The sequence below is a fragment of the Bradyrhizobium ferriligni genome (assembly GCF_056837965.1).
The window spans coordinates 1-115343 of record NZ_JBXEJO010000001.1 but is presented as its reverse complement, the minus strand read 5'-3'; the positions used below and the strand labels follow the sequence as shown (position 1 = coordinate 115343).

Annotated in this window: 109 protein-coding genes, 1 tRNA gene and 1 pseudogene (1 of these 111 running past the window's edge); 43 read left to right on the top strand and 68 right to left on the bottom strand. The window is 62.6% G+C overall.

All coding sequences use genetic code 11. From position 1 onward, the window contains the following. The 3 genes from AC1VNY_RS00555 to AC1VNY_RS00545 form a co-directional block, all read left to right on the top strand. Positions 1-732, top strand: the 3' portion of a protein-coding gene (locus tag AC1VNY_RS00555; RefSeq protein WP_482403693.1) for a class I SAM-dependent methyltransferase. It extends 93 nt beyond the left edge of the window; only the last 732 of its 825 coding nucleotides appear in the window; the start codon falls outside the window, past its left edge; it ends in the stop codon at positions 730-732. Positions 733-759: 27 nt separating this feature from the next. After that, entirely contained in the window at positions 760-2100 is a 1341-nt protein-coding gene (locus tag AC1VNY_RS00550) for an LLM class flavin-dependent oxidoreductase (protein ID WP_482403692.1), read from the top strand. Between the two features lie 71 nt (positions 2101-2171). Further along, positions 2172-2993, top strand: coding sequence for a MetQ/NlpA family ABC transporter substrate-binding protein (locus tag AC1VNY_RS00545; protein WP_482403691.1), 822 nt, complete (start codon positions 2172-2174; stop codon positions 2991-2993). On the opposite strand, the gene AC1VNY_RS00540 is transcribed toward AC1VNY_RS00545, so the two are convergent. Both AC1VNY_RS00540 and AC1VNY_RS00535 read right to left on the bottom strand, forming a co-directional pair. Next, positions 2990-3748, bottom strand: a complete 759-nt coding sequence (locus tag AC1VNY_RS00540) for an SDR family NAD(P)-dependent oxidoreductase (RefSeq protein WP_304497050.1) — start codon at positions 3746-3748, stop codon at positions 2990-2992. The genes AC1VNY_RS00545 and AC1VNY_RS00540 overlap by 4 nt on opposite strands. A gap of 81 nt (positions 3749-3829) precedes the next feature. After that, positions 3830-5095, bottom strand: a complete 1266-nt coding sequence (locus AC1VNY_RS00535) for an ROK family protein (RefSeq protein WP_482403690.1) — start codon at positions 5093-5095, stop codon at positions 3830-3832. 243 nt (positions 5096-5338) lie between these two features. On the opposite strand from AC1VNY_RS00535, the gene AC1VNY_RS00530 reads away from it, so the two are divergent. The 5 genes and pseudogenes from AC1VNY_RS00530 to AC1VNY_RS00510 form a co-directional block, all read left to right on the top strand. After that, on the top strand, positions 5339-6304 hold the full coding sequence (locus tag AC1VNY_RS00530) for a sugar-binding protein (protein ID WP_212055523.1): 966 nt from the start codon (positions 5339-5341) through the stop codon (positions 6302-6304). Positions 6305-6368: 64 nt separating this feature from the next. Continuing rightward, on the top strand, positions 6369-7895 hold the full coding sequence (locus tag AC1VNY_RS00525) for a sugar ABC transporter ATP-binding protein (RefSeq protein WP_482403689.1): 1527 nt from the start codon (positions 6369-6371) through the stop codon (positions 7893-7895). Further along, positions 7892-8953 (top strand): ABC transporter permease, encoded by a 1062-nt coding sequence (locus AC1VNY_RS00520; RefSeq protein WP_482403688.1) that lies wholly within the window; start codon positions 7892-7894, stop codon positions 8951-8953. The genes AC1VNY_RS00525 and AC1VNY_RS00520 overlap by 4 nt, the downstream gene beginning before the upstream one ends. Positions 8954-9260: 307 nt before the next feature. Next, positions 9261-10613, top strand: a complete 1353-nt coding sequence (locus tag AC1VNY_RS00515; protein ID WP_482403766.1) for a carbohydrate porin — start codon at positions 9261-9263, stop codon at positions 10611-10613. A 35-nt stretch (positions 10614-10648) separates the two neighbouring features. Continuing rightward, positions 10649-10902 (top strand): annotated as a pseudogene (locus AC1VNY_RS00510) (ATP-binding cassette domain-containing protein); the annotation flags it as partial. A 171-nt stretch (positions 10903-11073) separates the two neighbouring features. On the opposite strand, the gene arcC reads toward AC1VNY_RS00510, so the two are convergent. From arcC to AC1VNY_RS00470, 8 genes are all read right to left on the bottom strand, one after another. Further along, positions 11074-12033: a carbamate kinase gene (gene arcC / locus AC1VNY_RS00505; protein WP_016840183.1), complete on the bottom strand. Its 960-nt coding sequence runs from the start codon at positions 12031-12033 to the stop codon at positions 11074-11076. After that, positions 12017-13558 (bottom strand): acyl-CoA synthetase FdrA, encoded by a 1542-nt coding sequence (gene fdrA / locus AC1VNY_RS00500; protein WP_482403687.1) that lies wholly within the window; start codon positions 13556-13558, stop codon positions 12017-12019. The genes arcC and fdrA overlap by 17 nt, the downstream gene beginning before the upstream one ends. Then, positions 13555-14805 (bottom strand): YlbE family protein, encoded by a 1251-nt coding sequence (locus tag AC1VNY_RS00495; protein ID WP_482403686.1) that lies wholly within the window; start codon positions 14803-14805, stop codon positions 13555-13557. Before AC1VNY_RS00495 ends, fdrA begins: the two co-directional genes overlap by 4 nt. Before the next feature lie 10 nt (positions 14806-14815). Next, positions 14816-15004, bottom strand: coding sequence for a hypothetical protein (locus AC1VNY_RS00490; RefSeq protein WP_125459098.1), 189 nt, complete (start codon positions 15002-15004; stop codon positions 14816-14818). Between the two features lie 107 nt (positions 15005-15111). Next, positions 15112-16113, bottom strand: coding sequence for an oxamate carbamoyltransferase subunit AllH family protein (locus tag AC1VNY_RS00485; protein WP_482403685.1), 1002 nt, complete (start codon positions 16111-16113; stop codon positions 15112-15114). A gap of 31 nt (positions 16114-16144) precedes the next feature. Beyond that, complete coding sequence (locus AC1VNY_RS00480; RefSeq protein WP_482403684.1) at positions 16145-18679, bottom strand: branched-chain amino acid ABC transporter ATP-binding protein/permease; 2535 nt, start codon at positions 18677-18679, stop codon at positions 16145-16147. After that, complete coding sequence (locus AC1VNY_RS00475; protein ID WP_076826929.1) at positions 18676-19551, bottom strand: branched-chain amino acid ABC transporter permease; 876 nt, start codon at positions 19549-19551, stop codon at positions 18676-18678. Before AC1VNY_RS00475 ends, AC1VNY_RS00480 begins: the two co-directional genes overlap by 4 nt. A gap of 40 nt (positions 19552-19591) precedes the next feature. Continuing rightward, entirely contained in the window at positions 19592-20716 is a 1125-nt protein-coding gene (locus AC1VNY_RS00470) for an ABC transporter substrate-binding protein (protein WP_212055535.1), read from the bottom strand. A gap of 232 nt (positions 20717-20948) precedes the next feature. On the opposite strand from AC1VNY_RS00470, the gene AC1VNY_RS00465 reads away from it, so the two are divergent. The 3 genes from AC1VNY_RS00465 (at position 20949) to AC1VNY_RS00455 (ending at position 24111) form a co-directional block, all read left to right on the top strand. Further along, positions 20949-21947 (top strand): polysaccharide deacetylase family protein, encoded by a 999-nt coding sequence (locus AC1VNY_RS00465; RefSeq protein WP_482403683.1) that lies wholly within the window; start codon positions 20949-20951, stop codon positions 21945-21947. Positions 21948-21996: 49 nt separating this feature from the next. After that, entirely contained in the window at positions 21997-23208 is a 1212-nt protein-coding gene (locus AC1VNY_RS00460; protein ID WP_482403682.1) for an amidohydrolase family protein, read from the top strand. A 168-nt stretch (positions 23209-23376) separates the two neighbouring features. Further along, complete coding sequence (locus AC1VNY_RS00455; RefSeq protein ID WP_482403681.1) at positions 23377-24111, top strand: TetR/AcrR family transcriptional regulator; 735 nt, start codon at positions 23377-23379, stop codon at positions 24109-24111. Positions 24112-24166: 55 nt separating this feature from the next. Here AC1VNY_RS00455 and AC1VNY_RS00450 read toward each other — a convergent pair whose 3' ends face one another. Next, positions 24167-25759, bottom strand: coding sequence for a gamma-glutamyltransferase family protein (locus AC1VNY_RS00450; RefSeq protein WP_482403680.1), 1593 nt, complete (start codon positions 25757-25759; stop codon positions 24167-24169). A 241-nt stretch (positions 25760-26000) separates the two neighbouring features. On the opposite strand from AC1VNY_RS00450, the gene AC1VNY_RS00445 reads away from it, so the two are divergent. Then, positions 26001-27566: a winged helix-turn-helix domain-containing tetratricopeptide repeat protein gene (locus AC1VNY_RS00445; protein ID WP_482403679.1), complete on the top strand. Its 1566-nt coding sequence runs from the start codon at positions 26001-26003 to the stop codon at positions 27564-27566. 685 nt (positions 27567-28251) lie between these two features. Here the strand turns inward: AC1VNY_RS00445 and AC1VNY_RS00440 are convergent. Genes AC1VNY_RS00440 through wecB form a run of 4 tightly spaced genes read right to left on the bottom strand, consistent with a single transcriptional unit; the run spans position 28252 to position 33665 of the window. Beyond that, positions 28252-29232, bottom strand: coding sequence for a WecB/TagA/CpsF family glycosyltransferase (locus AC1VNY_RS00440; RefSeq protein WP_482403678.1), 981 nt, complete (start codon positions 29230-29232; stop codon positions 28252-28254). Positions 29233-29236: 4 nt separating this feature from the next. Next, the gene (locus tag AC1VNY_RS00435) at positions 29237-30223 is read right to left on the bottom strand and encodes a glycosyltransferase (RefSeq protein WP_482403677.1); all 987 of its coding nucleotides are present in this window, start codon (positions 30221-30223) and stop codon (positions 29237-29239) included. Positions 30224-30227: 4 nt separating this feature from the next. After that, entirely contained in the window at positions 30228-32435 is a 2208-nt protein-coding gene (locus tag AC1VNY_RS00430; protein ID WP_482403676.1) for a GumC family protein, read from the bottom strand. 12 nt (positions 32436-32447) lie between these two features. Beyond that, a complete protein-coding gene (wecB, locus tag AC1VNY_RS00425; protein ID WP_482403675.1) occupies positions 32448-33665 on the bottom strand; it encodes a non-hydrolyzing UDP-N-acetylglucosamine 2-epimerase in 1218 nt (405 codons plus the stop codon). Positions 33666-34228: 563 nt separating this feature from the next. Here wecB and AC1VNY_RS00420 point away from each other — a divergent pair. Then, on the top strand, positions 34229-35362 hold the full coding sequence (locus tag AC1VNY_RS00420) for a glycosyltransferase family protein (RefSeq protein ID WP_482403674.1): 1134 nt from the start codon (positions 34229-34231) through the stop codon (positions 35360-35362). A gap of 172 nt (positions 35363-35534) precedes the next feature. Next, entirely contained in the window at positions 35535-37016 is a 1482-nt protein-coding gene (locus AC1VNY_RS00415; protein WP_482403673.1) for a hypothetical protein, read from the top strand. A gap of 17 nt (positions 37017-37033) precedes the next feature. On the opposite strand, the gene AC1VNY_RS00410 is transcribed toward AC1VNY_RS00415, so the two are convergent. The 6 genes from AC1VNY_RS00410 to AC1VNY_RS00385 form a co-directional block, all read right to left on the bottom strand. Next, the gene (locus AC1VNY_RS00410; protein ID WP_482403672.1) at positions 37034-37522 is read right to left on the bottom strand and encodes a hypothetical protein; all 489 of its coding nucleotides are present in this window, start codon (positions 37520-37522) and stop codon (positions 37034-37036) included. 15 nt (positions 37523-37537) lie between these two features. Then, positions 37538-39109 carry a lipopolysaccharide biosynthesis protein gene (locus AC1VNY_RS00405; protein WP_482403671.1) on the bottom strand — a complete coding sequence of 524 codons (1572 nt, stop codon included), beginning with the start codon at positions 39107-39109 and terminating at the stop codon, positions 37538-37540. After that, complete coding sequence (locus tag AC1VNY_RS00400) at positions 39072-40124, bottom strand: hypothetical protein (RefSeq protein ID WP_482403670.1); 1053 nt, start codon at positions 40122-40124, stop codon at positions 39072-39074. The genes AC1VNY_RS00405 and AC1VNY_RS00400 overlap by 38 nt, the downstream gene beginning before the upstream one ends. Positions 40125-40192: 68 nt before the next feature. Further along, entirely contained in the window at positions 40193-40846 is a 654-nt protein-coding gene (locus AC1VNY_RS00395; protein WP_482403669.1) for a PIG-L deacetylase family protein, read from the bottom strand. Positions 40847-40851: 5 nt separating this feature from the next. Then, positions 40852-41646, bottom strand: coding sequence for a glucose-1-phosphate cytidylyltransferase (locus AC1VNY_RS00390; protein ID WP_411783830.1), 795 nt, complete (start codon positions 41644-41646; stop codon positions 40852-40854). Then, positions 41643-42932, bottom strand: coding sequence for a methyltransferase domain-containing protein (locus AC1VNY_RS00385; RefSeq protein ID WP_482403668.1), 1290 nt, complete (start codon positions 42930-42932; stop codon positions 41643-41645). The genes AC1VNY_RS00390 and AC1VNY_RS00385 overlap by 4 nt, the downstream gene beginning before the upstream one ends. Before the next feature lie 207 nt (positions 42933-43139). On the opposite strand from AC1VNY_RS00385, the gene rfbC reads away from it, so the two are divergent. After that, on the top strand, positions 43140-43670 hold the full coding sequence (gene rfbC, locus AC1VNY_RS00380) for a dTDP-4-dehydrorhamnose 3,5-epimerase (protein WP_482403667.1): 531 nt from the start codon (positions 43140-43142) through the stop codon (positions 43668-43670). Positions 43671-43674: 4 nt separating this feature from the next. Here rfbC and AC1VNY_RS00375 read toward each other — a convergent pair whose 3' ends face one another. The 5 genes from AC1VNY_RS00375 to AC1VNY_RS00355 form a co-directional block, all read right to left on the bottom strand. After that, positions 43675-44994, bottom strand: a complete 1320-nt coding sequence (locus AC1VNY_RS00375; RefSeq protein WP_482403666.1) for a DUF4910 domain-containing protein — start codon at positions 44992-44994, stop codon at positions 43675-43677. Positions 44995-45011: 17 nt separating this feature from the next. After that, a complete protein-coding gene (locus AC1VNY_RS00370; RefSeq protein WP_482403665.1) occupies positions 45012-46082 on the bottom strand; it encodes an NAD-dependent epimerase/dehydratase family protein in 1071 nt (356 codons plus the stop codon). Between the two features lie 121 nt (positions 46083-46203). Further along, on the bottom strand, positions 46204-47187 hold the full coding sequence (locus AC1VNY_RS00365; RefSeq protein WP_482403664.1) for a GNAT family N-acetyltransferase: 984 nt from the start codon (positions 47185-47187) through the stop codon (positions 46204-46206). A 246-nt stretch (positions 47188-47433) separates the two neighbouring features. Next, entirely contained in the window at positions 47434-49395 is a 1962-nt protein-coding gene (locus AC1VNY_RS00360) for a hypothetical protein (RefSeq protein ID WP_482403663.1), read from the bottom strand. A 44-nt stretch (positions 49396-49439) separates the two neighbouring features. Next, on the bottom strand, positions 49440-50816 hold the full coding sequence (locus tag AC1VNY_RS00355) for an O-antigen ligase family protein (protein ID WP_482403662.1): 1377 nt from the start codon (positions 50814-50816) through the stop codon (positions 49440-49442). 438 nt (positions 50817-51254) lie between these two features. Here AC1VNY_RS00355 and AC1VNY_RS00350 point away from each other — a divergent pair, with 438 nt between their 5' ends. Further along, positions 51255-52562 (top strand): polysaccharide biosynthesis/export family protein, encoded by a 1308-nt coding sequence (locus AC1VNY_RS00350; RefSeq protein WP_482403661.1) that lies wholly within the window; start codon positions 51255-51257, stop codon positions 52560-52562. Beyond that, entirely contained in the window at positions 52559-53836 is a 1278-nt protein-coding gene (locus AC1VNY_RS00345) for an acyltransferase family protein (RefSeq protein WP_482403660.1), read from the top strand. The genes AC1VNY_RS00350 and AC1VNY_RS00345 overlap by 4 nt, the downstream gene beginning before the upstream one ends. Here AC1VNY_RS00345 and AC1VNY_RS00340 read toward each other — a convergent pair. After that, positions 53772-55028: a glycosyltransferase family 4 protein gene (locus AC1VNY_RS00340; RefSeq protein WP_482403659.1), complete on the bottom strand. Its 1257-nt coding sequence runs from the start codon at positions 55026-55028 to the stop codon at positions 53772-53774. The genes AC1VNY_RS00345 and AC1VNY_RS00340 overlap by 65 nt on opposite strands. Positions 55029-55337: 309 nt before the next feature. Here AC1VNY_RS00340 and asnB point away from each other — a divergent pair, with 309 nt between their 5' ends. Then, positions 55338-57278, top strand: coding sequence for an asparagine synthase (glutamine-hydrolyzing) (gene asnB, locus AC1VNY_RS00335; protein ID WP_482403658.1), 1941 nt, complete (start codon positions 55338-55340; stop codon positions 57276-57278). Positions 57279-57291: 13 nt separating this feature from the next. On the opposite strand, the gene AC1VNY_RS00330 is transcribed toward asnB, so the two are convergent. Beyond that, positions 57292-57570 (bottom strand): hypothetical protein, encoded by a 279-nt coding sequence (locus AC1VNY_RS00330; protein ID WP_035630805.1) that lies wholly within the window; start codon positions 57568-57570, stop codon positions 57292-57294. Beyond that, entirely contained in the window at positions 57567-57785 is a 219-nt protein-coding gene (locus tag AC1VNY_RS00325) for a hypothetical protein (protein ID WP_482403657.1), read from the bottom strand. The genes AC1VNY_RS00330 and AC1VNY_RS00325 overlap by 4 nt, the downstream gene beginning before the upstream one ends. A 286-nt stretch (positions 57786-58071) precedes the next feature. Between AC1VNY_RS00325 and AC1VNY_RS00320 the strand changes: the two genes are divergently transcribed. Together AC1VNY_RS00320 and AC1VNY_RS00315 are read left to right on the top strand one after the other, a co-directional pair. After that, positions 58072-58326, top strand: a complete 255-nt coding sequence (locus AC1VNY_RS00320) for a hypothetical protein (protein ID WP_482403656.1) — start codon at positions 58072-58074, stop codon at positions 58324-58326. Between the two features lie 420 nt (positions 58327-58746). After that, entirely contained in the window at positions 58747-59415 is a 669-nt protein-coding gene (locus AC1VNY_RS00315) for an outer membrane protein (protein WP_482403655.1), read from the top strand. A 279-nt stretch (positions 59416-59694) separates the two neighbouring features. Here the strand turns inward: AC1VNY_RS00315 and AC1VNY_RS00310 are convergent, their stop codons facing one another. Then, complete coding sequence (locus tag AC1VNY_RS00310; protein ID WP_482403654.1) at positions 59695-59910, bottom strand: hypothetical protein; 216 nt, start codon at positions 59908-59910, stop codon at positions 59695-59697. Positions 59911-60367: 457 nt separating this feature from the next. On the opposite strand from AC1VNY_RS00310, the gene AC1VNY_RS00305 reads away from it, so the two are divergent. Then, positions 60368-60625: a hypothetical protein gene (locus AC1VNY_RS00305; RefSeq protein WP_482403653.1), complete on the top strand. Its 258-nt coding sequence runs from the start codon at positions 60368-60370 to the stop codon at positions 60623-60625. 405 nt (positions 60626-61030) lie between these two features. Here AC1VNY_RS00305 and AC1VNY_RS00300 read toward each other — a convergent pair whose 3' ends face one another. From AC1VNY_RS00300 to AC1VNY_RS00245, 12 genes are all read right to left on the bottom strand, one after another. Beyond that, positions 61031-61345, bottom strand: a complete 315-nt coding sequence (locus AC1VNY_RS00300; RefSeq protein WP_482403652.1) for a hypothetical protein — start codon at positions 61343-61345, stop codon at positions 61031-61033. A gap of 189 nt (positions 61346-61534) precedes the next feature. Then, a complete protein-coding gene (locus tag AC1VNY_RS00295; RefSeq protein ID WP_482403765.1) occupies positions 61535-63079 on the bottom strand; it encodes an ABC transporter permease/substrate-binding protein in 1545 nt (514 codons plus the stop codon). 40 nt (positions 63080-63119) lie between these two features. After that, positions 63120-63947: an ATP-binding cassette domain-containing protein gene (locus AC1VNY_RS00290; protein ID WP_482403651.1), complete on the bottom strand. Its 828-nt coding sequence runs from the start codon at positions 63945-63947 to the stop codon at positions 63120-63122. A 124-nt stretch (positions 63948-64071) separates the two neighbouring features. Next, the gene (locus tag AC1VNY_RS00285) at positions 64072-65010 is read right to left on the bottom strand and encodes a class I SAM-dependent methyltransferase (RefSeq protein ID WP_482403650.1); all 939 of its coding nucleotides are present in this window, start codon (positions 65008-65010) and stop codon (positions 64072-64074) included. 772 nt (positions 65011-65782) lie between these two features. Continuing rightward, positions 65783-66847, bottom strand: coding sequence for a transporter substrate-binding domain-containing protein (locus AC1VNY_RS00280; RefSeq protein ID WP_482403649.1), 1065 nt, complete (start codon positions 66845-66847; stop codon positions 65783-65785). Between the two features lie 524 nt (positions 66848-67371). Then, entirely contained in the window at positions 67372-68514 is a 1143-nt protein-coding gene (locus tag AC1VNY_RS00275) for an acyl-CoA dehydrogenase family protein (RefSeq protein ID WP_482403648.1), read from the bottom strand. A gap of 35 nt (positions 68515-68549) precedes the next feature. Further along, positions 68550-69308, bottom strand: coding sequence for an enoyl-CoA hydratase/isomerase family protein (locus AC1VNY_RS00270; RefSeq protein WP_482403647.1), 759 nt, complete (start codon positions 69306-69308; stop codon positions 68550-68552). 26 nt (positions 69309-69334) lie between these two features. Continuing rightward, the gene (locus AC1VNY_RS00265; RefSeq protein ID WP_482403646.1) at positions 69335-70039 is read right to left on the bottom strand and encodes an ABC transporter ATP-binding protein; all 705 of its coding nucleotides are present in this window, start codon (positions 70037-70039) and stop codon (positions 69335-69337) included. Continuing rightward, positions 70032-70802: an ABC transporter ATP-binding protein gene (locus tag AC1VNY_RS00260; protein ID WP_482403645.1), complete on the bottom strand. Its 771-nt coding sequence runs from the start codon at positions 70800-70802 to the stop codon at positions 70032-70034. The genes AC1VNY_RS00265 and AC1VNY_RS00260 overlap by 8 nt, the downstream gene beginning before the upstream one ends. Then, positions 70792-71730, bottom strand: a complete 939-nt coding sequence (locus AC1VNY_RS00255; RefSeq protein ID WP_482403644.1) for a branched-chain amino acid ABC transporter permease — start codon at positions 71728-71730, stop codon at positions 70792-70794. Before AC1VNY_RS00255 ends, AC1VNY_RS00260 begins: the two co-directional genes overlap by 11 nt. Then, positions 71727-72587 carry a branched-chain amino acid ABC transporter permease gene (locus AC1VNY_RS00250; RefSeq protein ID WP_016844215.1) on the bottom strand — a complete coding sequence of 287 codons (861 nt, stop codon included), beginning with the start codon at positions 72585-72587 and terminating at the stop codon, positions 71727-71729. The genes AC1VNY_RS00255 and AC1VNY_RS00250 overlap by 4 nt, the downstream gene beginning before the upstream one ends. Positions 72588-72677: 90 nt before the next feature. Beyond that, entirely contained in the window at positions 72678-73856 is a 1179-nt protein-coding gene (locus tag AC1VNY_RS00245; protein ID WP_304497095.1) for an ABC transporter substrate-binding protein, read from the bottom strand. 237 nt (positions 73857-74093) lie between these two features. Between AC1VNY_RS00245 and AC1VNY_RS00240 the strand changes: the two genes are divergently transcribed. Continuing rightward, positions 74094-74777, top strand: coding sequence for a GntR family transcriptional regulator (locus AC1VNY_RS00240; protein ID WP_038382300.1), 684 nt, complete (start codon positions 74094-74096; stop codon positions 74775-74777). 37 nt (positions 74778-74814) lie between these two features. Here the strand turns inward: AC1VNY_RS00240 and AC1VNY_RS00235 are convergent, their stop codons facing one another. The 7 genes from AC1VNY_RS00235 to mnmA all read right to left on the bottom strand — a co-directional run bounded on the left by AC1VNY_RS00235 (position 74815) and on the right by mnmA (position 81475). Further along, positions 74815-76416, bottom strand: a complete 1602-nt coding sequence (locus AC1VNY_RS00235; protein ID WP_482403643.1) for an acyl CoA:acetate/3-ketoacid CoA transferase — start codon at positions 76414-76416, stop codon at positions 74815-74817. Then, positions 76413-77156, bottom strand: coding sequence for an enoyl-CoA hydratase/isomerase family protein (locus AC1VNY_RS00230; protein ID WP_482403642.1), 744 nt, complete (start codon positions 77154-77156; stop codon positions 76413-76415). Before AC1VNY_RS00230 ends, AC1VNY_RS00235 begins: the two co-directional genes overlap by 4 nt. Positions 77157-77171: 15 nt before the next feature. Continuing rightward, a complete protein-coding gene (locus tag AC1VNY_RS00225; RefSeq protein ID WP_482403641.1) occupies positions 77172-78461 on the bottom strand; it encodes an FAD-dependent oxidoreductase in 1290 nt (429 codons plus the stop codon). Between the two features lie 541 nt (positions 78462-79002). Then, positions 79003-79079: transfer RNA gene (locus AC1VNY_RS00220), tRNA-Met, on the bottom strand. Between the two features lie 116 nt (positions 79080-79195). Further along, positions 79196-79561, bottom strand: coding sequence for a hypothetical protein (locus AC1VNY_RS00215; protein WP_482403640.1), 366 nt, complete (start codon positions 79559-79561; stop codon positions 79196-79198). Between the two features lie 53 nt (positions 79562-79614). Beyond that, a complete protein-coding gene (locus tag AC1VNY_RS00210) occupies positions 79615-80253 on the bottom strand; it encodes a class I SAM-dependent methyltransferase (RefSeq protein WP_028333443.1) in 639 nt (212 codons plus the stop codon). Positions 80254-80278: 25 nt separating this feature from the next. Further along, positions 80279-81475: a tRNA 2-thiouridine(34) synthase MnmA gene (mnmA, locus tag AC1VNY_RS00205; protein ID WP_482403639.1), complete on the bottom strand. Its 1197-nt coding sequence runs from the start codon at positions 81473-81475 to the stop codon at positions 80279-80281. 358 nt (positions 81476-81833) lie between these two features. Here mnmA and AC1VNY_RS00200 point away from each other — a divergent pair, with 358 nt between their 5' ends. From AC1VNY_RS00200 to AC1VNY_RS00190, 3 genes are all read left to right on the top strand, one after another. After that, positions 81834-83429 (top strand): flagellar hook-length control protein FliK, encoded by a 1596-nt coding sequence (locus AC1VNY_RS00200; protein WP_482403638.1) that lies wholly within the window; start codon positions 81834-81836, stop codon positions 83427-83429. Between the two features lie 10 nt (positions 83430-83439). Then, complete coding sequence (locus AC1VNY_RS00195) at positions 83440-84153, top strand: flagellar hook assembly protein FlgD (protein ID WP_069276532.1); 714 nt, start codon at positions 83440-83442, stop codon at positions 84151-84153. A 414-nt stretch (positions 84154-84567) separates the two neighbouring features. Continuing rightward, positions 84568-84786: a hypothetical protein gene (locus AC1VNY_RS00190; protein ID WP_137483592.1), complete on the top strand. Its 219-nt coding sequence runs from the start codon at positions 84568-84570 to the stop codon at positions 84784-84786. A gap of 113 nt (positions 84787-84899) precedes the next feature. Here the strand turns inward: AC1VNY_RS00190 and AC1VNY_RS00185 are convergent, their stop codons facing one another. The 3 genes from AC1VNY_RS00185 to AC1VNY_RS00175 form a co-directional block, all read right to left on the bottom strand. After that, positions 84900-85244 (bottom strand): DUF1236 domain-containing protein, encoded by a 345-nt coding sequence (locus AC1VNY_RS00185; RefSeq protein ID WP_482403637.1) that lies wholly within the window; start codon positions 85242-85244, stop codon positions 84900-84902. Between the two features lie 117 nt (positions 85245-85361). Beyond that, positions 85362-85538 (bottom strand): DUF2934 domain-containing protein, encoded by a 177-nt coding sequence (locus AC1VNY_RS00180; protein ID WP_482403636.1) that lies wholly within the window; start codon positions 85536-85538, stop codon positions 85362-85364. 1 nt (position 85539) lies between these two features. Then, on the bottom strand, positions 85540-85725 hold the full coding sequence (locus AC1VNY_RS00175; RefSeq protein ID WP_028343468.1) for a DUF3606 domain-containing protein: 186 nt from the start codon (positions 85723-85725) through the stop codon (positions 85540-85542). Positions 85726-85889: 164 nt separating this feature from the next. Between AC1VNY_RS00175 and AC1VNY_RS00170 the strand changes: the two genes are divergently transcribed. The 3 genes from AC1VNY_RS00170 (at position 85890) to AC1VNY_RS00160 (ending at position 86617) form a co-directional block, all read left to right on the top strand. Further along, positions 85890-86048, top strand: a complete 159-nt coding sequence (locus AC1VNY_RS00170) for a hypothetical protein (RefSeq protein WP_196238219.1) — start codon at positions 85890-85892, stop codon at positions 86046-86048. Beyond that, positions 86049-86270: a DUF6894 family protein gene (locus tag AC1VNY_RS00165; RefSeq protein WP_028343469.1), complete on the top strand. Its 222-nt coding sequence runs from the start codon at positions 86049-86051 to the stop codon at positions 86268-86270. Positions 86271-86416: 146 nt separating this feature from the next. After that, a complete protein-coding gene (locus AC1VNY_RS00160; RefSeq protein WP_028343470.1) occupies positions 86417-86617 on the top strand; it encodes a hypothetical protein in 201 nt (66 codons plus the stop codon). A gap of 203 nt (positions 86618-86820) precedes the next feature. Here AC1VNY_RS00160 and AC1VNY_RS00155 read toward each other — a convergent pair whose 3' ends face one another. Next, entirely contained in the window at positions 86821-87798 is a 978-nt protein-coding gene (locus AC1VNY_RS00155; RefSeq protein ID WP_482403635.1) for a helix-turn-helix domain-containing protein, read from the bottom strand. A 515-nt stretch (positions 87799-88313) separates the two neighbouring features. Here AC1VNY_RS00155 and AC1VNY_RS00150 point away from each other — a divergent pair. Both AC1VNY_RS00150 and AC1VNY_RS00145 read left to right on the top strand, forming a co-directional pair. Beyond that, positions 88314-88493: a hypothetical protein gene (locus AC1VNY_RS00150; RefSeq protein WP_100213586.1), complete on the top strand. Its 180-nt coding sequence runs from the start codon at positions 88314-88316 to the stop codon at positions 88491-88493. 124 nt (positions 88494-88617) lie between these two features. After that, positions 88618-89838, top strand: a complete 1221-nt coding sequence (locus AC1VNY_RS00145; protein WP_482403634.1) for an OpgC domain-containing protein — start codon at positions 88618-88620, stop codon at positions 89836-89838. A 119-nt stretch (positions 89839-89957) separates the two neighbouring features. Here AC1VNY_RS00145 and AC1VNY_RS00140 read toward each other — a convergent pair whose 3' ends face one another. From AC1VNY_RS00140 to mdcA, 3 genes are read right to left on the bottom strand one after another with little or no spacing between them, the layout of a single operon-like run. Beyond that, positions 89958-90737, bottom strand: coding sequence for an alpha/beta fold hydrolase (locus AC1VNY_RS00140; RefSeq protein WP_482403633.1), 780 nt, complete (start codon positions 90735-90737; stop codon positions 89958-89960). A gap of 35 nt (positions 90738-90772) precedes the next feature. Then, positions 90773-92032 (bottom strand): malonyl-CoA decarboxylase, encoded by a 1260-nt coding sequence (locus tag AC1VNY_RS00135; RefSeq protein ID WP_482403632.1) that lies wholly within the window; start codon positions 92030-92032, stop codon positions 90773-90775. 12 nt (positions 92033-92044) lie between these two features. Continuing rightward, positions 92045-93700, bottom strand: coding sequence for a malonate decarboxylase subunit alpha (gene mdcA / locus AC1VNY_RS00130; RefSeq protein WP_482403631.1), 1656 nt, complete (start codon positions 93698-93700; stop codon positions 92045-92047). A 78-nt stretch (positions 93701-93778) separates the two neighbouring features. On the opposite strand from mdcA, the gene AC1VNY_RS00125 reads away from it, so the two are divergent. The 7 genes from AC1VNY_RS00125 (at position 93779) to flbD (ending at position 100411) form a co-directional block, all read left to right on the top strand. Next, entirely contained in the window at positions 93779-94639 is an 861-nt protein-coding gene (locus tag AC1VNY_RS00125) for a LysR substrate-binding domain-containing protein (RefSeq protein WP_482403630.1), read from the top strand. A gap of 175 nt (positions 94640-94814) precedes the next feature. After that, the gene (gene sciP / locus AC1VNY_RS00120) at positions 94815-95090 is read left to right on the top strand and encodes a CtrA inhibitor SciP (protein ID WP_002714638.1); all 276 of its coding nucleotides are present in this window, start codon (positions 94815-94817) and stop codon (positions 95088-95090) included. A 174-nt stretch (positions 95091-95264) separates the two neighbouring features. Continuing rightward, a complete protein-coding gene (fliF, locus tag AC1VNY_RS00115; RefSeq protein WP_482403629.1) occupies positions 95265-96890 on the top strand; it encodes a flagellar basal-body MS-ring/collar protein FliF in 1626 nt (541 codons plus the stop codon). Between the two features lies 1 nt (position 96891). Beyond that, positions 96892-97977 carry a flagellar motor switch protein FliG gene (gene fliG, locus AC1VNY_RS00110; RefSeq protein ID WP_018273552.1) on the top strand — a complete coding sequence of 362 codons (1086 nt, stop codon included), beginning with the start codon at positions 96892-96894 and terminating at the stop codon, positions 97975-97977. After that, positions 97977-98600 carry a FliH/SctL family protein gene (locus AC1VNY_RS00105; RefSeq protein WP_482403628.1) on the top strand — a complete coding sequence of 208 codons (624 nt, stop codon included), beginning with the start codon at positions 97977-97979 and terminating at the stop codon, positions 98598-98600. The genes fliG and AC1VNY_RS00105 overlap by 1 nt, the downstream gene beginning before the upstream one ends. 20 nt (positions 98601-98620) lie before the next feature. Next, positions 98621-98971 carry a flagellar motor switch protein FliN gene (fliN, locus tag AC1VNY_RS00100; protein WP_016844340.1) on the top strand — a complete coding sequence of 117 codons (351 nt, stop codon included), beginning with the start codon at positions 98621-98623 and terminating at the stop codon, positions 98969-98971. A gap of 54 nt (positions 98972-99025) precedes the next feature. Further along, positions 99026-100411 carry a sigma-54-dependent transcriptional regulator FlbD gene (gene flbD / locus AC1VNY_RS00095; protein ID WP_304497118.1) on the top strand — a complete coding sequence of 462 codons (1386 nt, stop codon included), beginning with the start codon at positions 99026-99028 and terminating at the stop codon, positions 100409-100411. 41 nt (positions 100412-100452) lie between these two features. Here flbD and AC1VNY_RS00090 read toward each other — a convergent pair whose 3' ends face one another. Next, positions 100453-100608: a hypothetical protein gene (locus AC1VNY_RS00090; RefSeq protein WP_016844338.1), complete on the bottom strand. Its 156-nt coding sequence runs from the start codon at positions 100606-100608 to the stop codon at positions 100453-100455. A 169-nt stretch (positions 100609-100777) separates the two neighbouring features. Between AC1VNY_RS00090 and AC1VNY_RS00085 the strand changes: the two genes are divergently transcribed. Continuing rightward, positions 100778-101155 carry a hypothetical protein gene (locus tag AC1VNY_RS00085; protein ID WP_016844337.1) on the top strand — a complete coding sequence of 126 codons (378 nt, stop codon included), beginning with the start codon at positions 100778-100780 and terminating at the stop codon, positions 101153-101155. Between the two features lie 26 nt (positions 101156-101181). Here AC1VNY_RS00085 and AC1VNY_RS00080 read toward each other — a convergent pair whose 3' ends face one another. The 7 genes from AC1VNY_RS00080 to AC1VNY_RS00050 all read right to left on the bottom strand — a co-directional run bounded on the left by AC1VNY_RS00080 (position 101182) and on the right by AC1VNY_RS00050 (position 108161). Continuing rightward, complete coding sequence (locus AC1VNY_RS00080; RefSeq protein WP_016844336.1) at positions 101182-101772, bottom strand: flavin reductase family protein; 591 nt, start codon at positions 101770-101772, stop codon at positions 101182-101184. A 7-nt stretch (positions 101773-101779) separates the two neighbouring features. Further along, positions 101780-102619 (bottom strand): ATP-binding cassette domain-containing protein, encoded by an 840-nt coding sequence (locus AC1VNY_RS00075; RefSeq protein ID WP_482403764.1) that lies wholly within the window; start codon positions 102617-102619, stop codon positions 101780-101782. Positions 102620-102627: 8 nt separating this feature from the next. Next, on the bottom strand, positions 102628-103398 hold the full coding sequence (locus tag AC1VNY_RS00070) for an ABC transporter permease subunit (RefSeq protein WP_482403763.1): 771 nt from the start codon (positions 103396-103398) through the stop codon (positions 102628-102630). Between the two features lie 134 nt (positions 103399-103532). Beyond that, positions 103533-104714 (bottom strand): FMNH2-dependent alkanesulfonate monooxygenase, encoded by a 1182-nt coding sequence (gene ssuD / locus AC1VNY_RS00065; protein ID WP_482403627.1) that lies wholly within the window; start codon positions 104712-104714, stop codon positions 103533-103535. Beyond that, complete coding sequence (locus tag AC1VNY_RS00060; RefSeq protein ID WP_482403626.1) at positions 104696-105649, bottom strand: sulfonate ABC transporter substrate-binding protein; 954 nt, start codon at positions 105647-105649, stop codon at positions 104696-104698. Before AC1VNY_RS00060 ends, ssuD begins: the two co-directional genes overlap by 19 nt. A 40-nt stretch (positions 105650-105689) precedes the next feature. Further along, positions 105690-106640 carry a sulfonate ABC transporter substrate-binding protein gene (locus AC1VNY_RS00055; RefSeq protein WP_482403625.1) on the bottom strand — a complete coding sequence of 317 codons (951 nt, stop codon included), beginning with the start codon at positions 106638-106640 and terminating at the stop codon, positions 105690-105692. Between the two features lie 315 nt (positions 106641-106955). Further along, the gene (locus AC1VNY_RS00050; RefSeq protein WP_482403624.1) at positions 106956-108161 is read right to left on the bottom strand and encodes an LLM class flavin-dependent oxidoreductase; all 1206 of its coding nucleotides are present in this window, start codon (positions 108159-108161) and stop codon (positions 106956-106958) included. Between the two features lie 218 nt (positions 108162-108379). Here AC1VNY_RS00050 and AC1VNY_RS00045 point away from each other — a divergent pair, with 218 nt between their 5' ends. The 5 genes from AC1VNY_RS00045 to AC1VNY_RS00025 all read left to right on the top strand — a co-directional run bounded on the left by AC1VNY_RS00045 (position 108380) and on the right by AC1VNY_RS00025 (position 111863). Then, complete coding sequence (locus AC1VNY_RS00045; protein ID WP_482403623.1) at positions 108380-109489, top strand: ATP-dependent DNA helicase; 1110 nt, start codon at positions 108380-108382, stop codon at positions 109487-109489. A 346-nt stretch (positions 109490-109835) separates the two neighbouring features. Continuing rightward, entirely contained in the window at positions 109836-110552 is a 717-nt protein-coding gene (msrA, locus tag AC1VNY_RS00040) for a peptide-methionine (S)-S-oxide reductase MsrA (protein ID WP_482403622.1), read from the top strand. Between the two features lie 21 nt (positions 110553-110573). Beyond that, positions 110574-110987: a peptide-methionine (R)-S-oxide reductase MsrB gene (gene msrB / locus AC1VNY_RS00035; RefSeq protein WP_028343489.1), complete on the top strand. Its 414-nt coding sequence runs from the start codon at positions 110574-110576 to the stop codon at positions 110985-110987. A 196-nt stretch (positions 110988-111183) separates the two neighbouring features. Further along, on the top strand, positions 111184-111348 hold the full coding sequence (locus AC1VNY_RS00030; protein ID WP_016844323.1) for a DUF3309 family protein: 165 nt from the start codon (positions 111184-111186) through the stop codon (positions 111346-111348). 224 nt (positions 111349-111572) lie between these two features. Further along, entirely contained in the window at positions 111573-111863 is a 291-nt protein-coding gene (locus tag AC1VNY_RS00025; RefSeq protein ID WP_016844322.1) for a hypothetical protein, read from the top strand. Between the two features lie 303 nt (positions 111864-112166). Here the strand turns inward: AC1VNY_RS00025 and AC1VNY_RS00020 are convergent, their stop codons facing one another. The 4 genes from AC1VNY_RS00020 to AC1VNY_RS00005 form a co-directional block, all read right to left on the bottom strand. Then, positions 112167-112727 carry a DUF4112 domain-containing protein gene (locus AC1VNY_RS00020; protein WP_482403621.1) on the bottom strand — a complete coding sequence of 187 codons (561 nt, stop codon included), beginning with the start codon at positions 112725-112727 and terminating at the stop codon, positions 112167-112169. A gap of 94 nt (positions 112728-112821) precedes the next feature. Further along, positions 112822-113301, bottom strand: a complete 480-nt coding sequence (locus tag AC1VNY_RS00015; RefSeq protein WP_482403620.1) for a Crp/Fnr family transcriptional regulator — start codon at positions 113299-113301, stop codon at positions 112822-112824. 263 nt (positions 113302-113564) lie between these two features. Then, complete coding sequence (locus AC1VNY_RS00010; RefSeq protein WP_038382276.1) at positions 113565-113999, bottom strand: DUF5413 family protein; 435 nt, start codon at positions 113997-113999, stop codon at positions 113565-113567. 197 nt (positions 114000-114196) lie between these two features. Then, on the bottom strand, positions 114197-115343 hold a 1147-nt coding region (locus AC1VNY_RS00005), incomplete at its 5' end, for a hypothetical protein (RefSeq protein WP_482403619.1).

Below are 115343 nucleotides of genomic sequence, written 5' to 3'. Positions count from 1 at the left end.
GGCAAGTTCCTGATCGGGCCGCTCGCCATCAAGTCCGGCGAGCACGTGCTCGACATCGGGACGGGAACCGGCCGGCTTGCGGAATTCGTGGCCGGTCTGGTCGGCCCGGCCGGCCGCGTGATCGGTATCGACCCACTTGCCGGCCGCATCGAAATTGCGCGCCTTCGGCAGGGGGATAACCTCCAGTTCGCCACCGGGCGAGCCGAAGATCTGTCGCGCTTCGACGACGCGCAGTTCGACGCGGTCTATCTCAACAGCGTCTTCCATTGGATCTCCGACAAGGATCGCGCGCTGCGGGAGATCCGGCGCGTGCTCAAGCCCGGCGGCCGCCTCGGATTGAATGTGCAGGATCCGTCCAGGCCGCACCAGTCGCGCCTGCTGCTTCGTCGCGCCATCGTCGAGGCGGGTCTTGCCGGCGATCGCCAGGACTCCAACCCGGTGCTCGGATCGACCGACGAGGAGCTCAAATCGCTGTTCGCGGCACACGGCTTCGCCGGCTACCGCAGCGAGTTGCGCGCGCTGCTCGATATCCACGACGATGCGGCATCGCTGCTGCAGTGGTCGGAAGCGAGCGCATTCGGCAATTTCCTCGAAGCGTTCACCGCTCACGAGCGCGAGCTGGTGCGACGCACCTTCGCGCGCCTTGTCGAAGAAAAACGCACGCCCGAAGGTTTGAAGCTGGAGCGGTACCTGCGTTTCGCGTTTGCGCACAAGGCGCCGTCCCACCAATAACGATCAGCAGGACTCACGAGATCCGAGATGAGCAAACGACAGCTTTCCCTCAACCTCTTTATCTATCCCGGCGGCCATCACGAGGCGGCATGGCGCTACAAGGGCTCTGCGGCAGATCGCATCCTTGACGTTACCTACTATCAGGAGCTGGCGCAGCGCGCCGAGGCCCAGAAATTCGACGCGATCTTCTTCGCCGACGGCCCCGCGCTCGCCGACAATGTTCGCTACGCACAACGCTTCCGGTTCGAGCCGATCACCTGGCTGGCGGCGATCGCCGTTGCCACAAAGCGGATCGGCCTGATCGCGACCGCGTCGACGACCTACACCGAGCCCTACAACCTGGCCCGCCTGTTCGCGTCGCTCGATCACCTCAGCGGCGGCCGGGCCGGTTGGAACATCGTCACGACCAGCACGGCGCAGGCGGCGCAGAACTTTGGCTTGCCCGAGCATCCGCCTCACCACGAACGCTACGAGCGGGCGCGGGAATATCTTGATGTCATCACGCGGCTGTGGGACAGTTGGGAAGACGACGCGGTGGTGAACGATCCCGCATCCGGCATTTTCGCCGATACGGGAAAGATCCATCCGATCGATCACGTCGGAAAGCATTTCCGGGTGCGCGGCCCGCTCAACATCTCGCGGACGCCGCAGGGACGGCCGGTCTATGTCCAGGCCGGCTCGTCCGATGACGGACGCGCCTTTGCCGCGCGCTTTGCCGAAGCGATCTTCACCGCGCATCAGACGCTGGCGAGCGCCCAGGAGTTTTATGCGGACATCAAGCGGCAGGCACGTGCCTTCGACCGCAGCCCCGATCAGGTCAAGATCCTGCCGGGCATCAGCCCGTTCATTGCCAGCACGCAGGCCGAAGCCGACCGGCTGCAAGACGAGTTCAACGAGCTGATCCAACCGGAATACTCGTTGACCCAGCTTCGCCAGATGATCGGGCTCGACCTCTCCGGCTTCGACCTCGACGGTCCCTTCCCCCGCGACCTGATCGACACCGGCAGCGCCCGCGGGCTCGCCAGCCGTTTCAAGCTCGTGGTCGACATCGTCGATCGCGAGCAGCCGACCATCCGCCAGCTCGTGCAGCGTCTCGCCGGAGCGCGCGGCCACTGGGTGATCGCGGGCCCGCCGGAGAAAATCGCCGACAACATCCAGACCTGGTTCGAGAATGGCGCGGCCGACGGCTTCAACGTGATGCCGCCCTGGCTACCCGGCGGGTTTGATATCTTCGCCGAGCAGGTCGTGCCGATCCTGCGCAAGCGCGGTCTGTTCCGCGACGAGTACAGCGGCACGACGCTGCGCGACCATTACGGACTGAGCCGGCCGCAAAGCCTGTTTTCCGGATCGATCAAGGCGATCGCCTGACGTGCTCGAAACCGCCGACCTCGCGTCGGCCGAATCGCTGTTTGCCCACTGCCCAAGGATTTGAGAATTCAATGACCACTGCGCGTGTCCTGTTGCTTTCGACCCTGCTCATTCTCGGTGCTCTTGCCGGCGCCGCCCTGCACGCGGAGACATCAGCAAAATCCGATCTGAAAGTCGGCTTCGTGCCGGGCCCCTATATCGACGAATTCAAGGTTGGCGTCGCGCCCGAACTCGAGAAGAAGGGTTACCGTATCCGCTATGTCGAGTTCTCGACCGGGCTGGAAGCCAACAACGCGGTGTTCAAGGGCGAGATTGACGCCAACGTCATGCAGCACACGATCTTCCTGAACTCGTACAACGAGCGGCAGCAGACCGACCTCGTCGGCATCGTCCACGTCCCGACGCCCCCGATGGGGCTTTACTCGAAGAAGCACCCGGTCGGCTCCCCCATCAAGCCCGGCTCGACCGTGGCCGTGCCCAACGATCCCGTCAATCTGCAGCGCGCGCTCTGGATCCTGCGCGATCTCGGCCTCGTCGAGATTCGCGACTCCAAGCCGGTCGATGTCAGCGAACTCGACGTGATCAAGAACCCCGGCGGCATCAAGATCGTGCCGCTGGAAGCAGCACAGGCGCCGCGCGCGCTCGACGACGTTGATTTCGCCGCCATCCAGGGCAACTTCGCGATCTACAGCGGTCTGAAGCTGACCAACGCATTCGCCCTGGAGAAGATGACGACGCCTTATATCAATGTGGTCGCGGTGAAGCAGGCCAATGCGGGCTCACCGTGGGCGCAGGACATCGTCGCCGGCTACAAATCACAGACGTTCAAGACCGCGATCCTGTCTGACCGGTTCTATGACGGGTTTACCCTGCCGGATTACCTGAAGCGCTAGACCCAGCCACCATCGACGATATGGCTCTGGTTGGTGCAGGCACCGCTGTCATCGGCGGCGAAGAACAGCACGACGCGGGCGATGTCATCAGGCACGAGTTTGCGCTTGAGGCATTGGCGCTGCATCAGCTCGGCCACGCCTTCAGGCGTCAACCACAGATCCTGCTGCCGCTGGGTCATGATCCATCCGGGCAGGATGGAATTGACCCGTATGTTGTGCGGCCCGAGATCGCGGGCCAGCGCCCGGGTGAGGCCCTGAACAGCCGATTTGGCCGTTGTGTAGCAGGGCATGTTGCCCTGGCCGATCACCCAGCTCACCGAGCCAATGTTGACGATCGAACCGCCGCCTGCCTGCTTCATGTCCGGCGCGACCGCCTGGGCACTGAAGAACTGGTGCTTCAGGTTGACGGCGATCCGCTCGTCCCAAAATTCCGGTGTGACGTCCTCGATCGCGTGACGGTCGTCGCGGGCCGCATTGTTGACCAGGATGGTGACCGGCCCGAGCGCCTCGCGGATGCCGGCGACTGCGCGCCGCAGCGCGCCGATGTCGCGCAGGTCGGCGTGTTCGAAGTGCACGCGGGCTTGTGCCCCGAGATCGGACAGCAGCTGCTCCGAGGCCGTCAGGTTGATGTCAATGAAGCCGACCCGCGCGCCCTGGCCGATGAACTGGCGGACGATCGCCTCGCCAATGCCGGAACCGCCGCCAGTGACCAACACGGTCCGGTCCTTGAGACTTGGATAGATGGCGCCCTGCATTGGCATCCTCTCGATTTTGGCGCCTGAAGGGCGTCGGTTGCGTTGCTGCGGCTCAAGCAAAACGGCCACAAATCCCGAGGTTCACTCTGTTGTCTCCATGAGGCAGCGATCCACGACCCGCAGCGTCCGCCGCACCATGCCGTCGACGATGGTCGCCGACTCGCTTGGACGCACATATATCGCCGTGGACTTGAGCAGCCACGGCAGCACCGCCTGGTCGAGCCGTTCTTCATAGGCACTGTGCATCATGTCGAATGCCTGCAGGCCGGGACCTGCGAGGATGACATGATGCGGGCGCAGCACCGATATCGTCGTGGCGACCGCCTCGGCAAGCGCGTGGCCCGCCTGCTGGAACAAGTGCTCGAGGCGGGAATCGCCGCTCCGTGCCCGATCGTGCAGCAGAGCCATCTGCGCCTCGGACGGTTGCTGCGACGCCGCCGGCGGCAGGTCGAGAAAGGTACGGGCATCGCGGTAAAGCGCGTAGTCGGCAAGATGGGCCTCGATGCAGCCGCGCTGACCGCAGCGGCATTGCGGGCCGTTCAGCGCCAACTTGACATGACCGATCTCACTGCCCGCGCCGGCACCCCAGCGCGCTTCACCGTCGACAATAATGCCCATGCCGACGCCGTGGCCCACCATGATCGTGGCCGTGAGGCCCTGCGCCAGTGCCGGTTCGGCGGCTGCGAGGGACAGCGCGACCGCGACTGCGTCGTTCGCCATCACGACCTCGACACCGAACGCCTGGCGGATCGGCTTGGCGAGATCGACGTCGGTGATCGACAGCGCCGGGCTCCACAGATGCCGGCCAGTGTCGCCGTCGACGATGCCCTGCAGCGCTATTCCGATTCCGAGCAACCGATGTCGCGGCGTGGCGGTCGCCTCAAGCATGGCGTCGATCTGTGCGATCACGAGCTCGCATAATGCGCCTGCATCGAGCGCGCGCGTCGCGAGTTCAAGTCGCGATTGCGCCAGGGCAGAGCCGCTGAAATCGGCGATCAATGTCTCGACCAGATTCATGCGCAGCGAGACTGCGATGATGCGGCCAAACTCAGGATTCAGGGTCAGCAGGACGGCCGGCCGGCCGCGGCGACGGCCGCCATCCGCATCCTCTTCGTCGGCATCGTCGGGCCACAGCGTCGCCGCATCTGTCTCGGCTTCGCACAGCAGGTCTTCCGCCATCAGCTTCGACGTGATGGCCGAAATGGCCGGGAAGCTCAGGCCCGTGCTGCGCGCGAGCTCGACCCGCGGCAACGGCCCCTGGCGTCGCAAGACCTCGACGAGACGGCCGGGGTTCGATCCGCGGGCCAGGCTCGAAGCGCGTCTCAACGGCTCGGACTGTTCGGTCATATTGGCTTTTTTAATTCTCTTTATGAAATTATTCAACGCGGGCTACTCAGATATGGGCCGAAAAGCGCGGACAGAAGCTGAAATACATCACCATCTTACTATTATAATGCTTGAAGACGCGGGCATAAACATCCTTGACTGGACATTTTGTCGCGCTATTTTATTAGTTGCGTGAATAAAATAAGGCATGAAAAGCGCCGGGCGTGAAATCCCCTCACCGGGGGTGTCGACAGGGAGGTGCATATGAAGGTCTCAACGAGAGAATTGATCGTGCCGCTCTTGGCGGGCGCTGCCGCGCTCGCGATGGCTACGGGGGTAGCACAGGCACAGCAGAAAAAGACCATCGCGCTGGTGACCAATGTCGCGGCCGACTTCTGGACCATCGCGGGTCGTGGGCTTGAGAAGGCGCAGAAGGAGCACCCGGACTACAATATCGAATTGATCGTCACCAATGAAGGGACGGCGGCCGGCCAGCGGCGCGAACTGGACGATCTGCTGGTGCGCGGCGTCGCTGGTATCTCGATCTCGGTCGACGATGCACCGCATGCAACCGAAGAACTCAACAAGGTTGCGGCCAAGACCGTGCTGATCACCACGGACAGCGACGCGCCGCAGAGCAATCGCCTCGCCTATATCGGCACCGACAACGTCGCGGCAGGGCGGCAGGCCGGCGAGGAGATCAAGAAGGCGCTGCCGAACGGCGGCAAGATCGCGCTGTTCGTCGGAACGATGGACGCCGACAACGCCCGCGAGCGGGTGCAGGGCATCAAGGAAGCGATCGCCGGCACCAAGGTCGAGCTGGTCGATGTGTTCACCGACCAGGTGGACTTCGCCAAGGCCAAGGCGAACATGGAGAACGTGCTCGTCAAATATCCCGACATCGCGCTGCTGTCCGGCCTGTGGAGCTACGAGACGCCGCTGATCTATGACGCGGTGAAGGCCGCGGGCAAGGCCGGTAAGGTGAAGATCGTCGGCTTCGACGAGGATCAGCGGACGCTACGCGGCATTTCCGACGGCACGATCGAATCCACGGTCGTGCAGCAGCCCTACGAGTTCGGCTATCTCTCCGCCACCAACATCATCAAGACGCTGAACGGCGACAAGTCCTGGATTCCGAAGGACAGCAAGCTGATCGTGCCGACCAAGGTGATCAGCAAAACCAACGTCGCGGAGTTCGCCGCACATCTGAAGGAACTGCTCAAGAAGTAACTTCAGTCGGCTTCAACGCCCGGCCGCCACAGGCCGCCGGGCGTTGCGCAGGAGGACATGCCGAATGGCGGAAACGCTGCTGGAGCTCAGCGGAATCAGCAAGACCTATCCCGGCGTCAGGGCGCTCGACGACGTCAATTTGCGCGTCAATCGCGGCGAGGTGCTGGGCCTGATCGGCGAGAACGGCGCCGGCAAATCGACGCTGATGCGCGTGCTCGCCGGCGTGATCGCCCCGAGCGCCGGCGTGATCCGCATCGGCAGCACCGAGCATCCCCGGATGACCGTGACTGAGGCGACGCGATGCGGCATCGCCTTCGTGCACCAGGAGCTGAACCTGTTCGAGAATCTCGATGTCGCCGCCAACGTCTTCATCGGGCGCGAGAAACTTGCCGGCGGCCCGCTGAAGCTGGTGGACAATGCGCAGATGCATGCCCGCGTGATGCCGCTGCTGCAACGGCTGGGCGCCGATTTCACGCCGGGCACGCTGGTCGAGAATTTGTCGATCGCGGAGCGCCAGATGGTGGAGATCGCCAAGGCGCTCTCGATCGACGCCCGCGTGATCATCATGGACGAGCCGACCTCCAGCCTGACGATTTCGGAGACAGAGCGGCTGCTCGAGGTGATCGCCGACCTGAAGGCCCACGGCATCTCGGTGATCTACATCTCTCATCGGCTGGGCGAGATCATGAGCTGCGCCGATCGCGTCGTGGTCTTGCGCGACGGACGCACCGTGGGGGAGCTGGCGCGCGACGAGCTCAGCCACGCCGCCATGATCCGGCTGATGATCGGCCGCGACCTGAAGGCGCTGTATACGCCGCCGGCATGCGCGCCGCAGCCCGGCGGCTGCGATATCGCCGGCGTCGTGACCACCGCCTTTCCCGACCGGCAGATCGATCTGTCGGTGCGGCGCGGCGAGATCCTCGGCCTCGCCGGGCTCGTCGGCGCCGGCCGCACCTCGCTTGCCCGCGCGGTGTTCGGCGTTGATCCGCTGCTGGGTGGCGAGATCAGGATCGACAACGCCCCGGTCGGCGTCGCCTCGCCGCGTGACGCGATCAGGCAAGGAATCTACCTGGTGCCGGAGGATCGCAAGAAATCCGGCCTGGTGCTGGAACTGCCGATCAGGGAGAACGTGACGCTCGCGAGCCTGCTGGATCATGCGCGGATGTGGCTGGTCAACGGCGCGGCCGAGCGCAGAATCGCCAAAGACCAGGCCAGGCGGCTGTCCATCAAGGCGCCGAGCATCGACATCGAGGCCGTGACGCTGTCCGGCGGCAACCAGCAAAAGGTGGTGCTGGGCAAATGGCTCTCCATGCAGCCGCGCGTGATGTTCTTCGACGAGCCGACCCGCGGCATCGATGTCGGCGCCAAGAGCGAGATCTACGCGCTGATGCGCAGCCTCGCCGACCAGGGCGTCGCGATCGTGATGATCTCCTCGGACATGGAGGAAGTGATCGGCGTCTCCGACCGGGTGGCGGTGATGCATGAAGGCAGTGTCAGCGGCGTGCTCGAGCGCGACCAGTTCAGCGAATACAACGTGTTGAGGCTGGCGGTCGGCCAAGCGCTTGAAACCATGGAGGCCGCTGCGTCATGATGAAGAAGGAACTCGGCCTGTTCTTGCTGCTGGCAGTGATCTCCGCCATCACAGGCGCGATCAATCCGGCCTTCCTGTCGTTCGTGAATCTGCTGAACATGGCCAATCTGATCGGACTGTTCGGTGTGTTCGCGCTGGGTGAAGGCCTCGTCATCATCACCGGAGGAATCGATCTTTCGCTCGGCTCGATGTTCGCGCTGCTCGGCGTCATCTTCATCGACCTGCTGACGACGTATCAGGTGCCCTGGCCTTTGGCGCTGTTACTGGTCCTGATGGGCGGGCTTGCGCTGGGCGGCATCCAGGGCTTCCTGATCACGCGGCTGAAAATGCAGCCCTTCATCGTGACGCTGTGCGGGTTGCTGATCTATCGCGGCGCCGCGCGCTACTACACCAGCGATTCGACGCGCGGCTTCGGCTACGGTGACGAGGCGAGCGCGCTGAGCGGCATCGCCTCCGGTAATATTGCGGGCATCCCGAACACCTTCATCTTCCTGATCATCCTTGCGCTGATCCTCGGCGTGCTGCTGCACCGCTCGGTCTACGGGCGCTGGCTTTATGCCGTGGGCAAGAACGAGGAAGCGGCACGCTTCTCCGGCATCAACACCAACCTCGTGATCGCCACCGCCTATGTCATCAGCGGCGGGCTCGCCGGCGTCTCGACCGTGATGTTCGTGTTCTATACCAACTCGGTCTCTCCGAGTTCGTTCGGCAACTTCTACGAACTCTATGCGATTGCGGCGGCCGTCCTCGGTGGCTGCAGCCTGCGCGGCGGCGAGGGCTCCATTCTCGGAATCGTGCTGGGGACCGCGTTGCTGCAGGTGCTGCAGAACCTCGTGAACATCCTGGGCATTCCCAATTCGCTGAACTTCGCGGTGATGGGAACCGTGATCCTGATCGGCGTGCTGGCGGATCAGCAATTGCAGGCCCGTCGACGGCGCAAGGCCGCGCTGGCTGGCCTCGCCCGCACGGCGCCAAGATCGAAGGAAGGCACAATTCTGCAAGGCGCAGCTCCGCATGGCGCGGCTGCGTTGCCGACGACGACGTGCGATCAGGCATGACAACTCGAAAAGGAAGAATCCGGACCGGGAATATGGTCGCGGCGACTTGAGTAGAGGAACGAGGGGGGGGAGTTCGATGCGCAAGACCGATCAAGCTCACGGTGCTCGTATCCAAATTGGCGTGGGCTGGCCCAGCTGAGCCGCAGGCAGACCCTCGCCGCCGTCTTGAAGAGCTTTGGCGTGCGCGCAGATTCTATCTCTGGTTGATCGATAGATATTTTGAAACTACCGCGTTCCACGCTGAAGGGCTTTGGGCGGGAACGTGACACAAAAATGGACAAAGCCGGGGACGCTGGGAGTGCAGAAAATGTCACTTTGGTCTGTAAACACCGCGCGGGCGTGCGGCGTGGGGATCGCGTTGTTATCTCTGTTCAGCGGCGGCGGCACGCATGCGGCCGACCTCATGACGAAGGCTCCGCCGGTGCCTTACACGGAGACCGATGATTTCTGGACAAGGCCATATCTGTTCGGCGATCTCGGCAGGACGCAGCTAAAGGAGCGAGGGATCTCGCTGGCCCTGACGCTGGGCGACGAAGCCGTCGGCAACTTGTCGGGCGGCAACAGGAACACCGCGACCCAAGCCGGACAGCTGTTCTTTCAAGCCAAGTTCGACATGGCGAAGCTTGCCGGCATCCAGGGCGGCACGGTCGGCCTCACGCTGGTCGACCGTTTCGGCCGCAACCTGAATGACGAGGCGGGAATTCCGGCCCTGCAACTGACCAACGAAGTGTTCGGCCGCGGCAGTATTCTCCGCCTGACAGAACTCTATTATTCGCAGAAGCTGTTCGATGACCGCCTTGAACTCAAGGGCGGCCGTCTTCCGGTCGGCTCCGACTTCTTTTTTGGTCTCTGCGAGTTCATCAACCTGACCTTCTGCGGCGGCCAGCCCGGCAACATCCAGGGCGGCTACATCTACAACTGGCCGGTGAGCCAATGGGCCGGTGTGGTGCACTACAACTTCGCCAAGGAATGGCAGCTCTCGGTCGGCGTCTACGACGCCAACCCGAACTACCTGACAACGTCGGACTCCGCGACTTACTTCTTGCCCGGTGTCCCCGGCTCGAGCCCCGCCTCGGGCGTGCTGGTGCCGGTCGAGGTCGTCTGGGCGCCGAGCGGTCCGTTGAACGGAACCTGGAGGTTTGGCGGCTGGTATGACAGCGCATCGACAATTGATGGAGGCCTGCCGGGGATCATTGCGATCTCGCCGGGCACCGGCGGTGTCTCGGACCAGAATCTCGGAGATTCGCGCGGCCGTTATGGCGTCTATGAATCGATCCTGCAGCGGCTGACGGTTGAAGGTCCCAAGGCGCAGGGCTGGTACACCTTCCTCAATACGACCGTCGCCGACCACCGCACGTCGTACCAGGATTATCAGATCGCCTTCGGCTTCAGACACACCGGAACGTTCGCCTCGCGCCCCGAGGACGAAGTCGGCTTTGCGGTCGGCACGACCCATGTCAATGCGGTTGCGCTCACGCCCAACGCCGGAGGAAACGAAGTTCCGATCGAAGCCTGGTACGGGTGGCAGGCGACGGGCTGGATGAACCTGAAGTTCGACGCCCAGTACGTGATGCATCCTGGCGGGCGCGGGTACAATGCCGCCGGCGTGAAGACCGACAACGCCTGGATTCTCGGTCTGCGCACGCTAGTGCACTTCTGACCGGAGGTGGCCAGCATGCCTGAGCGAAGCCAGCCATGGTAGCCCCTCAAGACGCCGGGCTAGCAGTCCTGGAGTTGAAGGGCATCGGCAAGGAGTTCGGCGCCATTCGCGCGTTGCATGGCGTCGACCTCCGCGTGTCGTCCGGCGAGTGGTCGGCCTGATGGGCGACAACGGCGCCGGCAAGTCGACGCTCGTCAAGATCATTGCCGGCAACTTCCCACCAAGTCACGGCGAGATCCGCCTTGACGGCAAGGCGGTTCAATTGGCCCGTCCGATCGATGCCCGGTCTCGACGTTGTGACGAAGGACAACGTCGCGGCGATGCTGAAATAGACGCGCAGGCAGCCCGAGCGGAACGGCATGGATCCGGACCTGTGCTCGCGGCCGACCGACATCGATTATCCCGCCGAGCGGATCTCGGCGGCCATCTTCAATGGCGCCGCCATCGCATTTGACGAGCGCTAGGGAACAATGTGCGTCCCGGTCTCGCCGGTCAGCGCGGCCATGGCGCAATTGAGATGGCTGATGATCGCGCGCTTTCCACCACCCTCGAGAAAGCGGATGGCGGCATCGACCTTGGGCCCCATGCTTCCCGGCGGAAAATGGCCCTCGCGATGATAGGCCTTGATCTGCGCCAGGCTGACCTGATCCAGCTCCCTCTTGTCGGGCTTGCCGAAATTGATCGCGACGCGGGGCACCGCGGTCAGGATCAGCAGTTCCTCGATGCCAAGCACGTTGGCGATATGGGCCGAGGTCAGGTCCTTGTCGATCACTGCCGGCACGCCGGTGCGCACACCCCGTTCGTCGCGGATCACGGGCATACCGCCGCCGCCGCCTGCGATGACAATGGTGCCGCGTTTGACCAACGCGTCGACCAGAGAAATGTCGCAGACATGTTTCGGTTTCGGAGACGGCACGACATGGCGCCAGCCACGTCCGGAGTCCTCGCGCATTTTCCAGTTCAACTCGGCGCTGATGCGCTGGGCTTCCTGCTCGGTGAAAAACGGTCCGACGAACTTGGTCGGATTGGCGAAGGCGGGATCGTTGGCGTCGACCTCGACCTGGGTCAGCAGGCTGGCGACGTGCCGGCCGTTGCCGTGCGCGCGCAAAACGTTCTCGATTGCCTGCATCAGAAGGTAGCCGATGCCGCCCTGGCTGTGCGCGACGCAGATGTCCATCGACATCGGGGGAATCCGGCTCATCGTCAGCATCTGGCGCATCATGATCTTGCCCACCACCGGTCCGTTGCCGTGGGTGATCACCAGCTCGTTGTCGAGCTCGGCCAGCGGCAGCAGCGCCTCGGCCGTTTGCTGGGCGACGGCCTTCTGCTCGTCCGAGGTGCCGCTGATGTCTTCGGGGTGGACGGCATTGCCGCCGATCGCGATCACGAGACGGCGCGGGACCTCATTGAGTGTTCGCATAGCGCGGCATCCTGACGTCGTTGACGGAAAGAGCGAGAGCGAGATCACAGGCCTGGGCATTCGACGGCGCCACCACGATGCCGGCGTCTTCGAGCAGCCTGATCTGCGCCGAACGTACCTGGCGATCGAGTTCGGTCCCCGTCACCGACGCAACCAGGACCGGCGCGTCATCCGCGCGGCCCGCCACGACAGCCGCAAGATGCGCTGCCGGATTGTCATGTGCGCCGTATCCGATCACGAGATCGAGCAAGATGACGGCGACCGCGGGATCGACCAGCGCCGCCCGCAAGGCATCGTCGCGCACCGAGGGATCGATCATCGGATGCGGCCGGCCCTGGGTATATTCGTCGGCCCCGAGGTCGACGATGCGATCCCTCCCCTGCGCCTCCGGCTCGCCGAAATGCGGGACGCCGGGAATGGCGGCATTCGATGCCACCTTGCGGCCGCCCGCGGCAAGGATCACCTGCGCCTCGGCACAGAGGGTGCCGCCGGCGAACAGCCCCTCCATGCGCTGCGCCGCCTTGCGTCGCTGCGGCAAACGCGCAGCCACGGCGGCAGCGTCGAACTTGCCGCCAATGCTCCGGCCGTTGCCGAGGGTTTTCTCGGCCGCTTCCCTCAGCGTACCGGCAAAGCGTGCATTTGGCGGCAGATCCGCCGAGGCGGCGCCGATGAAGCAAACCGTGTAGGGCTTCGGGCTGTTTCCGATCCGGCCGAGCACGGCCCTGGCGACGTCCGGATGCGGCGGCTTGGAGATGAGCACGACGCAATCGGTCTCGGGATCGGCATCAAGGGCGTCGATCGCCATCAATGTCGTGATGCCGCCGATCTCCTTCTTCAAATCCCGTCCGCCGACGCCGATGGCGTGGGAAATGCCTTCGCCTGCCTCGGACAGCAGGCACGACACCTCCTGCGTCCCGGTCCCGGATGCGCCGATGATCCCGATCCTGCCGCGCTTCAGCCGGTTGGCGAAGGCGAGCGGCGCGCCGCCGATGACCGCCGTGCCGCAGTCCGGTCCCATCATCAAGAGACCCGCTTCGCGCGCCTGCTGCTTCAGCGACAATTCATCCGCCATCGAGACATTGTCGCTGAACATCAGGACATGAAGTCCGCGGTTCAGCGCCTTGCGCGCTTCCGCCGCGGCAAACTCGCCGGGAACGGAGATCAGGGCGAGGTTGGCGGCGGGTGTCGCCTTGACGGCCGCGGCTATGCTGCGCGGCCGCCACGCCGCTTCGCCGCTGCTGCTCGTTTTGGGGCGGTCAAGCGCCTTTTGCGCTTCGGCAAGCGCGGCGCGTGCCGTCGCTTCGCTCTCGGCCTTGATCGCGAGGATCAGATCATTGCCCTGCGCGATCACCTCGCCATCGAGCAATCCGGCGTTGCGCAAGATCGCCTGGTTGGACGGCGTGCCCATCATCAGCGCGGCTTCGACGACGCCCGCCGCCGACGCGACCTCGCGCGACAACCGCATCAACGCCACCGAGTCGAGATAGAAGCCCTTGCGAATTTCGTTCAGGACATACGCGCTCATGACACCCCCAGATCTTCCGCAATGGCGAGGACCGCCTGCCGGAAGCAGGCCATCGGCGCCCGCACCACGCCGGCGCCGACCTGGCCGATGCCGGGCTCGCGATGCGCGATGCCGGTGTTGATGACCGGTGCGAGGCCGGTCTCCACCACCAGGCGAACGTCGATGCCGGTCGGCACGCCGGCAAAATCGAGCGCGGGGATCGTCCATTCCGGATTCTGCCCGACAGTGATTTCGCTCATTGCCCGCGTGAAATTGCCCGCCGACGACGGTGCGCCAGCGCCGATGAAGCCGGCAACCGCCGGAGCTGCCGCCATCGCGAAGCCACCAAGCCCGACCGTTTCGACGATCGCGGAGTCGCCCATGTCGGGATTGGCATCCTTGCGCGAATAGCCCGGGAAATAGAGCCCTTCCGGCATCTCCACCGGCGCCGTGAACCAGCGATCGCCCAATCCGCTGACGCGGACCCCGAAATCGGTTCCATTGCGGCACATCGCGGTTACCACCGTCGAACCGCGAATGCCGTTGGCGGGATCGGTCAGCGCCTTGCCCATCGCCATCGCGATGTTGAGAAAGAACTGATCGTTCTGCGCGATGAAGCCAATGCAGCTTGCGAGAACCTCGTTGTCGTTCGAGGTGCGCGCCAGCGCCGACCCGATCTCGCGCAGGAACACGCTGGAGCAGGCCAGGTTGCGCTGGTGCATTTCATCGCCCATCGAGAGTCCGCGCGCGATGATCGCCTTCAGGTCGATCCCGCCATGCGCGCGGATCGCCCTGGCGAGCACCGGCCCGAATACGTCACGCAGCCAGCCGAGGCGCGCCAGCACGCTATCGTCGTTGCCGCCGAAGCGCATGACCTTGCCGAGGCCCTCGTTGATGGCGCAGTAGGCGCGGTTGCCGTATTTGGCGTTTTCGACGACGAACACCGGCATGGAGACCGTGGTCATGCCGGTCATCGGACCAACCGCGCCGAAATGATGGTTGGGGTGGAAGGCGACGCCGCCGCCGGCCGCGAGTTCGAAGGCGGCTTCAAGGTCCGGAGCCCAACCTTCGAACACGATGGCGCCTGCCACCGCGCCACGCATCGGGCCGCACATTCGGTCCCAGGTGATCGGCGGCCCGGCATGAAGGATCATGCGCTCCTTCAACCCTTCCAGCACATCGCCTGCCGGAACGATATCGATCAGCCTGGGCTCGCCCTCGAGGATGCGTGCCAGCGCCTGCTTGTTGGCGTCTTCGATCAGCTTCATGGCCGCTCTCTCACGTACCGAGCTTGGCGAGCAGTGCCGCCATTTCGGGATCGCCGTCGGCGGGCGGCGTCCAGTCGACCTGCACGACCTCGATGTCGCAATCCCGCAGGTCCTTCACAAAGCCTGCCAGCCCGACGTTCACCACGCTCGGCTTGCTCATCAACAGACGCCCGCTCGGCGTATCTTCCTGCTTGGTCACCACTCGCGGCCTCCCGAGATCCGATGCTCCGATCTTAGTAAGAAAGTTTTTACTTTGTCAAACACGCGCAACCTTTCGTCCGAATTGCCGTTGCGTCGCATGATCGTTCAGGCCCCTGCGATTGATCGCGTCGGCGGGCCGTTGCCGGCGAGGCCGGCATGATGCAGCGCGCTGTCGTTGAGCAGCCGGCACTCGATCGCGCGCAACACCATCAGCGCACCTGCAAACGCATCCAGTCCAGAGCTTTGCCCGATCCGCGACAGCGCCGCGACCGCGGACTTGATACGATCCACCCGTCCGCCAATCGTCGCGTCGATGGCCTCATGGAGTGCCGCCGCCGCCAAGCCGAGCACGGCACTGTGCAGGTGGGCAGCACTGATCTCATTGGTCCGACCGAGACGCGCGCGACAGGTCTTCCACAGCGCATCGCGCGTCGCGAGACGGCCGAGGCCGGCGAGCGCGACCAGCGCGCCGCCGATCAGGTCGTCGCCGGATGGCGTGAGCCCGGGACCAAGACCGATCAATTCGACGATCTCCGGGTAGTCACGCGGTACACATCGCTCTCCGCGAAGCCCGGCCTCGATCAATCGCTTGAGCGCGGCGAGTCCCGGCGCCGCAGCAGCGAGCACGCGAGACGGCCTTGCGGGCGGTTGCACGCCACCCGACGCAGCGAGCCCCTGCTCGACCGGCAAGCGACGCCAGACCTGATCGACCATCGCAAGCCCTGCCCGCAAACTGTCGAGCGTCCATTCCGGCGACGGCGGCGGCGCCCATACGGAAGCCGTCTCGAAACCGGCAAACCGCATACCGTCGACGAGCAGCATCGTGTCGACGATTGCAACCTCTTGTCCGGGAACGAGCAGCCGCGGTTCGATCCCGGTGCACAGAAGATGGAGCGGGCCGGAGCCGAGGTCTGTGACACCGATGCAGATCCAGCGATCGTCGAGCACCGCATAAAGGCTGCGCTCGAATACCGCCGCAATGCGGCCGCGCCGTCCGCTGCGCAGCGCGCGGCGCGCCAGCACGCCGACCTCGATCACGGCACCGCCGTCGTATCGTTCAGACACGGGCGCGCCGGGCAGGTCACGAAACGTATTGCCTGGCCGCATCACACCGATCTCCCGCTGCGCAACCATGGCGTCAGGACGCGAGCACTGCGGTTCGCGGGACGCTACTCCCGTGAGCCTCTCCGCCGAGATAGGCGGCTTCAAGCGAGGGATCTTCCGCGATGATTTCGGCCGCGCCGCTCTTCAGGATGGCGCCGGTCTCGAGCAGATAGGCCCTGTCGGCAAGCGCAAGGGCTTGCCCGGCCATCTGGTCGACCACGATCAAGGTCATCCCCTCGACGCGAAGCTGCTCGAACGACGCGAACAACTCGTCGACGACAAGGGGCGCCAGTCCAAGCGACGGCTCGTCAAGCATGAACACCTTGGGCGCGGTCAGAAGCCCACGCGCGACCGCGAGCATCTGCTGCTCGCCGCCCGACAAAAGGCCCGCGCGATGATTGATGCGCTCCTTCAGGCGCGGAAAGCGGGCAAACATCGCGTCGATCTCCGCGTCGAGATCGAGGCCCTTGCGTGCGAAAGCGCCAAGTTGCAAGTTCTGCCGCACCGTCAGTTCGGGAAACACCTGCCGTCCTTCGGGCACCAGCACGATGCCTGCCCTGGCGCGGATATGCGCCGGCATCTTGTCGACGCGGGCGCCGGACAGCCGAATCTCTCCGACCGACCGCGGTGGTTCGAGGCCGGCAATCGAGCGCATCAGGGTGGTTTTCCCTGCTCCGTTGGCACCGAGTACGGCGATGGCCTCGCCGGGGGCAACGGCAAGGTCGACCCCACCGAGCGCCCGCGACAGGCCATAGAAGGCATCGAGCGTGCGGACTTCGAGCGCCGTGCCTTGTTTCGCCGGGCGTGGCGCGCGGCGCCGCTCACCCGACGGCGCGTCGCCGAGATAGGCCTTGCGGACCAGCGGATCGTTGCGGATCGCCGCCGCATCGCCGATCGCGATGCGCTTGCCGCCATCGAGAACAACGATGAGGTCGCTCAGCGACATGATCATCGGCATGTCGTGCTCGACGATGATGACCGCGATCCCGGTCTCCGCGATGCGACGGAGCAGAACCGTCAGCCGCTGCTTGTCGCCCTTCGAAAGACCCGCGGCCGGCTCGTCGAGCAGCAGGATCTTCGGGCGCAGCGCGAGCGCCCTCGCGATCTCGACCAGTCGCTTCTCGCCATGGGGCAGCGAGTCCGCGCGTCTGCTCAAATCGCCGTCGACACCGGCAAAGCGCAACAGCGACCGTGCAAGGCGCTCCTGCGCGTCATTGTGCAGCGCCGACACGACGTTGCCGAGCTTGCCCGCCGTCGCCGCCAGCAGGACATTCTCGATGATCGAGAGCGAGCCGAATAGCTGCGTCGTCTGGAACGTTCGCGCCACTCCGACACGCGCAAGCTGGTGTGACGGCAAACCGGTGACGTCGCGGTCGCCAAGCTTCACGGTGCCGGATTTCGGACGGTAGAAGCCGCAAAGCAGATTCAGCGCGCTGGTCTTCCCCGCACCATTGGGGCCGATGATGCTGGTCACCGTGCCGGGTTCGGCGGTAAACGAGACGTCCTGCACGGCGCGGACACCGCCGAACGAGATCGAGAGGTTTGCGACGTCAAGACGCGACGCGCTGCTGGTCCCGATGCCGAGGTCGGCGACCGGCTCGGCGCCCACCGCGCCCGGATCGGCCTTCGATCCCGTCGGCAGGAACCTTGCCGCGAATTGCTCGATCAGCCCCATGATGCCTGAGGGTGCGACCCGCAGCACGGCGAAAAGCAGCACGCCGAAGGCAAGCAGACGATACTCCGCGAGGTCGGACAGCATTTCCGGCAGCAGCACGACGAGCGCCGCCCCGATCACCGGCCCCAGCGCCGAGCCGGCGCCGCCGACCATGACGCCGAACAGCAGCAGGATCGATTGCAGAAAGGGGAACGAACTCGGACTGATATAGCCCTGGAGGGGCGCAAACAGCGCCCCCGCCAACGCCATCGCTGCGGCCGAGATGATGAACGCCACGGTGCGGACCCGCACGAGATCAATGCCGATCGAGCGCGTCGCAACCTCGGTGTCGCGGGCGGCACGCATGGCGTAGCCCCAGCCGCTCCGCTTCAAGCGCTCGAACAGGATGAGACCGGCGAACACCAGCACGATGCCCGCGATCGCCAAATGCCGCTCCGACAGCGGAAAGCCGAACACCTCCGGCGGCGCGGTCAGGATCAGGCCGTTGCCGCCGCCCGTGAGGTCGCGCCACTCGATCGTGCCGTGCTCGACGATGAAGCCGAAGGCGATCGTCACCATCGCGAGATATGGACCTCGCACGCGCAAGGCCGGCATGGCGAGCAGACCACCGACGACGCTGACAAGGGCAATCGCGGCAGCCGTCGCCGCCGGATAGGGCCACCCCGCCTTCTCCATCAGGAGCACGGTCGTATAGGCCCCGATCGCCATGAAGCCGATGTGGCCCAGCGAGATTTGCCCCGCCAAACCGAGCAGCACGTTGAGGCCGATACAGGCGATCGCCGTCAGTGAGATGGTCGCGACCAGGAACACGCCGTAGCTGTCGGCAACGGCGGCATAGAGGATAGCGGCCGCGAGTGCCGAGACGGCGGCGAGAATAGAGACGCGAGAGGTCATACCTTTTTCACTCCGGCTCGGCCGAGCAGCCCGTGGGGGAGGACGACAAGGATCGCGATCACCGAGGCGAATGTGATGATCTGGGTGTAGACCGATCCCAGATAATTGGTCGCGAACACCTCGATCAGGCCGAGACAGAGCCCGGCCAGCATCACGCCCCAGGCGCTGCCGAGGCCGCCGATGATCGCCGCCGCGAAGGCCTTGATGCCGAACAGCGTGCCCATTTCGGATGACACGTTGAACAGGGGCGCGATCAGCAGCGCCGCGACCCCGGCCAGCATCGCCGAGACCGCGTAGCTTGCCGCGATGGCGCCGCTGACGTTGATGCCCATCAGCCGGGCGGCGTTCGGGTTCTGGACCACCGCGAGCATGGCGACGCCGTGACGCGTCCGGCGACTGAGCAGATGAAGTGCCAGCGCCAGCAGCAATCCGACCACGGGAATCAGGAGCTGCAACGGATAGACCCCCGCGCCCTCGACGATCTGGATCGGCTTGGCCGCCAGGACGGACGGAAAGCTGCGCGGCTCCTTGCCGAAGACGAACATCATCACGTTGTCGACGATGATGCCGACCGCAACGGTCGCCATCAGCCAGTTGTCGGAGCCGCGCTGCACGAACGGCCGGACGGCAAAGCGCTCAATCAGCAGGCCATAGACCGCGCAGACGAGCAGAACGGCGGGAATGCCGGCCGCGGCCGGCCATCCCCACAGCACGAGGAAGAAGTATCCGGCAACGGCTCCCAGGGTCATCGAGCTGCCTTGGGAGAAATTGACCGTGCCGGAGACGGCGTAGGTGACGTGGAAGCCAAGCGCAAGCAGCCCGTACATACTCCCGAGCGCCAGTCCTGTTATCACCGCGGGAAGAAATGACATCGATGACTACCCTGCTTGTTTAACGGACGATCTCGCGCGGTCAGTTCCGCGCGAACGGCATGATGTGGTTGTCCTCGAACCGCGCCCAGATGTAGTCCCCCGCCGTCAGCGCATCGTGCTTGTCCTGCGCGAACGGCTTCTCATAGGTCTTGATCAAGCCGTCCACGCGGTCGATGGCGTAGAAACCGTCACGGACGGCGGTCGGTTCGGTGCCACCGGCCTTTTCGATTGCTCGCGCAATGACCAGGATGGAATCGTAGGCGTTGGCGACGCCAACCGCCGGCGTCACGTCCGCGGGACCCTTGATGTCCGAATACTTCGCCTGCAAGGCCGACATCACCCGCTTGCCGACCGGCGACAGGTTCCCGAAGAAGCTGTAGGTCTGGACGAAAATCACGTTCTCCGCGCTCGGCCCGGCGAGCTCGGTGAAACGGCCGCCGGCCGGCCCCCAATGCGAAACGATCGGTGGCGCCCAGCCCATGCGGTCGAGCGATTTCACCACCTGGGAGGACGGTCCGACATTGCCGACCAGGTAGAGCGTATCGGCGCCGGCCTGCTTCAGCCGCGACAGCTGGGAAACGACATCGACGTCGTTGCCTTCGAACTTCTCGACACCGGCAGGCTCGATTCCTGCGGCCTTCAATGCCGCCTTCAGGCCATGCTCGTTCGACTCGCCCCAGGGATTGTTGACCAGGATGAGCCCGGGCTTCTTCGCATTGTAGGTCTTGCGCGAGAATTGGACGATCGCCTTGTCGACCTCATCGTCCATGGCCGAGACGCGGAACACGTAGTTGGACGGCGCGCCGTTCCGCGTGATGTTGGTCCCGGCGGCCCACGGCACGACGAACGGCACCTTGACGTTGTTGACGAATGGCACGATGGCAAGCTCGACCGGCGTGTCGAGGCCGCCGACCAGGACCGCGACCTTCTCGCGCTGAATCAGCTCGCGCGCGGCGATCAGCCCTTTGGCCGGATTGCTCTCGTCGTCGCGGCGGACGAGCTCGAGCGGACGTCCAAGCACGCCGCCCTTCGCATTGATTTCCTCGATGGCAATTGTCGCTCCGCGGGTCAGCGCCTCGCCGGCGCGCGCCGACTGGCCCGACAGGGCGGTCACCAGGCCGATCTTGATCGGTTCAGCCGCGCGCGTGCCAGACGTGAACGGCAACGCGGCCAGCAGGATCGTCGCTGCGGCGTGCCAAACCGGCCAACGACGCGCAGGTCCGGACGAAACTATGCTCCTGAAGTTCATCTTCGGTGTTCCTCCGCTGATAGCGGCCTCGGCATCGAAGCCGCCAGTTCCTCCGCTGCCGCTTATGCGCGGACTTGACGGAAGTAAAAACTTTCTTCAAAAATATTCCGATGTCAAGCGAGCGATCAGCCGCGCGGAGAAAATTCCGATGGACCCAAGGAATGTCGAGGCCCGCGACGTGTTGATCTCGATCGCGGAAGATGGCGACCGCCTGTCGCGCGGGGAAGCGGTACTGCGCTCGGATTCTGTCGGACCGGCCCTCGCCGCTCACGGACGCTATCGCTACAGCGCGATCGGGCAACGCCCGGATTTCAATTGGCCGCAAGGGCGGCGGCTTGCCGTCTATGTCGGTCTCAACCTCGAGCATTTCGCATTCGGCGACGGGCTCGGTGCCGAGCTCTGCCCCGGCGGTCCGCATCCGGACGTCCTCAACTACGCCTGGCGCGACTATGGCAACCGTGTCGGCGTGTGGCGCCTGATCGAGCTGTTCGACGAGCTGGAGCTGCCGCTGTCGGTGCTCGCAAACAGCGGCATCTATCACTACTGCCCTGAAGTCATGGAGGCATTTCGCGCCCGCGGCGACGAAATTGTCGGTCACGGCCGCACCAATTCCGAGCGCCAGGGCGTGCTCGCGCCCGACCAGGAGCGTCAATTGATCGCGGAAGCGACCGATGTCATCGCGCGCGCCGAAGGGCGGCCGCCGCGCGGCTGGCTAGGGCCCTGGATTTCGCAATCACAGGTCACACCCGATCTGCTGGCCGAAGCAGGCTACGAGTACCTGCTCGACTGGTGCATGGACGATCAGCCGGTGTGGTTCTCGACGCGGAACGGCGGCCGCATCCTTTCAGTACCCTATCCGCAGGAATTGAACGATATCCCCTCGATCGTCGGTCGCAAAGACTCCGGCGAGCAGTTCGCCACCATGATCACCGACACGTTCGAGGAGATGTTGGCACAATCGAAAAGGCAGTCGCTCGTCATGGGGATTGCGCTGCACCCCTATCTGGTCGGCCAGCCGCACCGCCTGCGTCCGCTGCGCCGCGCCCTGCAGACAATCCTGGCGCGTCGTGACGAGATCTGGATCACCACCGCTGGAGGCATCGCCGCGTTCTCGCGCGCGCTACCCGACGGCATCGTCCCAACATGACAAATCGTGACCCGATCGCCTCGCCGTTGCAACAAACCGGAGACGACCAGTGAGCACTGCCGACACGCTGTTTCGAAACGCCCGACTGGTCGATGGGCGCACCGTCGATATCGCCGTGCGCGATGGCCGCATCACCTCGATCGCGTCGCACTCGCAATCGCCGGTCGCGGGCGGCGAAACGCTTGATTTGGCCGGACGCCTGGTGTTGCCGGGGCTGGTCGATGGTCATATCCATCTCGACAAGGGCTTCGTCGGCGACGATTGGAAGTCCCACCGCCCCTGCACCGCCGGTTTCAGCGTGCGCGAGCGCGTCAAATTCGAAAAGGAGGCGCTTGCCGGCGCCAGGCCGATTGCGGTGCGGGCGGCGGCGCTGATCGACCTCTGCGTCGCGCACGGCACGACCCAGATGCGCAGCCACGTCGATATCGACCTTCAGGTCGGGTTGCGCAATCTCGAACAGGTCATGGCGGCGCGCGACGCGCACCGCGACAAGGTGTCGGTCCAGATCGTCGCCTTTCCGCAAAGCGGCATCGTGACGTCGCCGGGCGTGGCCGGACTGCTCGACGAGGCGGTTCGCGCCGGCGCGGACCTGGTCGGCGGCCTCGATCCGGCGGGTTACGATGCCGACATCGACGGGCATCTCGACGTCATCTTCGGCATTGCCGACCGGCGCGGGGTCGGCATCGACATTCACCTGCATGACGGCGGCTTGCTCGGTATCTTCGAGATCGAGAACATTGCACGCCGGACGAAGGCCCTCGGGCTCGGCGGCAAGGTCACGATCAGCCATGCCTATGCGCTCGGCGAGGTGCCGCGTGACGTCGTTCAGCGCACCGCGCAGCTGCTCGCCGAGGCCCGGGTCGCGATTTTGACCAACGCGCCCGGAGCGCATGCGTTTCCGCCGGTGCTGCTGCTGCGCGATGCCGGCGTCAATGTGTTCGCCGGCAATGACAACATCCGCGATTCCTGGTGGCCCTATGGCGACGGCGACCTCCTGGAGCGCGCCCTGATCGTCGGCTACCGCTCCGGCTTCAACACCGATGCCGACCTGGCGGCCGCCTTCAACATGGTAACCACCAACGCCGCGCAGGCCCTCGGCCTCCCGGACTATGGGGTGGCCAAGGGTGCGGCGGCGGACTTCGTCGTGCTCGACGCGCAGCACGTGCAAGAGGCCGTGGTGGCCCGGCCCAGGCCGCGCGACGTCTACAAGAATGGCCGCCTTGTCGCGCATGGCGGCACGATCGTGACGGCGGCGCGTTGATGTGGATGTGGAGACCGGAACATCGGGAAGGTTACCCCTTGACGAGCCGCCGCAATAGCGATCTCAATCCCGCGAGCCTGCGCGGCAGGGCCCCGCATCCCGTTGAACATGATGGGCGGGGATATATTGTCCGCGCCGGGCTCGTACAACCTGAGAAAAGCTTGTCCCGTGACTGAAACGACAGCATCGACCACCCCGGCCCGCAGCGCCACGCGCGGCAGACGGGCACGCGATTCCGCGTTGACGAAGGAAGCGATCCTGCACGCGGCAACGTTCGAGTTCTGCCGCAACGGCATTGGCGGGGCTCGAGTTGAAGCCATCGCGAAGCGCGCCAAAGCCAACATGCGGTTGCTGTACGCCTATTTCGGCGACAAGAACGGCCTTTATCTCGCCGTGCTCGAACACGTCTACACAGAGATCCGCGCGGCCGAACAGCAACTCAAGCTCGACGACCTCGATCCGGTCGCGGCCATGCGCGAGCTGATCAACTTCACGTTCAGCTTTTTCGGGGCGCACCAGAATTACATAGCCCTGATCAACAATGAGAACCTGCAGCGCGGGCGCAACCTGCGCAAATCGCGCAAGATCGCCGACCTCACGCTGCCCTTGGTCGCGAGCATCGAAAACATCCTTCGCCGGGGCCTAGCGGTCGGGCTGTTCCGCAGCGACGTCGATCCGGTTCAGCTCTACGTCACCATCACGGCCATGAGCTATTTTCATGTCTCCAACCGCTACACGCTGTCGGCGATGTTCGACAAGGATCTGGGAGAGCCGGACTGGCTGGAGAAACGTCGCCACCACGCGCTGGACGTGATCATGACCTGGTTGACGGCGATGGCGGCCGCAAGCGAGGGAAAACGGAAACCGTCCGCAGCCAGAACACCGGCCGGCGCCGCACGCTAGCTCACGCGCGGCAGATTTCGAACAGCCCTGCTGGTGCGAGCTAAGGGTGCTCGCTTCACCGGGCAGCGACGACGCCGTCGCTGCGGGGATCGCTGGCGCCCTCGAGCAGTCCGTCCGGGTGCCAGACGATTGCGCCGGCGTGGCCCATGAATTCCTCGAACGCACCGACCACCTGGATGTCGTGACCGAGCGCCCGCAGCGCGTCGACGACGGCAGGATCGAAACGCGATTCGACCTTGAGATTGTTGTTCTCCTCGCCCCATGTGCGACCGAGCAGCCAGCGCGGCGCGGTCACTGTCGACTGAAGGTCCTGACCGTGCAACGCGTAGCGTGTGAAGATCGCCGCCTGGGTTTGCGGCTGCCCTTCGCCGCCCATCGTGCCGTAGGACAACAGCCGGCCATCGCTGAGTTCAGCCATTGCGGGCTGAATGGTGTGGAACGGCAGCCGCCCAGGTTCCAGGCAGTTGATGTCGGTCTCGGCGAGACCGAAGCTCGTCCCACGGTTCTGCCAGGTGACCCCGCTTTGGGGCAGGATGACGCCCGAGCCAAACTCCCAATAGATGCTCTGAATGAAGCTGACGCTAAGACCGTTCCGGTCGGTCGCAGCGAGCCAGACCGTATCGCCCTGGGCCGGCGGGTCAGGCCAGCGCGCTGCATGATCGACGGCGACGGTCTTTTCGAGCGCCGCAATGGACTCGTCGGTGAGAAACCCAGCAGCCGACCGCGCCATGTAGTCGGGATCGGTCACGTAGCGATTGCGGATGCGGAACGACGCCTTCGTGCTCTCGACCAGCCGGTGCAGATGATCGACCCCGTCCGCGTCCCTCGCCATGCGCCGGGCATAGAGCGCGAGAATCAACAGCGAGGCCAGGCCCTGCGTCGGCGGCGGCATGTTGAACACCTTGTGCCCCGCCACATCGACCGACAGCGGCGTCACCAGTGATGCTTGATGCTGCTCCAGATCGGATAGGCGGAGCGGGCTGCCGAGCCGTTCGAGATCAGCCGCCATCGACCGCGCCAGGTCGCCGCGATAGAAATCGGAAAGGCCGGCTTGCGCCAGCTGCCGCAACGTGTCTGCCACGCGCGGCTGCCGCAACCGCGTGCCGACCGCAAGCGGAGCGCCCTGCGGCAGATAGACTTCGGCAAAGCCAGGCACATCCTGCAGTTCAGCGCGCTTCTTCGTGGTGTTGTCGTGCAAGGTCTGGGTCACGGCGACGCCATCGGCGGCATAGCCGATCGCAGGTTCGAGCAGCCGCGACAACGGCATGCGCCCCCCGTGGCGATCGCGGCTGAGCTCATGGGCCTTCTGCCAGCCATCGACGGTCCCGGCAGCGGTGAGTGCCGCGAGCGGTCCGCGGCTTGGGATGGTGCTGCAGCCATGCTCGCGATACCAGGCGCGGCTGGCGGCCTTCGCCGACCGTCCGCACGCCTGGATTCCGACCGGCGAAGAGCCCGCCCGGCCGACCAGCCAGAAGCTGTCGCCACCAAGGCCGTTCATATGCGGATAGACCACCGCGATCGTGGCGGCGGACGCAATCATCGCCTCGACCGCATTGCCCCCCTCGGAAAGGACGGCGAGCCCGGCCTGCGCCGCAAGGTGATGCGGCGCGGTCACCATTCCGCTATAGCTTCGCTTGGTCTGCAGCATGAACGCGTTCTCCGAAAACTGCGATTTGTAATAATATTCTTACTTACATTGTCAAGCGGCCGTCGCCTGGCTGCGGCGGCGCGAACGCTCTGCTGGCGGGGTGCCGCGCGAGGTGGATCGAGGCGAAAGCGGAAATCGGCCGCGCAAAACTGCGTGTCAGCGGCAGCGGGGCGGGTCGCCGGATTCCCGGAGGTCCTGAATCTGTTCCGAAAAAGATGCAAAAAATGTAGTCTCCCGAACCATGGCGACGATCCACGAATTCGGCCCCTACCGCCTCGACGCGGAAGCCGTGATGTTGTTTCGAGAGTCCGAACCGGTCGCGCTCGGGCGGCGCGCGGTGACGCTGCTTCGGCTGCTTGTCGAGCAGGCCGGAACGCCGGTTTCCAAGGACGCATTGATGCAGGCGGCGTGGCCGGGGCTTGCGATCGAGGAGAGCAACCTGACGGTGCAGATCGCCGCCCTGCGGCGGGTATTTGCCGACGTCGAGGGCGGTGCGACCTGGATCGAGACCCTGCCGCGCCGCGGCTACCGCTATGTCGGGCCACTGGTCGCCGCCGAATTCGGCGCCGGCCTGCCCACCTCGCCGGCAATAACGGTGCCCGATGGGCCGTCGCTTGCAGTGCTGCCGTTCTCGAATCTCAGCGGCGATCCCGCGCAGGAATATTTTTCCGACGGAATCACGGGAGACATCATCGCCGAACTGTCGCGCTTCCGCTCGCTGTTCGTTGTCGCCCGCCACTCCAGCTTCGCCTACAAGGGCAAGACGCCCGAGATCAAGCAGGTCGGTCGCGAACTCGGCGTCAGGTACGTGGCCGAAGGAAGCGTGCGCAAGATCGGCAGCCGGATGCGGGTGATCGTCCAGCTTCTCGATGGCGCGAGCGGTTACAATCTCTGGACCGAGCGCTACGACCGCGAACTCGAAGACATCTTCGCCCTGCAGGACGAGATCGTCCGCGCAATCGTCGCAGCCCTTCCGGGTCGGCTCGAGGACGCCGGCCGCGAGATCGCGAGACGCAAGCCGACCCCGAACATTACAGCGTATGACCTGGTTCTGCTGGGCAACGAGCGATGGCGTCAATTGACCGTGAAGGGCATGGCGGAAGCCAGGCAGTTTTTCCGGGACGCAGTCGCGCTCGATCCGCAATATGCCCGCGCTCACGTCAACATTGCCTGGACGATCGTCTGCGACGTGTTTCTCGAATCGCCCGGCACGGCGAAGCTCGACGACGCGCTGAGCGAGATCGAGACCGCGCTCGACATCGACGGCGGCGACGCCTGGGCCCATGGCGTCTTCGCGCAATTGCTGTTCCTGCGTCGCGAGGATGCCAAGGCCGAAATCCATTTCAGCCGGGCTCTGGCGCTCAATCCAAACGACGCCGACGTCGCCGCCGTTTTCGCGAACATTCTGGTCTACTGGGGACGGTGGCGAGAGGCACTCGCATGGATCGATGCGGCCAAACGACTAAATCCCTTCCCGCCCAATCTGTACCACTGGTACCACGCGCTCGCGCTCTATTCGGGGCGCCGGTACGATGAAGCAGTCAAGACGCTGATGGAGGCGCGATCCCCCGACCGCTGGTCGCACAGTCTGCTTGCCGCCTGTTATGCGCAGATGGGTCGGCACAGCGAAGCGCGATCCGAAGCCGAAGCGTTCGTCACGGAACGTTGTCGTGAAATGAGCGCGAACGGCGCAACGCCGCCGGCGAACACCCTCGATCTCGTTCGAGCGCGGGCCGAAAGATACAGAAATTCGGTCGATCGCGAGCACTTCCTTGATGGCTTGCGCAAGGCCGGCCTATCGGGCTGAGCCGATCGGAATATGGCGTGGGGCAATTCGAGGCCCGTGGTAGCGTGGAGCGCTACCGCCTTTCCCCACACCCAGAGAATCCACGGCATCTTCTGCAATCTTTCGCCCAATATCGAATCGCAAACGCTTCTGATGCGCGCTGTGCGGAAGCAGTTCTTTATGGAGGTCGAGGACGAAGGGGAGCGTCTCCGCGGAAAAACGCAGCGTCTGATCTTTGAATCTTTTGGATCTGGCCTGGGATCAGCTCAATCTGAAGAGATTGAGAATTGGAAAACTCCAAGAAGGCGTCCGTGGTTTCGAATATTTGACCCACGAGCCCGCGATGCTCTGGTTCGATGATGGAGTAAATGTCGGGTTTGTCGCACCTCCACCATCCTGACCATAGTTCCGCTTTCTTCTCATTGGGATCAAAAATAAGGATGAGCGCCCCGCCGTCCTCATAGATGAGCTCAGCGGGCACGCAGCCGTGTATGATCAGCGTTTGCAGAACGTGGCAAAACTCGTACCCAAATACGTACACATCAGGCTTTAACTTAACGACGATAGGTTGGTCTGCGTTATCGTACCCGAAGGAATCGGTGCTGCTTGGCGGTTTAACCACTTGATGCTTCCCGCGCTTGCGCCATGAAGCGAATCGTTTAGCTGCCCGCTTGGGATCAGTGATCCTGGTTGGTCAGCCGATACGTCAGGCGCTCACCTCGATACCCCGGGGAGCACTAGCCGTCCGCGCCCGACGCTCTGAGATACGTCGCTCTATGCCGCGCCGGCGATCGGGTATCGGAACCTGCGAATCCCGCACGTTGCTCCTTCGCCTGACAAGAATTCTCCGATCAGCCACCCTGCGTTCCGAAACCACTATTCGGTCGTCTCTCCACACGACGCTTGCCGATCCGGCGATCGCTCTTTCCGGACGGGCGGCATAAGCCCTGCGCGCCACCACCTCGCGGAGCGCCAGCCAGATGAACTCGCTGTTGGTGGAAAGATATCGCCGCCATAATTTGCGCGGCTCCATCATCAGGCGCCAGAACCACTCGAGACCGAACGATTGGAATAGCCGAGGAGCACGCCTGATAAAGCCGGCCAAAACGTCGAAGCTGCCGCCGACCCCCAGGATGACGGGAACTTGCAGCCGGTCCCGATAGCGTTCGCTCCATACCTCCTTGAACGGGGACGGCAAGCCGATAAAAAGAATGTGTGCGCCGCTGGCCCGTATCTCATCGACGATCATTTCGTGCTCGTCCGGACCGAAGTAACCGTTCCGGAAACCAGCGATCTTCAGTTGCGGAAAGCGCGCCTCGCAGACGCGCACGAGCTTTTCGACGACTTCCTGATGCGCCCCTAGAAAATAGACACAAAGTCCGTTGGACACGGCAGCCCTTAAGAGCCCTTCCATCAGATCGATGCCGGCCACGCGTTCCGGCATATGTTGACCTGACGCTCGTATTGCCCAAACCACCGGCATACCGTCCGCGACCGTCATATCGGCCGCGGAACATGCGTGCGCCAACTCCACGTCTCGCCGCATCATGCAGAGATGCGACGCATTGATCGTCATGACGATGTGAGAATTGTTCGAGCGGCGACAGATATCGACACAGCGCTGCGCCGCCTGATCGAGCGTAACCGCATCAAATTCGACGCCCAATAGGCTTACGTGTTCCGTCATCTGCTCAACTTTCCTGCGGCGATTGCCGGCTGGCTTGCCACCGAGCCACCTGCTCGGCGTCCAGGCGAGCTGTGGCAGCTCGTTTACCCAGCCTCAGGCACGCGTGCTGATAGGCACGAAGAAAACGTCTGAACTCGGGGTCGTTGTAGCGCGGCAACCCCTTTGCCCAGCTGCTGAAGTATCCCCAAAGCATCGCGACGCTTCCGATGAACATTGGGTGCGCGCGAAGACGGGAAGCCGCCACCGCCAGATAGTAAAACGGCGAGGTGCCCATGAAATACTGACCGAAGCCAGCACGAATTCTGCCTGCCCAGATGCTGTTCTGGCTGGCCCCTTGCGGACGAAGGTGGACGAACCGGATTGGTTCTGAATCGACGCTCTCGGCGATCCAGCCCAGCATTCTGGCGCGGTGGCAATCGATGCCATCCCACATGACTTGTCGCACGAATCCCCCGATCTGCTCGAAGCAGGCAACGCGATAGAATTTCGTCATTCCAACCGACATTTCATCGCCGCAGACCTCGGGCACGAGATCGCCGGTTTGGGGATGAACGAACCAGGGTTTGCCGGAGGTCGTCCCGATACGTGGATTGCCTTCCATTCGCTGCATCAAAAGTTCGAAGTAGCGAGGCGGCAGGTCGAGATCCATATCAAGCTTGCACAAATAGCCGAAGTCGCCGAGCGACACTTGATCGAGACCATCATAAAACGCCTCAATCACGCCGGGCCCTACCCGCCGGTGGCCTCGATCCTGGCGGCGCACGACGCGCAGATAAGGCAACCGCGCCGCATACTCTTCCAGAATCTGTGGCGTGTCGTCGGTGGATCCATCGTCAACGACGATCCACAGCGCTGGCGGCACCGACTGTACAGCCACGCTGTCCAGCGTGCGGCGGAGATAGGGTCCCTCATCGCGGCAGGGCGAAATCAGCACATACCTGCGCGGCGCTGAGCTGCGCGTAGACCCTGAAGCACTGTCAAGCTCGTCCACAGCCCTACTCCCGGTAATATCCTTCGGACCTGACCCCATTTCTTGCCTCGATGGTTCTGAGCTCAAGAGGGTCAATCTGGTTGAGCACGATGGTCGACACTCGCTCACGGATGAGCTGCGTTACCGACAAGGCTTCGAGCACGCTCGTACGCTTGGTCTGACCGCATTCCACAACGAAGACGAACTCATCGATGAAGCGCTCGATCAGCCTAGCGTCGACCACCGACATGATCGGCGCCACCTCCACCACGATGTAGTCATAGGATTTCCGTGCAACAGCGAGCAGGTTTTCCATTTCCTGCGAGCCCAGGAGCTCTGCGGCGTTTGGAATCCTGACCGTGCACGCATTTGGCAGGACATCCAGCCCCGAATGCGGCCGCTTGCAAACAAACTCGTCAAGACGAGAGGGATCTTCCAGCGCTTCGAAAAGGCCGACCTTCGCATCCGGGGAAAGTGCAGTCGTGAGATTCCGGAGATGAAGGTCGGCATCGATCAACAGCGTGCGCGACCCAGAGGACGACAATATGAGCGCGGCAAGATTGGCGGCAACGACAGTCTTTCCCTCTTTCGAAACCGCCGACACGACGCCGATGACCTTGCCCCCGGTCGAGGTGGACGAACGGTCGAGCATCGCCTTCACATTGCGAAGGCCTTCCGCGAAGCGCGAGAAGGGGGCAGCAAGGACATGCTCCTCGATTGGCAATTGACCAGCGTAGACGAAGGGCAGTCCGATGCACCGTGTTTCGGTCACCTGTTCGACGGCCTTGGGCGTACGGAACACGTCCGCCATCCATTCACGTCCGAAGGCAGAGCCTATGCCGAGAAACAGGCCAAGAAAAATGCTGCCTGCCGCCACGATGAGGGTCTTCTTGGAACTCTTTGTCAGCGGCGGAACTGCTCTCGTGATGATCTGCGCACTCTGGGCCGGAAGCGTCTCCGCCTGCGCCGCCTCGATCTCCTTATGCTTTTGCAGGAAGCCACTATAAAGATTGCGTAGCGCCTCGGCGGCGCTCTCGAGTTCTCGCAGCCGGCTTCCGGTTTCCGCGGAAAGCTTTGCGGCCGTGTCTTCGAGTTCGGTCTGTCGTGCCTTGGCGACTTCGTATTCGCTGGCGTAGGAATCGGTAATGCGACCCTCGTCGGACCGAATGGCGGCGTCAACGCTGTTGAGTTGCGCACGAAGCTTGACGACAGCCGCGTGCCTGCGACCGACGCGAGCTTCCATTTCCGCAAGGCGAGACGCAAGGTCGCGCTTTTGCGTGCGGAGACGTGCAAGTTCGCTGTTGTTGAGCGCGAAGTTGATGACTGCCGCCCGCTTGTCGTTGAATAGCGCATCCGTCGACACGGCTGACGGAATCCCGTTTGCCTCTGTCCGCTTGATACGGTCGAGGCGCTCCTTTGCCTCGACTGCCGCGAACTTGGCATTCATCAGCTGGGTATTCAGACTTGCCAGGAGCTCGGTATCCTGCGCGCCAGTGCTGCTGAGGTTGTTAGCCGTCTTGAAGTCCTGCAGCGCCTTGTCCGCGTCGGCTACCTGCTTCTTCAGCTCGATGAGCCGCTCCTGCAGCCATCCGCTCACCTTCTGCGTCGACTTCAATTTTGCGTCCTGCAGGGACGCGAGATAGCTATCCACGATGCCGTTGGCGATCTTCGCGGCCTTCTCCGCACTCTGCGACTCGACTGTCACATTGATAACGTTGGCGACATCCTCTCGCGCAATTGTCACGCGCTTCAACAGAGCTTCGAGAGCAGCTCGTTCAGCGGCAGCTGTGGCTGCCGCCGTGCTGGCGCTCTCGTCTGTGGCGCTCGCAAGCGCAGATCGGCCGGCAAACTCGCTATCACTGGCCAGATTCAGCGAACGAATGACCGGCAGCATTACCCTGTCGGATGAAAGTACGTAAAGCTGACTGCCGACCTCCACTTCGTCCATCGTCGGTTGATCCACGATCTTGTTGGTCTGCAGATAACGATTGAGACTTCGATCGATGAGGATGCGCGCACTGCTCTTGTAGGGTGCCTTCATGACAACAACGGAAGCCCCGGCGACCGCCAGCCCAATCAACAGTCCGATAACGGGCAACCGCCATTCACGGCGCAGAACGTCAACGACGTCCCACAAGCCGAACGTCGGCCGGGCCGCCGCTGGCGGACCGTAGTCTTCCGCAAGCGGCTGGCCGTATTCCTGAATGACCAATTGATTGGTTCTGGTGTCCATGGCTTCGTTTGATCAGTACGCCGGTTGGGAGAGCGGTGGTGTCGGCCGCGAATGCATCTCGGCATTCGGCAAAAGATTGACGCTCGTGATGTGATCAGTTGGACGTTGCGGCCGACGGACATTCAGAAGATCATGCACGATCAGTTTGCTGGCGTGCCCGTCACCGAACGGATTGGCTCCGAGAGACATGGCTTCGTGCTCCGCTGGCACATCGAGCAGGCGTTCGACGCCCGCGACGATGCGAGCCGGGTCGGTGGTGACCAGGCGAGCTACGCCGGCGTCAACGGCCTCCATGCGCTCGCTGGTATCTCGCATGACGAGCACCGGCTTGCGAAGCGCCGGTGCCTCCTCCTGAATTCCACCGGAATCGGTGAGGATGAGATATGAGCGCGTCATGAGGTAGACGAACTCGGGATAGTTCAGGGGTTCGATCAGGAAGATATTCGACGCATCGCGCAGATGATCAAATACCGGCCCGCGCACGTTCGGATTGAGATGAACGGGATACACGATCTGAATGTCGTCCCGCCGACTGATCGTCTTCAATGCCTCGCAAATTTGCCGGAACCCGGATCCAAAGCTCTCGCGCCGGTGTCCGGTCACCAGAACAAGTCGCTTCGACGTATCGAGCCATGAGTATTTCACCTCGAGCGACCGGCGAAGTTCGCCCGGTTGAGCGATATTTGCGGCCATACGAAGCAGCCCGTCGATCACGGTATTGCCGGTGACAATCACGGCGTCCGGCGGATAGCCTTCCTTCAGCAGGGCTGAACGCGCACGCGACGTCGGCGCATAATGCCTCGTCGTAACGACCGCAGTGACCCGCCGATTGGCTTCCTCCGGCCACGGGCTCATGAGATTGCCGGTTCGCAATCCCGCCTCGACGTGCCCGACACTGACCGACCGGAAGAACGCGGCAAGTGCAGCCGCCGTACTGGTTGCGGTGTCGCCCTGCACAAGAACGTAGTCCGGATTGTAGTCGGCGATGATCGGATCGATTCCGGTCATGACCGCACTGAACACTTCGCTCAACGACTGGTTCGGTCGCATGATGTTCAGGTCGTAGTCAGCCTTCAACGAGAACGCCGACATCACATCGTCGAGCATCTGACGATGCTGGCCCGTCACGCAGACGCGCGTTTCAATTCCTTCTGCTTCGCCCAGCGCCAGCACAAGCGGTGCCATTTTGATCGCCTCTGGACGAGTACCAAATACGCTAAGAATACGCATGAAGCCCGACGCCGCCTGTGTTCAAAAATTTTCCGTGTTGAATATTCTTGCCGTGTCGAAATGATGCGGCACGCTACCGGATTTTCCCGACGCGTTCATCGCCAACGTGGGCTCGGCGCATGTTAAATGAAATTTATAGCTAATTCTCGCGATTGCCGCAGAGCGCGTTGCGCATCATCGAAGCCGGTTGTTGTCAAGCGGTTCCAGATTTAACTTTTTCGAGTTAACGCGCACTCAATCGTTGTCCGCTGACCTTCTTCGCAACTGTCAGCGAGTTCCAGATTTAACTTCTCCAGGTTAACGCGCATTTGTCGATGCATCCTCGTGCTTGCCTTCGCAACGGCTCGGCGAGAATGCCCATGCGTGCAATGAACTCCAATGACAGGCTCGCATTATCCAATTTCGGGAAAACTTGGACAAAACAAGATTAAATAGCGTATGGACTTGCGTTGATTGGCGCCGTTCGTGACGACGATCAGCACGCAACTCGCTCCTGGTCGAGGGATTCCGGAAGTGGTGTGGCCGGCATTTTCCGGCGTTTGATAGGTCGGAGGCAGCGCCTCGTGGAAGGCAAGGTTTTACTCCTCTCGCAGCGTCGGATTTCCGATCTTGTCGCATTTTGCCTCAGCTATGAGTTCGAGGACAATTTGGCGGCGATGACGCGCGCCGATCGGTTCGATGTTCGAGATCGTGCTGCACTGGAGTTCTCGCGGCGAGTCTACAAGTGGACGCGCCTTGCATCAGGATCGACCAAACTGGCAGGTGTGCTGGCACCCTCCCCGCCGCAGCTGCGGCTGCAACGCGATTACGAACTGTTCTTTCCGATCTTCAGCAATGCGTATCAACTCCACGCGCTCGCCGCAATTCCCGACTGGCGCAAGCGGTGTCGCAAGGCCGCATGCTTCATCACTGAAGTCTGGGCAGACGACATCCCGGAGTATCTGATCGAGCTCCTGTCCGGATTTGATCATATATTCGTCGGCCTGCATCACTGCGCACCGCAGATCGCGCGCATAGCGGGTCGACCGTGCAGCTATCTGCCGCTGGCTGTCGACGTGGAGCGGTTCGCACCGAAGCCCGAGCAGCAGCGATCGATCGCCGTGTGCAACATCGGACGTCGTTCGGCGACGACCCACGCCGCGTTGCTGGCCGGCGCCGAGAGAGAGCGCTTCTTCTACTACTACGACACTGTGGCAGCGAGCGGTTCGAACCGGAAGGAAAGAACGTTCCGGGTCGACAATCCGGAAGAACACCGCATCATGATTGCGAATATCCTACAGCGCAGCCGCTATTTCATTGCCAATCGCAGCCACGTCAACAACCCGGAGTTCACGGCGGGCCGAGACGAGATTTCCGCTCGCTATTATGAAGGTGCTGCAGCCGGGGCAGTGATGGTCGGAGAAGCGCCCCGCACCGAAGAGTTTGCACGGCAGTTCGACTGGCCCGATGCCGTCATTCATGTGCCCTTCGATTCGCCGCACATTTGCCAGATCCTCGAAGCGCTGGACGCAGAGCCGGCGCGACTGCGAGCGGTTCAGAACGCAAACGTCCGGGAAGCCGCGCTGAGGCACGATTGGCTCTACCGCATACAGACGGTATTCGACATCCTCGGTATTGCTCACACCGACCTGATGAGCGCACGAGCCAACCGTCTGCGCCAGATCGCCGGATCCTTTGAGCTGCCAGCAGCCGCCTGAAATCGTCACCTCGGGTGGTACGGAGCAATGCGGCATTTCCGCCGGTTTATGGTTAACGCCCTGTTAAGCGGCGGCTGCTACATCCCAGCAGGTAGGCGATCTCGATCATATGATCGCAAGGGTGTCGCGAACGTCCGCAACGGTGGACAAACGTCAAGCTGCGTATCCAGGCATGAAACGCTCCAGTCAGCTTCCCTCGGCTCAAGCGGCCATCCTGAATGCGCCGCCTTTGCCACGTCAGGCAGACAGGCTTGCTGCACCTCTGCGACGGCGTGGCGCCTGGACGCAATTCGTCGAAGCCCGCCTGCGCGAGCCCGCAAATCCGGAGCGCGATCCCGCCGGACCGCCAGACAGTCCGACCGACGAGCATCCGACGGTCCTTGGCGAGGATCCGAGCTCGCCGAACGGTGGACCGACGGATGAAGCTCATCCGCTCCTTGACCTGGAGCAACCCCTGCAGCCGATTGTGCTCCCGCAGGATGAGGTCAGTCGGCGCCTGAATGAGGCCGCGGAGAACATCGGACGCCGGACGAACGTGTCTCGGCCCGATGCCGGGCCAGACGACGGGCCCGTCCCCCCTGCGGCCGATCCAAACGATGTTTCAGCGGAGGACTCCGACAACCGCCCGCAGCCAGCACCACCGGACTCGCATACCGGCTCAGCCGTAGGCTTGTACGCGACTGAGGCAGATGAAGGAGAGGGATTCAGTCCGGCCGCGGATCCAGGTCCGAACTCGGTGCCACCGGCGTCAATCCGTCTAGCAGTACAACCGCCCGTGCACACCAGCACTGCCGAGGCGAGCGTCGCGGTGCAGGAACAGCAGACGATACTAATCGAGAAGCTGATCGCCGAAGAACTTCAGAGCTCGCCGCGGGACCGACGTTCGGTCACCAGCGAATGGAAAGTGCGCAACTTTGTATGGTTCCTCGCTCCAACAACGGTTCTGCTGGCGATTGGGACCGGAATGCTCATGCGGGGCAATGTTGCATCCCTGTTCAGCACAGCACCCCAGGTTGTCAGCCATTCGAACGCGACGCCCGTTCAGCCGCCACCGCAAAGCGGACGCAAGCTGAAGCCGGCAATTGCTACTTTCGTACATCGCGCTCCGATCGAAGCAGCCGCGCCCGCACCACCCGCACGTTCACTGCCGACGACATATGGGATTTTTGCGTCAAGCAACGGGCGGATGATCCGGCTCGAGCCGATGAACATCCGCCTTCCCGACAGCCGGATCGCCGTGTCGGTATTGAGCACGAAGCCGGGCACCGTTGTGGTGCCGCACGGCCCGCTGTCGTTTGTCGCGTATCAGCGCGAGCTTATGACAAGCGCGCCCGACAACGCACAATTGCGCATTCTCGCCCAGGTCGCACGAACACCGTCGTCACCGGCAGTCGCCATGGCCAACGATGCCTGGGCGATCCGGTCCGTTTCCGTCGACCTGACCGTAGCGCCGGTCCCTGAAAACCGCGAGATGGTCGAGCTGCAGCCAGTGAACCCCGATCTCGTCCTCTCACCCGGCCGTTACGTGCTGGTCTTCAAAAACCAGGCCTACGACTTTGTCGTAGCCGGCAAGGTTACCGATAAGGCACATTGCCTCGAGAGGGCGGAAACGCCGGACGGCGACAGGTTCACCGAGTGTCGCAAGCTCCCGTAATGTAGGGCGGCCCGGTCCTAGGGCGGCGTCGACGCGACCGCGGCCGGCGGCAACTTCGTCGCTTTCGCAGTGGCGGCACCGACGCTGAGCTGGCCGGTCCTACGCCAAAGCAGCAGCCCTGCTCCGCCGCCGATCGTACAGATCGTAAGCAGCACAATTTCCCCGCGCCCCAATCCTCCAGAGATCAGCGCGTAGGGCAGCATGCCCAGCCCCATCCAGAAGAGCTTTTGCCACTGGTAGGAGTCGTACCTCTTGCCAAGATTGCGACGCTTGAACCACAGATCTTTCGCTTCGCGCGAAAACGGAAGAACACGTCGGCACACGGCTGGACCAAGGCGAAGCGCGAGCAGCAGGGCGAGAAACATCGGCAACGCGACCACGATACGATCGTCGCCCCCTGACAGCAGTCGGAAGACCGGCAGAATGCAAAGGCCGAGGCCGATCCTCAGAAATGCCCCGGCGGGCCACGTGTCCAAGTTAATCAGGAAGCGCTCAAAGGAGGTCATGGGCGTAATCCAGGATCAGGAGTTGACTTGCAGTCGTACAATGCCGAAATCGCGTAGCAAGGACCACGCGAGTTGCAGTGGCCGCGTGATCCTGAAGACCCCGACCACGACAGTCAGGTAGGCCGTCACACAGATCACGCTCGCGACGGGAATTCTCAGCAACCGCGGCAATTCCTGCAGGAATGCCTCCTGTATCGAGAAAGCGACCGCGACCGCGACCAGCGCAGCAATGGTCTGCGGCGCTGTCGCGCGCAGGACGTCCCCGATTGTGATCCCGACAGGCCTGCCGGCATAGACGAGCGCAGGAACGAACAGCACAAACATGGTGACCGTGTAGGCGATCGTCACTCCGACCACACCGAACGGCAGTCCGGCTGCAAGCGCAACCAGTTGGCAGATTGCACTGAAGATGCCCCATCGCATCCACCGATCGGGACGCCCGACTGCGACATGCACCCAGCCGAGAGTTCGCTCGATGCAGTCGGCAATGCCGCGAATGGCGAGGATGCAGAGCAAGGGGCCCGCGGGAGACCATTTCTCTCCGAGAAGTACGATCACGATGTCATGAGCGCTCACGGCCAGGGCCGCGAAGGCAGGCCCCGAAAAGTAGCAAAGCAATGACAGCGCGCCTTCCCAGGAGCGCTTCAGTTCGGCCGCACTGTGCTGGAGCTTACTCAGTCCCGAAACCGCGATGTTGTGCAGCGGCTCACTGAGAATCGACAGCAGGTTGTTGTAGATCGTGAAGGCGTTCTGAAAATAGCCAAGCGGCCCTGCACCGAGGAAATACCCCATCGCGATTCTATCCGCCGAACGAGCGAAGTAATCCGTCATGGTGAAGCCGGTGACTCCCAACCCGAACCGCAGCAGTTCCTTGACCATTGGCGTGAGCCTCGGCCTGCCCGGTATCCATCGACAGGCGGTCCAGGCTCCCACGACGGTCAAAGCCGACGTTATGATCGGCTTGGCGATCAGCGCCCAGTAGCCCCAGCCCGAAAGCGCCAGTCCAACGCTTGCAGCGCTTCCGATGATGTTAGCCGATATGTCGATCATCGCGATGCGGCGAAACTGCATTGCCCGACGCATCAGCGCATAGTGTTGCGTCGACAAGGCCATCATCAGGAAGGTCACCGATAACGCCAACGCCATGCCCGCGAGCGATGGCTCGCCGAACGCACGCGCTATCCACCGACCGGACGCAGCCAGCACCACAGCCAGCAGGGCGCCGATCAGAACATTCAGCCAGAACAACGTGCTGACCTCGGCGCGTGAGATGCTGCTCCGCTGGGCGGAAGCCTCGCTCATCCCGAGATCGACGAAAAGGGGCGCAAAGCCGATCAGGGCCAGCATCATGGCCACCAACCCGAAATCATGCGGTCCGAGCAGTCGCGCCAGTACGATCGTGGAGGCCAACTGAACGAAGATATTCAATCCGCGCGCAGCAATGAACGCCACGCCGCTGTGCAGCGACCTGCGGCCAAGGCCAGAGTATGGCTTGTTGTCCGCAAAATACTGATCGGTGCGTTCGTTCCGATGCACGCGTCGTTCCCGTTCAATTCGCTGGATTCTGGCCTTGAGGTACCCGCTCAAGCCAGATTTCCCGCCAATAGGGATAGATGGCGCGCGGGCAGAAGCGGCGGCAGATCGCATAGCGCGCCTCACACACGACATCCTTCAGGATGATCGCGTCCGTCTTGAAACGGACCATCTTGCACGAGCCTTCGTCGATGATCTGCCTTTGACGCCTCTCGACCTCGTACTCGCGTTCCGTGAACGGTACCATCTCCGGATCGAAATACAGGCCGCGATTGCGGTAATTGCAGTCCAGCGTCTCGAGGATGTCCTTGTACGGCTTGACGCGCACGACGTCGCCCACCTGCAGATCAAGCCGGGACTGCGGGACCTTGCTACCCTCCGGCACACCGAAGGGCCTGATCGGATAAGGTACGCCACCTCTCATGCGCTGGAATGTGTCGTAGATCCAGCGCATCGCGGTGCCAATGCCCAGCCCTGCTTCGGTGACCGTGCGCCAGACCGAGAAAGTCAATCCGGCGACGAGGTCCTGCAACCGAACGTTACCCGAAGTGTAGTCCTCGACATACTGACGCGGATCCCACCACTTCAGGGGTTGCGTGGCGAATTTGACCTGCGTGTTCTGGCAAACGTAGGTCGGCTCGGTTTCGCCGACCTTCGGCGGATGCTTGATCGTGCTCCACAGCGTTTCCTCGCTGCAGCCGCCAGACCTGAACGGCTTGCCAGCGCCATCTGGCGACGGCCCTTTCTCGCCCGCCGGCTTCAACCAGGCGTCCTTCCAGAATATCAGGCAGGCCGCCTCGCAGCCGTCATGAGCCGCGCCGTTGCAGCGGATGTTCTCGAGATGGACCGTGTTCAGCATCTTGCGCCCGCCGATACCGAGCGCCGGATCGCAGGTCTTGTGAGCTCGCTTGCCGACGCGAAGCGTCTTGCCGCAATGCTTCAGCATCTCGGGCATGAAGGGCATTTCCTCCAGGCGGCCGTTGGCATCCAGCGTCGCGAGGATCTCCTCCTTGCTTCTGACCTCCACCAGGTCACCAGCGCGAAAGATGCTTGAGAATAGCGTGCTCATATCGTGCGCCTTGAGATACACCCTGCAATCAAAACTTCACCGGCTGCGTGACGTCCACGCAACCATCGTCAGATCAGTGTCAACTTTCGCCCGAAAAATGCCTCGGCGAAGCGTTCCGTAGCCCTGCACTCCATGCCCCGAATCCGTGCGAGGCCGCGAAAGGTGTCTGCATCGAACCACTGCTTGGATCGCTGCGTCCCGAAATGCTTGAGCAGGAGTTCAATCTTACGATCGAGCGCCGCCGCCGATACCGGCATGTAAACGTTGGGTTGACCGAAGTCGCCATCCCACTTCGGGATCTCGTATTCCAGAATCTGATGATCACGAAACGTGTTCCAGGTCAGGCGGCAGACCTGACGATGGTCCTGGTGAGCATCATCTCTGCGATGCGTCAGAATGACGTCGGGCTCGACCCGCCGCTTCAGCGATTCAAACCATTCCTTGATGGCCTCTCCCATTTCCGGGAAAAATCCATCGGGAAACGACAGCACCTCGACATTCGCGGATGCAGCCCCGCACAAGAAGTCGGCCGCCGACGCTCTGGCTTCAGCCTCCCGTATGGCGCCACCGCTTAGAACGCACCAATGCACGTCCAGCTTGATACCGCGCTCGATCAGACCCAGCAGCGTCGCTCCCGCGCCGATTTCGATATCATCCGAATGGGCGCCAAGGCACAGGATCGACAGATGGTCTCCGGGCCTGGCAAGCTGCAATGCTCTCATTCCGGTTACGCCGCGCTGGCTACCGACGAGTGATTCAGTCGCCACGGCGTGTCGCCGCGCTCCACCATGTCCTCCAACACTTGTCTGTCGCGCAAGGTATCCATGGCACGCCAAAAACCCTCATAGCGATAGGCCATGAGGTGACCGCCCTCGATCAAACGGTTGAACGGTTCCTGGACGAGCTCTTCTCCCTCCTTGATGTAGTCGAAGATTTCGTTGCGGAAGATGAAGTAGCCGCCGTTGATCCAGATCTCGGACTCCTGGCTGGAGCGAATCCGCTGCACCGACCCCTCGGCATCAAACTCGGCAAGGTGGAAGCTGATCGGTGGATGGATCGCCACGAAGCAACCGATCTTTCCGCTTTCCTTGAACTTCTGGATCACGTCAGGCAGCGGCGCGTCGGTCAGCCCGTCGCTGTAGTTCGCAAGGAACATCTCCTCGTCCTTGACGAGATGGCGGACGGCCAGCAGGCGCTGCCCGATGTTGCGCCATGTCCCCGTATCCACCAGCGAAACCCGCCAGTCCGGCTGATGTTCGCCGATTAGCTCGACCTTCTTGCCGTACTCCGAAATCACGCAGTCGCTGTTCGCAGTCGCGCGATAATTGAGGAAGTAATCCTTGATCACGTTCGCCTTGTAGCCAAGGCACAATATGAAATCATTGTGATTGTATTGGCTGTAATACTGCATCACATGCCAGAGGATCGGCTGATGGCCGATCGGGACCATCGGCTTCGGTATGCTCTCCGAATACTCGCGGATCCGCGTACCGAGACCGCCGCAAAAAAGGACAACCTTCATGGCGCAACCTCGCGCGGATCAATGATTTCGACGTTAGGAATCGGAACGATGAATTTGCAGCCCCAGTCCGCGACATGCCGCATTTGCGCGACAATTTCCTTCTTCAAATTCCAGGGAAGGATGAACAGGTAGTCGGGGCGAGCCTCGTCGATGGCTTCGACCGGAAGGATCGGAATGTGCATTCCCGGCGTATAGCGGCCGTGCTTGTAGGGGTTGCGGTCCACGGTGAAGTCGAGGAAGTCGGTTCCGATGCCGCAATAGTTCAGCAGCGTATTGCCCTTGCCGGGAGCGCCATAGCCGCAGATCCGCGCGCCCTTGTTCTTGCTCGCGATCAAGAACGACAGCAGTTCGCGCTTGGTGCGATGAACCCGCGATGTAAACTGCTCGTACTGACCTATGTCTTCAAGGCCGATCCGGCGCTCATGGGCCAGCAGTGCGGTCACCGCGGCGGAGACAGCGTGAGTCGCGTCGGCGCGGCAGAGATAGACGCGAAGCGAGCCGCCATGCGTTGGGATCTGCTCGACGTCGAAAACCTTCAGGTCATGCCGCCGCGCCAGACGATCGATCGTTACCAACGAGAAATAGGAGAAATGCTCGTGATAAATGGTATCGAACTGATTTTCGTCGATGAGCCGCTCAAGATGCGGAAACTCGAGCGTAATCACTCCTTGCGGCGCAAGCAGGCACGCCATTCCGGCGGTGAAATCGTTTAGATCCGGAACCTGGGCCAGCACGTTGTTGCCGATAATCAGATCGGCCCGCTTGCCATCCGAGACTAGCTTCTGCGCGAGCTCCAGGCCGAAGAACTCGACCATTGTCGGGACGTTCTTCTGCCTCGCAACTTCGGCCACGTTGGCCGCCGGCTCGATTCCCGTAACCGGCACCCCGAGCGGCAGGAAGTGCTGCAACAGGTAGCCATCGTTGCTCGCGATCTCGTAGACGCGGCTCTCGGCACCAAGGTTCAGCCTGGCCTTGATCATCTCACAGTAGCGCCGCGCATGTTCCACCCACGACGTCGAGTAGGACGAGAAGTAGGCATACTCGGTGAAGATATGCTCCGGTTTGACGTATTCCTGGAGTTGCACCAAGAAGCAGGATCCGCAAACCACGGTGTGCAGCGGATAGTACGGCTCCATGGCGTCGGTCTGGTCGGCTGTGAGAAAACTTTCACACAGAGGCGACATTCCCAGATCGACAAACGTCGATTTCAACGTCGCGCCGCATAGACGGCAGTTACCGTGAGAGGATTTCGATCGAATCGATTCGAATCTCGAGTGAGCGTTCATTGGGCCGTACCATGAATATAGGATTGCCGAATATAGGATTGCCGGCGCTTAAATCGGGCTCTTTAGATTGAATTTATCGTATGAAAGCGAACAATATGAAGCGATATCGAACAACAAGGTAAACCACGCAAATGCTGAAAATTTTAGTAAAATTGTATAGAACTGGTCGTCGACAATTGGCCTCTCGGTCGGGAGTGGATACGTCCCATGCGTTTTGAAGCAACAGGACTTGACGGAGCGTGGCTCGTCAAACTCGAGGCTGCACACGATGAGCGCGGCTTTTTCGCGCGCACGTTCTGCGAAGACGAGTTTCGCGCACACGGGCTCGTGACCAGATTTCCCCAGCACAGCATCTCGAGTTCCTCGCGCAAGGCGACATTGCGCGGAATGCACTTCCAGAATGAGCCGCACGGTGAGGTTAAACTCGTGCGCTGCCTGAACGGATCGATTTGGGACGTCATCGTCGATCTGCGTGCGAGCTCGCCGACCTTTCGTCAATGGCGCGGCTTCGAGCTTTCGGCGGAGAACGGTTCGCAGCTCTACATCCCGAAGGGGTTCGCACACGGCTTTCAAACCTTGAGCGACAACGTTCAGGTCAATTACCTGATTTCGGAATTCTACGAGCCTTCGGCTGCTAACGGCGTCCGATACGACGATCCGATGTTCAGCATCAGCTGGCCTCTGGCCGTCAGCACGATCTCCGATAAAGACCTGAACTGGCCGCTTCAGGGTGCGTGAGCGCTTACCGCACGGGCGCGAGGAGCCCGTGACGCTCGAGCACCTTTGCCGTCTTCAGAATGACCGGGAACGGCAGGTCGGCACGCCTGGCGATATCAAGCAGCGAATGGTGTCCATCGGACAGATTTAGAATCCACAGCATCGCCATGTTGGCTGCGGCGGCATCCTTGTCGCCGCCGATCGCACCATAGAGTCCGCGTCTACCCAGCTGCGGTTCGCCCCTCGGCGACGTGTTATAGTAGCTGCGGTTGCCTTCGAGCAGGTCGATGACTTCGGAAATGATGCGGAAGGATTCTCCGAGGTGCTCCGGCCGAATGAAGCTCAGGTCGTCGGCCGAGGTGTGATACTGGGGGATAGCACCGAAGCGGCTGCGCTGAAACAATCCCACCGGCAGGTTGAACCCAGGCGAACAGTATTGCCGCTCATCATAGCCGTAGGGCGAAAACTCCAATATCGTCGGCATCAGCTTGCAATGCTGCAGCGTGTGCATCATCGCAAGGTCGATTTCAGCATCGCCCTGCCTGCTCTTCTTGTATGTCGGGCCGGCGCCGTCGCCGACCATTGACACCACGAGGCCATGCTTGATGCGAGACACACGATGCTCGTTGCGGGCAAGCCAGGTGATCGCGCCAATCGTCCCTGGCGCAAAGAGAAACCGATAGCTGTATCGCGTTCGCATCTGGGAGATGCGGCTCGCGAGCTCCGCAAGCAGGGCCAGGCCGGAACAGTTGTCATTGGCAAGCGAGGGATGGCAGACATGCGCCGACAGAAGCACCTCGTCGTCTGACTCTCCCCGGTGAAAATACTCACCATAGGTCAAATGCCCGTCGGCGAGGCTCGAGTCGATCACGACCTCGTAGCTATCGTCCCGCAGTTGCTCCAACTGTCGGTGGGCCATGCAGAAAGCCCAGTTCTCCTGGTAGTAAGACGTTCGGTACGGGACAAGGTCCGGCTGATCGGGCAATGTGAAGATATGAGGCTTAAGCTCGTCCAGCGACATGGTGCGGCGCACCGGCACGCTGTAGCTCATCACATGCAGGTTCGATTCGTTGAAATCGATAACCTTCCGGCCCCGCGGGTCCTTGATGTACGCGTCCCGGATGTTCCACTCGCGCGGCACGACCCAGTCGAGAACGGGTGTACCGGTCGGCACCTCGTGGACATCAAGCGAGATGTGCGCGCAGATCTCCCGAAGGGTCTGCCGCACACCGTTGCCGGTGATGCTGCGGCAGATCGGGTAGATCCTTTGGGCAAGCGAAAAGATCTTTGCGCCTGAACTTGTGAGATCGTCTGCCGCCGACACGCCGTCCTCCTGGTGTGTCAAATCGATCGGCGCGTGTATTAGTTTGCGGCGAGAGCCGATTGCCCGGCACTCTGCCTCGACTTTACATGGCGGAGATCCGCATCGAGCACACTGTCCACCAGCAACTTGTTGACGTGGCTGATACGCTGATACCGGGGACCTTCGAACTCTTCGAGCGTGATGCCCGAGGCCCGGTAGGCCTTATAGAGCTGTTCCGCGCCCATCTTCGCATCCCATTGCGGCTTGAACTCCGGCAGCCGGGTTCGGATCTTTTCGAAGCTCACGCGATAGGACCGCGTGTCGGGACCGGCGCCATCGGCAAATTCGATCTGACAGCCAGGGACAACATCAGCGACAATCATCGCGAGATCGCGGATCTGGTAGTTGTGCGCCGTCTGGCCGACGTTGAAAGCCTCATTGAACACCGCCGCCTCGGGAGCTTCCATCGCCGCGATGAAGGCGCGGGAGATGTCCTCGATGTGAACGATGGGCCGCCAGGGCGTGCCGTCCGATTTCAAGAAGATCTTTCGCGTTGTCACCGCCCAGGCAACGAGGTTGTTCAGCACGACATCGAATCGGAGCCGGGGAGATACGCCGTAGGCCGTTGCGGGTCGCAGGTAGACCGGGCAAAATCCGTCACCGGCGAGGCCGGCGATATTGCGCTCGGACTGCACCTTGGATTCGCCATAGGCAGTCACCGGGTTGAGCGCTCCGGTTTCGTCGATCATCCCGTCGCCCGCCTTGCCGTAGTTGCTGCAGGAGGACGCAAACACGAACCGTCGCACGCCGGCTTGCTTGGCCAGTTGCGCGAGGCGCACGCTGGCTACATGATTGATCTGGTCGGTGAGGCCAGGCCTCAGATTGCCGAGCGGATCGTTCGACAGCGCGGCAAGATGCAGAACGGCGTCGAAAGCCTTCAGATCGGCAAGTTCGACGTCTCGCGTGTCCTTGCGGATGGCCGGCACATCCACGATCGACCCGCCCTCTGCAAATGTGCAGCGAGAGTACAGATCGCTGTCGAGGCCCACGACTTCGTGCCCGGCACGCCGTAGCATCGGGGTAAGCACTGTTCCGATGTAGCCGAGATGTCCGCTCACGAGAACGCGCATCTTAACGCCTCCAAATTTATTCTGTTTCTATCCCCCCTACTTATTTCAAAATCGCTCGCTGATGCACGTGTTTGTAAAACCTTAGTTAATGGCGCGCATTGAAATTGCGGGAGCGATCCGCTCAAGACGACGGGAAATGGTTGAGTCGTACGCCATGATCGTTGACGTCGCTGGCAGCGGCGCCAGCCGAGAGACGCCGCAGCAGCGCTTGGGGAACTCTGCGTAGTTGCCGGTGAAGCCGGTAACGAATGGTGGAACGGCTGACGTCGAAGCGATTGGCCAGTTCTCCGCCGAACGCCACAACGAACTTGTATCGCGCCTCGTTTTCAATTCCGCCATCGAAATCGAAATGAAGGCCCCGCTCGTGCGCCAGCTCGATGCCACTCCAGAGGAGCAGACTTACTGCGCCTGGATGCGCAATGCTCCTGTCCCGCGACGACAGGAAATAGTGCACGAACTTGTGGTCCCAGACGAAGACGACCTGGGCGTGGACGTTGTTGTTCGAGTCCACCGCCGCCAGGATCTTGCATTGCTGTCGCTCGCTCGCGGCGGCATAGACAGCTTCCAATCGCGAGAGGTCGAAATACGACTTCGCGCCCTCCAGGTTGGCCTGGTAATACTTCACGAAGTATTTTGCGGACGTGACTTCGCGAATGACGAGCCGTTCCCGCGCGCGTCGTATCACGTTCTTCGTCTTGTCGCGCAATCCCGACCAGAGCTCGTCTCGGGGGCTCGTGCATTTCAGCATGAAGGTCGGATGCGCCCGCACCTCGTAGCCGCACGCGAGGAACGCGGCGACATCGCTGAACCCGGTATCGAGCGTCATCTCGACGTGATCGAAATCCGCGACCTGCTTGAGCAGATCAGTGATGACCGCATGCGCCAACCGCATGCGCGCTTCCGTCTTGCCGGACTGCAGCGTGACTGTCGGTCCGAGAAAGCGCGTGATTTGAGGCATTTCGCATATGCTCATCCCGCCTTCAGTTCGCGTGACGAACCGGAGAGAACCCACGACGCGCCCGCCACGCGAACAAGTGACTTCGCGCCAGCTGCCGGGAGCCAGCGCATCCAGCCACCAATCCTCGTGAAAGACCGATTTGCGCATCAAATTCCTCTTCCGGAGACTAACCGGATAGCGAAACGGCAATCTGATTAAACCAAAACGTGCAGAAATGCCCAACGTCCGCGCGGATCAGAAGGCCTTAGCTTCTATTGTAGTTAACGACGTCTGCAGCATTTAAATCGGGGCGCTGGCCTAGTTAGCCTCTGAGCTCGTCGCCGGTCAGATGACGCATTGACGCAATGCTGCGCCTGTTCGAAACATGTTTAATCATTGTCACGCGATACGTATTCACTGCGGAGTTTTGCGTGCCGATCCATCCCAATTCGGCTGCACGAACGGCGTGCCGGCGTCATAGCGCGCCTTGGCCGGAAGCACATGAAGCTTCGTCTCTCCGACCGGGTCCACCCAAGGCCAATCGTATCCGCGCCCGGCGTCGAAGAACGCGGGACGGCCTGCGAGGTACATGGAAGCAGGCAAGCCGCGATCCTCGCTTCCGGAATCCCAGTGCGTCTTGTTGGTGAGGTAATCAAAATTGCCATATCGAATCGTGGACATCGCAACCTTTGCGTCCGTCGGATATGGCTTCACAGCGTCCCAGCCGAGCATCCAGACGCCGGGCTTTGCGTCGGTAAAGCGGGTTTCGTACGACCAGCCGCTCATCTGACCGGGAATCCCGAGCACATTTCCTATGAAGGACATCCAGTAGGAATACGCCATCAGGCCGGCGGCGCGCCGCGGCCCATTGCGGGGCTGCGACAGATCATCGATCGTCCCGCCCGCCTGATTGTCGAACGCTGCACGGACGCCGCGCAGATAGTTGCGGAAAAACGTGTGATAGATGCTGTTGCCGTGAGTGTCGTCGCTGTCGGCGTTCTGGGCGTAGTTGCCCTCGAACAAAACGTGATGGGCGCCCACCATGTGGCTGGCGTTGAGCCCAGTCTCGATCCAGGCTCCATTCGTATTGATGTAGCCCATGTCCATGTAGTTGTAGCCGACCACCGAGCCGGCCCCGGCGGAGCGCGCCACCACCAGCTTGTTGGCCCTCACGGCAATTCCATTCTCGATCAGAACTTCCGACGATCCGGCGGAAAGGCTAATCGCATATCCGCCTCCGCCGGGTTGAGCCCAGGCCGCGTCGTGCACGTAGAACTCGCGCAGTTCGACTCGGAAGGAGCTGTGAATTGCAAAGCCTTCGCCGTGCCAAACCGAATTGTCGACGTTCTTCGCCCACGACGAAGCAGCCCAATTGAAGCGAAGATTGCCCGCGTCGCCCCCCTTGAGCGCCAGATCTTCGACGCCCGCGTGTTTCACATGCGGCTGCGCGAACCGTGACAGTTGAGCTGCGTTTGCTTTCCGATAGCCGATGTGAATTGGAGTCGTGAAGGTAATCCTGGAACCGGAGACGGCGCTGATCTCCTTAACCTCGGCGACGGGCCGATCAGGTCTCCCGAACCACGATCCAGCGCTCTGCGGCGTCGACGGAAACGCATCGGGTGCAAAGTCATCGACAAACTGAATTGCGGGCTTGTGCTTTTGCCAGACAACCCTGAAATCTTCCGACGCCCAGATCTCCCCTCGCCCCTGCGGGTCGACACGCCAATCAGCGGCCGACGCCTCGTCGAGCAGCACGATCTGTCCAGGCACAAAGCCCGAAGCGTCGTCGACCTCGACCGTTTTTTCGCCCTTGATTGCATCATTGCGAAGGTTCGCCGATCGCACGGCATTGACCGTATCGCTCGTACTTGAAAAAAGCGACGGACCCACCACGACCAGCGGAGACGGCTTGGCACCGACTGCGTCATTGAAAGGTTTCGCGCCATCTTGCTTTTCGAGCATCGTCCGGCCCGGACCGGAGCCGCGCAGGGTAATTGCCTTGTTGAGCAGCAGGAAATTGCCGCCATTGATCAGAAACCGTCCCGCCGCCAGTTGCACGACCTGCCCTACCGGACATGCGTTGATTGCGCCCTGGATTGCCGCAGCGTCATCGAGTGTGCCGCCACGAGGCGACAGCGTCGCGCAGATGGTTTTTCGGACGGGTATCCCACCCTCGGCCATCAGGCCGGGTTGCCAGGTCGTCGCGCGATCTGAGGGCAGTATCTCCATCGAGTCGAGAGCAAAGGCAGACGAATGGCTTGAGCATGCAACGAAGATCATCGTTGCAGCCAAGCACCGCCAAGGCCGTCGCAGGGCCGTTCGCAGCGTCTGGTGACCAGGGTTGCGCTGCGTCGCGATGACCTTCCGGTTGAACATGCATCCTCTGACTTGCAGCGCCGAACCGACTGGCTTCGCGCCTGCTAGCGTGACCTCACGACGTTGACGGGAGTGGACGGCGGCCTGAACCGCGGTCCGTGGATGCGCCGCATTGCTGGACGCCTGGCTATTGCCGAGTTGACCGCGGGACGCGCCTGCCCCCAATATCTGGCAGCTTCAACCGCGGCTATAACGAACACGACCCACAACATTTCGAAGCCGCGCATCCATGTGCTCTCGAGACCGTTCGTAATGGCAACGTAGAGAACGATCGACAGCAGGATCCATGCCCGCGAAAGATCAAAACGCGCCAGACGACCAATGCCGTGTATCGTCGCAAGGATGAACGCGACAAGCAGGAAAAATCCCGCATAGCCTAGTTCAAGCAATGTGTCTTCATACCCATTGTGGGCGTTGGGCATCTCCTTGACCCAGCCCGGCGCTTCCACGATGCTCGGCGCGTCGGGCCCAACCAGCCAGAACGACTGATAACCCCAGCCCAGCAGCGGCTTCTTTGCGATTTGCATATTTGCAAAATCCCAAATGATGGTACGGCCCGTGAAGGTCGAATCGCCGTACAGCATGTACGACACGCGATTCATGCTGAAGCCGGTGACGAACGAAAAAGCCATCCAGCAAATCGGTATCGATACGACAATCACCCACACCGGAACACGGGTAGCCCTGGAAAGCTTGAGCAAGGTCCAGGCGAACACCGGGACAAGCACCGCAAGAGCGAGCGCCGTCTTTGAATTGCTCAGCAGCAGCAGCGCAACAGACATGAGCGCGGTAACGATGCCGAGAATCCGTCGTCGTCCGGGATGAAGCAGTTCATGGAGCGCAAGCAGGAATGCAACGGCAGCGCATTCACCTAGATAGTTCTTGCCCGAAAAATAGCCCGGGTAGCCCCATGTGGCGAACTTCACATCGATCGGCGGCCGGCCCATGACGAACAGCATGTTCAGCACGGCAGCGATAAAGAAGCACCAGAACAAGCCGCGCAGCAGGTCGGTCGATCGAGTTGCAACGATCGCCGGGAGCGCGATCGAGGCAATGATCATGGCCTGCTGCATAAATCTGATCAGCGAAGTCTCCGGCTTGAATGCCCAGGCAACACTCGCCCCGGCCAGCGCAAGGTAGGCAAACAGTATGATCAGGATCGGCGGAAAGCGAAGTCGCGACCGATTGCGCAGCGCAACGACGAGCGCAACTGCGGACAGGATCGGCCAAAAGATTTTGCTCTCTGGACGAGCTTCCAAAAGACAAGCCGAGTCCGTCGGACTACAGGTCACGAGGATCAGGGGAAAGGCAATCGTGGCGTAGACACAGGCCAGCAGCGGAATGATCGCGTATCTGTCGATTACCCGGCCGGACGGAGCCGCCAAGCTTGGTCGCTGAGAACGCAATACGACTTCGTGCATGCTCGGGCCCGTCAACTCCAGTCGCCAAGGCAGCACGCTGATCGTTAGTCGCCTGCCTTTGCGGGATCGCGGGGCCGCGCAGCGATACGATCAGCTTCTCAATGGCACTGGCGCCAACACGTACTCAGACACGACTCCGAACACCAACGATAAGTCAATCTTTCCTGAATTTTTATAGTGAACGCTTCGTTAACGCTTGTCCCCTAGCGTGGCGCACAGGGCGGGCTGTTTCGCTTGGTCGCTTAATATTCCGGGAAATTGTGGATGCAGCGTAAGTACATGTTTACTCGCGCATATTTCTTCCGAGCCTGTGTCCGGCAGTACGGCGGTCGGTGCCGAACGGCGACGACCGCAAGCGGCGTGCAAGCAAGCGCGAAGACGAGACCGGCGTTTACCAAGACTGCGTTCGTTAATCTACGTTAACCAGGGTCCAATGTCGTGCCGAGAAGTGCAGGCAAGAGTAGTCAACGAACGCCGCGTCTGACCACTCGTGAAGTGGCGCCGGCGCATTCGGCTGGCAATTCCTCGCGTTTCAATGGCCGCCTGTTGGGCGCCCTGGCCATCGCAGCGACAATCGCGCTCGCTGGCTGCTCGACCATGCCGACCTCGGGACCGGCAAGCTCCTATGTCCGCGCCGGACAGTCCGACCCTGAAAGCGTGCACTATGCCCTGGTGCGCCTCACGGCCGACACCGAGAGGGTCCTGGTGCGTAACTCCAGGCGGATCGACCGCGTTTTCACGGATCGCCGCGGCCCGCCCGAGATTCGCTTTGGCATCGGCGACACGGTCAGTGTGACGCTGTTTGAATCGATGGCCGGTGGCCTGTTTACTCCAACCGAAGCCGGCACGCGTCAGGGCAATTATGTCACGTTGCCCAATCAGGCCGTGAATTACAAAGGCAACATCACGGTTCCGTATGGTGGCTCGATCCGCGCCGCGGGCCGGACGCCGGAGGAAGTCCAGAATGCGATCGTGAAGTCCCTGCAGGACCGTGCGATCGAACCACAGGCAGTGGTTGCGCTGGTGGATCAGAAGGCAACCTCGATCAGCGTATTGGGCGAGGTCGGAACGCCTGCACGCTTGCCTGCAAGCGCCAGCGGCGAGCGGCTGCTCGACATTATCACGCGCGCGGGCGGCCCCAAGAATCCTGGCTTCGATACCTGGGTGACTCTCGAACGCGACGGACGGCAGGGTACCGCACCGTTCGGATCGCTCCTCAGCCAACCGGCAAACAACATCTTCGTTCGCCCCCAAGATACGGTGTATGTGTTCACGCAGCCGCAAACCTTCCTTGCGATGGGCGCTTCCGGGCAACAGGGGCAGTTCTCGTTTGGGGCCTGGCGCCTGACACTGGCCGAGGCCATGGCGAAGGCGGGCGGCCTTAAGGATGATCACGCCGACCCCGGGTCCGTGTTTGTTTATCGCGGAGAACCACGCGAGGTTGCCAAGCAGCTCGGCGTCGACTGCACTCGCTATAGCGGGCCCCTTGTCCCCGTTATCTATATTCTCGATTTGAGAGATCCCGGCGGCTACTTCATCGCGACAGAATTCGAGATGCGGAATAAGGATGTCATCTTCGCGTCCAATGCAACATCTGTCGAAGCGACAAAGTTCATGACTTACCTTCGGTTGATCATCGGCACCGTGAGCGATCCAATCGTCGCCGGGATCGATGCCTACACGTTAAAGGGACTCGCCAACGGCAGCATCTCCGGCGCGACAACCATCGTTACGTCGTCCCGATGACAACAATTGGCCTGGCGGAATCGGCTCCCGCGGCAAGTATGCTGCCGGCAACCGAATCCGCCGAGGCAACTGCCCGCGATCGGTGGCCCCGCCTTCAGGGACACATTCCTGCGCTCGACGGCGTGCGGGGACTTGCCATCGTGATGGTGATGCTACTGCACTTCGTCGGCAATACGTTGCCGACCAACGCTGTCGAGAAAATCGTCGTCGGAATCACCAACTACGGCTCCTACGGCGTCGAGTTGTTCTTCGTCCTGTCCGGCTTTCTCATCACCGGCATCCTCTATGACTCACGGGAGGAGCCGAACTTCTTTCTCAATTTCTATGTACGACGCGTGCTGCGCATTTTTCCGCTCTACTATGGCGTGCTCGCGCTTGTCTTCTTCGTCGCTCCGCTTTTGAGCCCGCTGCGTGGTCCGACCCTCGACTATCTGGTAGATCGTCAGGCCTGGGCCTGGCTGTACGGAGTCAACGTCTACATCGCATGGAACGGTGACTGGTCATTTTCGTATCTGGAGCATCTCTGGTCGCTTTGCATCGAGGAGCATTTCTATTTCTTCTGGCCGCTCGTCGTATATCTGGTCGCGAAGCAACCGAGAAAGTTGATTGCGGTCAGCCTTGGCCTATCGGTCGCTGCGATGCTCGCTCGCCTGGGCGGCTCCCTGGCGGGACTTAGCTGGTGGACAACCTATGTGTTGACACCGTTTCGCCTGGACGGTCTGGCCCTCGGCGCCTTTCTCGCCGTGGTCGTTCGACAACCGGGCGGACTTCGGCGACTTGTGGGCGCTCTTCCATACGTTGCGACCACTGCATTCGCCTTGCTTTCCCTGACTTTCATCTGGACGCGCCTGGTGACCGACCAAGGTAACGCTTTCGTCCTTCCGGTTCGGTCTTCCATCATCACCGTGCTGTTGGCTTGTCTCCTCATCTGGGTGCTCGTTGTCCCAAAGCATTCCTTGGTATCGCGCCTTTTCTGCAGCCGACCACTGATGTTTCTCGGGACCTATAGCTACGGCCTGTACGTCTACCATCACTTTATATCGTACTATCTCGTGACTCATCGAACCGAGCTGGCACTCGGCGAATGGCTTGGTTCTCACAGCGCAGCCGTGGCAATACAGGCGACAGCGGGCGCGCTCGTCTCGCTGCTAATCGCTTATCTGAGCTATGAATTCGTCGAAAAGCGTTTCCTGGAACTGAAGCGGTTCTTCAACGCTCGACGCCCCGTTGTTGCTGGCGACGCGTTGGCGCCTCCCCATCCGTACCGCAACTGACGGCGAGCCTCGTACGGTAGAAGCTCTCGAGAGAGCGAGCTGCTGAACTCCAGGCATACTTGCTTTCGGCCAAATGCCTTGCAGAACGTCCGAGATCCGCAGCACGATCGGCATCGCCAAGCAAGCCGCTGACACGGGCGGCAAAGCTCTCGACATCGTCCGCGATGATGATGTCGCGATCCGGCACGGCCTCGATCCCCTCGGCGCCCAGGGTTGTCGAGACGATTGCCTTGCCCATCGCCATAGCCTCGACAATCTTGAGCCGTGTCCCGCCTCCCAATCGCAAAGGGACGACGACGGCTGCCGCCTCGGCAAGATGCGGTCTCAGATCCGGCACGAACCCGGTGAACTCGATTCGGGGCCCTGCCAGCGCCAACAAGGCAGGTGGCGGCGACCCGCCAATGATCTTGCAACGCGCATCCGGATGGCTGGCCGCGATCCGCGGCCATATATCGTTGACGAAGTGGATGACACCGTCGACATTCGGTGCATACGACAGGAGGCCAAAGAATACGACGGTGCGTCCGTCGGGCTTCGGATCGTCGGCACGCGGGCGATAGAACTCGATATCCGCGGCATTGGGGATGACGGCGGTCCTGGCTTCTGGCACTTCTTCAAGCAGCCGTCGTTCGTCGGCAGCGCTGCACAGATAGACACCATCTGCGTCACGATAGGTCCCGAGCTCCTCCCTCCGAAGCTTTCGCCAATTGACTTCGGAATAGAGGCGACGGAACAGGCTGTCGCCGCTTTGGGCGTACTGGCGGGCAAGGTCGTAGTCGATGTTGTGCGAATCCACGACCAATACCGGAGGCTTCTCTCCTGCCGGCGCCTTGCGCAGCTCGTAGTGACCAAGGAACGTGAACTCGAGATTAACCACGTCGAAGCGCGTCGACCCAAGCAAGTCGTCCAGCGTCTGCCGCACTACGTCTGCCGTGATTCGCAAACGCTCGAAGCTGAGTGGCGATACCAGGGAGCGCAGTTGAAGCAGGCGCTTCGGCACCCCATCACGACCAAACGGGTTACGCACGAGCACCACCTTGCGGCAGTAGGCCTGCATGGCAGTTCGGCATTCCTCGATGTCATGCTCGTCATCCACGAGCATGACCGCCGTCAGGTCATGGCACCGAGCTAATTCCGTCATCAGACCGTGCATGCGCGCCTGCGCGCCGATGCGCGGCGGGCTCGCAGGCATCTGTGACACGAAGAGAATATTTAGGCGGTCTGAGTGCATCGATCCAAACCTGCCTGCCGACATCGACAGGTGCTGAGATGCTCGCTGGGGTCCACATTCACATAGCTCGGCTTACTCAATGCTTAAGCTTGAGCCTTGCGTTAATAGTTGCCTCGTTCCTCTTAACGAAACAATGATAGAAAGGCGGCGCATCCATTTATCCGCTTGGATTTTCGACGTAGAAACATTGCCGAAGCAGTCTTGGTAGGTTCTCCGCAACGTTACCTCGTGCGGGCCAGCTCAAGCTCAAGCCGCAAAGGCGACGATTGAATGTGCGGTATCTCGGGTATCATCGGCCGGCTTGACGAAAACAACCGGGCCGCGCTCGCTCGGATGAGCAAGGCCATGATCCATCGCGGGCCGGACGGCCACGGCTCATGGACTTCAACGCCGGATGCCCGCGGCTGGGGTGTCATGCTTGATCACCGCCGTCTCTCGATCCTTGATCTGTCGTCCGCCGGCGCTCAACCGATGGTCGACGACACAACCGGGCACGTGATTTCGTTCAACGGCGAAATCTACAACTATGTCGCCCTGCGCAAACGCCTCGAGAGCGAAGGGCAATCCTTTCGGTCCAGCGGCGACACCGCCGTCATGTTACGGGCACTCGGCCTGCATGGCCAGGAGGCAGTCGGATGGCTGCGCGGCATGTTCGCATTTGCAAGCTGGGATCCGCAACAGCGACGACTTCTGCTTGCGCGCGACCAGCTCGGCATCAAGCCGCTCTATATCGCACGGTCCAGCAATCCGAACACGACCTGGTCGCTGATATTTGCATCCGAACTGCGTGCATTGCTGGCCTCAGGCTTGCTCGGAACGCCGCGTCTTGATCCGCGAGCGGTTGCGAGCAGCGTATGGAACGGCTTTGTTGTCGGCCCTTGCACCGCCGTTCAGGGCGTTGAACTTCTTGCTCCGGGTCACTACGCCGAGTTTGACGGGACAGGCCGTACAACAAGCGAGCACGATTTCTGGCGCATCCCCGGAGAGTCGCCAGAACCGACGATGGACGAAGCGACGCTTGCCGCTATCCTCGAAGAAGGGATGAAGCTTCACCTCGCCAGTGATGTGCCGCTCGCGGTTTTCCTGTCGGGCGGCATCGATTCCTCCGCGATCGCGAATCTCGCGCAACGGACCGCTGACGCCCCTGTTCATACTTTCACGCTCGCGTTCGAGGACCAGCAGTTCAACGAAGCGCCGTTCGCAAGGCAGACCGCTGCGGCAATCGGCACTCAGCATCATGAAGTGATGTTGTCCGAGCAGCGGTTCGTCGACAGCCTGGACGACGCCCTCGATAGTCTCGACCAGCCAACGTTCGATGGACTGAACGCTTATTTCATCTCCCGGGCTATCCGCGAAGCAGGCTTTACCGTCGCGCTGTCGGGAACCGGGGGCGACGAGTTGTTCGGCGGGTATCCGACGTATCGCGATCTTCCGATCTTGCAGCAGTGGTGTCATCGCGGCCGCGCATTTCCCAGAAAATGGCAGGCCACGGCTGCATCTTTGTTGACATGGCCCCTGCGACGATCCTCGCATCCCGTGCCGCCTCAGACGCGCTGGGCGAAGCTTCCGGATATGGTCGATCGTAGTGAGGATTTGCTGGCGTTATACCAGATGGCCTACGCGCTCTTCCTGCCTGGATTTCAGGATGAATTGCTTGCACCGGATTTCGCGGGCGCGATTGTGGACGGCCTTCCCGACGCGATGCGCCGGCGGCTGATGGCCGAAACGGCAGGCCGTACCGCTGTTTCCGCCATTAGCGTGATGGAACAACGTCTCTTTTTGGGTGAACGCCTCCTGCGCGACAATGATGCAGCAAGCATGGCCAGTTCGCTCGAGCAGCGCGTTCCGCTGGTCGACCACGTACTGTTTGAAAGCGTCGACGCCCTGCCGGACCGGGCGCGATATCACCCGTTGGGCCGCAAACATATGCTTCGACGGATCGGATTGCGCGGGCTCGATCCTGCGCTCTTCGAGCGCCCAAAGACCGGCTTCGTCATGCCCTTTGACCGGTGGATTCGCCGCGGATTGAAGGACGCCATGGATCGGACCATGCGCGATCCGCAGGCGATCGCACCTACGGGCCTGGATCCCACCGCGGTCGAGCGACTTTGGCGAGCCTTTCTCGACGGAGCGCCGGGCATGTACTGGTCGCGGGTCTGGTCCGTCTATGCGTTTGTCCGTTGGTGCCATCGCAACGGCGTTTACGCATGAACAGCGAGTGCCCTCACCGGCTTGCTCGCCGCTCACTCTGACCATTCGTCCAATCGATAACGTCGAACTCGAGCCCTCGCTTCAGCATCTCCGCCTCAAGATCGCTGGCATGCCGCTTCCATTCAGCCGTCGACCGGACTCGGAATTTTGGATCTTTGCCGCTTGCCTCGAATTCATCGTCGGCCTTTAGCGCGCCGCGGATAGCTTCATATATCATCCTCAGACTGGGATCGGTGATGGCACCGCAGGCCATTGGTTTCAGTGTCTCGATCTCGTCGAAGTTTTTGCTCATGACGATGGTCGATCCTCATCTACGCGCGCCAGCGCGCCTTCGATGACCTCGATCTCCTCGCGGAGGATATCGCTCACGATCGACGGCTTGAACCCTGGTATGCTGTGCATCTGAACATCATCCAGCAATTGCTGACGATGGTGCCTCAGCTTTTCCAGGGCTTGGCGATCCTTCAACGCAACGTAGCCGGCAACAATCTGCTCGATGGCTTTCATCGGAAATGCGCTCTACAATAAGAATAACGTACTGCAATCTCTCGAATAAACTGGCCAAATCGCTTCCTGACAAGACCCCCGCCTTTGTGCTCGTGCGGTAGCGTTAACGCTCAGTCCGTAGAAACCCGGGCCATCCACGAAATGATTCCGCCGCTCGTCGGGATCCGGCTGAAAGCGAAGAAGTAAGTTCGATCGGCCCCTGGCGCCAGCCGGCTTTTCCTGGACTACCGGGCACGACGATTTGCATACCCGCCCACGAGCAATCCGCCGCCTGGTCGAAACCGGATTGAAGGCAAAGGCGAAGCAGTTGGAACAACGGTCCGCAAAGACAGTGAGACTTGGGAATGCCCTTTATCTGATCGGGTGCATTGTTGCGGCCATTTGCATCGCCACCGGCGCCATCACGGCGATCGTAATGCACAATTCAGGTGGTGTTTTTGACGTGGCGTTTGCCCCAATTGTTGGAGGCGTCATCGCCGCCCTCGGCATCATCTCGTGGCTCATCGGTCGAGTCTGCCGCTACATCTTCTCCGGTCATTGACACAGGCTGGTTCAGGACTCTCATCATCGGGATGCTGCCCTGCATTATTGCTGGATCAGTCCGTCAGAGATATTGACGGCAAACCTCTCGTCGTACGGTAGCGGCAGTCGTGTCTCTCCCTTTTTGGCTCGACAAGCACTGCAGGCTCGCGCTTGGTTCTCAGTCGTTGTAGAGGACTCGCCTCAGTTCCATGCGAAGACAACGATCTATCCGCCCTCGCGCTGCGCGGGGACGTGATCGGTAACACATCACCTGTGTTACGAAAGTTCCAAACTCGCCTAACGCCAATCGTTCTCGCACCCGCCGTTAGCGGTCCGCGTTTGGCACCGTCTGTTGCAGCCAAGTTACAGCAATTCCGCACGTGTCTGATAGGCGATGAACTTGGGGCCGGGCCAGTACAAGAAAGTTGGAATGCAAAACATGAAGAAAATTCTGCTCGTCACCGCAAGCATGATCGCGCTCGGCGCGGTCACGCCCGCTTCCGCGGCTGATCTCGCGCCTCAGCCCTACACCAAGGCACCGCCCTATGTTGCTCCGACTCCGATCTACAACTGGACCGGATTCTATATCGGTGGTCACGTCGGTGGTGCGTTCGGTGGCAACGACAACGTCCTCGCCCCCGGCTTCGGCGGTGGCAACGACGGTGTGTTCATGGGCGGTGTGCAGGCTGGCTATGATTACCAGTTCGCGCCGAGCTGGGTGATGGGTCTTGAAGCCAACTATAGTTTTCTGGACACCAGTTCGAGCTTCGCCAATCGCGGCCTTGGTTCGGTAACCGGCCGCCTCGGCTACACCTGGGGTCCGGCGCTGCTTTACGTCAAGGGCGGCTATGCCTGGGCTGACACGCGCTTCTCAAACGGCTTCGGCGGCGACGGCGGCAGTGACGGCTACACCGTCGGTGCCGGTCTCGAATACATGTTTACCCAGAACTGGTCGGGCAAGCTCGAATACCAGTACTATGACTTCGGCACCATCAACGTGCACGATAATGTCGGCGTTATCGGCAGCTTCCGCAACGACCAGCACACCATCAAGGCGGGCCTGAACTACAGGTTCAACCTGGGCGGACCGGCCGTCGCCAGGTACTGATCGCTCGCTTGACTCCAAGCGACATGAAAGCTCCGGGCCAAACATAGGCCCGGAGCTTTTTCGTTGGAGCGGTGGTTCCTCCCGGATTGGAAACCTCCTGCGCGGCGCATTGGCTGACGCGACGCCGTGAGGACCAATGTGGAGATTGCGGCGCGATAGACTAATCTGTGACGGTATGACGCACGACGATCAATGCGTGATGGAACTGCCCTCCAAGGGACGATGGCAGCTAACGCTGATCGGTTGATGGAGCGCGAACAGCAGGCCCGCTGCGGGGCTTCAGCGCCGATGCCTCATCTGTACAGCCTTCAGATAGTCGGCAACCTGCTCAGCCCAATCGGCGGGTGGGGCCACGCCGGTCACTTGCGGGCTGCGACCGCAGCCAACGCAGATCGGGCGGGTGTCGTGATCGCTCTCGAAGCTATAGGCATCCGCGCCGTCGGTCATCACGCACGGCGTCATGTCGGAGCGCTTGCGGTCGCAGCGGTTCATCATGGCCTCTGTTCCCCGGCGAGTGCTAGCCGACACACTTTGCGAGTCCAGTGCTGGATCATGAGTCGCCCACCACCGCCGAGGAGAATGCAAAGTGAGACGCATTCGATGGAACAGCAACACGCGTGAGTGTTTTGGTTGTTGATTGATTATGATGCAATCGTGACGATGGAACCGGTGCTGTTGGCACGGACTGCACATCCCATCACGAGGCGATTGTGATCTCATACGTGCATCGGATCGACCAAGCACGCGCATCGGCTCGGCCAATCCGAAATACTGGCAAAGACGGCTCCGGCGCGGCCCTCAGACAGCACGTCGGGGTCGTCGCTTGTGTCAACGGAGCTTGCGAGATTGGCGACAGCCATGAAGTGTCATTGTCGGATATGCACGCGCGCGTGTTGACGCGCCGTTGCGGTGCTCAATAGCTTTGCCGGTTGGGGTGGCTTGATGCGCGGTGATGGCGATGTCGAGAATAGAAGTGAGCGCGGAAGAGAAGGAATTGATTTTAATGCTGCGCGAGTGGAAACGCGAGGTGCGCGGATTTGGGTCGTCCGAGGTTTTGATTTCGCGCCAGCATGGACGCGGCTGGGAGATCAGGCTTGCGCTTAACGCGGATCAAGTGTCGTCCATCGGATTGAGTTTCGGCTTGGCTTGGAATGCGCTCGCGGCAACACAGTTGGGTGCCGCACGACACGACGACATCGGTCGAGCATGAATTATGATACAACCATTGCAACGGAACCGGTTGTATTGGCACAAAGTGCACTTCCGTCTTGAGCCGAGTGTGATCTGATCACCGCTCGGATCAGCCGAGCCCCACAGCGCATCAAACTCGGATAGTCCGAAACACTGGCGAAGACGGCTCTGACGTCGAAACCCCTCAGACTCACGTCGGAGCCGTCGAAAAATGGTGGCGCCAATGAAAAATCGAACTGGCACCGAATGGGCCATCATCGCCGCTGAATGCTGGCTCGCAGTGGTCGCGGTGGCGATCTTGCTGATCGCGCTACACCCGGAAGTTGGCTGATTGCGACTCGCGCGACTGTTTAGATGCAGTCACCGCAGAGCCATTCCAGGAGCGACCACGCGGTCGGCGAACCTACAGCGTCTCGAATATGCTTCAAGGAGCAACCGTAGACGGAGATTCAGGAGTTGCGCTGTTGGCTGCGTCGTCCGACTGTTCGGCGGCAACGACGGAACGAATTTCGTCAATCCGTCGACAAGCGCGGATCGCACACTCTCTCAACTCATCGATCGATTGCGTTTCTGCCCGTGTCTTTTCTATCGCTTCGATTTGCGAATTGAGGGCTGCAAGTTCTGCCTGGAGCAGCTCCAGTAGCGATTGGTTGGAACCGACCGCCCTCTCCACCCTTTTTGCCCGCATTGTCATCCCCAAATACGGTTGTGCGTTCGTGACAACGATTCGTGGCGCCATTATGAATCCGAATGGCCCCAGCTTGGACCGGGGCCTCGCGTCACCGCCAAAATGTTGCCGACGGAGCCCGACCGCACTGCCGAACTGATCGTTCATTGCAAGGCGCGCAATTTCGTTCGGGACCTTGAGCACGACTCATCGGCGATGGTCGAACCTCGAACGAAAACACGCTTGATCGTGTTCTTACATTTATCGCGACTGCAAATGCACGGCCTTTGCCAAGGCTCGCGCCGCCTCTGCCGGAGAAGCCTTGTCGGTATCGCCGTCGACCATGAGGTTAGCGGCGCGCATGGCCTCAACGGAAACCGAGCCGACAAGGGGCACGAGTGCCCGCTTCAGCCGCGCATCGGCGGCGCGCTTTGGCGCGACGAGGATCAGCGCATCATAGGAAGGGATCGCATGCTTCGGGTCAGCCAGCACGAGAAGATCAAGCGCCGCGATACGCCCGTCGCTGGAGAACGCGGAGATGACATCGGCCTCGCCGGATTCGAGAGCATGATACATCATCGTTGGATTGAACGAGCGTCGCGTTCTGAACGACAGACCATAGGCATCCTTAAGCGAGCGCCACTCCGGTCGCCCCAGGAACTCGAGGTCATCGCCGATGGTGAGTTGAGGTGCAACACGAGCAAGATCGGCAAGCGACGCGACGTTTAGTGCCTGCGCTCTTTCTCGTTTCATCGCGAGAACGTAGGCATTTTCGAAACCGAGCGCGCCAAGTACCGTGACGCCCTCCTCTGCTTTCATCCAGCGGACGATCTCCGCCTGCATCTCCTCGCGCGGTGGCGTGTCGGTGCGGCCGACGACATTGCGCCAGAGCGTGCCGGAGTAATCGACGTAAGCATCAATGTCATTGTGAGCTAGCGCGCGGAAGGCGATAGCCGAACCGAGCCCATCCTTACGCGTTACGCCGACTCCCTCGGCCTTCAGGCGGTCACCCATCAGGTCCGCCAGAATGAACTGTTCGGAGAAGCTCTTCGCGCCGATGACATAGGTTGCTGCTTCGTTCGAGAGCAGCGGCGCGAGACCGGCGAGCGTGCCGAGAGCAAGCCCGGCGATACCGAACACCACACGCTTCCTGCTGCGTTCGGACGCTCCTGTCTCCACGAGACCGAGACAGAAGTCGGTGATCAGGGCAAGCCCGGCGGCGGCGATGCAGCCGAACAGCACGGAAATCCAGTTCTCGGTTTGCAATCCCGTAAAAATGTAATTGCCAAGGCTGGTTTGGCCGACGGGCGTGGAAAGCGTGGCTGCTCCAATCGTCCATACAGCCGCAGTCCGCACTCCAGCCATGATGACAGGCGTGGCGAGCGGCGCCTTGACGCGTGTCAGAATCTGCTGGGGCGTCATACCAACGCCCTCTGCCGCTTCGACGACAGCAGGACTGATGCCATTCAAGCCAACCACACTGTTGCGCAAGATCGGAAGCATGGCATAGAGCGTCAATGCAATCAGCGTCGGCAAGAATCCCAGCGCGGGGATGCCGAAGCCGAACAGCCGTGCCGTCAATGTCGAGAGCGCAAGGAGCAACGGATAGAACAGTGCGAGCAACGCAAGTCCCGGTATGGTCTGGATCAAGCTCGCGATGGCAAGCACCAGCCTGCGTAGCCATGGTCGATCCGCCGCGAGGGCAGCCAGCGGCAGGCTGACGAGCAGTCCAAGCGCCAGCGCCGTGGCGCAAAGTACAATATGTGGCGTGAGATAGGTGGGAAGCAGGCGCCAGGCGTCGAACAAAGCGTCCAATCGGGCACTGGAAAGCAGCTCTGCGCCGGCATCAGGCACGGACAGGTCCGTTCCTGGTCGCAAGCGCGGCGATACGTTCCGCTTGACGTCGCGGCACTTCCATTAAGGCGGTAACGTCCGGATCGTCAGACCCAGAGCCCATCATCAAGGCGTGCGGCGTATCGTCGGCGAGTATGCGGCCGTTCTTCATGACGACGATTCGATCAGCCATCAGCGCGGCCTCCTGGATGTCATGGGTCACCATCAGTGTTGTCATGCCGAACCGGTCGTGCAGCTCGCGGTAGGAAGAACCCAGGCTGTCGCGGGTGACAGGATCGAGCGCGCCCAACGGCTCGTCCATCAGAACAATGCGCGGTCGGGCGGCGATTGCACGCGCGACGCCAATCCGTTGGCGCTGACCTCCGGACAGCATGTGCGGAAAGCGGCTGGCGTAGTCCTGCGGCAAGTCCACCATATCCAGCATCTCGGCCACCCGCGCTTCGATCGCCTTCGCCTGCCAGCCACGCAACCTGAGTGTTACGGCAATGTTGTCGGCAACGCGCATGTGCGGAAACAAACCGATACCCTGAAAGACATAGCCGATGCTCCGCCGCAGCATCGGCGGCTCGGCTTCGCTTACAGGCACTCCGTCGATCCTGACTTCTCCAACGTCAGGATCGACGAGTCGATTGATGGTCTTCAGCAGCGTGGTCTTGCCAGATCCCGAGCCGCCCACGAGCGCAACCAGTGAACCCTGCTGCACGTCGAGCGATACGTTGGAAACAGCAACATTCCGCCCTCCATCGTAGGATTTTGATACAGCATCGATCTCGATATACGGCACGGAAGCAGACGGATTCGAAATCGGCGAAGCTGTCATGAGCAAGGCTTCCCTGTAGACTGCTGAACTGGCGGAAAGTAACCATGCAGGAGTCAGCGCATGATCCACTTGGGTGCACAGGTCCCCGGGTCAGACCCACGCCCATCTTCGGAAAGCGAGCCCGTCACGGCTCCAACGCGACCTGCAAGCCGTCGTCGCCCTCAATATGAACGTAACGGGGTCCGATCGGACGCCCCCTGCCGCTGGCAACAGTGACAATGTCTTTCAGGGGAGCGGCGCGCGCATCCGCCTCAGGGCGAGACAACATCAGATCGGCGTGAAACAGCCCTTCCGACTCAAGACCGGTAGCATCGACGCCAAGAGCCGCCAGGCTGGCCAAGCAACTTTCAAACTCTTCGGCATCGCGAAAACGACGCTGGATAAAAGTCGCGCCGGTAAGGCGTTCTGTCACGAGGCCACGCTTCTCGAACGTCGCGGCTAGAGAATCAAACGGGAACATTCGCAGCACGAACGAAATGATCCATGGACGCTTCTCTGTCGCATCGAGAATCTTGCTGAACGTCTTCTCGGTGACGTAGCCGATGCACCCCGTCGACATGACGACATCCGCGGATCGGATAAGATCCGCGCTGTCCGCCGAGAGCGCCTCCGTTTCAAGATCAGCGACAATGCCCTGCTCAAGCAGACCGACACCCGTTGCATACCTTATCGCCGGCGCCGATACATCGAGACCGATAAATCGCGCGAGGCCGACATCCGGCCAAGCCGCATAGAAATTGCGATCGAGACGCACCAATGTCTCAGAACCGATCGCCCTCATCTCGCGTCGAGCGTAGCGATGGCGCAAGCCCCCGAAAGTCAGTGGAAACCGATGCACCGCTGCGTTGATTCCGTATGAACAGCCAACATCAAGCACGGTCGGCTTGACGCCGGTTTCCGAAACCTTCGCTGCCAGAATTTGGCGCACAACCGGCTCAGCCACGTCCGGGATCATGTAATCCAAATCTCCCAGGACAGAGAAATATGCCCTGGGATCATCCAGGGCATAAATATCATCGAAGACGGCCTTGGACTGATTGATGCGCGAGAAATGTGTTTGCAACCCGGTCTCCTATTTCAATTTACAAGCCACTCGACGGCTGCTGCGTTCAAGTGCTTGATGCCTTACTGCAGAGATTGACCGGCGCACAAACCCATTGCGCTTTTTCAACCTCGCTTCGTGGAACTGCGCTGAGCACTGATGTGCACGCGCGTGTAACGCGGCCTCCTTTTCGAGACCATTGCCTGTTGGGGCGGCTTGATGTGCGGTCAGGATGATGTCGAAAATGCCAGTCGCTCTGGCAGAGAAAGAATCAACTCTAATGCTGCACGAATGAAAGCGTGCGGGCAACCGGCCTCGATAGTCGACAATGTAGATCAGGCGCGGACGCGGCACGCTCACGTTGCGCGCCCGGTGGCGCCAGCCGCAGCACCGAAGAACATTTCGCAGAAGCATGGAACGCACTCGCACCAGCACAGTTGCCGACAACAGGTTGAGACCGCGCCAATAGGAAGGCCGCTCAGATGGGAATGATTGGCCCGCGTAGTTGGCCGATGGATCGAACCTGGCCTACGGACAAGGCGCGCTGGAGCAGTTCCTCGGCAACGGCAACTCACGCACGTGGTTTGGGGGCCATGTGAGAAAATGCGCCAAGCCGCCACGCCGAGGATGAGCTAGCTTGAAGCTGATTTGCTGGAACAGCAACTCGCGCATGCGCACAGGGCTACTGACGGTTTGCATCGCTTCGGAGGCCGATGTGCGGAACTTTATCGGTTCCGCTCCCCCGATGAGACTCCGACAGCCCTGAACGGACTGTGCTTCTTGCACGGCATCGTCAGCGAGATTGAGCGTTACCAAGGGTCTCGAACACCGTCTGCTGCCACCAATCGCCTTCGATTTGATCAAGCACGGCGAGATCGAGCATCGGCCGCAAGGCGCTGTCTTTGGGCAGTACGATCGCATAGCTCTCGCTGCTGAAGCTGGTATCGACAACGCGAGCCGAGGCCGAGAAGTCGCTTCGAACCATCCAGGTCAGCAACGGCTTGTCATGAACTAAGGCATCGATTGTCCCACGCCCCAGCGCGGAGAGGCCGCCCTGGATGTCCGGAAACGTTCGAAACGAAAGCCGCTGACGAGCGAGGTAGTCGGTCGTCGCGGAGTTCGCGACCGCGCCGACGCGCACGGAACGCAGGTCGTTGAAGCCGTGAACGGCGCCCTCGAGCCCTCTGCGCGTCAGGGTGGAGGTGATACCGGCGGTGAACACCGCAATCGCGATCACGGAAGCGATCATCCATCCCATTGCGACGATCCTTCCGGGGAGTGTTGTCGGAGCATTCTGAGCGGCCCCGGCTTGCGTCATGGCGATGGTCGACCACCAGAAGCTGGAGCCGAGTCCCTTGGCGCCGCCACCGAAGTGCTCCGTTTTGCGCCGTTCCAGCATCCAGATCAGGAATCCGACCGCCATTGCGAAACCAAGCAGCACCGCGACGGCCTGGAAGAATCCGAAAGAGAGAAGCGCCCGTCCGATCGCGACCCAGGGGTTTTCGTTGACCGGTACCGCAACGCCGAGCCCGGTGTTGTAAAACGGCTGTGTAAAATCGACCTTGCGCGCACGCTCGGCAGTCACCGTAACCGCCGCGACGCCAACGTCGAATCTGCCGTTTGCGACGCCGTCCAGCAAATCCGGCACGCTCTGGGTTTCGACCAGGCGAAAACGCAGGTGTGCCTGATCGGCGATCCTTTTCCAGAGCGCGATGCTGATACCGCTCCAGCTCCCATCCGGCTGCTTGATCGCAAATGGTGGGGCCTCCTTGGTCGCCACGACCAATTCCTTGTCAGGGGGCGCGGCAGCTTGGGCGTGAAGGGCGCCGCAGCCGAACGCGAGCACCGCCAGCGCCAAGATGCATGACCAGACCGGTCGAATCGACGTCCACCTGCGCTGCGAGATTGGATCTCCCCGCCTGGCGCTGTGGGCAGACATCTCACACGACACCTCTCCCCTCAAATAGCGGTCGTGCAGAGCTGCCGGGAAAGCCTCGAATGAACTCATTGCTCACCTTGACGCATAGCGGGATTGCCGACCAGAGCACCGCTACTCCCTTTGGCATTTCGTCACACACCTGTCCGTCAAAACAATGGCGAAGGCGTTCTCGGCCGCCACGGCGGCCGGACACTGCAACGGAGAGAACCGGGCGCTCTGGCAGCGTCGCCCTGAACACCTGCTCCCGAAGACGAAAAAGAAAGGCAAGGTGCGTAGGCCACATCCGTCCATGCCCGCCCTATGAGGAGCTGTGGGCACTCGAGGTCGAGCTGACTCGCCAAACATGCATCAGCGCGCGGATGCTTGAGGCCTGCGTTTTGACTTGTGCCAGACTCCGTTGTGGCGACGGCCGCTCCGAATTAGAGCACAGGGAAAGACATCCGCTATGCGGTGAGTTCACGCGCAATGACCAGCCGCTGGATCTCGCTGGTACCCTCGAGGATACGCAGCACCCTGGCCTCGCCTGGGAGGCTCGACACGTCGAATTCCTCGAATGCGCCGTATCCACCGTGCACCTGCAGAGCGATATCTGCAACTTCGCCCGCCATTTCCGTTGCGAAGAGCTTGGCCATCGACGTTTCCAACCGAAACGGTCGATCGGCGTCAGCCAGACACGCAGCGTTCCGGATCATCAGCTCGGCTGCGTGGATCTTCGTCAGTGCATCCGCGAGCGGAAAGGTCAGCCCTTGGTGCTGGAAGATCGGCGTGCCCCCAACCTGACGACCGGAGCCGTACACCTTCGCAAGATCGATCGCCTTGCGCGCCAGTCCAAGACCCGTTGCCGCGACGAGGATCCGTCCGATACTCAGCGTCGTCAGGATTTGCCTCAAGCCGTCGCCGCGATTTCCGACCATATTCGCTTTGTGAACTCGACAGTCGTCGAGAAAGAGTTCTACGGAGTCAGCGACGCGCCAGCCAATTTTGCGGCTCGCTTTTCCGACCCGGAAGCCAGGTGTGCCGACCGGCACCACGAATGTGGACAGTCCCTTCGCTCCCAATTCAGGGTCCGTAACGGCCACGAACGTCGTAATGCCGTGGAGCGGAGTGCCAGCATTGGTGGAAAACACCTTGGAGCCACTCAAGACGAAAGAATCACCATCCTCCACGGCACGCATTTTTACGCTCGCGACGTCCGACCCACCACTCGGCTCCGTGACACCGAATGAGGCGATAAAGTCACCGCGACACAGCGGCTCAAGCCATTTGCTCTTCAAGTCATCCGATCCATAGCGAGCGATAACCGTCATGGGAGCGCTATTGCACAGGAAGATGGCGGCAAAGCCGGGCTCTGCGCGAGCGAGCGTCTCGGCCACAATGGCGGCTCCGCGTGTACCGAGCCCTCCACCGCCAAAAGCCGGATCATACGCCGTGCCCATGAAGCCAAGCGCAAGAAATTCCTTCACGAGTTCGGTTGGAAACTCATGCCTGTCGGCGAAGGGCTTGATCCTGGGTCGCAGTGCGCCTGCGGTAAATTGCTCGAGACTGCCTTTTACCAAAGCTTCGTCTTCATTGAGATCCAAGAGCATTGGACCGCTCCTCATGTCGGTGAGCCGGATGTAGTTTAGCGTTGTCTGAATTTCTCGAGGGTCGCTTGAGCGGACGTCTCCCGGCAGTTCTCGAGAAATAGACGATTTGCTTCGAAATCCATCGTTTCAGCGTCTTCCATGAGGTAGTTCGAGAAGAAGCGCTTCGTCGCGCGAACAGCGGGACGTGGTAGTTGCGCGAGCTTTTCCGCAATCGCAATCGCTCTCGTCAGCGCTTCGCCGTCATCGCAGCAGTAGTCGACGATGCCGATGGCGCGCGCATCCTCGGAGTTGAGCGCTTCGAGACAAAAGCAGAGAAGGCGCGCCTTGACGAGCCCGACACGGGCGATCAAGGACCTGATTCCCCATGGGGTCAGCCAACCGTGGGGCACCTCCGGAAGACTAAAGAGCGACGAACGCCCCGCTACGACCACATCGCAAGAGGTCGCCAGCGTCAGTCCTCCTCCAATTGCGAACTTCTCGACAGCCGCCACGACGGGCTTAGCCAAATATCCTATCAAACGGCCGAGATCGCCGCACTCTTGCTCGAACCGTCCCATTGCTTCGAGCTCGAGTCGGCTGATGAATTTCAAATCGCTTCCGGCGCAGAACCCCGGAGCGGTACCCGCTAGAACGATCGCGCCCACGTCGTCGTTGCGATCGAGCTCCAACAAAGCGGCTTTAACTCCGTCGACAAGAGATCGGTCCATCGCATTCCGCCGGGCCGACCGCTGTAACGTGATGATTGCGACGCCGTTACGTTTCTCGACGCTTACCGTCGTCTCTTCGTTACTCATTCGGCTCCACCTGGCACTGGATTGGGTTATGCGCTCAGATACATCTGCTTGACTTCCGTCGTTTCGGACAATTCCTTCGCATGTCCCGAGGTCACGATCCGACCGGATTGCAGCACGTAGGCGCGGTCAGCACAGCCCAGGGCCATCATGGCGTTTTGCTCGGCGAGGAGGATCGTCAGTCCTTCGTGCGCGAGATTTCGCACGATCCGCCCCAGTTCCTCGATAATGATCGGTGCAAGACCGAGGGTCGGCTCATCCAGCAGCATCAGCGTGGGTCGAGACATCAGCCCTCGTCCGATCGCAAGCATCTGCTGCTCTCCGCCCGACATCGAGCCCGCTTTCTGATCCCGTCGCTCGCCGAGCCGCGGAAACATCGAGAATACTCGCTCCAGGTCGGCGCCTGCGTGATCGCGATCGGCTCGGTGATAGGCGCCGATAATCAGGTTTTCCTGGACCGAGAGCTTGGTGAATATCTGGCGTCCCTCCGGCACGAGAACGAGGCCGGCCCTCACACGGTCCACGGTGGAGGATTCCGTGATGTCTTTTCCAGCGAGATGGATCGTGCCGCGATCTGACGTCTTCAACCCCGCCAGTGTTCGCAGCGTCGTCGATTTGCCGGCGGCATTAGGACCGATCAAAGTGACCACTTCGCCCTTCTCCAGCTTGAAGGACACCTCCCTGATAACCTTCTGCTTGCCGTAGCTGACGCTGAGATTCGATACATCAAGCATGCTTTTTGCCCAGGTAGGCCGCGACAACGGATTCGTCGGCGAGAACGTCGGAGGTCTTTCCGGAGGCAATGACCGCGCCGTGGTGGAGCGCGATCGAACGGTCCGCAAGCCGGCCCAGAAAGCCGACCTTGTGGTCGATAATGCACAGCGTGACGCCGTGGGATTTGAGGTCCCTGAGCACCGCGTCGAGATTCGCGATCTCGTCATGACCTAGGCCGGAGGCCGGTTCATCTAGGAGCAGAAGTTCCGGCTCGCAAAGCATACCCATTGCAACGCCGAGCATCTTCTCGCCACCATACGACAGCGCAGCGGCTTGTTCGTTCTTCTGGCTGGAGAGTCGGCAAAGCGCGAGGACTTGGTCGATCTTCTGCTCCAGCAGACGATCCAAACCGACGGGCATGCCTCCGATCAGCGTCCGCAAGCGACCGATTCCCAGCTCGCGCTTGATGTGCAGGTGACATGCGATGCGCATGTGTTCGACGACCGTCAGCTCTGGAAAGAGCTGCGGATTCTGAAAGGTCTTGACCAACCCTTGCTGAGCGACCTCGAACGGCGACAGGGTGCTGATATCGTTCCCTTTCCAGAGAATCACGCCGCTGGTTGGCTTCAGGATCCCGGCGATCAGACTCAGAGTCGTGGTCTTTCCGGAGCCGTTGGGTCCGAATATCCCGATGATTTCCCCACGCTCGATGCCGAACGCTACGTTGGACACTGCGGTGAGGCCGCCAAAGCGCTTGGTGAGGCTTTTTACGTCAAGCAGCATGTTTTCTGCTCGTAAGTAGGCCGACGATACCCTTCGGCATCACCAGGATCACGAAGATGAGGATGGAGCCGTACAGAGCGATGCGAAGCTCGGCGCTGAGCTCGATCACGTGCGGCAAGGCCGTGAGCACGAGGGCGCCGACAACGGGGCCGATCAGGGAATTGACGCCTCCCAGCAGGACCATCGCGATGATGTCGAGTCCGAGCGAGATCGAGAGGAAATGCGGCTCGACGAACCCTGCGTAGAAGCCGTAGAAGGCGCCAACCAGCCCGGCAAGGCCGCTGCCGATTGCGAAGCCGAGCAACTTGTACTTGAAGACGTCGATGCCCAGCGTTTCGCCCAATTGGTCGTTCAGTCGGATGGCGGCAAGACAACGTCCGATCCAGGACTTCAGGACACGGCTGCACACACCGTATACGACCACCAGCAGAGCCAGCGTCAGGTAGTACCAAGCGACCCCGCCCGCAATCGCAAACGTGCCAGATGGCGTCCAGATCTTCGGCGTATCGACGATCGTAATGCCGAGTGAGCCGTTCGTGACGCTGTTCCAGTTCAATGTGATCAAACGCAGCACTTCGGAAAATGCCAGGGTGACGACGGCAAAATAGAACTCTTTGAGCTTAAAGCGGAAGCAGATCGTTCCGACGATAAGAGACAGGATCACGACAATGGCCAGGGCGGGGGCGATCGCCAGCCAAAAGTTCCAGCCGAACGTAGTCACCAGGATGGTGACCACGTAGGCGGAAACGCCGAAGGACGCGGCGTGAAACATGGAGAGCTGGCCGGTGAATCCGAAGATCAAATTGAAACTGACCGCCAGCGACGCCGCCATGAAGCCGTAAATCGCAATGGCGAGCACCGAGTCGCTGTGAATGAAGGCCGGAACGGCAAGGGCGAGCAGCAGCCCGACTGAAATTGCGTACTTCACGACCGATCTCCAAACAGGCCGCCCGGACGGACGAGAAGGATCAAGATGAGGAATACGAGACCGTAAGCGTCCCTGAAGGCCGACGAAAAAAACACCGATCCGATGTTCTCGCTGATGCCGAGAATGATACCGCCGCCCAATGCGCCGAGCACGCTGCCGACGCCGGCGAGAATGGCGGCCTCGACCGCCTTGAGAACGTAAGCCGATCCGATCGTTGGCTCGATCGAATACATGCTCGCGTACAGACCTCCACCGAGACCCGCCAGCGCCGTCGAATAGACCACGACGATCGTCTGGAGCCTTCCCGTTCGGATACCCATAAGAGCCGCGGCTTCGGGATTCTGTGCGTAGGCGAATGCCGCGCGCCCCAACCACGTCCGCGTCAAGGCGAGATATGTGCCGAGGATCACAGCCAGGAATACCGCGGCGACCGCGACCTTGATCTTCGGCAGAACGATGCCGGCTACCTTGAGGGCGCCAGGAAGCACGTAAGTCAGATCTTTGGGCGTGGTCGTGAAGGCCGCGAGGACCAAGGCCTCGAAGACCGAAATCATGCCGATCGACACCAGCAGACCGTTGACCAGGTTGCCGCGAGTGAAGCGAAACAGGGCAAGATCCGAAACGTAACCGAAGATGCTCACGACCACGACGGCGCCAATGACGGCCACGGGGTACGGGAAACCCACGACGTCGTAGAGATACCAGGTCGCGTAGGCGCCAAGCATCATGAACGCGCCGAGCGCGAAATTCACCACGCCGGTCAGGCCGAATGTGAGCGTTACGCCCAGCGCTATGATGCCGTAGAGCGTACCCACGATTACGCCATTCAGCAATTGTCCGATAACTAGCTGCGTCATTGATCGAAGGTCCGCGGGAAGCGCATTTCGTGACGCCTTCCCGAGTGGAGAGAGAGCGCTCCGGCTCCGCCGGAGCGCGACGAACGAGCCTTACTCTTTGGTCGGGTCGTAAGGCACTCTCTCGATGGCACCACCCTTGCGCACGTGGACGACATCGAACCCGAAAACGGCCTCTCCGGTCTTGTCGTACTTGATTCTCCACATGCCCTCGTGGGTCATGCTCATCAGAGCAGCACGGATCTTTGCCACGTCGTCGACGGTGCCTGCCTTCTGCATGGCCTCCACGAGCATGTAGACATGGTCGTAACAAGATGAGGAGCAGAGCGGTGCTTGATCGTAGGGAAATTCGCGCTTGAACAGCTTCTGATAGCTTTCGATAAAGGCACGGACCTTCGGCTCGGTCTTCTCGGCACCCTCGAAGTACTTCGGAACGTATGCGATATAGTCTTCGATCGCGTCCTTGTTCTTCAGCGCCGGCCCGATGGAGCCACGAACGAGAAAGAAACGATTGCCGAAACCGGATTCGGTCGACTGCCTCACGATATCGTAGAGGACGGCATCCGAATAACCCGGGAAGAGAATGTCCGGCTTGCCTGCCGCGAGCTTCGCGAGCACCGCGCTGAAGTCCTTCGTGCCGGGCTCGAACAATTCGACCTGCAGTTCAATTCCGGCATCCTTGAACAGCGCGCTATAAATATCGACGGCGGTCTTGCCGAAGGCGTCGTTCTGGAAAAGCATCGCCACCTTCCTGGTATTGAGCTTCTTCAAATAGTCCACCATCAGCTTGCCGAAACCCGCTGACCCCGCGTCCCAGTTCCAGGTTCGCAGCAGATAGTCGTGATCGGGCTTGCCAAGCGCGGCGTGTGCCGACGTCGCGCCCGCGAACAGCAGGAACTTGCCGTTGTTCTGATTGGCTATCGGCTCGATGGCGTTGAAGACATTGGTCAGAAACGGCCCGAAGACGAAGTGGACTTTTTCTTCCATCATCTTGCGGAACTGTACGGTCGCCTCGCGGGGCTCGCCGCGCGTATCGACCTGCTGCAGTTCGAGTTTGTAAGTCCGGTCGCCGACCTTGAAGCCGCCTTTCGCGTTGATTTCCTCGACCGCAACCTTGGTACCCTGCGCCGACATCCAGCCGTAGGTAGCGGTTGCGCCGGTCAGGGCCTCGATCTGCCCGATCTTGACGACATCTTCGGCCTTGGCCGCCGGTCCGAACAGCAGTCCGGAAGCGATGCCCCCTGCAATCAGGGCCCCTTTCCAGCAAGACATGAATATCCTCCCTCGGCGTCGTTGCGCTTGTGTTGTACTAGTAATATCTTACAAAAGTTTCGTCAACACATCATTGCGTTTTCCTGGATGATGGCCGCTCAGCCCCGGGAGGGGTCGATTTAGGTGTGCGCATTGTGTGAGATGCGCTCGTGCTGCGCTTGTCCCGAACGTCGCAGCGAGGATATTCGTAAGAGACACCCACATCGCGCCTTGCGCGCGCTAAGAGCTTGGCGTCCAATGGCGAAAAAGGTCGGAGTACTTTCCCCTCCCGAGTCTCAGGCCGACACGGCTCATCGACGGCTCGAGGAGATGATCGTGACGCTGCAGCTGCCGCCCGGCAGTCACTGGTCTGAGGAGGGATTGGCAGAGGAGATCGGCATCGGCCGCACACCGGTGCGCGAAGCGGTCAAACGCCTTCAGGCGGACCGTCTCGTGACCATTCTGCCCCGGCACGGCTTGATGATTACCGAGATAAATGTTCATGAGCAGTTGTTGGCGATCGAGCTGCGGCGCGAACTCGAGATTTTCATTTCGATAAGGGCGGCTCGCCGCATCCTTGCAAGCGACCGGGAGCGCCTTCTCGCTGCTGCCGACGAAATCGAAAGCGCGGGCAAGCACGGCAACCTCGAAAAATACTTGCGTGAGGTCTTTAAGGCGAACGGTCTTATCGCCGCGGCTGCCGGCAACCCATTCGCAACCCGCTCAATCTCGCCGCTTCATGCGATGTCGCGAAGATTCTACTACAGGTACGAAAGCGACCTGCAGAACCTCGGTGCAATGGGCGTCCTTCATGCGGCGCGAGCACGCGCGGTTTCGCGGCATGACGAGCAAGGTGCACTCGTTGCCGTTACCGCTCTGATGGAGCAGATCGAAAATTACACACGACAGATATTCGAGATCAGCGTCGGGTCGGGCAGATGATCGGAATCCCCCGGTCTCGTCGAGACCGGGGAACTTCTTAACCGGCTTGTCCCCGAACCGCGCTTGTCTGACCGGGATCGACGAAAAAGCTTGCATCCATCAGCTTCAGTTCGTCTGCGACTTTCCAGGGGGCGAACTCCATCTGCTCGAGCACATCGCGCCGAACGTCGATACCTGGCGCCACTTCCGTCAGCACCAGTCCCTCCGGAGCAACTTCGAACACCGCTCGCTCGGTGATCACCAGCGCGGTTTGGCCGCGCTTGACGCCGTCGGTGACCGCGTAGGTGATGTGCTCCACCTGCTTCGCGAACTTGCGAACCTTGCCTTCCTTGACGATGCTCAGTTTCCCGCCGTCGAAACCGACATCGAGCCCACCGGTGGTGAAGGTTCCGGTAAAGACCAAACGCTTGGCGCTTTGCGCGATGTCGATAAAGCCGCCCGCGCCCGGATTGGCGGCGCCGAACTTCGATACGTTGACTCGGCCGCGCTGATCGAACTGAGCGAAGGCGAGTGCCGCAAAGTTGCACAACCCTCCATCGATGGCGTCGAACTGATAGACGCCGTCGAGGATCGCATCGGGATTCAGATTCGCGGAAAACTGCCATCCAGACATGACGATCCCGCCGTAGGATCCGTGCTCGGTGGTAAACCAATAGTCCTTGAGCTCGTCGCCGTGAAGCAGCCCCTGCTCCGCCATGACGAGCGGCACATCGGCCGCCGCTCCGAAGCCAAAAATGGAAAGTTCGCGTTTCCGCACTTCCTTCGCTGCCCGCGATGCGACGACCTTGTCGGCGGACGACGGGATCGGAGGGAGTTGGGACAACGCCCTGCGCTCACCGCCGAAATAAGCCGGGTCGAACTCGACGTCGGTCGTCATCATCATCTTGGGGTCGACGACGACTGCATCGACAAACATGCCTGGAATCCGGACCTCGGATGCGGCTCTCTGGCCATGAGGCACGGCTCGCCGCACTTGCGCCACGACGCGGCCGCCATGAGCCTTGGCTGCCAGCACCAGCGCAATATTCGAGGACACCAGCGCCTCATTCTCGAAAGACAGATTTCCGAACTCGTCTGAGGTCGATGCGTAGATGAACAAGGTGTCCAACGTCCACGCCGGATAGAATAGATACGGCTTTCCGTCGAATTCGATCTTTCTCACGAGATTGTCTCGTGCTCTTTCCGTAAACCGGCCGCCGCCATTGTCGGGATCGATGTAGGTGCCGATCCCGATTTCGGTCATGTAACCTGGGCTGCGACGAGCTATCTCGCGTAGCCAATGCATCGTCGCTCCGATCGGCCAGGAGTAGGCTTCGATCCTGTTCTCACGGATGAGACGCATGAGCTCGGGTCGCTTTCCCGTCTTGGGATCGACAGGATTGATGTATGAACCGCTCACCATGCGCTTCATCAATCCTTCCTGCGCCACGTGGTCCATGCCCTTGATGCCCTGAGCGTCGCCGGTCCCGACCGGGAAGTAGAAGGTCAGGTTTTTCGGGCTGCCTGTATTGCGGAATTTGTCGCCAAGGGCCTTCAAAAGAGTATCGGGCGTTACCCAACCGATCACACCCACGCAACCTACCGAGGATCCGTCCTGAATGGATGCAACTGCCGTCGCGGCATCAACGATTTTATTCACGACTTCACCGTAAAGCGTTCAAACGTTTTTTGGGAACTTGGCGTTTCGCAGTTCGACGCGAACTCCCGGGACGAGACTTCGTCCAGGCGCTCGGCGTCCGCCATGATGAAGCGGTCGAAGAAGCGCTTCGTCGACGCGACGGCTTCGGGCGGCACCTTGGAAAGACCGACGGCAATCTCCGTTGCCAGAGAAAGCGCGGCGCCCGGCTCGGCGACGTCATCGACCAAGCCAATCCTCGCCGCCTCGATTGTGTCGATCGATGCCGCGCCCCACGTGAGACGGCGCGCCCGCACCGGGCCGACCCGAGTCAGGAGCGCCGTAAGCCCCCACGGCGGCAGCCAGCCGTTCGGGGCTTCCGGCAGATGCCATCGTGCGTTCGACGCAGCGACCACGATGTCGCACGATGCCGCAAGGATCATTCCGCCTCCCAGAGCGTATCCTTCGACGGCCGCGATGACCGGCTTGGCGCGGTAGCCGATCGCGCGCGCGAACGTTGCGGTTTCGGCCTCGTGCTTGCACATATCCGCGATAGAGAGGCCTGCCAGTTCCTTGAGGTCGCTGCCGGCGCAGAATGCGGGCGGGGCGCCCGTCAGCACAACTGCGCTGATCGCGCCATTGCGCTCTGAATCGGCCAGGGCAGCGTTCAGATCCCGCATGAGCTGCGAACCCAACGCATTGCGGCGCTCCGCGCGATTGATGGTAACGATGGCGATCGGACCTTGATTGCCTAGCTTGATCATCTGTTCACGATCCTGTTAATCGAGGCGCGCGCCGTCGGCGTTCACCGCTGCCCTCACTTGCTGCCCGTCAATGTGCCTCGGCGCGATTCCGTCGCGCACCGCAATCACCGCTGCATGACCGATCGCATGACCGTAGGAGAAGCACTGAGCCGTGACGCGTGCTGAAGCGACTGCTTCGTGCTCCGCCGAGAGGCAGCGGCCGGCAACCAGCAGCCCCTCCCCGCGCTCCGGCACGAAGCATCCATACGGCACCTCGTAGTAGTCGTTCAGCAGCCACTCGACGCGAGGCTTGACGCCCGAGTGCAACTCGATCGGCCAAGGCGAGACCGCAATGCCGTCAGATGACTTGGCGCCTTTGACGACGTCTTCGTTTGAAAGCCTCTTTACACCAGAGACCTGACGGGTCTGGCGCACGCCGACCTGGACGCCCGTATCGTTCAGAAAGGCGGCTTCGCATCCCACGAGATGATCGCGAAAGAAGCGAGCGTATTCTCGCGCCTGAAGCCTTCCCTCGATTTCGGCGTCGGTAAAATCCTGATGGAAAAGCGTGTTGAGCTCACGCCCGTCCGGCCCGATCACACGCGTGCAATTACACAGCAACTCGTTGGGTCGAGTGGTGGGGAACAGCCAGATTTTGGCGCGCGGCAGCCGGTATTCACCCGCATTGTGCTTTGCGCGGATCATGTCGGATATCTTTTCCGGCATGATGGTGTCGGCACCGTATTCTGTGACGAAACGATCGATATCGACACCCATCATTCGAAAGATCATCGTCGGGTTCTGAACCCTGCCGTTGTCGCCAATGAAGCTGGGCAAGCCGGCCATTGCGACGACATCAGCATCTCCGCTCGCATCGACGACGACTTTGGCGCGCGCATCGAGGGGTCCTTGTTTCGTCCAGATGACCACTCCCCCGATCCTGTCGCCCTCCATGCTCACGTCGCTAGCGACAGCATGGAACACGACGCGCACTCCGGCTTCCCGCAGCATCGCGTCTGCTTCCTCGCGCCAAACCAAGGGGTCGTGGACCCGCGCCCAAGTCTTTCCGTAGAGCAGCGGATCGCCAAGCCCGCCTTTGGCTTCCAATCGGCGGCAAAATTCGTCGGCAAAACCAAAAACAACCTGCTTCGGTTTGGCGCTGATCGCTTCGGTCGCCTCGTACAGACCGCACACCGTGCCCGACAGCCCGGCCACAGCGCCGCCGCCGCAAAAGCCATACCGCTCCACGAGCGTGACTTTCAGACCCCTTCGAGCGGCGGTTACAGCGGCCGCAACTCCTGCGGCTCCCCCTCCGACGACGAGCACGTCGCTATCGACACGGCTAGACCCACGGGCGTCCAATTGCGTTCTCCCTGTGATATCTTAGTGGTGTATTACAATTATTTCAACGCCTGTTGGTTTGCAAGCGCCTTCGGGCAAAAAAATGCCCGCGATCACGCGGCAGATTTGCGAGTGACAAAAGGCTAGCTGCTTGGAGGCGGCAGCGGCGACTGCGGGCTGGAGGCGACGAGAGGGCTGAAGTTGACCTGGCGGTCCCTGCGCGAACGACGCGACCGGCGTGCTCGCCACCGCGAGCGGTCGGCTCGTCGGGCACGGGATCAGGGCAACAGGCCATGCCGCAGCCGCTATTCGGTAGCGGCGAATGCCTGCGGCGCTGCGAGACTGCTGCAATCCGGCTGTTAAACAGATGGCGCCGTCAACGCGACGATAGCGCGCGCATGGTCGGTTCTTACTGAGGTATCTCGTCCACTGACGATACAGTTTTCGCAATCACGGCGCCCGAAGCCGTGCCGTCAGGCGTAGCGCATCGCAGAAGATCGTGGTTTGGCGTAGAAAATCGTACGCATGGTAGCGGGGGAGGGACTCGAACCCCCGACCCCAGGATTATGATTCCCGTGCTCTAACCAGCTGAGCTACCCCGCCATGAGCTCGCCATCGGCGGCTGGTGAGCCGCGGGTGCGAACGCGCGGCATATAAAGAGTGGCATGCGCGCCTGTCAAGCAAACCCGGACGGGGCAGCAACTTATTGCAGACAGAGGCTATTTCGGCCTCACCGATTGGTCGCCGCCGGGGCTGCCGGGCGGTGGAATCACCGGCGTGTTGCCGCCTTGCGGGGTCGGCGCACGCATTTCGGGATCGACCCCGGCCGGCGGGCACAGCACCCCGTCGGATTTGGCGAGTTTGTCGCCCAGCGGCTGGCTGCTCTGCCCGGTGGTGGTTCCTTCCGGAACCACAACACCGGGATGCGAAGGCTGCTGCGGCGCGCAATTCGCGGCGGTGCGCGACGGCGCCGGTGGCGCGGTCTGGGCCGGCGGTGTGGCTGATGTCGGCGGCGCCTGCGCCACGGCCACAGCGGGTGCCATCATCAGCACACAGGATAAAGCGAGTGTTCGATTGATCCTCATGACGAGAAAACCGTGACGGCGCGCCGATGTTCCCCGTCAAAATCGCCGCAATCTCACGATTTGCGGAAGCGGATCAGCGAGAAATGCCCCATCGGCGGCATCGGCCGGCGCTCCGCAAGGCTGACCCCGCCATGCTTCGCCGCCCAATTGGTCAGCCGCTCCCACGGAAATTCCGGACGCCAGCCGAGCCGCCGCGCCAGCGGCGCGAAGGCAAGCTCGAAGACGCGGCGCGGGCCGCTCTCGGCGCCGATGTGATTGACCAGGATCAGTTCGCCGCCGGGCTTCAGCACGCGGATGAAATCGTCGAGCGTCGCCTCGGGATCCGGCACCGCGGTGATGACATATTGCGCGACCACCGCGTCGAAGAACGCATCCGGAAACGCGAGATTCTTGGCGTCCATCACCGCCAGCGCCTCGACATTGCTGAGGCCCTGCGTGCGCACGCGCTTGAGCGCCCGCCGCAGCATCGGCTCGGATATATCCACGCCGCATAGTTTCGTGGTGCGCTTGTATTCCGACAGCGACAGCCCGGTGCCGACGCCGACGTCGAGCACGCGTCCGCCGATCCGGTCGGCCTCCGCGATCGTCGACTGACGGCCCTGATCGAACACCTTGCCGAACACCAGATCGTAGATCGGCGCCCAGCGGCCATACGCCTTTTCGACCCCTTCGCGGTCGATGTCCCCAGCCATTCCCCTGCCCCGACGTTTCTTCTGTCTATCCGCGAACCGCTTCCGCAATCGGCGCCATCGCATCCTGCGTCGTGGCCCGTATTGCGCGGCTTGCGCTTGCACTCCTGATGAAGCCGCCGCCGAGCACACGCGCCTGCCCGGAGGCTGCGTCGTAGAACACGCAGGCCTGGCCGGGCGACACGCCCTCCTCGCCGGCGACGAGCTCGACCTCATAGCCGCCATCGGCGGCGCGCAACCACGCCGGCTGCGGCGCGCGCGTCGAACGCACGCGGACATAGATCTCGATGCCCTCGCCGATCACGCGATCCAGCGCGCCGTCGCCGATCCAGTTGACGTCGCGCAGCGCGATGCGATCCATCCGCAGCGCCTCGCGCGGCCCGACCACGACACGGCGCGTCGCCGCATCGAGCTTGACCACATAGAGCGGGCTGCCGGAGGCAATGCCGAGCCCCTTGCGCTGGCCGACGGTGAAATGAACGATGCCCTGGTGCTGGCCGATCACATGACCGTCGAGATCGACGATGTCGCCCGGCGCGATCGCGTTCGGCTTCAGCCGTCCGATGATGTCGGTGTAGCGGCCGGTCGGCACGAAACAGATGTCCTGGCTGTCCTGCTTGTCGGCGACCTCGAGATCGAAGCGCCGCGCCAGCTCGCGGGTCTGCGGCTTGGTCATGTCGCCGAGCGGGAAGCGCAGGAAGTCGAGCTGCTCGCGCGTGGTCGCGAACAGGAAATAGCTCTGGTCGCGATCGGCATCCGCGGCGCAAGTGAGCGAGCGCGATCCGTCGGCAAGCCGCCGCGAGGCGACATAGTGGCCGGTGGCGAGCGCCTGCGCCCCGAGCTCGCGCGCGGTCGCGAGCAGATCGCGAAACTTGACCGAACGATTGCACTCGATGCACGGCACCGGCGTCTCGCCGAGCGCGTAGCTGTCGGCGAAATTGTCGATCACCGATTGCTTGAAGCGGCTTTCGTAGTCGAGCACGTAATGCGGAATGCCGATCCGCTCGGCGACATTGCGCGCATCGTGGATGTCGCGGCCGGCGCAGCAAGCGCCCTTGCGATGGGTCGCGGCGCCGTGGTCGTAGAGCTGCAGCGTGATCCCGACCACGTCGTAGCCCTGCGACTTCAACAGCGCAGCCGTCACCGACGAGTCGACGCCGCCGGACATGGCAACGACGATCCGTGTGTCTTCAGGGCGGCCTTCGAGATCCAGACTGTTGAGCATCTTTAAGCGGTCATTGGTCACTGTCGCGGCGAGCTTATGCGCTCCGCGACGATATTGGAAAAAGCCTTTTGTCCAGAGAGCCTTAGAACACGTCCAAGCCGGTTCGGTCGGTTCGGACGCATTGGAGGCCACCTTTAATATAGGCCGTATTCCGGTGAGGCAATCCGGCGGAAGCTGTGCCGTGCCGCGTATGGACGGCAAATCTTGCCGCCGGGCAAAAAGGAGACCCGCCGGGAACCCGCTCCAGCCGGCCAGGGTAGCCAGCAACCATCTGAAATAACTCATTATTTATTGCCATCCGTGGTTGGCCCACTCCTTGCTGACAAAACGCCGGAAGTCTCATTTGCGAGGGTTGGCAGTGGTCAGCGTCACGTCGGAAGCATTGGCAGGCCGGTCTTTTCAGGGCGCGACGCAGCGGTCGTCGCGGCCCGATCCCGCTTCGCAGGCGGGGAACGACGGCTTTGCCGCGCTGGTCGACAGTAACACTGCGTCCACAAACGACAGCCGCTACGACTCCCAGCCGGCGCCCTCGCGGCGGTCCGACGATCCGCCCTCGACGACCGAGGCGCGCCCGCGCGACACCAGCCCGGGCCCCGACCGGACGTCGCGGGATTCCGACAGTTCGCGGGACGACAACAAGGTCGACAGCGACGCGCCGTCCAAGACCAAGTCGAAATCGAAATCGAAATCGGACGACTCGACATCGAGCTCCGATGCAAAATCGACCAGCGACAAGCCGGACGCGACGCAGGCCGCTGCGCAGCAGGATCCCGGTGCGGCAACCGTGAATGCCGTGATTGCTCCCGTTGCCGCGACACCGGCGACTGCCCCGACACCGGCGGCCACCGCGCCGTCCGACCAACCGGCCGCACCGCTCGCGATCGCGGCGGCGGCCATCGCGGCAAGCTCGGCCATCGCCGGCACCGGCGCGGCGGGCGGCAGCGGCGCGCCTGCCGGCGCCGACACCGCGGCGGCGGCGGCCACCACAGCGAACGCCGACAAGGTCGCCAAGGCGGCCGGTGTCAAAACCGACGCGCAGATCATCACGCCCGGCGATGCGGCAACGGCTTCGGGCGCCGCGACAGCAACCAGCGATGCGACATTCGCCGCCACGGTTGCCGCCGGAACGCACGCCACCAAGACAACGACGCAGGCCAAAACACAGGTCGCCGCGAAGGATGCGACGGCGACGATGCCGGCCGACCAGGACGGCGCCGCGGCTAGCAGCGCCGACGCCGCGCAGGCTGCTCCGACCAACATCGTTCCCGCCGCCGCGCAGCCGGCCGCCGTTGCCGGCAAGGCGAAGGCCGCAGCAGACGGTGCGGCCGATGCCATCAAGGCCGACGCGAGCGGCGACGGCAATGCCGCGCCGACGCCGGCGGCCGGCGGCCACGCGGCCGCGCAGACCCAGCTCACGACCCCCGATCCCATCGTGCAGGCAGCGAATGCACTGCAGCCGCAACCCGCGACCACCCAGACGACGCCGTCTGCGACCGCACAATTGACCGTGACCAACACCGCGCAAAGCGCCGCCGTGCCGCTCAGCGGGCTTGCGATGCAGATCGCCGCCTCCGCCAAGAGCGGCAAGAGCCGCTTCGAGATCCGGCTCGACCCCGCCGAGCTCGGCCGCATCGACGTCCGCATCGATGTCGATCGCAACGGCCAGGTCACCTCGCATCTCACCGTCGAACGCCCGGAAACGCTGTCGATGCTGCGCCAGGACGCCAATCAGCTGCAGCGCGCGCTCGACAATGCCGGCCTCTCGACCGGCAATGGCGGATTGCAGTTCAGCCTGCGCGACCAGTCGCAGTCGGGCCAGAACAACAATGGTCAGCCCAATCCGAACGCCCATCGTTTGATCGTCACTGAGGAGGACAGCGTTCCCGCCGCAGCGGCGGGCCGCTCCTACGGCCGTGCAACCGGCGCCCTCGGCGGCGTCGACATCAGAGTGTAAGGAGTTCACCATGGCAGTCGATGCAACCATGCCGACGCCCGTCGTCTCGGCACCGGGCACCAGCAACGGAACGAACTCTGGAAGCAGCAGCGGCAGCGGCCTGACGACCTCGTCGCAGGGCATCGCCGACAATTTCCAGACCTTCCTGACGCTGCTGACCACGCAGTTGCAGAACCAGAACCCGCTCGACCCGCTCGACACCAACCAGTTCACCCAGCAGCTGGTGCAGTTCGCGGGCGTCGAGCAGCAGCTGAAATCCAACGATCAGCTGAAGTCGCTGATCGAGATCGAGAAGAGCGCGCAGTCCACCCAGGCGCTGGTCTATGTCGGCAACACGGTCGCGGTCGACGGCAGCAAGACGCAGTTCGACAAATCCGCGACCTGGAATCTGGTGTCCCCGCAAGCCACCAGCGCCACCATCACGATCACGAGCTCGACCGGCCAGACCGCCTATTCCGGCAATTTCAGCCTGAAGCAGGGCAATGCCAGCTTTGTCTGGGACGGCAAGGGCAACGACGGCACGCAATGGCCGGCCGGCACCTACACGCTGACCGCCACCGGCAAGGATTCCAAGGGCAACCCGATCGCCATCTCGACCGAGGTGCAGGGCGTCGTCGACTCCGTCGACCTGACCGCCTCCCCGCCACTGCTCTCGATCGGCGGGCAGACCTACACCACCGACAAGATCAAGCGCGTGGTGCGCGGGGCGACCGGCTCGAGCTAGCCAAGACCTGCGCGCGCGGTGGGTCCCCGCGTTGTCGGTCGCTACCGTGACACATACACACATGTCGTCCTGGCGAAAGCCAGGACCTATAACCACCGTATTCGGTGATGAACGGGATGGCGGCCCCAGCGTCGCGCAACCATTGAGATTCGGGGTAATGGGTCCTGGCTTTCGCCAGGACGACGAGGATGGTTCTCGATTCAAGCTCGCCCGTCGGGGTGTTTTGCCGCCCCCTTCCCGTCATTCCTGGTGCGCGACTGCGCACCTGATCGCATCACTTCCGGACGCCATCCTCCGCCTCCGCCTCCCCCTCCAAGGTCGGTGCCCGCCCAAAGACTGACGACGCTTCCTCACGGCGAGCCAGGGTTCCATGCTATGACCATGTCACTTGGCTGCTTGCTGTGGGGCTCGACAATGCCGATCAATCGCTTGCTGAAGACGGGCGAATACACGCCGGAGCAAATCGATCTCTTCAACAGGGCGTTCAGCCTGGCGCTGCATTCGATGGGTCTGGTCGATCGCAACGATCCGCTTTGCGAGATCGTGGCCCGCAAGGTTATCGAGATCGGCAAGACCGGCGCCCTCGACGCGAAGGGGATCGCGCAAGCGGCTGTGGCCAGCATCGGTCTCTGATCGCGGCCGACGCGGTCGATGGCCGCTGACCGGACGGCGCTTGCCCTGCGGATCAGGCGTTCCGGCTGAGCGCGGGCCGCCGCCGTTCCCGGCGGCCCGCCATCAAAGCGGCCTCACTCGACTTCCTGCACGACCGTACGGGTGTCGGGATCGACCAGCATCACGCGCTGGCCGGTATAGACATAGCGGTATCTGGTGAGCGACGGGCCCCAATCGGCAGGCACCGCTTCAAGCTCGACCTCGCGCGGCACAGGCGAGCCGACGACGATCCTCTCCCGCGTCTCGACGGGACGGATCTTGTGTTCAGTCACATAGCTGTGGATTCGCGTACGGTACTGCGGCTCGATCTGCACGGTGACAGCATGTCCGGCACCGGTCGTGCCGACAATCGTGCTCTGGGCGAAAGCGCCGGTCGACGCCAATACGGCGGCAACAGAAATCAGAACCAGCTTTTTCATAACGTCCTCCTCACCGCTCCATGCGGCGTTTCGAGAACCGCGACAGAATGGCAATGTTCCTAATGGAGGATCCCGATCAATCGCGCCGCCGGCACGCTCCTCGCGCCAAGGCCGCGTTCATCCGGGAATGGTCGTCTTGTTCGGCTGGTCCAGTGTTGGCGCGTCCGGACTTTCGCTCTCCGCATTCAGCTCGACCTCGGCCGCGTGCCGGAATTCCCTGTCCCTGCCGTCGGGCTTTCCGGCCTGCTCCCAGAGCTGCCGCGCGTAATTCCGGATTTGCTGTTCGGTGGCCATGTCATTCCTCGGGAATCCCGAGCTCCTTGCGAACCGTCACGGCGGAGTCACCGACCTTCTCGACGGCTTTACGCAGCTGTTCGCGCGACACGCCGAGGGCATGCGTCCAGCATCTCACCTGACGCAGATCGTGCACGTTGATCTTCGATCGATCGAACTGCTCTTTCCTGGTCAGGCGTTTCGTCACCGGACTTCTCGCGTCAGCCGCTCGGCCCGAGCTTCGGCCGTTGCTGGCGATCCAATCTTCCGGACAGTTATTTGTTCCTTTTCCGGATGAGTGGGCTGTCACCTCTCGGAGGAACATTTTTCGCGAGCGATACTTCAGTCGTGAGAGATGAACAAAGGTGAGCCATGACAAGCATTGCAGACAGAATCGGCGGACGGGTCAAGCAGCTCATCGCCGAGATCATCAACGATGGCAGGCTTGCCGAGGAAGGCGCGCAGCAGATCAAGAAAGCCGAGAACGCGCCGCCGGCGAAGCCGTTCGGCAATTTGGACAAGCTGACCTAGATGCCCAGATATTTCTTCCATCTCGCAGGCGACATCCCCGCACATGACGTCCTCGGTCACGACTGTGCCGACGACAAGGACGCCAAGGATCACGGCAGCTTCATCGCGCACCGGATCGGGACTGAAAAGCCGGAGATGGTTCGCGACGGAAATTTCATTTCGGTTCGCGATGAGGGCGACAGCGAACTCTTCCGCATCCCCCTGGCTTCGACGAACGTCTGACGGTGAACGGTCGTTCTCAGCTCGGCCCGCCGCATGGTGCTCTCAGGACGCGGCGAGGACAAAGCACGCCGCGCCGTTCAATAGGAACAAACGCCGCCGAGCGTGGTTCGGACCTGCACCAGGGTTTGAAAACACCAATTGCACAAATGAAACGCCGCAATCGCTTCAAGCAAACCACGACGCTCGCATACCGCCTCATTCAGCTGGAAGAGGCGGCCCGCATGAGGGCCTCGCACCTGCCTCCCGGCACCGAGCGGGAACGACTTCTCAAGAAGGCCCGCGAGGCCGAGCGCGCCGTCCAGATCGAAGAATGGCTCGCCACTCCGGGAGCGGAGCCGCCGCCGTAGCGCTTCGATTCACATAAGTTGGTTCGATTCACATAAGCTAATGCGCGCATTGCCCCGAGAGGCGCGCTCAAGGCTCGAGCCCGCCCGACCGCCGGTTTGACCTAACCAGACTTGCAGCCGGCTCCAACCCACCTCGCCCTCCGCTCCGGAGCGGTCACCCCCAAGGCAGCATCTCGCGCCCATCCCGATCAGGGCGGCGCGGCTCAGTGGGAGCCCTTTCGTGCGAGCCGGACACCGCGCGGCGAATCGCCGAAACGGGTTCGGAACAGACGGTTGAAATACGAAACATCCGAGAAGCCGACCTCGAGCGCGATATCGGAAATTCGCCGACGGCTGGCATCGGACTCGGTGAGCAATTTGAGCGCCCGCTGGAGCCGCAATTCATTCATGCGCTCGGTGAATGATGGTCCCGATGATGCCATCAGGCGCTGCAGATAGCGCGACGAGATGCCCTGGCGACGTGCAACCGCCTGAACGCTGAGCCCGGGCTCCTGAAAGTGAGCGGCAATGTAGTCGAGCACTGCACTGTGCCGCGCGGCGACGACGGCGCTCGCGCTGCTCTCGCCCAACGCAGGACACTCGCCGATTGCGAGCGCGACGAGATCGTGGATATGGGCCACGACCGTATCGCGAAGCTTCGGTGTGCTCAGCGCTCGCGTTCTAAGCACCGATTTCAGATATGAGGTGAACAATCGGAATGCTTCTGTCCGGTGCGAAATCGGCCGCATGGCCAGGCCTTCGACGTCGGTCACGCGCTGCGCAAGCGCCTCGCGCGGCACGGCCAGACCGAATTGCGCCCCGTCGACATAGGTGACGCTGACGGGCTCGGAGTGCAGAATTGCGATCGCATCGCCGGCGCGAAGGTCGGCTTCCTGGCCACGCTGCGATAGCTGACTTTTGCCCGGAGAGCAGAAAATCACGCCGATGGAGTCATCGCCATCGGCAAGGTTCGCTTGCAAACGTTTGAAACGCATCGACGTGCCTTTCAGCGCCAGCATGCGCAAACCCTGGACCGCCCGCAGCGACGCATCGGCCTGGAAGGCAATGTCCGATAGCGGCTCGATATCGGCGTGCACGACGCAGCGGCCGAAGTGCTCGCGCCATAGCGGGATACGAATGCGTTCCGGAAGGTCGCGCGTCGAAAATCGATACGATGCGAAATTGGCTGCGTCCGTCGGCATGGGGACCTCCAGCCTTCACAAAACACGCCAGAATGAAATGCTCCGGCACACCACAGTCAGTATCTGCATTTTGCGATTCACGCACCGGCCTTCGCCTGACCGGTGCGCATCAGTCCAAGAAGCTACGCTATCGGTCTGCTAGTGTCATTCGCCTGTGATTGATGGTGATGTGAACTGGTTCACTTGGTGATTAGAATATTACGTATATAATGCTTATGAAAATCGCGGCGAAATTTCCCCTTTAAGAAGACGCGGTCGCGATCGCTCTATTTATAATTGCTGCCATCGGATTCATTTCAAAAATTCCGGGCAGCGTGCAAGCGCAAATCAGTGTCATGCCCCTGTACGCGGTTTCCTGGCTAAGACGCCACGCGCAGGCCATTCAGTAGAACGACTGACATCGATTTTGGTTGCGTCGGACTGCCTGCGGCACTGTCGGTTATCGCCGCCGGTTGAAATGGTCGAAATCTGTCACGTGGGAAAGTCAACCTAAGTGATCAAGAAGGCGTTCGATCATGTCCACCATATTCGACATGCTTTATCATGAGTACTGCCGTGCCCGCCTCGCCGAAATGCGAAAGCAGCATTTGTTGCCGGCCATCGGCGAAATCGTGCAGGCTCCGTCGGAGGAAAGCGATCCTCCCGGCCCCCGTGATTGCGGTTGGCCGGCGGAAGCGCCGCCAACCCTCGGGTAGCTGGAGCGCACCATCATACAGGTTGGCCGGAGGCTAGTCCGGCACGCGCACGCCTCGGAGCATCCGAGCCTCTCATCGACCCATGTCCGATGAGGCCGCGCGGGCACGCCGGACAGATCGACAGATGCACGATCGAACCCGCAGCTCGAAGCGATTGCTCGGCGAGACTCCGCCGGAGTTCAGATCGACCGGCCGCGACCCGCGCATCGATGTCTGTCGCGGGATCGCGTTATGGTGGATCTTTCTCGATCATATTCCAGACAACGTCGGAAGCTGGCTGACCCTGCGCAACTACGGCTTCTGCGATGCCGCCGAAATATTCATGTTCATCTCGGGCGTCACCTGCGCACTGGCCTACGGCAGGGCGCGTCAGCGCGACGGCTGGCGCGGCATGATCGGCCGTTCGCTGCGGCGGGGATGGGATATCTATGCCGCCTTCCTGCTGCTGACGCTCGCTTGCGCGATCCTCGTCTACCTCGCGGGCAGCGATCGTCTCGCCGACGACAGCAATACGCGGGTTCTGTTCGAACGTCCGGGCGCAGCGCTTGCGCACGCCGCGGTGCTGCAATTCCACCCTGTCAATACCGACGTGCTGCCGGTCTTTGTGATCTGTCACGTGTTGTTCGCACCGCTGCTGTGGCTGTTGCTGCGAGCGCCGAACCTGGCGCTTGGCCTTTCGCTGTTGCTTTATGCGCTGGTGCACGTCTTCGGCTGGAACATTCCCGCCTGGCCCGACGGCGTCTGGTTCTTCAACCCGCTGGCCTGGCAGCTTCCGGTCGTGCTGGGCGCATGGTACGTCATCGAGGGAAGGACCATCCAGGGATGGGTGACGTCGCGCCCCGCGCTTGTTCTGTCCGCGCTCTATCTTGTGTTCGGCCTGGTCGTTGCGCTCGGCCACGGCATCAAGCCGCCGCTGCTGCCGCAGGCTCTGACCGATCTGCTGTTTCCAATGGACAAGTCGAATTTGAGCCCGTTGCGGCTGCTGCATTTTCTGGCGCTTGCAATCCTGGCGTCATGGCTGGTTCCCGCGGGCTGGCAAGGGCTGTCGACGCCGATGCTGCGCAGCGCGCGGCGTTGTGGCGAGAACTCGCTGCCGATCTATTGTCTCGGCGTCCTGCTGGCGCTCGCCAGCCAATGCGACCTGTTCGACATCTCGAATCGGCTTTCGATGCAGATCGGACTCAGCCTTGCCGGTGTCGTTGCGATGGCCGCGGTCGCGACGCTGCTGAACATGCTCGGCGCCAAGCGCGCCCAGTCGCTGGATGTCGACACCGCCGGACATGATCTTGTGCCGCGCGCCGGCGATCGCGGCATTTTCGACGGTCATGGCGCGCATATCCTCTAAAGCGCGCCGACCGGTCTGGCGCTAAACGGTCCCAGGAAGCCGTCACTACGTCCCCACGCGATTTCGTCATCGTGCGCGGGAGAGGCAGATGCTCTCCCACGCAGGGTCAACGCCGAGACTCAGCTCGACTGCCGCGCGGCGTCGAGGATCAGCCGCGCGATCGCGTCCGGCTGCGAGATCAGCGCGAGATGGCTGGCCTTCACCTCGATCGTGGTGGCACCCATCCGCTTGGCCATGAAGCGCTCGAGATCCGGATTGATGGTGCGGTCTTCGGTCGAGACGGCGTAGTAGCTCGGCTTGCTGCGCCAGGCCGCATGGCTGGTCTTGCCGGCCAGCAACTGCTTGTGGAACGGCTGCTGCACGGCATAGAGCACCTTCGCCTTCGCCTCCGGCAAGTCGCCGGCGAAATCGCGCAGGAACGCTTGTTCGCTCAGCCGGCCCTCGTCGCCGTCGAACACGATGCCGGCGCTCGCGGGCGGCGTCGGATAGGTCTTGGCCAGCGCGGTGTAATCCTCGTCCGCATCGGGTGCGCGCGCCGCGACATAGACCAGCGCCGAGACATTCGGATGCACGCCGGCCTCGGTGACGATCATGCCGGAGAAGGAATGGCCGACCAGCACGGTCGGACCATCCTGGCGATCGAGCACCCGCTGCGCGGACGCAACCGCTTCGGACAGCGTGGTCAGCGGATTTTGCACCGACGTCACGTTGAGCCCGGCGGCCTGCAAGCGCGGAATGACCTCGGACCAGCAGGAGCCGTCGGCGAACAGGCCGTGCACCAGCACGACGTTGCGCGCCTTGACCGGCGGCGTGGTGGCGGCCATCCCGCGCGAGGACACCAGTGAAGCCGCAGCTCCAGCGAGCAAGGCGGTCGAGAAGGCGCGTCTGTTCATCATCATGTTACTGCTCCGTTGTTTGGATGGTGAGTTGAAAATCAGTGAAGCGCGTCCACCTGCGGTGAACGGACAATCTCTCCTACGCGCGCAAAGGCCTCGTGGTTACGCTCGATGCTGTCGTGATCGTAAAGATAGTTGACCATGATGCCGAAGGATTCCGCCATCGCACGATCGGCCGTGTTGCCGAGCCAGTTGATCCGCTCCAATCGGGCACCGTTGCCGAGATGGAAGCGCGCCACCGGATCGATGCGATTCCCGGACGCCGGCGAGCGCGTGAGATATTGCGCGCACAGCCTCATCAGGAGCGGACGCCAGGTCTCGCAGGTCGCCGCGTCGTGCCACCAGCCTTCTCGGTCCAGCTCGCGCAGCATCGCGACCTCATTGCCGCCGGATTGCGGCTGCTGGCTGAGCCAGCGCCGGAAGCCCGGTATCGGCGACAGCGTGGAGAAGCGCTTCAGCTGCGGGAATTCCGTTTGCAGCTCCTCGACCACCTGCTTGATCAGGAAGTTGCCGAACGACACGCCGCGCAATCCGTCCTGGCAGTTGGAGATCGAATAGAAGATCGCGGTGTCGGCATGCGCGGCCCTGAGGCCTGCGCTGTCTTGATCCGCATCCTGCACCAGCAGCGGCGGCACGGCGGTGGCCAGTCCCTGCACCAGCGCGACCTCGACGAAGATCAGCGGCTCGCCGGGCAGCGCGGGATGGAAGAAGGCAAAGCAGCGGCGGTCGGGCGCAAGGCGGCGGCGCAGATCGTCCCAGCCCTTGATCTCGTGCACCGCCTCATAGGCGATCAGCTTCTCGAGCACGGCGGCCGGCGACTGCCAGTCGATGCGGCGAAGCTCGAGGAAGCCGCGATTGAACCATGAGACGAACAGATGCTTGAGATCGGCATCGAGCAGCGTCAGCTCCGGTTCGGAGCCGAGACGGTTGGCGATCTCGCTGCGCATCGCGATCAGGCTCGCCGTGCCGCCGGGCGCCATGTTCATCCGCCGCAACACCTCCTGGCGCGGCGGATCGGCGGCGTCGGCCAAAGCGGCCGCGGCTGCCGCGGTGCTGTCGGCAAGATAACGCTTCGCCGCATCCTGCAGCGCCGCCGCGTCGGGCTGAAACGCGCTCGCCAGATAGCGTTGAAAGCCGTGCCGGCCGTCGGCATCGAGCGCGCGCATGGTCTGCTGCAATTGGCGCGCGATCAGGGCGCCCGACGCTTCGCCGCGCTCGGACAACAATGCCGCGGCGAGCTGCCTCGCTTGATCGAGCGAGGCCGGTGGGCCGCCTGGGATGTGCTCGGCGTGGGTCATGGAAGCCTCCTTCTAGCGGCGGAATTTGGCGGGCGGCGCGTAGAGGCCGCCCGATGCGGTGACGAGGTCGTCGATCGATTTCGCGGCGAGCCAGTCGCGCGTCGCCGTCGCGACGTCGAGGCCGAGATCGGACGGCAGCATCACGATGCCGCGGCGGCGCAGGCCGTCGGTCGTCCCGGCGTCCTGCCGCCGACCGAATTCGGTGTCGCCGGCGACCGCGCGCAAGGCGGCCTCGCGCTCCTGCGGCGAGCGGCAACGCAACAGGTTGCAGACGCCACGCTCGGTGATCACGTGGGTAACGTCGTCGCCATGGATCATGACGGGCGGCAGCGCGAAGCCGGCCGAGGCCGCGAGGTCGAACGCGTCCAGCCGCTCGACGAAGCTCGGCGCGCCGTTCGGCTGCCGGGTCTGGACCATCTGCACCACCAGCTTGCGGCCGCGCAGGCGCTCGCCTGCTTCCTCGCCGGCACGCAGCCAGGCAGCGCTGTCGTGGCGCCGGCCGCGCGGATCGGCGCCCATGTTCGGCGCGCCGCCGAAGCCGGTGATGCGGTCCTTGGTGGCGGTCGAGCTGTTGCCCTCCGGATCGATCTGCAAGGTGCCGCCGACGAACAGGTCGCAGGCATATTGTCCGGCGACCTGCGCCAGCGCGCGGTTGGAGCGCAGATTGCCGTCGGCGCCGACCGGAAACACGTCGGGACGGCTGGCGACATAGCGCTCCATGCCGAGCTCCGAGCCGAAGCAATAGACGTTGTCGACGAAGCCGGCTTCGATCGCGGGGATCAGCGTCGGATGCGGGTTGAGCACGAAATTCCGTGCGACCTTGCCCTTCAGCCCGCGCCCGGCGGCAAAGGTCGGCAGGATCAGCTCGATCGCCGCGGTGGCATAGCCGATGCCGTGATTGAGCCGTGTCACCTGATAAGGTTCGTACACCGCTGCGATCGCCATCATCGCCATCAGGACGTTCTCGTCCCTGACCTTGGCGGGATCGCGCGTGAACAGCGGATCGATCGCATACGGCTTCGGACCGGGCACCACGACATCGACCCAGTCGCCGGGGATATCGACGCGCGGCAGGCGATCGACGATCTCGTTGACCTGCGCCACGACGACGCCACCGCGGAACGCCGCGGCCTCGGCGATGGTCGGCGTGTCCTCGGTGTTCGGACCGGTGTACAGATTGCCGTCGCGATCGGCCTTGTCGGCCACGATGAGCGCAACCTGCGGCGTCAGATCCACCAGCATCCTCGCGTAAAGCTCGAGATAGGTATGGATCGCGCCGATCCGCAGCGCCTTGGCGGCGACGAGCTCGGCGAGGCGTCGGCTCTGCGGGCCGGCAAAGGCGAAGTCCAGGCGGTTGGCGATGCCGCGTTCGAACACCGCGAGATGATCGGGAAGCGCGAGCACCGACTGCACCATGTGCAGATCATGCACCCGCCCCGGGTTCACCCCGGCGAGGCACGCGGCCAGGAAGTCCGCCTGCTTCTGGTTGTCGCCCTCGAGCGCCACCCGGTCGCCGGATGCGATGACCGCCTCCAGCAGCTCGATCGCGCGGTCGGGCGGGCAGACCTTTCCACTCGTGCCGCAGACAGCTCGCGCACGCGCCAGGCGCGCCGTGCGATCGGTTCGTTGTGTCGTCTCCGACATGATGGCCTCTCCTTGCTTGATCATGAAGCGAAGGTAGGCGGCCGGCATTGATAACAGAAACGATATTCTATAATATGATTGATTATGAATATGGATTAATCGATGCTCGACCTCGAACTTTTGCGGGCCTTCGTCGCGGTCGCCGATTGCGGCGGCTTCCACCGCGCCGCCGAGCAATTGCATCTGACCCAGTCGACCATCAGCCAGCAGATCAAGCGGCTCGAGCTCGAGACCCGGCGGCCGCTGTTCCGGCGCACGACGCGCAGTGTCGCATTGACCGACGAAGGCGAGATGCTGCTCGGCGACGCGCGGCGTTTGCTGCAGCTCGAGGAGGCGGCGCGGCAGCGGCTGGTGGCGCCGCGGCTGTCCGGCTCGGTCCGTCTTGGCGTGGTCGAGGAAGTCGCCGGCGGCTCATTGCCGTCGGCGCTGGGCCGCTTCGCCGCGCTGCATCGCGGCGTCAAGCTCGAGGTGCAGATCGGCGTCAGCGCCGAATTGATCGAGCAGCTCGATGCGGGCCGGCTCGACCTGGTGTTCGCCAAGCGGCCGCTCGGAACGTCGAAAGGCCGCCTGGTGTGGCGCGAGCCGCTGGTGTGGACCGCGGCGGAAACGTTCGATCTCGTTCCCGGCGCGCCGCTGCCGCTGGCGCTGTACCGCGAACGCTCGGTGTCGCGCGACGCCGCGCTCTCCGCGCTGCGCGACGGTGAGCTCGGCTGGGAGATCGTCTATACCAGCCCGAGCCTGACCGGCGTCCGCGCCGCCGCCGTCGCCGGACTTGCCGTCACCCCGCTGCCGCTCAGCGCGGTCACCCCGGGCCTGCGCATTCTCGGAATCGGCGACGGCCTGCCGCCGCTTCCCGATCTGGAATTCGCCATCTACGAGAAAAGACGGCCGGACAAGGCCGCGGAGGCGCTCGCCGATGCCTTGCTGACGCTGGCGCGCGGTCCCCTGCGCCCCACGATCTGAGCACGCCGAACCCCAAATTGCGCCGCGCGCCGGTCTGCCTGCCGGCAGGCAACCCCCGCTGTTCCCGGCCGTTCCAACGAGATTCGTATTGAACGCTTGGGCTTAGGCAAATTTTAAACCGGGAGGCGTAGCTTACCCCTTGCGAGTTCAGTGGTTGAGAGTTTGTGAGTACGCCATGACAGAACCCCATCGCCCGAGGGTGAAATACGTCATCGGGCCTGACGGCAGCCCGTTAACGATTGCGGATTTGCCGGCCCCCGGTACCAAACGGTGGGTCATCCGCCGCAAGGCCGAAGTTGTCGCTGCGGTCCGCGGCGGCCTGCTCTCCCTCGAGGAGGCCTGCAGCCGCTACACATTGACCGTCGATGAATTCCTTTCCTGGCAGTTCTCGATCGACCAGCACGGTCTGGCCGGGCTGCGCACCACCCGCATCCAGCAATATCGGCAGTAATTCGGCGCCGATCCTGTGGCATTTGACGAAAACCGGCCTCGCCTTGCGAAGCCGGTTTTTTTCATGTCCGCGATTTTGCCGCGGTCCTTAACCTTCGTTAACCATATGGAAACCATACCCTAGGCAATATTTGCCCAGTCGGACCCGCGCGGGCCGAATCCCTGGGGGCCGTTGGTGCAAAGTCTGGTTGCTTTCCTGAGAGGTCTTGGTGCGGCCCGCCTCGCGGCCATGATTGCGGTCACCGCGGCCCTGATCGGCTTCTTCGCTTTCGTCATCATGCGCGTCACGACGCCACAGATGACCACCCTCTTCACCGACCTGTCGACCGAGGATTCCTCTGGAATCATCAAGGAGCTGGAGCGCCAGGCGATCCCGTTCGAGCTGCGCAATGACGGCGCTGTGATCATGGTGCCGAAGGACAAGGTGACGCGGCTCAGGATGAAGCTCGCCGAGGGCGGCATGCCCAAGGGCGGCGGCGTCGGCTACGAGATCTTCGACAAGTCGGATGCCTTGGGCACCACGAGCTTCGTCCAGAACATCAATCATCTGCGGGCGCTGGAGGGCGAGCTCGCCCGCACCATCCGTGCCATCGACCGCGTCCAGGCCGCGCGCGTCCACCTCGTGCTGCCGGAGAAGCCGCTGTTCTCGCGCGAGACGCCCGAACCATCAGCCTCGATCGTGCTCAGGGTGCGCGGCGCGCTGGAGCCGCAGCAGATCCGGGCGATCCGCCACGTCGTCGCCTCCGCGGTCAACGGGCTGAAGCCGCAGCGGGTCTCGATCGTCGACGAGGCCGGCCAATTGCTCGCCGACGGCGCCCAGTCCGATGCCGACGCCGCGGTCGGCGATGAGCGCCGCGCCGCCTTCGAGAAGCGGATGCGCAAGCAGGTCGAGGACATCGTCTCCTCGGTGGTCGGCGCCGGCCGCGCCCGCGTCCAGCTCTCCGCCGACTTCGACTACAACAAGATCACCCAGACCTCGGACAAGTTCGACCCCGAGGGTCGCGTGCTGCGCTCGACCCAGACCCGCGAGGAATCGAGCCTCACCGCCGACAATTCCGGCCAGGTCACCGTCGCCAACGAGCTGCCGGGCAGCCAGAACCAGGACAATGCCGCCCGCGCCCGCGACCAGAGCAAGAAGAGCGAAGAGACCAACAATTACGAGATTTCCCGCACCACCAAGACCGAGGTGACCGAGGCCGGCCGCGTCAACCGTATCTCGGTCGCGGTGCTGGTCGACGGCAGCTACTCCAAGAACGAAAAAGGCGAGCTGGTCTACCAGGACCGCACCAAGGAGCAGCTCGACCGCATCGCTGCCCTGGTCCGCTCCGCGATCGGCTTCGACCAGAAGCGCGGCGACCAGGTCGAGGTCGTCAACCTGCGCTTCGCCGAGCCGCCCGCCGCGCAGCCGATCGCCGAGCCGACCGGCCTGCTCGGCATGCTGCAATTCACCAAGGATGACGTGATGTACGTCATCGAGCTCGGAGTCATGATGATGCTCGGCCTGGTCGTGCTGTTCATGGTGGTCCGTCCACTGGTCAAGCGCATCGTGGCCGCCGACGTCATTCCGGCGCTGACCGGCGCGGGCATGCCCGCGCTGGCCGAAGCCCCCGAGAGCACCGGCACGCCCGGCCAGGCGCTGATCCCGAGCGGCAGCGGCGCGGCACAATTGATCGACGTCGCCCAGATCCAGGGCCAGGTCCATGCCCAGGCCGTGCACCGGGTCGGCGAGCTCGCCGAACGCAATCCGAACGAAACCGTCTCCATCGTCCGTCAATGGCTGAGCGAGCCGGTAGAGAACTGACATGGCCGCCGTACCCCAGACCACCAACGCCAACGACATCGCTACCGTCCTCTCGACGCTGGCGAACCGGCAAAGCGCCCGGCCCAAGGGCAAGCCGTTGCCAGGCCCGAAGCGCGCGGCGATCCTGATGCTCGCGCTCGGCGAGCAGTATGGCGGCAAGATCTGGTCGATGCTCGACGACGAGGAAGTCCGCGAGCTGTCGGTCCACATGTCGACCCTCGGCACCGTCGAGGCCGACGTGGTCGAGGACCTGATGCTGGAATTCGTCTCGCGGATGTCGGCCTCCGGCGCGCTGATGGGCAATTTCGACGCCACCGAGCGGCTGCTGCAGCAATACCTGCCGGCCGAGCGCGTCTCCGGCATCATGGACGAGATCCGCGGCCCGGCCGGCCGCAACATGTGGGAGAAGCTCTCCAACGTGCAGGAAGAGGTGCTCGCCAACTACCTCAAGAACGAATACCCGCAGACCATCGCCGTGGTGCTGTCGAAGCTGAAGCCGGAGCACGCCGCGCGCGTGCTCGCGATCCTGCCCGAGGACATCGCGCTCGACGTGGTCGGCCGCATGCTGCGGATGGAGGCGGTGCAGAAGGAAGTCATCGAGCGTGTCGAGCAGACGCTGCGCACCGAATTCATGTCGAACCTGTCGCAGACCCGCCGCCGCGACGCCCATGAGGTGATGGCCGAGATCTTCAACAATTTCGACCGCCAGACCGAAACCCGCTTCATCACCTCGCTGGAAGAGGAAAACCGCGAATCCGCCGAGCGCATCAAGGCGCTGATGTTCACCTTCGACGATTTGATCAAGCTCGATACCGCCTCGGCCCAGACGCTGATGCGCAACATCGACAAGGACAAGCTCGGCGTCGCGCTGAAGAGCGCCAACGAGGAGGTGCGCAGCTTCTTCCTCGGCAACATGTCCTCGCGTGCCGGCAAGATGCTGATGGACGACATGGCCGCGATGGGCCCGGTGCGGCTGCGCGATGTCGACGAGGCGCAGGCGCTTCTGGTCAACCTCGCCAAGGACCTCGCCGCCCGCGGCGAGATCACGCTGACCAAGAACCGCGCTGACGACGAGCTGGTGTACTGATGGCTGCGCCCGCAAAATTCCTGTTCGACACGGATTTCTCGGCGCCGGACCGCGCGCGCGAACGCGCGCCGACGCCGGCCGAGGTCGCACAGAAGGTCGCCGACGCCGAGGCGCGGGCCTATCGTGCCGGCTACGAGGCCGCGCTGCGCGAGGCCAAGGTCGAGAGCGAACGCCGCGCCGCGCAGGCGCTGGAGGAGATCGGCACCGCGATCAAGGGCATCGCGGCGCGCTTCGCCGGCATCGAGACGCGGATGGAGACCGAGGCGGTGGACGTCGCGGTGGCGGTCGCCCGCAAGCTTTGTTCCGAGCTGATAGCGCGCGAGCCGCTCGGCGAGATCACCGCGCTGGTCTCTAACTGCTTCTCGCATCTGGTGGCGACGCCGCATCTCGTGGTGCGCATCAATGACGCGCTCTACGAGGCGGCGCACGACAATATCGAGCGGATGGCGGCGCATTCCGGCTTTCAGGGCCGGCTGGTGATCCTGGCCGAGCCGACGATTGCGACCGGCGACTGCCGGATCGAATGGGCCGATGGCGGCGTCGTGCTGGAACGCGCCGCGATCGAAGGCAAGATCAACGAACTCGTCGGGCGCTATCTGGCGTCCCGCAGCCAGGCCGGCTGAAGGCGATTGAGGGCTGAACCATGAGCGACACCGACACCCAAGTCCCGCTTCCCGATCTCAACTCCGCCGAGGCGCCCGGGATCGACGACATCGGCTACAACGAGGATGAGCATGCCGCGCGCATCGCGGCCGATCTCGAGGCCGTGTTCGACGTGCCGGTGCAGGTCTCGGCGGTGCTCGGCCGCTCCAAGATGGACGTCGGCGACCTTTTGAAGCTCGGACCGGGCACCGTGCTCGAACTCGACCGCCGCGTCGGCGAAGCGATCGACATCTACGTCAACAACCGCCTGGTGGCGCGTGGCGAAGTGGTGCTGGTGGAAGACAAGCTCGGCGTGACCATGACCGAAATCATCAAGGCGGAACGCTCTTAATAACTCAAGCGGTAGCGCGCGGGACCTGCGCGACCAGACGAACAGGAGATCATCATGCGGCTTCTCATCGTTGGCACCCTGAAGGGCCAGCTCACGACCGCGACCAAGATCGCGATGGACAACGGCGCCTCCGTGACCCACGCCGAGGCCGCCGAACAGGCGATGAACGTGCTGCGCGGCGGCAAGGGCGCCGACCTCCTGCTGGTCGATGTCGGTCTCGACATCCGCGACCTCGTGATGCGGCTCGACGCCGAGCACATCCACGTGCCGATCGTCGCCTGCGGCATCTCCAACGACGCCCGCGCCGCGGTCGCCGCGATCCATGCCGGCGCCAAGGAATACATCCCGCTGCCGCCGGACCCCGAGCTGATCGCAGCGGTGCTGGCCGCGGTCGCCAACGACGCGCGCGATTTGATCTACCGCGACGAGGCGATGGGCCGGGTGATCAAGCTGGCGCAGCAGATCGCGGGCTCGGACGCCTCCGTCATGATCACCGGCGAGTCCGGCACCGGCAAGGAAGTGCTGGCGCGCTACGTCCATTCCCGCTCGGCCCGCGCCAAGCGGCCGTTCATCTCGATCAACTGCGCCGCGATCCCCGAGCACCTCCTGGAATCCGAGCTGTTCGGCCATGAGAAGGGCGCCTTCACCGGCGCGGTGGCGCGCCGCATCGGCAAGTTCGAGGAAGCGACCGGCGGCACGCTGCTGCTCGACGAAATCTCCGAGATGGACGTTCGGCTGCAGTCCAAGCTGCTGCGCGCGATCCAGGAGCGCGTGATCGACCGCGTCGGCGGCACCAGGCCGGTCCCGGTCGACATCCGTATCATCGCGACCTCGAACCGCAACCTCTCGGAGGCGGTGCGGGAAGGCACCTTCCGCGAGGACCTGCTGTTCCGCCTCAACGTCGTCAACCTGAAGATTCCGCCGCTGCGCGACCGCCCGGCCGACATCCTCGAGCTGGCGCAGCATTTCGCTAGGAAATATGCCGAGGCCAACGGCATGCCGGTCCGTCCGATCTCGACTGATGCCCGCCGCGTCCTGACCGCGAACCGCTGGCAGGGCAACGTCCGCGAGCTCGAGAACACCATCCATCGCTCGGTCCTGATGGCGCAGGGCGACGAGATCGGCGCTGAGGCGATCCTGACCCCCGACGGCGACCGCCTCGACCTCGCCAAGACCGCACCCGCGGTCGCGCACGCGACGCTTGCCGCCGAGCAGGTCACCCGCGCGCTGGTCGGCCGCACTGTCGCCGACGTCGAACGCGACCTCATCCTGGAAACCCTGAAGCACTGCCTCGGCAACCGCACCCATGCCGCCAACATCCTCGGCATCTCGATCCGCACGCTGCGCAACAAGCTGAACGAATATGCCGACGGCGGCATCCCGATCACCCCGGCCGGCAATGGCGCGCCCGATTATCAACGGATGGCGAACGCCGGCTGAGCACGGGAAGCGGCGGGATAAGTCCCGCCGTTTGCCTCGTCTCACGAATAGCTGGGCGCGTCGGGCTTGCGGAAGATCCGGATCGGATCGCCGGGCGTGATGTCGCGGCCGGTGAACGTCACATAGGCATAGAGCGCGAGATAGGCGACGGCAATCGCACCGACGAGATAGAACAGCCAGGTTCCCACGCGCTTCATCGAACCGTCACGTCTCCGAAATCTCGGGCGCTTTTAATGCGCGCGCCGGGAAAGCGCCACGGCCAACATGCCGCGCCGGCCTCGGCGCCGTTCATCCCTTGAATCCGGGGAACAGTTGCCTTACACAATCTCCTATTGTTTTTACGTCCATTGACAACTGGAGAGTGATATGGCCCTCTACGCGCAGACCAGCGGCACCCTGTCCACGACCTCCGCGACTTTAACGCCGATGCAAGGCCTCAGCCTGACGATTCCGGAGGGCGTCGGCACCACCGCGATCATCACCCTTAACGTTCCGAATCCCTACGCCACGGGCAACGATATTCCGGGCGGCGTGTTCGGCGTCACCGTCAATGGCACGGTCTCGCCGGTCGTCGCAAGCTTCACCTATAACGAGACCCCGTCGAGCTTTGGCCGTATCCCGACCACGCTCGTCGTTGGCATTCCGCTGGCCAATGCAGCTCAGACCGTCCAGGCTGTATGGGCTGGCGTCCGCGGCAGCAATGTGATCATCGACAGCCCGGCATCGCTGAGCGCAGTTTTCTAAAGTCCGATCCGGATAAGCACGGCGCGCTAGCGCGGCCCTCGCACATGAACATGACGCGACGGCAGGCTGACCTCAGCCAGCCGTGCGGCGTCTTCCTCATGGTCGATCGCGACATACTCGCCGTGCCAATACGCCAGCGCGGCGGTACGCTCCGACGCAATCACGTCGAGCACGCGGCCGATGACGATCACGTGCGAATGCCGTTCGATGGTCTCCTCGACCTCGCAATCAACCGCGGCGAGCGCGCCGACCAGCAGCGGGACGCCCGACGCGCGCGTCGTCCACTCGGCCCCGGTGAAGCGGTCCGCGCCCTTCAGGCCGCCCTTGCCGGTGAAGCGCTCGGCGATGTCGCGCTGATCCGCGGCCAGGATGTTGACGCCGAACACGCCATGGCGCGCGATCAGCGGCCATGACGAGGCCGCGCGGTTGATGCTGACGATCAAGGACGGCGGCTCGACCGAGAGCGACGACACCGAGGTCACCGTCATTCCCGAAATATCCTTAGCCCGACCGGCCGTGATCACGCTGACGCCGCCGGTGAGGTGACGCATCGCGCCGCGGAATTCGGCGGCCGCAACCGCGGGCTCGATCGAAACATTGCGGACGACGGAATTCATGGCGACCTCACAGACTGTCTTCGCTGCCTTCGAGCAGATGCTTCAGGATCTCGCCCTCCAGCGCGGCGAGTTCGGCCGACCCGCGCCGGCGCGGCCGCGGCAGGTCGATCGCGGCATCCTCGGCGATGCGGCCGTCCTCGATGACCAGCACGCGGTCGGCGAGCGCGACCGCCTCGGCGACGTCATGCGTCACCAGGATCGCGGTGAAGCCCTGGTCGCGCCAGACCCGCTCCAGCAATTGCTGCATCGAGATCCGGGTCAGCGCGTCGAGTGCGCCGAGCGGTTCGTCGAACGCCAGCACGCGCGGCTGGCTGACCAGCGCCCGCGCCAGCGCCACGCGCTGCTTCTGCCCGCCCGAGAGCACCGACGGCCACTGGGTGCGCTTGTCGCCGAGGCCGACCTCGACCAGCGCGCGCTCGGCACGCGCCTGCGCATCAGCAGACGAGCGCTCGCGCCCCAGCCCGACCTCGACATTGGACAGCACCCGCGCCCAGGGCAGCAGCCGCGGCTCCTGGAACATGACGCGGACGTCCTGCGCCCGCAGCGGTTCGCCGAAGGCGATGCTTCCCGCCGTCGGCGCGTCGAGGCCGGCGATCAGACGCAGCAGCGTGCTCTTGCCGCAGCCGCTGCGGCCGACGATCGCGACGAACTGGCCGGCCGGGATGTGCAGGTCGATGCCGCGCAGCACCTCATTGTCGCCGAACGCCTTGCGCAGGCCGCGGATGGTCAGCGACAGGCCGCGGGCCGCGCCTTCCGGCACGCGCCGCAACTGCCGCGCCTTCGCGACGACCTCGGTGCGGTCGACCGGCTCGGCTTCAGCGGTTTCGAAACGAAGCGCTTCTTGCATTCTCATTCTCACTTCTTCTGGAAGGCGGGATGCCACGACAGGGTCAGCCGCTCCAGCGCCCGCGAGGCGCTGTCGGCGAGCTTGCCGAGCAAGGCGTAGATCAGGATCGAGAGCACGACGACGTCGATCAGCATGAACTCGCGCGCCTGCATCGCCATGTAGCCGAGGCCCGACGAGGCCGCGATGGTCTCCGCGACAATCAGGGTCAGCCACATGATGCCGAGCGCAAAGCGCAGGCCGACGAAGATCGAGGGCAGCGCGCCGGGGAAGATCACCCGGCGGAACAGCTCACCGTCGGTCATGCCGTAGATGCGGCCCATCTCGATCAGCTGCGGATCGACGGTGCGGATGCCGTGCAGCGTGTTGAGATAGATCGGGAAGAACACGCCGAGCGCCACCAAGAACAGCTTTGCCGACTCGTCGATGCCGAACCACAGGATAACCAGCGGGATCAGCGCCAGATGCGGAATGTTGCGCACCATCTGCAAGGTGGTGTCGGTGAGCTTTGCCGACAGCTGCGACAGCCCGTTGGCGAGGCCGAAGGCAAAGCCGATGCCGCCGCCGATCAAAAAGCCGATCGAGGCGCGCCAGAAGCTGACCCAGATGTTGCGGACCAGTTCGCCGGACAGCAGCAGCTTCCATCCCGCCACCGCGACGTCAGTCGGCGCCGGCAACACCCGCGAGGGCACGTAGCCGGTGACGCAGGCAAGCTGCCACACCAGCACGATCGCCAGCGGCACGATCCAGGGGATCAGACCGTCGACCTTTGGAAGTTTCAGGGCGCCGGAGCTGTTTCCGTTCCGATGGGATCGGAACGGAGCTCCAGATTTTTGTTTTGACGCGTTTTCTTCACGCGAACCGGCATCCACTTCGCTCGAAAACGCTTTGCGGCGCGGAAGACTGTCGATCAAGCTCATGATTGCGATGCCTGCTTCTGCGGACGGTAGTCGTTGCCGATGGTCTCACCGAACGGCCCGGTGTTGACGCGGATCGGCGTCACGTTGCCGCCTTGCGCCAGCGACAACAGCGGGAACACCAATTCGGCGAAGCGATAGGCTTCCTCGAGATGCGGGTAACCCGACATGATGAAGGTATCGACGCCGATCTCCTGATACTCCTTGATCCGCGCGGCGACGGTCTCGGGATCGCCGACCAGCGCGGTGCCGGCCCCGCCGCGCACCAGGCCGACGCCGGCCCACAGGTTCGGGCTGATCTCGAGCTTGTCGCGGCGGCCGCCATGCAGTTGCGCCATGCGCTGCTGGCCGACCGAATCCATCCGCGCAAAGATCTTTTGCGCGGCGGCCACCGTGTCGTCGGTGACGTACTGGATCAGTTCGTCGGCGGCGCGCCACGCCTCCGCATTGGTCTCGCGCACGATCACATGCAGGCGGATGCCGAACGAGAGCTTGCGGCCGCGCTGCGCCGCCACCGCCTTCACCTTGGCGATCTTCTCGGCGACCTGCGCCGGCGGCTCGCCCCAGGTCAGGTATTTGTCGACGGTGTCGACCGCGACGTCGATGCCAGCATCCGAGGAGCCGCCGAAATACAGCGGCGGCCGCGGCGACTGCACCGGATTGAACAGCAGGCGGCCGTCCTCGATCCGGATGTGCTCGCCTTCGACATTGACGGTCTTGCCCGCCAGGAGATCGCTGTAGACGTTGAGGAACTCGCGGGTCACCGCGTAGCGCTCGTCATGATCGAGGAAAATGCCGTCGCCCTTGTTCTCGATCGGATCGCCGCCGGTGACGACGTTGATCAGCAGGCGGCCGTTCGACAGCCGGTCCAGCGTTGCGGTCATGCGTGCGGCGACGCTCGGCGACTGCAGGCCGGGCCTCACCGCCACGAGATAGCGCAGGCGTTCGGTCCAGGGCGCGACGGCTGACGCCACCACCCAGGAATCCTCGCAGCTCCGCCCTGTCGGCAGCAGCACGCCGTAATAGCCGAGCTGGTCCGCGGCCTGCGCGATCTGGCGCAGATAATTGAAATTCACCTCGCGGCCGCCGATCGACGTGCCGAGATAGCGGCTGTCGCCGTGGGTCGGCAGGAACCAGAGGATGTTGGCGTTGGTTGGGGTGCTCACGTGCCCGGTCTCCATGCGACATCGGAAATCTTGATTTGTTTCGGGATCAGGCCGAGTGCGAAGAACGCGTCGGCGACCCGCTGCTGATCCGCGATGACGGCATCGGTGACCGGCTTGATGCCGTAGGCCTGCCGCTTCAATGCGACCTCGACCACCGGCACCGACAGGCCGATGCTCGGCGCCAGCTGCTCGGCGACGGCATGGATGTCGCCCTTGGCCCAGTCGTCGACCTCGCTCAGCTGCGCCAGCACGAGCTCGACGATCTTCGGATCGGCCTGCAGGAATTTCTTCGAGGCGAAGTAGAACTGATAGTTCGCGACGATGCCGGTGCCGTCGGCGACGGTGCGGGCGCCGGTCGCAGCTTCGGCCGCGGCCTGGAACGGATCCCAGATCACCCAGGCATCGACCGCGCCGCGCTCGAACGCCGCGCGTGCATCGGCCGGCGCCAGGAACACCGGCTCGATCTCGGAATATTTGACGCCGGCCTTCTCGAGCGCCTTCACCAAGAGATAGTGGACGTTGGAGCCCTTGTTCAGCGCGACCTTCTTGCCCTTCAGGTCGGCGACCGACTTGATCGCGCTGTCCTTCGGCACCAGGATCGCCTCGCCCTTCGGCGCCGGCGGTTCATACGCGACATACTGGATCGGCGCGCCGGCGGCCTGCGCGAAGATCGGCGGCGCCTCGCCGGTGTTGCCGAAATCGATCGCGCCGACATTGAGCGCCTCGAGCAGCGGCGGCCCGGACGGAAACTCGGTCCACACCACCTTGGTGCCGACCGCCTTCAGCTTTTCCTCGAGCGAGCCCTTGCTCTTGAGCAGCACCAGCTTGCCGTATTTCTGGTAACCGATGCGGACGACCTTCTCCTGGCCATAGGAGGCGCTGACGGTTGCGGCGACGATGCTGAGCGACAGCACCGCGCGGGCGACCCAGCGTCGGAATAAACGCGTCATGGGACTATCCTCTGCATTGAAATGACCAAACGCGCGCCGATCAGGTCTGGGGATTGCGCCAGACGATGTCGCGGATCGCGATCTGCTTCGGGATCAGGCCGAGCTTGAAGAAGCGGTCGGCGACGCCCTGCTGGGTCGCGATGATGTCGTCGGTCACGGGTCCGACAGAGAAGCCCGCCCGTTTCGCCGCGATGGTCTGGATATCGAGCGGCACGCCGGTGACGGCGGCCAGCGATTTGGCGACCTCATCGGGATGCGCCTGCGCCCATGCCGCGCTCGACGTCGTGACATCGACGATCTGCTGCAGGACCGCGCCGCGAGTGCGGGCGAAGTCGCGGTTGGCGATGTAGAACGAGTTGGTCTTGGTGATGTCGCGCGTCTTGACCAGAATGCGGCCGTTCTGCTTGGTCTCGGCGATCGCGAAATACGGATCCCAGATCGCCCAGGCATCGATACCGCCATTGGCGAAGGCCGGCCCGGCGTCCGGCGGCGTCAGATAGACCGGCGTGATGTCGTCATAGGTGAACCCGGCCTTCTCCAGCGTCTGGATCACGACGTTATGAGCGCTCGATCCCTTGGTGAAGCCGACGCGCTTGCCTTTGAGATCGGCGATTGAGGTGATCGCCGAATTCTGCGGCACCAGGATGCCGGAGCCGTTGATGATGGGCTGGGCCGCGGCATAGACGATGGCGGCACCCGCGGCCTGCGCGAAAATCGGCGGGGAATCGCCGACCGCGCCGTAATCGACGCTGCCGACATTCATCGCTTCCATCATCGGCGGGCCCGAGGAGAACTCGACCCATTTCACGCTGATGCCCTGCGGCTTGAAATGATTTTCCAAGGCCTCGCGCTGCCGCGTGATAACGAGCACGCCGTTCTTCTGGTAGCCGATACGAATTTCCTTCGCGTCCGCCTGCGCCTGCGCACCGCGTGACAGCGCAGCGGCGGCGGCTGTAACGAGCGACAGCTGGAGGAACTCACGACGCTTCATTCCAAAATTCTCCTGACGATCAAGCGCGCTATCGCGCTGCGCGATCATGCGATGTCAGGATGATGGGGCGCGCGAATGAAGCTGTCGAGCACCGCACAAAAATAGCGATGTCAGCACTTCGGTGCTGGCATCGCGCGTGCCGTTTCTTTTAAGGCACGGATCGCGCGTAGCGAATTATTTTCCTCACGGAAACGCGAGGTCGCTGTACAGAAGCGTTTTCGAGCGAAGTGGGTACCGGTTCGCGTGAAGAAAACGCGTCCAACAAGAATCTGGAATATCGGCTCTGTTTATCAGAGCCGGTGCTCCAGCAATCGATCAGCCGGCGGCGGCGGCTTTCGATCCGACATTGACCGCGAGTTTACCATAGCGGTCCGTGAACGCCTGGGTGTCGATCTCCTCGAGCTGGATCGAGCCGTCCAGCACGCCCTTCTTCCAGGCGTCGTGCTCGGGATCGTGCTGGAACTCCGGCATCACTTCCTTGGCGAACAGCTCGAGCGACTCGCAGATGTGCTCATGCGTGTTCTTGCCGGCCTGGTTGAGCAGGATCACCTGATCGATATGCGAGGAACGGAAGCGTCGCAGCTTCTTGCGCAAGGTCTCGGGCGAGCCGATCAGGCCGCCGCGCAGCGCGGCCTCCTGCGCCTCCGGATTGTCGCGCTTCCATTTGTTGTACTCATCCCACATGTTGACAGTGCCGGGCGCCGGCCGCTGCCGGTTCTGCGCCTGGCCGTAATAGCGCAGCGCGAACTGGAAGAAGGTCGCGCCGTCGGCGCGCCGGCGCGCTTCCTCGTCGGTCTTCGCGCACATGAAGAACGAGACCAGCGCCATGTTCGGATTGATCTCGTAGTCGGCGAGCTTGTTCAGCCGCTTGGTGATCGCGTTGTAATAGGCGTGCACCCAGGCATGCGCCGCCTCGGCGCTGACGAACTGAAAGCCGAGCGCGCCAAACCCGTTCTGCCCGGCGCGTTCGATGGTCGGCAATTGCGAGCACGCCATCCAGAGCGGCGGATGCGGCTTCTGCACCGGCTTCGGCACGACATTGCGCAGCGGGATATCGAAATAGTTGCCGTGATGCTCGGTGCCGACCTTGGTGAACATCGGGAAGATCGCCTGCACGGCTTCCTCGAACACCTCGCGCTTGGTCTCCATGTCGCGGCCGAACGGCGTCAGCTCGGTGATCGAGGCGCTCTCGCCCATGCCGAACTCGCAGCGGCCGTTGCTCAAGAGATCGAGCACCGCGACCCGCTCGGCGACGCGGGCGGGATGATTGGTGGTGAGCTGGAAGATGCCGTGGCCGAGCCGGATGCTCTTGGTGCGCTGGCTCGCGGCGGCAAGGAAGGATTCCGGCGCCGGCGAATGCGAATATTCCTCGAGGAAGTGGTGCTCCACGACCCAGGCGTAGTCGTAGGCGAGCCGGTCGGCGGTTTCCAGTTGCGTCAGCGCGTTCTGGTAGAGCCTGAGCTCGTCGCCGTCGTTCCAGGGGCGCGGCAATTGCAGCTCGTAAAAGATGCCGAATTTCATGGAGTCACTCCCAAGGTCGCTTCCTCGACCACGTGTCGTGGTCCCGACCGCTTGTTGTTTTGGAGCAGTCTAGTGGCGCCCCGGATCAAGTCTAGCCTCGGAGGCGAAACCCCAATTCCGCGCAGCGGGAGACGGCTTGATCGGAACGCATGAATGTTTAGCTTGTGCTGGCCTGAGTCGCGGCGCTATCGGTCGCGCGCTCACTCTTCCGAAAGCTCATGACCACCTTCACGCCGCATCAGGACACTGCGCTGAAAGCCGTCGCCGACTGGCTGAAGGCCAAGCCGGGCCAGAATGGCACGCCGCCGGTGTTCCGCCTGTTCGGCTATGCCGGAACCGGCAAGACCACGCTCGCCCGCCACATCGCCGAAGGCGTCGACGGCGAGGTGAAGTTCGCGGCCTTCACCGGCAAGGCGGCGCTCGTCATGCGCAACAAGGGCTGCGACAGCGCCTCGACGATCCATTCCCTGATCTACCGCGCCCGCGAGTCCGGCGTCGAGCAGCCGAGCTTCGAGCTCTGGGACGACGCGCCGGCATCGAAGGCGAAGCTGATCGTGATCGACGAGTGCTCGATGGTCGATGCCGAGCTCGGCCGCGATTTGATGTCGTTCGACTGCCCGCTGCTGGTGCTCGGCGATCCCGCGCAATTGCCGCCGATCCAGGGCGGCGGCTTCTTCACCGATGCCGAGCCCGACGCGATGCTGACCGAGGTGCATCGCCAGGCGCAGGACGATCCGATCGTGCGGATGTCGATGGATATCCGCGAGGGCCGCGAGCTCGAGATCGGCCGCCACGGCGCGAGCGAGGTGGTGTCGCGCAAGGAGCTCGATCCGGACCGCGTGATGAGCGCCGACCAGGTGCTGGTCGGCCGCAACAACACCCGCCGCGCCTACAACATGCGGGTGCGGCAGCGGCAGAACATCGAGGATCCGCTGCCGGTTGCCGGCGACAAGCTGGTCTGCCTGCGCAACAACCGCAAGAAGGGCCTGTTCAACGGCGGGCTGTGGCGGGTCAAGGCGCGCGCGCAGTCGAAATCCAAGATCATCACCATGCGCGTGATGCCGGACGAGGACTTCGGCTACAAGGTCACCAAGGTCTCGGTGCGCGGCGAATGCTTCGACGGCGGCGTCGAGGGCGTGCCGTGGGAGCAGCGCAAGCCCTATGACGAGTTCGACTACGGCTACGTGCTGACCGTGCACAAGTCGCAGGGCTCGCAATGGGACGACGTCGTGCTGTTCGACGAGAGCTTTGCGTTCCAGGACTCGCGCGCGCGGTGGCTCTACACGGGGATCACGCGGGCGGCGAAGCGGCTGAGTATCGTAGTTTGATCGTCCCGCCGGCGGCCCCAACCTTCAGCGTCGTCCTGGCGAAAGCCAGGACCCATTACCCCGGCTGCTTGTTGTTGCGGGACGCTGGGGCCACGATCCCGCCTAAAGTACATTTCGTGGTTATGGGTCCTGGCTTTCGCCAGGACGACGGGCGTGGAGAGGCCGCGGGCAAAAATCCATCACCGACATCCCTGAACCTCGCTGATTTCCCTCACGAAACCGTGTGGCCGGCGCCGTAACAAAACGCCCCCTCGCCCGTATTTTGAAGCGTCGGAGCCGCCGGCCTGATTGGCCAATAGCGGCTCCCGCTCTAGACTGGCCCCACTTGCGATCCCACGAGGAACCCATGCCCAAAAGCTCCCTCAGCCGCCTCTCGCTGTGCGCCGCCGCGATCGGCGCGCTGGCCGTCACAGCTTTTGCCGTTGCGCCCTCGCTTGCTGCCGAGGACGCCGTGATCATCCCGCCGCCGGCCGCGAGCGCGCCGGAAACCGGCATCAAGACCGCGGTGCTCGCCGGCGGCTGCTTCTGGGGTGTGCAAGGCGTGTTCCAGCACACCGCCGGCATCGTCAGCGCGGTGTCCGGCTACTCCGGCGGCAGCAAGGCAAACGCCGATTACGAGAAGGTCTCGACCGGCACGACCGGCCATGCGGAATCGGTCGAGATCAAGTACGACCCGCAGAAGATCTCCTACGGCAAGATCCTGCAGATCTTCTTCTCCGTCGTGCACGACCCGACCCAGCTGAACCGGCAGGGCCCGGATTCCGGCACGCAATATCGCTCGGCGATCTTCACCACCAGCGACGAGCAGAAGAAGGTCGCGGACGCCTATATCGCCCAGCTCAACGCGGCCAAGGTCTACAAGAAGCCGATCGTCACCAAGGTCGGCGCGCTGGAGGCGTTCTATCCGGCGGAGGGCTACCACCAGGACTATCTGACGCTGCACCCGAACCAGCCCTATATTGCCTATAACGACATCCCGAAGGTCGAGAACCTGAAGAAGATCTTCGCGGAGACTTACATCGAGAAGCCGACGCTGGTGGGCAGCACCAAGGTCACCAACTGAGCATCTCGCAAAGGAGGTTGAATGTCCGATACCAAGACCGACGGCAAGGTCCGCAAGAGCGAGGCCGAGTGGCGCAAGGAATTGACGCCGATGCAGTATGCCGTGCTGCGCGAGAAAGCGACCGAGCGGCCCTTCACCGGCGAATACGAGCATGATCCGCGCAAGGGCACCTATGTCTGCGCCGGCTGCGGGCAGACGCTGTTCGAGTCCGACCAGAAGTTCGATTCCGGTTGCGGCTGGCCGAGCTTCTCCAAGCCCTCGGTCGAGAGCCATGTCGACGAGGAGCGCGATATGAGCCACGGCATGATCCGCACCGAGGTGCTGTGCTCGAAATGCGACGGCCATCTCGGCCACGTCTTCAACGACGGCCCCGGCCCGACCGGCCTGCGCTACTGCATCAACTCGGCGGCGCTGAAGCTCGACGAGAAGAAGTAACGGCGCCCACCATGCCGCGCCCCACGCGACCAACAGGCCGGTCGCGTGGGGCTTTGTTTTGGCTCCGGCCCCCGGCAACATCCTCGTGATCGGCTGACGGCCTTAACGACTCGCAGGCCGGAATGTGCTTTGCTCGGTGTTCGCGGGGCCGTAGGCGTCTCGCCGTGCGGCTGCCGCCTGTTCTGAGGAGGGCGCCATGTCGCTTGGACTGATCCTCATCATCCTTTTGCTGATTATCCTGCTGGGCGGCTATAGCGGCCGAATCCGCGGCTATGGCTATGGCCTCGGCCACTCCGGAATGGGCCTTTTCGGGGTGATTTTGATCGTGGTCGCGATCCTGGCCTGGCTCGACAAGATTTGAGAGCCATAAGTCATTGAAACAAAATGACTTATCTGGCCGGTGCCCGTGCTATGCGCGGATTCAGCATGTGCCCTGTCAGGGGCTCGTCTGGGGTCGCATTTTTGTCAAAGAGGCCTATATTAGGGGTCGAAATGACATGTACGGCGCGCCGCCGATAATAGGCCGCCGTCCCCCAAAATCCCTTTCGCAACGCCAACTGAAAAGAACACAAGAGGTCGTCGACCATGCGTCCCCTGCGTCCGTTCAACTATAACACATCCGCCGAACTGTTCCCCGCCGCGATCCGCAAGAAGAAGCGGGCGGGTTTCGCCTACCGCCGTTTCGGCACCGCTGCCGAGGCCGTGCAGTTCGCGATGGAGCAGCTGCCGGCGGACTCGCTGAACGGCGCCTATCTCCAGGTCGAGGAAGCCCGTTTCGACCAGAACGGCATCCGCTCGCTCTATGAGAGCGAGGCCTTCCCGCTGCCGCGTCGTCCGCGCCCGGCCGCCAGCCAGACCGACGCTGACGCCGCATAAGCTTTCTGCTCTTCGCTCAACGAAAAGCCCTCGGATCGATCCGGGGGCTTTTGTTTTGGCGAGATGCGTTAAAGCATGATGAAGTTGGGCTGAGCTTGCGACCGCAACGATGCTGCGCTCCCTCTCCCGCTTGCGGGGGAGGGCTGGGGTGGGGGCTCTCGCCGCGAGTCGCATCGCGGAGAGAGCCCCCACCCGCCGCGCTCAGGCGCGCAAGAGCGCTGCCGAGCGCGTCGGCCTCCCCCGCAAGCGGGAGAGGCGAAGCGAGTGTGCGGCTCGACTGCTTCAACCAAAAATCATCATACTCTAGAACCGCGGCTGCTTGTCGAGCCAGCGCCGCAGCATCCGCACATTGCGGATATTGGCGCGGAACATCACGTCGAAGGCATCGCCCGCCACCGGCACCATGCCGATCACGCCGTCGACGGCGACGTTGGCGAGCATCCGCGCGGTGATGTGCCAGGGCGCGCCGAGCAAGCGGGCCTCGCGCACCAGCCACAGCGAGATCGCGGTGGTGATGATATCGCCGACCACGGGGATCAGGCCGATCAGCCCGTCGATGCCGTAGCGCACCTTGGTGCCCGGCACGATGAAGGCGACGTCGAGCAGCTTTGCGATCATCTCCAGCCGCGCCAGCCGCTGCTCGCGGGTCAGATTGCCGAACGGATTGGCGGTGGAGTTGCGGAAGTCGAACTGGAAGCCTTCCTGAAAGGCTCCCTGAAAACCTTGGAACTGCGGATGCAGCGGGCCGTCGGCGAGCTCGCGCCCGTCCTGGTCGATGACCTTGCTGCGCGCCTGCGCGCCGCCAAAAGGCGGCCGCGATCTCGCGGCGTGGGGCGTGAAGATGTCGTCCTCGGGCATGGCCATCACATGGTAACGCAGGCAGGCGGTTCAAGTTGCGTCACATTACCACTGTGTCACCTTCAAGGCCTGTCACCTCGAGGCTCTGCCGTGCTCGCCTTCAGTAGACGCCCTTGTTCATGGTTCTAAGGCGCTGCGCCAGCGTCCGCATGACCTTCAGGGCAAAATGCGGCGTCTGGCTCACGAGGAAGAGAAACTGCTTTTCCGAGACCGGGACGAGCTCGACATCCGTGAGCGCCGTGGCGGTTGCGCTCCTCGGCTCGTTGTCGATCAACGCCATCTCGCCAAAAATCGTGTCGGGCGCCAGGTCCGCCATGGTCTTGTTGCCGACCTGAATGCGCACATAGCCGCTCTTGATCACGAAGAGCTCGTTGGCCTGCTCGCCCTCGCGAAAGATCACGCCGCCGGCTCGGACCAGGCGCGTTTCGATACTGTTGCCCGTCAGAAGGCTGAAGCTTGCATCTGCCACTCGAAATTCCTTTCCCCGAATCCGGACGCAGATCCCGTACGTCCCGGTCGTCTGCAGCGACGGCTGAAATAAATGCGCGAACACAGAATAGAGCAGGCCCGGGATCGGCATCGCCACTGCCCCGGGCGGCCGCGGGTCGCGAGGACGACGCGGGCATGACATTGGGACTACGTTTGCGTGACGATGATATGACAGTTATGTGAAGCGCGCTGGCCCTCCGGCCATCTCGTGCGCTGACAAGACTACCGCAATGGGTGATCTATTCCGCGCCGTGCGTTGAGCGCGGCCCTGTCCGATCCCGATGCGATCATTCGCCGTTGGGCCAGACGTCGCCGGTCACGATTTCTGCTTTTCCCTTGGTAGTGAGTAGGCGCCTAGTGCTGCGAAGCCGGCTGCGCCGGCGCGTGCAGCTCTTCGGCATATTTGTGCGCCAGCCAGGACGTGATCACGCCCGGGATGAAGCCGACCATTCCGTACAGGATGAACTGCACCGCGCCGCTCTCGGAGCCGTGCGAGGCGTAGGTCAACGCCGCGCCAACGAACGCCACCGCGCCGACGAGCAGCATCCGCACCACCGGCGCGATCCGCTTCACATGCATCAGGATGTCGTCGATCGCACCGAACATCAGCGACGGCACGATGCCGAACAGATAATTGTATTGCAGCGACTTCACGAACACGACGAGCAGCTTGGTCACCTCGCCGCCACTGGTCTCGGTCCAGTAGCCGGACTGATAGGTGGTCATCAGCAGCAACAGGAAGCCGCCGATGAACGGCCCGATGGCTGCGAAGATCAGATAGCGTTTCATGGCGTCCCCTTGCCCGACGTCAGCCAAGTGTAACGCGGTCGCGCGACGGTTCTAGGGAAAAATCGAAAGCCGCGGCGATGTTCCGGAGCGCTGCGCGTCGAATGCGCTGCAACAGCCGCAGATCTTGCTGCGATACGGAATCGCCCGGACGAAGCCGGGCGATGACATGGCTGGCAACCGAGGCGAGAGCTAGGCCGCTACTCACCCCACGCGGCGAATGCCTCGTTGAAGGCGCGCTCGCCGGGGGCGCCCTTTTCGATCGCGATGATGGCGCGGCGCTGGTTGGTGTAGACCAGCGGCACGTCGAACCACGAGCGCTCCTTCAAGAGCTGCAGGTTGCGCGAGCGGTCGGCATCGACATTGGAGAGGCCGACCAGGAAGAAGCCGTCGGTGACCTTGACCGCGAGCCCGGCCAGCGGCGTGCCGCGCGCCTGCTCGTTCGACTTCATCAGGATGCCCGGTACGTTGCCGACGCCGCCATTGGCGAAGTCCTGCGGCAGGATGAAGGTCAATTCCGCGGTATGGCTCGCCGGCAGCGATGAATCGGTGTTGCGGCGGAACGACATCGTCATCTTGAACTTGCGATCGGGGATGTCGATGTCGGCGCGCACGGCGATGTCGGGCTTCTGGTTGCCCGATCCCTTGACCTGCTCGGTGCGCCAGACCACCGAACCGACATACTGCTTGCCCTTCGGATCGGACGGGTCCTCGTCATACAGCACCACGCGCTGCGCCACCGGGGCGACGGTCTCGCCCGACGACGAGGGCTGGCCGACGCGGTCGGTGATCTTCTTGCTCGCAGGCGTCGACGCGGCATCTTTCGGCGCCTCGACCGGGGCCGAGGATTTGAACAGGCTGCTGACAAGGGTCATGGCCTGCTGCCGGAACAGGATGCCGGTGCCGACCAGGATCAGCAGGATGCCGATCACGATCGCGGTCTTGAACGGGAACATCGACCCGACGCGCGGCGGCTTCTTCGGCTCGCGCTCGCCGTTGCCGGCCCGCGACCGCTGCGGCGGCGGACCCTGTGGCGGCTGCGGGGTGTAGCGCTCGGCCTCCTCGATCGACTCGTCGTAGGAATACGGCGCCTCCGGATCGCCGCCGCGATTCTCCAGGCTCGGCTCGAGCCGGTCGAATTCCGGCGAAGGCGACGGCACGTTGGCGTAGGTCTTGCGCGCGTTGCGGCTGGCTTGCGCCGCGGCACGGCCGAGATCGTCGGCATCGGCGGTGATGTCGCGGAAGCCGCGCACGCCCGGCGCGGCCGGCGGCACCGGCGGCGGCGCGCCTTCCGGACCGCGGCGGGGCGGGCCCGGCCGGGCCGGCGGCCGTCTCTTATACACATCT

Bases quoted from the DNA above. Each gene is read 5' to 3' on its own strand.
- AC1VNY_RS00550 (WP_482403692.1), top strand. From the start codon at position 760: ATGAGCAAACGACAGCTTTCCCTCAACCTCTTTATCTATCCCGGCGGC.
- AC1VNY_RS00545 (WP_482403691.1), top strand. From the start codon at position 2,172: ATGACCACTGCGCGTGTCCTGTTGCTTTCGACCCTGCTCATTCTCGGT.
- AC1VNY_RS00540 (WP_304497050.1), bottom strand. From the start codon at position 3,748: ATGCAGGGCGCCATCTATCCAAGTCTCAAGGACCGGACCGTGTTGGTC.
- AC1VNY_RS00535 (WP_482403690.1), bottom strand. From the start codon at position 5,095: ATGACCGAACAGTCCGAGCCGTTGAGACGCGCTTCGAGCCTGGCCCGC.
- AC1VNY_RS00530 (WP_212055523.1), top strand. From the start codon at position 5,339: ATGAAGGTCTCAACGAGAGAATTGATCGTGCCGCTCTTGGCGGGCGCT.
- AC1VNY_RS00525 (WP_482403689.1), top strand. From the start codon at position 6,369: ATGGCGGAAACGCTGCTGGAGCTCAGCGGAATCAGCAAGACCTATCCC.
- AC1VNY_RS00520 (WP_482403688.1), top strand. From the start codon at position 7,892: ATGATGAAGAAGGAACTCGGCCTGTTCTTGCTGCTGGCAGTGATCTCC.
- AC1VNY_RS00515 (WP_482403766.1), top strand. From the start codon at position 9,261: ATGTCACTTTGGTCTGTAAACACCGCGCGGGCGTGCGGCGTGGGGATC.
- arcC (WP_016840183.1), bottom strand. From the start codon at position 12,033: ATGCGAACACTCAATGAGGTCCCGCGCCGTCTCGTGATCGCGATCGGC.
- fdrA (WP_482403687.1), bottom strand. From the start codon at position 13,558: ATGAGCGCGTATGTCCTGAACGAAATTCGCAAGGGCTTCTATCTCGAC.
- AC1VNY_RS00495 (WP_482403686.1), bottom strand. From the start codon at position 14,805: ATGAAGCTGATCGAAGACGCCAACAAGCAGGCGCTGGCACGCATCCTC.
- AC1VNY_RS00485 (WP_482403685.1), bottom strand. From the start codon at position 16,113: ATGCGGCCAGGCAATACGTTTCGTGACCTGCCCGGCGCGCCCGTGTCT.
- AC1VNY_RS00480 (WP_482403684.1), bottom strand. From the start codon at position 18,679: ATGACCTCTCGCGTCTCTATTCTCGCCGCCGTCTCGGCACTCGCGGCC.
- AC1VNY_RS00475 (WP_076826929.1), bottom strand. From the start codon at position 19,551: ATGTCATTTCTTCCCGCGGTGATAACAGGACTGGCGCTCGGGAGTATG.
- AC1VNY_RS00465 (WP_482403683.1), top strand. From the start codon at position 20,949: ATGGACCCAAGGAATGTCGAGGCCCGCGACGTGTTGATCTCGATCGCG.
- AC1VNY_RS00450 (WP_482403680.1), bottom strand. From the start codon at position 25,759: ATGCTGCAGACCAAGCGAAGCTATAGCGGAATGGTGACCGCGCCGCAT.
- AC1VNY_RS00445 (WP_482403679.1), top strand. From the start codon at position 26,001: ATGGCGACGATCCACGAATTCGGCCCCTACCGCCTCGACGCGGAAGCC.
- AC1VNY_RS00440 (WP_482403678.1), bottom strand. From the start codon at position 29,232: ATGACGGAACACGTAAGCCTATTGGGCGTCGAATTTGATGCGGTTACG.
- AC1VNY_RS00430 (WP_482403676.1), bottom strand. From the start codon at position 32,435: ATGGACACCAGAACCAATCAATTGGTCATTCAGGAATACGGCCAGCCG.
- wecB (WP_482403675.1), bottom strand. From the start codon at position 33,665: ATGCGTATTCTTAGCGTATTTGGTACTCGTCCAGAGGCGATCAAAATG.
- AC1VNY_RS00415 (WP_482403673.1), top strand. From the start codon at position 35,535: ATGAAACGCTCCAGTCAGCTTCCCTCGGCTCAAGCGGCCATCCTGAAT.
- AC1VNY_RS00410 (WP_482403672.1), bottom strand. From the start codon at position 37,522: ATGACCTCCTTTGAGCGCTTCCTGATTAACTTGGACACGTGGCCCGCC.
- AC1VNY_RS00400 (WP_482403670.1), bottom strand. From the start codon at position 40,124: ATGAGCACGCTATTCTCAAGCATCTTTCGCGCTGGTGACCTGGTGGAG.
- AC1VNY_RS00395 (WP_482403669.1), bottom strand. From the start codon at position 40,846: ATGAGAGCATTGCAGCTTGCCAGGCCCGGAGACCATCTGTCGATCCTG.
- AC1VNY_RS00390 (WP_411783830.1), bottom strand. From the start codon at position 41,646: ATGAAGGTTGTCCTTTTTTGCGGCGGTCTCGGTACGCGGATCCGCGAG.
- AC1VNY_RS00385 (WP_482403668.1), bottom strand. From the start codon at position 42,932: ATGAACGCTCACTCGAGATTCGAATCGATTCGATCGAAATCCTCTCAC.
- rfbC (WP_482403667.1), top strand. From the start codon at position 43,140: ATGCGTTTTGAAGCAACAGGACTTGACGGAGCGTGGCTCGTCAAACTC.
- AC1VNY_RS00370 (WP_482403665.1), bottom strand. From the start codon at position 46,082: ATGCGCGTTCTCGTGAGCGGACATCTCGGCTACATCGGAACAGTGCTT.
- AC1VNY_RS00365 (WP_482403664.1), bottom strand. From the start codon at position 47,187: ATGCGCAAATCGGTCTTTCACGAGGATTGGTGGCTGGATGCGCTGGCT.
- AC1VNY_RS00360 (WP_482403663.1), bottom strand. From the start codon at position 49,395: ATGTTCAACCGGAAGGTCATCGCGACGCAGCGCAACCCTGGTCACCAG.
- AC1VNY_RS00355 (WP_482403662.1), bottom strand. From the start codon at position 50,816: ATGCACGAAGTCGTATTGCGTTCTCAGCGACCAAGCTTGGCGGCTCCG.
- AC1VNY_RS00345 (WP_482403660.1), top strand. From the start codon at position 52,559: ATGACAACAATTGGCCTGGCGGAATCGGCTCCCGCGGCAAGTATGCTG.
- AC1VNY_RS00340 (WP_482403659.1), bottom strand. From the start codon at position 55,028: ATGCCTGCGAGCCCGCCGCGCATCGGCGCGCAGGCGCGCATGCACGGT.
- asnB (WP_482403658.1), top strand. From the start codon at position 55,338: ATGTGCGGTATCTCGGGTATCATCGGCCGGCTTGACGAAAACAACCGG.
- AC1VNY_RS00330 (WP_035630805.1), bottom strand. From the start codon at position 57,570: ATGAGCAAAAACTTCGACGAGATCGAGACACTGAAACCAATGGCCTGC.
- AC1VNY_RS00325 (WP_482403657.1), bottom strand. From the start codon at position 57,785: ATGAAAGCCATCGAGCAGATTGTTGCCGGCTACGTTGCGTTGAAGGAT.
- AC1VNY_RS00315 (WP_482403655.1), top strand. From the start codon at position 58,747: ATGAAGAAAATTCTGCTCGTCACCGCAAGCATGATCGCGCTCGGCGCG.
- AC1VNY_RS00310 (WP_482403654.1), bottom strand. From the start codon at position 59,910: ATGATGAACCGCTGCGACCGCAAGCGCTCCGACATGACGCCGTGCGTG.
- AC1VNY_RS00305 (WP_482403653.1), top strand. From the start codon at position 60,368: ATGGCGATGTCGAGAATAGAAGTGAGCGCGGAAGAGAAGGAATTGATT.
- AC1VNY_RS00300 (WP_482403652.1), bottom strand. From the start codon at position 61,345: ATGGCGCCACGAATCGTTGTCACGAACGCACAACCGTATTTGGGGATG.
- AC1VNY_RS00290 (WP_482403651.1), bottom strand. From the start codon at position 63,947: ATGACAGCTTCGCCGATTTCGAATCCGTCTGCTTCCGTGCCGTATATC.
- AC1VNY_RS00275 (WP_482403648.1), bottom strand. From the start codon at position 68,514: ATGCTCTTGGATCTCAATGAAGACGAAGCTTTGGTAAAAGGCAGTCTC.
- AC1VNY_RS00270 (WP_482403647.1), bottom strand. From the start codon at position 69,308: ATGAGTAACGAAGAGACGACGGTAAGCGTCGAGAAACGTAACGGCGTC.
- AC1VNY_RS00265 (WP_482403646.1), bottom strand. From the start codon at position 70,039: ATGCTTGATGTATCGAATCTCAGCGTCAGCTACGGCAAGCAGAAGGTT.
- AC1VNY_RS00260 (WP_482403645.1), bottom strand. From the start codon at position 70,802: ATGCTGCTTGACGTAAAAAGCCTCACCAAGCGCTTTGGCGGCCTCACC.
- AC1VNY_RS00250 (WP_016844215.1), bottom strand. From the start codon at position 72,587: ATGACGCAGCTAGTTATCGGACAATTGCTGAATGGCGTAATCGTGGGT.
- AC1VNY_RS00245 (WP_304497095.1), bottom strand. From the start codon at position 73,856: ATGTCTTGCTGGAAAGGGGCCCTGATTGCAGGGGGCATCGCTTCCGGA.
- AC1VNY_RS00240 (WP_038382300.1), top strand. From the start codon at position 74,094: ATGGCGAAAAAGGTCGGAGTACTTTCCCCTCCCGAGTCTCAGGCCGAC.
- AC1VNY_RS00230 (WP_482403642.1), bottom strand. From the start codon at position 77,156: ATGATCAAGCTAGGCAATCAAGGTCCGATCGCCATCGTTACCATCAAT.
- AC1VNY_RS00215 (WP_482403640.1), bottom strand. From the start codon at position 79,561: ATGAGGATCAATCGAACACTCGCTTTATCCTGTGTGCTGATGATGGCA.
- AC1VNY_RS00210 (WP_028333443.1), bottom strand. From the start codon at position 80,253: ATGGCTGGGGACATCGACCGCGAAGGGGTCGAAAAGGCGTATGGCCGC.
- mnmA (WP_482403639.1), bottom strand. From the start codon at position 81,475: ATGCTCAACAGTCTGGATCTCGAAGGCCGCCCTGAAGACACACGGATC.
- AC1VNY_RS00195 (WP_069276532.1), top strand. From the start codon at position 83,440: ATGGCAGTCGATGCAACCATGCCGACGCCCGTCGTCTCGGCACCGGGC.
- AC1VNY_RS00190 (WP_137483592.1), top strand. From the start codon at position 84,568: ATGCCGATCAATCGCTTGCTGAAGACGGGCGAATACACGCCGGAGCAA.
- AC1VNY_RS00185 (WP_482403637.1), bottom strand. From the start codon at position 85,244: ATGAAAAAGCTGGTTCTGATTTCTGTTGCCGCCGTATTGGCGTCGACC.
- AC1VNY_RS00180 (WP_482403636.1), bottom strand. From the start codon at position 85,538: ATGGCCACCGAACAGCAAATCCGGAATTACGCGCGGCAGCTCTGGGAG.
- AC1VNY_RS00170 (WP_196238219.1), top strand. From the start codon at position 85,890: ATGACAAGCATTGCAGACAGAATCGGCGGACGGGTCAAGCAGCTCATC.
- AC1VNY_RS00165 (WP_028343469.1), top strand. From the start codon at position 86,049: ATGCCCAGATATTTCTTCCATCTCGCAGGCGACATCCCCGCACATGAC.
- AC1VNY_RS00160 (WP_028343470.1), top strand. From the start codon at position 86,417: ATGAAACGCCGCAATCGCTTCAAGCAAACCACGACGCTCGCATACCGC.
- AC1VNY_RS00155 (WP_482403635.1), bottom strand. From the start codon at position 87,798: ATGCCGACGGACGCAGCCAATTTCGCATCGTATCGATTTTCGACGCGC.
- AC1VNY_RS00150 (WP_100213586.1), top strand. From the start codon at position 88,314: ATGTCCACCATATTCGACATGCTTTATCATGAGTACTGCCGTGCCCGC.
- AC1VNY_RS00145 (WP_482403634.1), top strand. From the start codon at position 88,618: ATGCACGATCGAACCCGCAGCTCGAAGCGATTGCTCGGCGAGACTCCG.
- AC1VNY_RS00140 (WP_482403633.1), bottom strand. From the start codon at position 90,737: ATGATGATGAACAGACGCGCCTTCTCGACCGCCTTGCTCGCTGGAGCT.
- AC1VNY_RS00135 (WP_482403632.1), bottom strand. From the start codon at position 92,032: ATGACCCACGCCGAGCACATCCCAGGCGGCCCACCGGCCTCGCTCGAT.
- mdcA (WP_482403631.1), bottom strand. From the start codon at position 93,700: ATGATCAAGCAAGGAGAGGCCATCATGTCGGAGACGACACAACGAACC.
- AC1VNY_RS00125 (WP_482403630.1), top strand. From the start codon at position 93,779: ATGCTCGACCTCGAACTTTTGCGGGCCTTCGTCGCGGTCGCCGATTGC.
- sciP (WP_002714638.1), top strand. From the start codon at position 94,815: ATGACAGAACCCCATCGCCCGAGGGTGAAATACGTCATCGGGCCTGAC.
- fliG (WP_018273552.1), top strand. From the start codon at position 96,892: ATGGCCGCCGTACCCCAGACCACCAACGCCAACGACATCGCTACCGTC.
- AC1VNY_RS00105 (WP_482403628.1), top strand. From the start codon at position 97,977: ATGGCTGCGCCCGCAAAATTCCTGTTCGACACGGATTTCTCGGCGCCG.
- fliN (WP_016844340.1), top strand. From the start codon at position 98,621: ATGAGCGACACCGACACCCAAGTCCCGCTTCCCGATCTCAACTCCGCC.
- flbD (WP_304497118.1), top strand. From the start codon at position 99,026: ATGCGGCTTCTCATCGTTGGCACCCTGAAGGGCCAGCTCACGACCGCG.
- AC1VNY_RS00090 (WP_016844338.1), bottom strand. From the start codon at position 100,608: ATGAAGCGCGTGGGAACCTGGCTGTTCTATCTCGTCGGTGCGATTGCC.
- AC1VNY_RS00085 (WP_016844337.1), top strand. From the start codon at position 100,778: ATGGCCCTCTACGCGCAGACCAGCGGCACCCTGTCCACGACCTCCGCG.
- AC1VNY_RS00080 (WP_016844336.1), bottom strand. From the start codon at position 101,772: ATGAATTCCGTCGTCCGCAATGTTTCGATCGAGCCCGCGGTTGCGGCC.
- AC1VNY_RS00075 (WP_482403764.1), bottom strand. From the start codon at position 102,619: ATGCAAGAAGCGCTTCGTTTCGAAACCGCTGAAGCCGAGCCGGTCGAC.
- ssuD (WP_482403627.1), bottom strand. From the start codon at position 104,714: ATGGAGACCGGGCACGTGAGCACCCCAACCAACGCCAACATCCTCTGG.
- AC1VNY_RS00060 (WP_482403626.1), bottom strand. From the start codon at position 105,649: ATGACGCGTTTATTCCGACGCTGGGTCGCCCGCGCGGTGCTGTCGCTC.
- AC1VNY_RS00055 (WP_482403625.1), bottom strand. From the start codon at position 106,640: ATGAAGCGTCGTGAGTTCCTCCAGCTGTCGCTCGTTACAGCCGCCGCC.
- AC1VNY_RS00050 (WP_482403624.1), bottom strand. From the start codon at position 108,161: ATGAAATTCGGCATCTTTTACGAGCTGCAATTGCCGCGCCCCTGGAAC.
- AC1VNY_RS00045 (WP_482403623.1), top strand. From the start codon at position 108,380: ATGACCACCTTCACGCCGCATCAGGACACTGCGCTGAAAGCCGTCGCC.
- msrA (WP_482403622.1), top strand. From the start codon at position 109,836: ATGCCCAAAAGCTCCCTCAGCCGCCTCTCGCTGTGCGCCGCCGCGATC.
- msrB (WP_028343489.1), top strand. From the start codon at position 110,574: ATGTCCGATACCAAGACCGACGGCAAGGTCCGCAAGAGCGAGGCCGAG.
- AC1VNY_RS00030 (WP_016844323.1), top strand. From the start codon at position 111,184: ATGTCGCTTGGACTGATCCTCATCATCCTTTTGCTGATTATCCTGCTG.
- AC1VNY_RS00025 (WP_016844322.1), top strand. From the start codon at position 111,573: ATGCGTCCCCTGCGTCCGTTCAACTATAACACATCCGCCGAACTGTTC.
- AC1VNY_RS00020 (WP_482403621.1), bottom strand. From the start codon at position 112,727: ATGGCCATGCCCGAGGACGACATCTTCACGCCCCACGCCGCGAGATCG.
- AC1VNY_RS00015 (WP_482403620.1), bottom strand. From the start codon at position 113,301: ATGCCGATCCCGGGCCTGCTCTATTCTGTGTTCGCGCATTTATTTCAG.
- AC1VNY_RS00010 (WP_038382276.1), bottom strand. From the start codon at position 113,999: ATGAAACGCTATCTGATCTTCGCAGCCATCGGGCCGTTCATCGGCGGC.